At 49.5% G+C, this 115,343-nt stretch carries 99 protein-coding genes and 2 pseudogenes (1 of these 101 running past the window's edge); 59 read left to right on the top strand and 42 right to left on the bottom strand.

The features are described from left to right. A protein-coding gene (gene xrtD / locus ACRJJO_RS05705; protein WP_431064925.1) for a VPLPA-CTERM-specific exosortase XrtD crosses the window boundary here: on the top strand, nt 1-502 show its 3' end. 1,076 nt of this gene lie to the left of the window's left edge; the window shows 502 of its 1,578 coding nt (coding positions 1,077-1,578); the start codon falls outside the window, past its left edge; the stop codon is at nt 500-502. A gap of 316 nt (nt 503-818) precedes the next feature. Next, entirely contained in the window at nt 819-2,444 is a 1,626-nt protein-coding gene (locus ACRJJO_RS05700; RefSeq protein WP_431064924.1) for a glycosyltransferase family 4 protein, read from the top strand. Between the two features lie 55 nt (nt 2,445-2,499). Here the strand turns inward: ACRJJO_RS05700 and ACRJJO_RS05695 are convergent, their stop codons facing one another. Both ACRJJO_RS05695 and ACRJJO_RS05690 read right to left on the bottom strand, forming a co-directional pair. Continuing rightward, on the bottom strand, nt 2,500-3,240 hold the full coding sequence (locus ACRJJO_RS05695) for a ParA family protein (protein ID WP_431064923.1): 741 nt from the start codon (nt 3,238-3,240) through the stop codon (nt 2,500-2,502). A gap of 39 nt (nt 3,241-3,279) precedes the next feature. Further along, a complete protein-coding gene (locus tag ACRJJO_RS05690) occupies nt 3,280-4,803 on the bottom strand; it encodes a CHAD domain-containing protein (protein WP_431064922.1) in 1,524 nt (507 codons plus the stop codon). 192 nt (nt 4,804-4,995) lie between these two features. On the opposite strand from ACRJJO_RS05690, the gene ACRJJO_RS05685 reads away from it, so the two are divergent. From ACRJJO_RS05685 to phoU, 6 genes are all read left to right on the top strand, one after another. After that, nucleotides 4,996-5,502 (top strand): SixA phosphatase family protein, encoded by a 507-nt coding sequence (locus tag ACRJJO_RS05685; RefSeq protein WP_431064921.1) that lies wholly within the window; start codon nt 4,996-4,998, stop codon nt 5,500-5,502. Nucleotides 5,503-5,581: 79 nt separating this feature from the next. Next, a complete protein-coding gene (locus ACRJJO_RS05680; RefSeq protein WP_431064920.1) occupies nt 5,582-6,568 on the top strand; it encodes a PstS family phosphate ABC transporter substrate-binding protein in 987 nt (328 codons plus the stop codon). A gap of 197 nt (nt 6,569-6,765) precedes the next feature. Then, nucleotides 6,766-9,036, top strand: coding sequence for an ABC transporter permease subunit (locus ACRJJO_RS05675; RefSeq protein ID WP_431064919.1), 2,271 nt, complete (start codon nt 6,766-6,768; stop codon nt 9,034-9,036). Then, nucleotides 9,033-10,685 carry a phosphate ABC transporter permease PstA gene (pstA, locus tag ACRJJO_RS05670; RefSeq protein ID WP_431064918.1) on the top strand — a complete coding sequence of 551 codons (1,653 nt, stop codon included), beginning with the start codon at nt 9,033-9,035 and terminating at the stop codon, nt 10,683-10,685. Before ACRJJO_RS05675 ends, pstA begins: the two co-directional genes overlap by 4 nt. Before the next feature lie 135 nt (nt 10,686-10,820). Next, the gene (gene pstB, locus ACRJJO_RS05665) at nt 10,821-11,630 is read left to right on the top strand and encodes a phosphate ABC transporter ATP-binding protein PstB (protein ID WP_431064939.1); all 810 of its coding nucleotides are present in this window, start codon (nt 10,821-10,823) and stop codon (nt 11,628-11,630) included. A gap of 256 nt (nt 11,631-11,886) precedes the next feature. Continuing rightward, nucleotides 11,887-12,609, top strand: a complete 723-nt coding sequence (gene phoU, locus ACRJJO_RS05660) for a phosphate signaling complex protein PhoU (protein ID WP_431064917.1) — start codon at nt 11,887-11,889, stop codon at nt 12,607-12,609. Nucleotides 12,610-12,871: 262 nt separating this feature from the next. Here the strand turns inward: phoU and ACRJJO_RS05655 are convergent, their stop codons facing one another. From ACRJJO_RS05655 to cutA, 16 genes are all read right to left on the bottom strand, one after another. Next, nucleotides 12,872-14,137, bottom strand: coding sequence for a nitrate- and nitrite sensing domain-containing protein (locus ACRJJO_RS05655; RefSeq protein ID WP_431064916.1), 1,266 nt, complete (start codon nt 14,135-14,137; stop codon nt 12,872-12,874). A gap of 518 nt (nt 14,138-14,655) precedes the next feature. Continuing rightward, on the bottom strand, nt 14,656-15,930 hold the full coding sequence (gene purD / locus ACRJJO_RS05650) for a phosphoribosylamine--glycine ligase (protein ID WP_431064915.1): 1,275 nt from the start codon (nt 15,928-15,930) through the stop codon (nt 14,656-14,658). Nucleotides 15,931-16,550: 620 nt separating this feature from the next. Further along, nucleotides 16,551-18,110: a bifunctional phosphoribosylaminoimidazolecarboxamide formyltransferase/IMP cyclohydrolase gene (purH, locus tag ACRJJO_RS05645; protein WP_431064914.1), complete on the bottom strand. Its 1,560-nt coding sequence runs from the start codon at nt 18,108-18,110 to the stop codon at nt 16,551-16,553. Between the two features lie 307 nt (nt 18,111-18,417). Beyond that, on the bottom strand, nt 18,418-18,702 hold the full coding sequence (locus tag ACRJJO_RS05640) for a helix-turn-helix domain-containing protein (RefSeq protein WP_341325462.1): 285 nt from the start codon (nt 18,700-18,702) through the stop codon (nt 18,418-18,420). A gap of 1 nt (nt 18,703) precedes the next feature. Next, complete coding sequence (gene dusB, locus ACRJJO_RS05635) at nt 18,704-19,687, bottom strand: tRNA dihydrouridine synthase DusB (RefSeq protein ID WP_431064913.1); 984 nt, start codon at nt 19,685-19,687, stop codon at nt 18,704-18,706. 373 nt (nt 19,688-20,060) lie between these two features. After that, nucleotides 20,061-20,600, bottom strand: coding sequence for a hypothetical protein (locus ACRJJO_RS05630; protein WP_431064912.1), 540 nt, complete (start codon nt 20,598-20,600; stop codon nt 20,061-20,063). Nucleotides 20,601-20,602: 2 nt separating this feature from the next. After that, nucleotides 20,603-20,809: a metal-binding protein gene (locus ACRJJO_RS05625; protein ID WP_431064911.1), complete on the bottom strand. Its 207-nt coding sequence runs from the start codon at nt 20,807-20,809 to the stop codon at nt 20,603-20,605. Nucleotides 20,810-20,821: 12 nt separating this feature from the next. After that, the gene (locus tag ACRJJO_RS05620) at nt 20,822-22,018 is read right to left on the bottom strand and encodes a class I SAM-dependent rRNA methyltransferase (protein WP_431064910.1); all 1,197 of its coding nucleotides are present in this window, start codon (nt 22,016-22,018) and stop codon (nt 20,822-20,824) included. A gap of 152 nt (nt 22,019-22,170) precedes the next feature. Next, a complete protein-coding gene (locus ACRJJO_RS05615; RefSeq protein ID WP_431064909.1) occupies nt 22,171-22,815 on the bottom strand; it encodes a zinc-ribbon and DUF3426 domain-containing protein in 645 nt (214 codons plus the stop codon). Nucleotides 22,816-22,818: 3 nt separating this feature from the next. Then, nucleotides 22,819-23,700 (bottom strand): 50S ribosomal protein L11 methyltransferase, encoded by an 882-nt coding sequence (gene prmA, locus ACRJJO_RS05610; RefSeq protein ID WP_431064908.1) that lies wholly within the window; start codon nt 23,698-23,700, stop codon nt 22,819-22,821. A gap of 105 nt (nt 23,701-23,805) precedes the next feature. After that, the gene (gene accC / locus ACRJJO_RS05605) at nt 23,806-25,149 is read right to left on the bottom strand and encodes an acetyl-CoA carboxylase biotin carboxylase subunit (protein WP_431064907.1); all 1,344 of its coding nucleotides are present in this window, start codon (nt 25,147-25,149) and stop codon (nt 23,806-23,808) included. Between the two features lie 20 nt (nt 25,150-25,169). Continuing rightward, nucleotides 25,170-25,613: an acetyl-CoA carboxylase biotin carboxyl carrier protein gene (gene accB / locus ACRJJO_RS05600; RefSeq protein ID WP_431064906.1), complete on the bottom strand. Its 444-nt coding sequence runs from the start codon at nt 25,611-25,613 to the stop codon at nt 25,170-25,172. 4 nt (nt 25,614-25,617) lie between these two features. Next, on the bottom strand, nt 25,618-26,064 hold the full coding sequence (gene aroQ / locus ACRJJO_RS05595) for a type II 3-dehydroquinate dehydratase (RefSeq protein ID WP_341325454.1): 447 nt from the start codon (nt 26,062-26,064) through the stop codon (nt 25,618-25,620). A gap of 149 nt (nt 26,065-26,213) precedes the next feature. Further along, complete coding sequence (locus tag ACRJJO_RS05590) at nt 26,214-26,729, bottom strand: TlpA family protein disulfide reductase (RefSeq protein ID WP_431064905.1); 516 nt, start codon at nt 26,727-26,729, stop codon at nt 26,214-26,216. Beyond that, a complete protein-coding gene (locus ACRJJO_RS05585) occupies nt 26,726-28,963 on the bottom strand; it encodes a protein-disulfide reductase DsbD (RefSeq protein WP_431064904.1) in 2,238 nt (745 codons plus the stop codon). The genes ACRJJO_RS05590 and ACRJJO_RS05585 overlap by 4 nt, the downstream gene beginning before the upstream one ends. Next, complete coding sequence (cutA, locus tag ACRJJO_RS05580; RefSeq protein WP_431064903.1) at nt 28,948-29,268, bottom strand: divalent-cation tolerance protein CutA; 321 nt, start codon at nt 29,266-29,268, stop codon at nt 28,948-28,950. Before cutA ends, ACRJJO_RS05585 begins: the two co-directional genes overlap by 16 nt. Before the next feature lie 279 nt (nt 29,269-29,547). On the opposite strand from cutA, the gene ACRJJO_RS05575 reads away from it, so the two are divergent. Next, nucleotides 29,548-29,985: an FxsA family protein gene (locus tag ACRJJO_RS05575; RefSeq protein WP_125219164.1), complete on the top strand. Its 438-nt coding sequence runs from the start codon at nt 29,548-29,550 to the stop codon at nt 29,983-29,985. A 53-nt stretch (nt 29,986-30,038) separates the two neighbouring features. Here the strand turns inward: ACRJJO_RS05575 and ACRJJO_RS05570 are convergent, their stop codons facing one another. Beyond that, entirely contained in the window at nt 30,039-30,275 is a 237-nt protein-coding gene (locus ACRJJO_RS05570; RefSeq protein WP_125219165.1) for a YgaP family membrane protein, read from the bottom strand. A gap of 107 nt (nt 30,276-30,382) precedes the next feature. On the opposite strand from ACRJJO_RS05570, the gene uvrD reads away from it, so the two are divergent. From uvrD to ACRJJO_RS05515, 11 genes and pseudogenes are all read left to right on the top strand, one after another. After that, nucleotides 30,383-32,551 (top strand): DNA helicase II, encoded by a 2,169-nt coding sequence (gene uvrD, locus ACRJJO_RS05565; RefSeq protein WP_431064902.1) that lies wholly within the window; start codon nt 30,383-30,385, stop codon nt 32,549-32,551. A gap of 859 nt (nt 32,552-33,410) precedes the next feature. Continuing rightward, entirely contained in the window at nt 33,411-34,817 is a 1,407-nt protein-coding gene (locus ACRJJO_RS05560; RefSeq protein WP_431064901.1) for a DUF1254 domain-containing protein, read from the top strand. 617 nt (nt 34,818-35,434) lie between these two features. Further along, nucleotides 35,435-36,610 (top strand): OmpA family protein, encoded by a 1,176-nt coding sequence (locus ACRJJO_RS05555; protein WP_431064900.1) that lies wholly within the window; start codon nt 35,435-35,437, stop codon nt 36,608-36,610. Between the two features lie 292 nt (nt 36,611-36,902). Continuing rightward, complete coding sequence (locus ACRJJO_RS05550) at nt 36,903-37,082, top strand: hypothetical protein (RefSeq protein WP_431064899.1); 180 nt, start codon at nt 36,903-36,905, stop codon at nt 37,080-37,082. Between the two features lie 164 nt (nt 37,083-37,246). Next, nucleotides 37,247-37,621 carry an alpha-amylase family glycosyl hydrolase gene (locus tag ACRJJO_RS05545; protein ID WP_431064898.1) on the top strand — a complete coding sequence of 125 codons (375 nt, stop codon included), beginning with the start codon at nt 37,247-37,249 and terminating at the stop codon, nt 37,619-37,621. Continuing rightward, nucleotides 37,552-38,160: a hypothetical protein gene (locus tag ACRJJO_RS05540; protein ID WP_431064897.1), complete on the top strand. Its 609-nt coding sequence runs from the start codon at nt 37,552-37,554 to the stop codon at nt 38,158-38,160. The genes ACRJJO_RS05545 and ACRJJO_RS05540 overlap by 70 nt, the downstream gene beginning before the upstream one ends. A gap of 28 nt (nt 38,161-38,188) precedes the next feature. After that, nucleotides 38,189-39,253 (top strand): AI-2E family transporter, encoded by a 1,065-nt coding sequence (locus tag ACRJJO_RS05535; protein WP_431064896.1) that lies wholly within the window; start codon nt 38,189-38,191, stop codon nt 39,251-39,253. 1,137 nt (nt 39,254-40,390) lie between these two features. After that, nucleotides 40,391-40,637, top strand: a pseudogene (locus tag ACRJJO_RS05530) (hypothetical protein); the annotation flags it as partial. A 185-nt stretch (nt 40,638-40,822) separates the two neighbouring features. Beyond that, entirely contained in the window at nt 40,823-41,605 is a 783-nt protein-coding gene (locus ACRJJO_RS05525) for a DUF3313 family protein (RefSeq protein WP_431064938.1), read from the top strand. Between the two features lie 30 nt (nt 41,606-41,635). Next, complete coding sequence (locus ACRJJO_RS05520; RefSeq protein WP_431064895.1) at nt 41,636-42,145, top strand: hypothetical protein; 510 nt, start codon at nt 41,636-41,638, stop codon at nt 42,143-42,145. A 162-nt stretch (nt 42,146-42,307) separates the two neighbouring features. Next, nucleotides 42,308-42,679: a response regulator transcription factor gene (locus tag ACRJJO_RS05515; RefSeq protein WP_431064894.1), complete on the top strand. Its 372-nt coding sequence runs from the start codon at nt 42,308-42,310 to the stop codon at nt 42,677-42,679. Between the two features lie 27 nt (nt 42,680-42,706). Here the strand turns inward: ACRJJO_RS05515 and ACRJJO_RS05510 are convergent, their stop codons facing one another. Beyond that, entirely contained in the window at nt 42,707-43,336 is a 630-nt protein-coding gene (locus ACRJJO_RS05510) for a response regulator transcription factor (protein ID WP_431064893.1), read from the bottom strand. Next, the gene (locus ACRJJO_RS05505) at nt 43,333-45,201 is read right to left on the bottom strand and encodes an ATP-binding protein (RefSeq protein ID WP_431064892.1); all 1,869 of its coding nucleotides are present in this window, start codon (nt 45,199-45,201) and stop codon (nt 43,333-43,335) included. The genes ACRJJO_RS05510 and ACRJJO_RS05505 overlap by 4 nt, the downstream gene beginning before the upstream one ends. Before the next feature lie 737 nt (nt 45,202-45,938). On the opposite strand from ACRJJO_RS05505, the gene ACRJJO_RS05500 reads away from it, so the two are divergent. From ACRJJO_RS05500 to ACRJJO_RS05490, 3 genes are all read left to right on the top strand, one after another. Next, nucleotides 45,939-47,648, top strand: coding sequence for a DUF3300 domain-containing protein (locus tag ACRJJO_RS05500; protein ID WP_431064891.1), 1,710 nt, complete (start codon nt 45,939-45,941; stop codon nt 47,646-47,648). Between the two features lie 131 nt (nt 47,649-47,779). Then, nucleotides 47,780-48,748 (top strand): DUF2950 domain-containing protein, encoded by a 969-nt coding sequence (locus ACRJJO_RS05495; protein WP_431064890.1) that lies wholly within the window; start codon nt 47,780-47,782, stop codon nt 48,746-48,748. Nucleotides 48,749-49,439: 691 nt separating this feature from the next. Further along, nucleotides 49,440-51,431, top strand: a complete 1,992-nt coding sequence (locus ACRJJO_RS05490; protein ID WP_431064889.1) for a sigma-54-dependent Fis family transcriptional regulator — start codon at nt 49,440-49,442, stop codon at nt 51,429-51,431. 71 nt (nt 51,432-51,502) lie between these two features. On the opposite strand, the gene ACRJJO_RS05485 is transcribed toward ACRJJO_RS05490, so the two are convergent. Continuing rightward, a complete protein-coding gene (locus tag ACRJJO_RS05485) occupies nt 51,503-51,610 on the bottom strand; it encodes a hypothetical protein (protein WP_431064937.1) in 108 nt (35 codons plus the stop codon). 42 nt (nt 51,611-51,652) lie between these two features. On the opposite strand from ACRJJO_RS05485, the gene ACRJJO_RS05480 reads away from it, so the two are divergent. Both ACRJJO_RS05480 and ACRJJO_RS05475 read left to right on the top strand, forming a co-directional pair. Next, a complete protein-coding gene (locus ACRJJO_RS05480) occupies nt 51,653-52,429 on the top strand; it encodes a carbonic anhydrase family protein (RefSeq protein ID WP_431064888.1) in 777 nt (258 codons plus the stop codon). 118 nt (nt 52,430-52,547) lie between these two features. Continuing rightward, a complete protein-coding gene (locus ACRJJO_RS05475) occupies nt 52,548-53,018 on the top strand; it encodes an IS110 family transposase (RefSeq protein ID WP_431064887.1) in 471 nt (156 codons plus the stop codon). Here ACRJJO_RS05475 and ACRJJO_RS05470 read toward each other — a convergent pair. From ACRJJO_RS05470 to ACRJJO_RS05455, 4 genes are all read right to left on the bottom strand, one after another. Beyond that, complete coding sequence (locus ACRJJO_RS05470; RefSeq protein ID WP_431064886.1) at nt 52,947-53,984, bottom strand: hypothetical protein; 1,038 nt, start codon at nt 53,982-53,984, stop codon at nt 52,947-52,949. The genes ACRJJO_RS05475 and ACRJJO_RS05470 overlap by 72 nt on opposite strands. Nucleotides 53,985-54,203: 219 nt before the next feature. Further along, complete coding sequence (locus ACRJJO_RS05465) at nt 54,204-55,559, bottom strand: DUF1254 domain-containing protein (RefSeq protein WP_431064885.1); 1,356 nt, start codon at nt 55,557-55,559, stop codon at nt 54,204-54,206. Between the two features lie 301 nt (nt 55,560-55,860). Continuing rightward, the gene (locus ACRJJO_RS05460; RefSeq protein ID WP_431064884.1) at nt 55,861-56,874 is read right to left on the bottom strand and encodes a DUF1214 domain-containing protein; all 1,014 of its coding nucleotides are present in this window, start codon (nt 56,872-56,874) and stop codon (nt 55,861-55,863) included. 416 nt (nt 56,875-57,290) lie between these two features. Beyond that, complete coding sequence (locus tag ACRJJO_RS05455; RefSeq protein ID WP_431064883.1) at nt 57,291-58,379, bottom strand: hypothetical protein; 1,089 nt, start codon at nt 58,377-58,379, stop codon at nt 57,291-57,293. Nucleotides 58,380-58,760: 381 nt separating this feature from the next. Here ACRJJO_RS05455 and ACRJJO_RS05450 point away from each other — a divergent pair, with 381 nt between their 5' ends. From ACRJJO_RS05450 to ACRJJO_RS05340, 23 genes and pseudogenes are all read left to right on the top strand, one after another. Further along, nucleotides 58,761-58,994, top strand: a complete 234-nt coding sequence (locus ACRJJO_RS05450) for a hypothetical protein (RefSeq protein WP_431064882.1) — start codon at nt 58,761-58,763, stop codon at nt 58,992-58,994. Between the two features lie 110 nt (nt 58,995-59,104). Continuing rightward, nucleotides 59,105-59,227: a phosphoethanolamine transferase domain-containing protein gene (locus tag ACRJJO_RS05445; protein WP_431064936.1), complete on the top strand. Its 123-nt coding sequence runs from the start codon at nt 59,105-59,107 to the stop codon at nt 59,225-59,227. A gap of 267 nt (nt 59,228-59,494) precedes the next feature. Continuing rightward, nucleotides 59,495-59,824: an antibiotic biosynthesis monooxygenase gene (locus ACRJJO_RS05440; RefSeq protein ID WP_125220496.1), complete on the top strand. Its 330-nt coding sequence runs from the start codon at nt 59,495-59,497 to the stop codon at nt 59,822-59,824. 82 nt (nt 59,825-59,906) lie between these two features. Further along, a complete protein-coding gene (locus tag ACRJJO_RS05435; protein WP_431064881.1) occupies nt 59,907-60,356 on the top strand; it encodes a cysteine rich repeat-containing protein in 450 nt (149 codons plus the stop codon). 86 nt (nt 60,357-60,442) lie between these two features. Then, the gene (locus tag ACRJJO_RS05430; RefSeq protein WP_431064880.1) at nt 60,443-61,213 is read left to right on the top strand and encodes a DUF3313 family protein; all 771 of its coding nucleotides are present in this window, start codon (nt 60,443-60,445) and stop codon (nt 61,211-61,213) included. A gap of 52 nt (nt 61,214-61,265) precedes the next feature. Further along, nucleotides 61,266-63,650, top strand: a complete 2,385-nt coding sequence (locus tag ACRJJO_RS05425) for an arylsulfatase (protein WP_431064879.1) — start codon at nt 61,266-61,268, stop codon at nt 63,648-63,650. Between the two features lie 67 nt (nt 63,651-63,717). Continuing rightward, nucleotides 63,718-64,236: a hypothetical protein gene (locus ACRJJO_RS05420; RefSeq protein WP_431064878.1), complete on the top strand. Its 519-nt coding sequence runs from the start codon at nt 63,718-63,720 to the stop codon at nt 64,234-64,236. A gap of 3 nt (nt 64,237-64,239) precedes the next feature. Further along, nucleotides 64,240-64,599 (top strand): STAS/SEC14 domain-containing protein, encoded by a 360-nt coding sequence (locus tag ACRJJO_RS05415; protein WP_431064877.1) that lies wholly within the window; start codon nt 64,240-64,242, stop codon nt 64,597-64,599. Nucleotides 64,600-64,666: 67 nt separating this feature from the next. Continuing rightward, nucleotides 64,667-65,449 carry a hypothetical protein gene (locus ACRJJO_RS05410; RefSeq protein WP_431064876.1) on the top strand — a complete coding sequence of 261 codons (783 nt, stop codon included), beginning with the start codon at nt 64,667-64,669 and terminating at the stop codon, nt 65,447-65,449. 45 nt (nt 65,450-65,494) lie between these two features. Then, complete coding sequence (locus ACRJJO_RS05405; RefSeq protein WP_431064875.1) at nt 65,495-67,750, top strand: tetratricopeptide repeat protein; 2,256 nt, start codon at nt 65,495-65,497, stop codon at nt 67,748-67,750. A gap of 57 nt (nt 67,751-67,807) precedes the next feature. Then, complete coding sequence (locus tag ACRJJO_RS05400) at nt 67,808-68,371, top strand: YSC84-related protein (protein ID WP_431064874.1); 564 nt, start codon at nt 67,808-67,810, stop codon at nt 68,369-68,371. A 245-nt stretch (nt 68,372-68,616) separates the two neighbouring features. Continuing rightward, a complete protein-coding gene (locus ACRJJO_RS05395) occupies nt 68,617-69,321 on the top strand; it encodes a DUF3313 domain-containing protein (protein ID WP_431064873.1) in 705 nt (234 codons plus the stop codon). Nucleotides 69,322-69,385: 64 nt separating this feature from the next. Further along, complete coding sequence (locus ACRJJO_RS05390) at nt 69,386-69,859, top strand: glycine zipper family protein (RefSeq protein ID WP_431064872.1); 474 nt, start codon at nt 69,386-69,388, stop codon at nt 69,857-69,859. 48 nt (nt 69,860-69,907) lie between these two features. After that, a complete protein-coding gene (locus tag ACRJJO_RS05385; protein WP_431064871.1) occupies nt 69,908-72,355 on the top strand; it encodes a mechanosensitive ion channel domain-containing protein in 2,448 nt (815 codons plus the stop codon). An 85-nt stretch (nt 72,356-72,440) separates the two neighbouring features. Further along, nucleotides 72,441-73,298 (top strand): DUF2092 domain-containing protein, encoded by an 858-nt coding sequence (locus ACRJJO_RS05380; RefSeq protein ID WP_431064870.1) that lies wholly within the window; start codon nt 72,441-72,443, stop codon nt 73,296-73,298. Beyond that, complete coding sequence (locus tag ACRJJO_RS05375; protein ID WP_431064869.1) at nt 73,295-74,083, top strand: hypothetical protein; 789 nt, start codon at nt 73,295-73,297, stop codon at nt 74,081-74,083. Before ACRJJO_RS05380 ends, ACRJJO_RS05375 begins: the two co-directional genes overlap by 4 nt. Before the next feature lie 109 nt (nt 74,084-74,192). After that, complete coding sequence (locus tag ACRJJO_RS05370; RefSeq protein WP_431064868.1) at nt 74,193-75,626, top strand: carbohydrate porin; 1,434 nt, start codon at nt 74,193-74,195, stop codon at nt 75,624-75,626. 114 nt (nt 75,627-75,740) lie between these two features. Continuing rightward, nucleotides 75,741-76,646 carry a transporter gene (locus tag ACRJJO_RS05365; protein ID WP_431064867.1) on the top strand — a complete coding sequence of 302 codons (906 nt, stop codon included), beginning with the start codon at nt 75,741-75,743 and terminating at the stop codon, nt 76,644-76,646. Between the two features lie 130 nt (nt 76,647-76,776). Further along, entirely contained in the window at nt 76,777-77,781 is a 1,005-nt protein-coding gene (locus tag ACRJJO_RS05360) for a DUF4105 domain-containing protein (RefSeq protein WP_431064866.1), read from the top strand. Nucleotides 77,782-77,825: 44 nt separating this feature from the next. Further along, nucleotides 77,826-79,127, top strand: a complete 1,302-nt coding sequence (locus ACRJJO_RS05355) for a hypothetical protein (RefSeq protein WP_431064865.1) — start codon at nt 77,826-77,828, stop codon at nt 79,125-79,127. A 122-nt stretch (nt 79,128-79,249) separates the two neighbouring features. Beyond that, on the top strand, nt 79,250-79,858 hold the full coding sequence (locus ACRJJO_RS05350) for a hypothetical protein (protein ID WP_431064864.1): 609 nt from the start codon (nt 79,250-79,252) through the stop codon (nt 79,856-79,858). Nucleotides 79,859-80,287: 429 nt separating this feature from the next. After that, nucleotides 80,288-80,692, top strand: a pseudogene (locus ACRJJO_RS05345) (DUF4136 domain-containing protein); the annotation flags it as partial. 22 nt (nt 80,693-80,714) lie between these two features. Next, on the top strand, nt 80,715-81,731 hold the full coding sequence (locus ACRJJO_RS05340; protein WP_431064863.1) for a hypothetical protein: 1,017 nt from the start codon (nt 80,715-80,717) through the stop codon (nt 81,729-81,731). 154 nt (nt 81,732-81,885) lie between these two features. On the opposite strand, the gene ACRJJO_RS05335 is transcribed toward ACRJJO_RS05340, so the two are convergent. The 6 genes from ACRJJO_RS05335 to ACRJJO_RS05310 all read right to left on the bottom strand — a co-directional run bounded on the left by ACRJJO_RS05335 (nt 81,886) and on the right by ACRJJO_RS05310 (nt 91,894). Beyond that, entirely contained in the window at nt 81,886-84,555 is a 2,670-nt protein-coding gene (locus ACRJJO_RS05335; protein WP_431064862.1) for a molybdopterin-dependent oxidoreductase, read from the bottom strand. A gap of 8 nt (nt 84,556-84,563) precedes the next feature. Then, nucleotides 84,564-85,784 (bottom strand): NAD(P)/FAD-dependent oxidoreductase, encoded by a 1,221-nt coding sequence (locus tag ACRJJO_RS05330; RefSeq protein WP_431064861.1) that lies wholly within the window; start codon nt 85,782-85,784, stop codon nt 84,564-84,566. Nucleotides 85,785-85,862: 78 nt separating this feature from the next. Then, entirely contained in the window at nt 85,863-87,134 is a 1,272-nt protein-coding gene (locus ACRJJO_RS05325) for an alginate export family protein (RefSeq protein ID WP_431064860.1), read from the bottom strand. Nucleotides 87,135-87,248: 114 nt separating this feature from the next. Further along, nucleotides 87,249-89,012, bottom strand: a complete 1,764-nt coding sequence (locus tag ACRJJO_RS05320) for an ABC transporter ATP-binding protein (protein ID WP_431064859.1) — start codon at nt 89,010-89,012, stop codon at nt 87,249-87,251. A 13-nt stretch (nt 89,013-89,025) separates the two neighbouring features. Next, nucleotides 89,026-90,042, bottom strand: coding sequence for an ABC transporter permease (locus tag ACRJJO_RS05315; protein ID WP_431064858.1), 1,017 nt, complete (start codon nt 90,040-90,042; stop codon nt 89,026-89,028). Between the two features lie 454 nt (nt 90,043-90,496). After that, complete coding sequence (locus tag ACRJJO_RS05310) at nt 90,497-91,894, bottom strand: CmpA/NrtA family ABC transporter substrate-binding protein (RefSeq protein ID WP_431064857.1); 1,398 nt, start codon at nt 91,892-91,894, stop codon at nt 90,497-90,499. 965 nt (nt 91,895-92,859) lie between these two features. Here ACRJJO_RS05310 and ACRJJO_RS05305 point away from each other — a divergent pair. Further along, nucleotides 92,860-94,542 (top strand): FAD-dependent oxidoreductase, encoded by a 1,683-nt coding sequence (locus tag ACRJJO_RS05305; protein ID WP_431064856.1) that lies wholly within the window; start codon nt 92,860-92,862, stop codon nt 94,540-94,542. 166 nt (nt 94,543-94,708) lie between these two features. After that, a complete protein-coding gene (locus tag ACRJJO_RS05300; protein ID WP_431064855.1) occupies nt 94,709-95,653 on the top strand; it encodes a radical SAM protein in 945 nt (314 codons plus the stop codon). A gap of 414 nt (nt 95,654-96,067) precedes the next feature. On the opposite strand, the gene ACRJJO_RS05295 is transcribed toward ACRJJO_RS05300, so the two are convergent. Continuing rightward, nucleotides 96,068-96,445, bottom strand: coding sequence for a hypothetical protein (locus ACRJJO_RS05295; RefSeq protein WP_431064854.1), 378 nt, complete (start codon nt 96,443-96,445; stop codon nt 96,068-96,070). A gap of 454 nt (nt 96,446-96,899) precedes the next feature. On the opposite strand from ACRJJO_RS05295, the gene ACRJJO_RS05290 reads away from it, so the two are divergent. Continuing rightward, the gene (locus ACRJJO_RS05290; protein WP_431064853.1) at nt 96,900-97,364 is read left to right on the top strand and encodes a MarR family winged helix-turn-helix transcriptional regulator; all 465 of its coding nucleotides are present in this window, start codon (nt 96,900-96,902) and stop codon (nt 97,362-97,364) included. Nucleotides 97,365-97,709: 345 nt separating this feature from the next. Further along, nucleotides 97,710-99,038: a DUF3422 family protein gene (locus ACRJJO_RS05285; protein WP_431064852.1), complete on the top strand. Its 1,329-nt coding sequence runs from the start codon at nt 97,710-97,712 to the stop codon at nt 99,036-99,038. Between the two features lie 549 nt (nt 99,039-99,587). Here ACRJJO_RS05285 and ACRJJO_RS05280 read toward each other — a convergent pair. The 8 genes from ACRJJO_RS05280 to ACRJJO_RS05245 all read right to left on the bottom strand — a co-directional run bounded on the left by ACRJJO_RS05280 (nt 99,588) and on the right by ACRJJO_RS05245 (nt 107,350). Continuing rightward, nucleotides 99,588-100,877 (bottom strand): TRAP transporter large permease, encoded by a 1,290-nt coding sequence (locus ACRJJO_RS05280; RefSeq protein WP_431064851.1) that lies wholly within the window; start codon nt 100,875-100,877, stop codon nt 99,588-99,590. Further along, nucleotides 100,877-101,356, bottom strand: coding sequence for a TRAP transporter small permease (locus ACRJJO_RS05275; protein ID WP_431064850.1), 480 nt, complete (start codon nt 101,354-101,356; stop codon nt 100,877-100,879). The genes ACRJJO_RS05280 and ACRJJO_RS05275 overlap by 1 nt, the downstream gene beginning before the upstream one ends. Nucleotides 101,357-101,360: 4 nt before the next feature. After that, the gene (dctP, locus tag ACRJJO_RS05270) at nt 101,361-102,365 is read right to left on the bottom strand and encodes a TRAP transporter substrate-binding protein DctP (protein WP_431064849.1); all 1,005 of its coding nucleotides are present in this window, start codon (nt 102,363-102,365) and stop codon (nt 101,361-101,363) included. Nucleotides 102,366-102,368: 3 nt separating this feature from the next. Continuing rightward, complete coding sequence (locus ACRJJO_RS05265; protein WP_431064848.1) at nt 102,369-103,229, bottom strand: TRAP transporter TatT component family protein; 861 nt, start codon at nt 103,227-103,229, stop codon at nt 102,369-102,371. Nucleotides 103,230-103,350: 121 nt separating this feature from the next. Next, on the bottom strand, nt 103,351-104,166 hold the full coding sequence (gene mutM / locus ACRJJO_RS05260) for a bifunctional DNA-formamidopyrimidine glycosylase/DNA-(apurinic or apyrimidinic site) lyase (protein ID WP_431064847.1): 816 nt from the start codon (nt 104,164-104,166) through the stop codon (nt 103,351-103,353). A gap of 44 nt (nt 104,167-104,210) precedes the next feature. Beyond that, nucleotides 104,211-105,548, bottom strand: a complete 1,338-nt coding sequence (locus ACRJJO_RS05255) for a GldG family protein (protein WP_431064846.1) — start codon at nt 105,546-105,548, stop codon at nt 104,211-104,213. Continuing rightward, nucleotides 105,545-106,297, bottom strand: a complete 753-nt coding sequence (locus ACRJJO_RS05250) for an ABC transporter permease subunit (protein WP_431064845.1) — start codon at nt 106,295-106,297, stop codon at nt 105,545-105,547. Before ACRJJO_RS05250 ends, ACRJJO_RS05255 begins: the two co-directional genes overlap by 4 nt. Nucleotides 106,298-106,702: 405 nt before the next feature. Further along, nucleotides 106,703-107,350 (bottom strand): hypothetical protein, encoded by a 648-nt coding sequence (locus tag ACRJJO_RS05245; RefSeq protein ID WP_431064844.1) that lies wholly within the window; start codon nt 107,348-107,350, stop codon nt 106,703-106,705. Nucleotides 107,351-107,373: 23 nt separating this feature from the next. Between ACRJJO_RS05245 and ACRJJO_RS05240 the strand changes: the two genes are divergently transcribed. The 7 genes from ACRJJO_RS05240 (at nt 107,374) to ACRJJO_RS05210 (ending at nt 115,014) form a co-directional block, all read left to right on the top strand. Then, the gene (locus tag ACRJJO_RS05240; RefSeq protein WP_431064843.1) at nt 107,374-107,748 is read left to right on the top strand and encodes a hypothetical protein; all 375 of its coding nucleotides are present in this window, start codon (nt 107,374-107,376) and stop codon (nt 107,746-107,748) included. Between the two features lie 103 nt (nt 107,749-107,851). Beyond that, nucleotides 107,852-108,346, top strand: coding sequence for a hypothetical protein (locus ACRJJO_RS05235; RefSeq protein WP_431064842.1), 495 nt, complete (start codon nt 107,852-107,854; stop codon nt 108,344-108,346). Then, nucleotides 108,343-109,545 carry an efflux RND transporter periplasmic adaptor subunit gene (locus ACRJJO_RS05230; RefSeq protein ID WP_431064841.1) on the top strand — a complete coding sequence of 401 codons (1,203 nt, stop codon included), beginning with the start codon at nt 108,343-108,345 and terminating at the stop codon, nt 109,543-109,545. The genes ACRJJO_RS05235 and ACRJJO_RS05230 overlap by 4 nt, the downstream gene beginning before the upstream one ends. A 5-nt stretch (nt 109,546-109,550) precedes the next feature. After that, a complete protein-coding gene (locus ACRJJO_RS05225) occupies nt 109,551-112,691 on the top strand; it encodes an efflux RND transporter permease subunit (RefSeq protein WP_431064840.1) in 3,141 nt (1,046 codons plus the stop codon). After that, the gene (locus ACRJJO_RS05220; RefSeq protein ID WP_431064839.1) at nt 112,684-114,117 is read left to right on the top strand and encodes an efflux transporter outer membrane subunit; all 1,434 of its coding nucleotides are present in this window, start codon (nt 112,684-112,686) and stop codon (nt 114,115-114,117) included. Before ACRJJO_RS05225 ends, ACRJJO_RS05220 begins: the two co-directional genes overlap by 8 nt. A gap of 270 nt (nt 114,118-114,387) precedes the next feature. Beyond that, entirely contained in the window at nt 114,388-114,696 is a 309-nt protein-coding gene (locus ACRJJO_RS05215) for a mechanosensitive ion channel domain-containing protein (RefSeq protein WP_431064838.1), read from the top strand. Nucleotides 114,697-114,813: 117 nt separating this feature from the next. Continuing rightward, nucleotides 114,814-115,014 (top strand): hypothetical protein, encoded by a 201-nt coding sequence (locus ACRJJO_RS05210; protein WP_431064837.1) that lies wholly within the window; start codon nt 114,814-114,816, stop codon nt 115,012-115,014. 126 nt (nt 115,015-115,140) lie between these two features. Here ACRJJO_RS05210 and ACRJJO_RS05205 read toward each other — a convergent pair. After that, on the bottom strand, nt 115,141-115,343 hold a 203-nt coding region (locus ACRJJO_RS05205; RefSeq protein WP_431064836.1), incomplete at its 5' end, for a hypothetical protein.

Raw genomic sequence — 115,343 nt, 5'->3', positions numbered from 1 at the left:
CGGCATGGGGCAGGAATATATCGATGCGCTCAAGTTCGACGATTATATCGTCGCGAATTATACAAATCATCAATATCATGAGCCCATCAATTTTTATGTGGCTTATTACGCCTCACAACGCAAGGGAGCTTCCGCGCATTCGCCTAAGTCATGTATGCCGGGTGATGGTTGGCGTATCGGCGACTTTACGCAAAGAACCATTTCCGGTGTCGATGCTGTGGGCGGCGATCCGTTACGAGTTAATCGTGCCGTCATTTCCAAAGGTGAAAGTCAACAATTGGTCTATTATTGGTTTCAACAACGAGGCCGGGTCATCACGAACGAATATCTCGTGAAATGGTTTTTGTTCTGGGACGCTTTAACAAAACAGCGCACCGATGGAGCGCTAGTGCGATTGGTTATTTCATTGAATCGCGGCGAAGATGCGTCGGATGGCGATAAAAAACTCGATGCATTTTTACAGGCCGTTTATCCGCGTTTATCGGCGTTTGTGCCGAATTGACCGAGACAGCGTTTACTGGGCCAATCGTGTTTTGCGAAGAACTATGATTGGCCTTTGTCGTACTCCGAGTTTTATTTTCTATTTCCACATATATGACCGATCCGATTAAAGTGTAGAGTTTCTCACGGAATATTCTTTCTTTGTAACACTAATCTAAGATTCGTTTGGTTTAATTGCAAAGGCTTTAGCTTTTTGTTGAGGCTTGATAAGGTGCTGAGAGTGCCGGTTAGACCTTGCCGCAGTTGGGGCTTGGTCTTTTCTAATTGCTATGCCGAGAGGATGGGCATGGTATTTAAAGTTTTTTGAGTCGAAAACTATGGAATTGTTTGTTAGTTTTATATTATCGTCGGTCATCAGCATTGCATTGATCCCAATTTTGATCAAATCGGCTTCTGTGTTGAATATGGTCGATGAACCCGATGAACGTAAGGTACATACTAAGGCTATTCCAAGATGCGGTGGTTTAGGTTTAGCTATTGCTGCATTATCGGTGATATTGTGGCTGCTCCCTTTTGAAGGTCCTATCGGGCGCTTACTGATCGGAGGCGGCATTATCGTTCTATTCGGCGCTTTGGACGATATTTTAAACCTGAATTATAAATGGAAATTTTTTGGGCAGTTCCTGGCCGTATTCGTTATGGTTTCGGGAGGGATCTATTTAAAATTTTTACCGTTTGCCGGATTGGACCCCGCACCTTTATGGATTGCTTACCCGTTGACGGTTCTATTCGTCGTTGGTGTGACCAATGCCGTGAATCTTTCCGATGGATTGGACGGTCTAGCGGCAGGTATCATGTTGATGACTGTATCGGCAATCGCATTTTATAGCGCCTTGGTCGATTCTAGCAGCCTAGCGATCATGGCGCTTGCGTTGGCGGGCGGAATAGTCGGTTTCTTGCGGTTCAATACTCATCCTGCCATTGTTTTCATGGGCGATACCGGTAGCCAGTTTATCGGCTTCATGGCCTCTTCATTTACGATTTATTTAATCGTCGACGTACATCAAACGCTTAATCCCGCTCTACCTTTATTAATATTGGGCTTGCCTATTTTAGATACCTTGACCGTGATGGTGCAAAGAATACGTTCAGGTCATTCCCCGTTTTCACCCGATAAACGTCATATTCATCATCGCTTATTAAGACTGGGGTTTACTCATGCTGAAGCGGTTGGTGCGATTTATATTTTACAGGCTTTGTTTTTATTAGCGTCATTTTTTCTGCGTTATAAGAGCGATTCGGTTGTATTAGGTTTTTATTTGAGCATTTGTTTTGTCATCTTGTTATTCTTTTATGGTGCGGCCAGGCTGGGGTGGATGCTGCATCCCGTTCAGGAGCCAATAGAAAGACGTAGGAGCTTTTTTAGGCGTTTCAATTGGCTTTATAAATTTTCAAAGTTTTATATCGAATATTCGCTGGCTATTTTTATCGGCATTATGATTTTTGCGATGTTTGGTCATGCAATGATGTTCACGCAATTGGAAATGGTTTTTGCGATCGCTTTTTTATGCCTCTTTTGGTTCTTGAATAATCCCCTCAAGGAAACTTTGACCCGGCTTAGTATCTACGCGGCCGGCGTATTTTCGTGTTTGATATTAAATCCTTCCAATGGTGTCGATCATTGGCTGGTTTGGGGAGTGGATATTTTTTTGGCAGTGCTACTAATTGTGGTTTTTCTGGCGGTTCAAGTGACGCGGAAAACGGTATTTTCATTGACGACGCAGGATGTTTTGGTCGGCTTGTTCATTCTATCGGCAATGTTTTTGGCCGATATCGAGCTGTTGCCGCGTATTTTGTTTCGATTGTTTTGTCTTGGTTACGCGGTCGAATATCTGTTTCACCGCAAAGCAAAAGAGTATCGTCCTTTGAAATTATTGGCGATGTTCTCCGGTGTCATGATTTTGTTAATAGTATTACCGGGAGCCGTGTCGGCGATGAAATAGCCGCTTTCCGAATATTCAATATTTATTTTTAAAAAAATCGACTACAAATTATCGTCTACAAATTACGGTTTATTTCTTCCCAGAGATCTTGATAGGCCTGTATTGAACGGCCTCTTTTGACGAAGCCGCCTAGCGGCATGCGTTCAAGGCCCATGCGTTCGATATCGCTGGCATAAGGGATCGCCGATTTCAGCAATTCCGGGAATTGTTTGGGAGTCGTTTCAAGGATTTCGAGGTGCATTTTTTTGCGGCGATCGACCATCGAAAAAAACGGCATGACTCGTATTTTTTTATTATTCTCTTTTTTGAGAAATTGCTTCAATTGATCCAGCGTTCTTATTGAAAGCGTCGTCGGAATGACGGGCGATAGCAATATGTCTGCGGTTTTGAAGACGGCTTCCGATAATAATGAGATGCTCGGCGGACAATCCAGGAAGATGAAATCGTACTCCTGAGAGAGTGGTTTCAATAGTTTTTCGAGCTGATGCGTCGGTTTTTTCTTGCTTTCTAGCACTAAATCAAGATTTCTAAAAGAAAAGTCCGAAGGCAACAAGTCAAGGTTTTCGAAATCAGTACCTTTAATCATATCGTCCAATTCACGCTTGCCTTCGATCAATTTTTTGCTGCCGCCCTTGATTTTGGGCTTGATTCTGAAATAGTAGCTACTCGCCCCTTGCGGGTCCAGGTCCCATACTAAAGTACGCGATCCGCCTCGTGCCGCCAAATAAGCAAGATTGACGGCCGTGGACGTTTTTCCTACACCGCCTTTAATGTTGAATGTTGCAATGATTTTCATAGTGTTTTCTTGTGCCCTATGTTTTGAGGCCGACCGGCGCTAACAACCGAATAACGAATGAAATGCATCTCGAATATCGGGTTGATCGAATGCGTTGAACTTTTCCTGGAAAGCTTCGCGTGCTTGTTGTCGGCGCTTGTCTATCGTTTGAATCAAAACGCCCATTGCCAGAAACGTGTCGGCCGGTACTCCTTCGTTCATCATCTCTTCGCTAAATTTTTTCAAGGTAATCTCTTGGACTTCTAGATCTTGGAATTCGCCTAAGATATCCTGGAAATGTTTCAGGCTTTTAATCAATGACTTGATCTCATTTTTCGGGTACAGATTTTGAAAAAACTCCATAAGATATCTCAATTTTTTGCAAGTTTTTCGTAAGTCGTGCAGTTCCCCCGGAGGCGATTGATCGGTAATGCGTTGTCCATCTTTGATGATGCGCCGGAAAACTTTTAAGATGCGCTTGTCGGCCAATGTCTTGATCGGTAGCAATGCATTGGCTTGAGTCGGTTTTTTGATCGTCGGCGAGCGTAAAAATTCTTCCCATTCGATTAGCGGCGCGATATAGTCCGGCGATTTTAATTTTTTGGCGAGATTTTTTTGCGCTTGCTTTTGTTTGCGGTCGATAAAATCGTAAAGCGCGTTTAAGTCTTCTCTAAGTGCAGGCGGCACGCTTTTCTTATAATTGTCGAAATCGAGTAGATAAACGTCGAGATCGCGTGTCGGGGTCGTGATTTGACCGAGCCAGGCAAAAAAATGGCTGAAACGCGCCGTTTCGGCGTCGGGTAAAACATTTTTTAGTTGATTGAGTCCGGCACGAGTTCTTCGTACAGCGACTCTAAAGTCATGCAAAAATTCGCTGTCGGTAGCGGCGATGGTGTCTTGTTCGTTGATTTTGATGGCTTTTAGTAAGTAGCTAAAAATATATTTAACCGCAAGATCCGAGCGCATGTTTGGATCGAGCTTGATGTTTAGCTTAGAGGTATAATCTTTTGGTTTTCGTCCTTGTGTTTTAAGCGCGTCGATTAACGGAGGTTGATTGGACTCGACTAAGCCGATGCGAATCAAGGCTTCGATGACCTTGAGAGCGGCTTTATCGTAGCCTTTTACCGGGGTTAATTGAAGCCGGCAAGGGATATATTCGAAGGTATCGATCATTAGTTTCAATACTGTTTTTTCATCCTTATTCAGTACATTGACAAATTTTCGAGTACATTCCAGCGTCGTCAGTGGTAGTAGAGCGCGCATTTCGAGTAATGGAGCGAGTACATTACGGATGTTTTCTGATGGAAATTCTTTCGCGAACTTAGGAACAGAGTCGATGTCGGCTGATGCGATCAGTTGGCCGGTATGAAGGTTTTTCAATGTTAAAATAGAAACTGTTTGGGAACGATTTAATTCGCAGATTATACCGCCTCGATAAAGGCGCCAGTCAAAAGTATCATAATAAGATTTTAAGGTATAGTGTTCGGAAACGGGCTTTAAAATCGCCTTGTCAGCCAATTGGCTCAAAAATTTGTTAGCGGTCAAATACCCCGGAAATTCGAAGTTCAAAGTGGGTGTGGTCATTGGCGGGATATCATTGAAGGATTTGTCAGGAAAATCTTTTCCATAAACTGTCATATTTTTGGAATAGTAACAAGTTAATATGAAAAGTAAATTACAAAATTTTTAGGTTAAAGGTTAAAGGTTAAAGGTGGATGGGGTGGATTTGATGGTTTTTGAGTTGTGGTTCGTTTTTGGCATGGGGATTTTTGAACGATGACTAGAACTTTAATGTTGCTTCGGCATGGTAAATCGGATTGGGAGGTCGATGCCGATGATTTCGATCGCCCTCTGAAAAAACGCGGCAAAAAAGCCGCGGTTCGCATCGGACAATGGATGCGTAAGCAAAAACTAACTCCCGGCTTGATCGTTACTTCGCCTGCCGTGCGTGCGCTGACTACCGCCGAGAGAGTGGGTGAAGCGTTAGGTTTTACCGACTCCGAGATTATTCGGGACTCGCGACTGTATGAAGCCCAATTAGCCGATTTTAAGACTGTTTTATCCGCCTGCCCGACCGATATTGGACGGGTTTTGTTGGTGGGGCATAATCCCGGTCTTGAAACTTTATTGCACTATTTGGTTGCCGACATCGAGACGGCAGAAGACGGTAAATTGCTTGCGACCGCTACACTTGCAGTTTTGACGATGCCGTCCGATTGGACGAAGCTTGGCGAGCATAGTGCGAAATTAGTCTCGGTTACACGCGCTTCGTCGTTGTCATAATTTTGTAACATAAAAGTCATATTCTTATGCAACCGTTCCGCAATGGAATAATGACGTTAACTTCTAAGAGTGTCGATTCATGATGTTTTCATTTAACTTTAACAAAATAACTCTGATATTGAGTTTTTCTATGGTTTCTTTAGTCTCTGGCCCCGCTGGAGCCGTGCAGACAGTCGATCCCGGTCTATCTGACTATCATAAAGTGAGCGGCGTATCCGGCAATCTATCGAGTGAAGGCTCGGACACACTTGCCAATTTAATGACCTTATGGGCCGAGGAATTCAAGCGTATTTATCCGAGCGTTAATATTCAGGTGCAGGCTGCTGGTTCTTCGACCGCGCCGCCGGCGTTGACCGAAGGTAAAGCCAATCTCGGGCCGATGAGCCGGAAAATGAAGGATAACGAGTTAGATGCTTTCGAAAGTAGATACGGCTATAAACCGACTGCGATTCCTGTCGCAATAGATGCCCTAGCGGTATTCGTCAATAAGGACAATCCGGTCCAAGGTTTGACTTTGGCACAGGTCGATGCGATTTTGTCGTCGACACGTAAATGCGGTTATCCAAGCGATATAGTGACTTGGGGACAGGCGGGGCTTGACGGTGCTTGGCAAAACCAAAGCATACAACTATACGGACGCAATTCCGTATCCGGCACATACGGTTATTTCAAAGATGAGGCCTTGTGCAAAGGCGATTTTAAGAATAATGTCAACGAACAACCCGGTTCGGCATCGGTCGTACAATCGGTAACCAGTTCGCTCAATGGAATCGGTTATTCCGGTTTAGGCTATAAGACTTCCGGAGTCAAAACGGTTCCACTGGCATCAAGAGAAGGGCAGGCCTATGTCGATGCGACGCCGGAAAACGCGATTGCCGGTACTTATCCTTTATCGCGTTTCTTGTATGTTTACGTCAACAAGCATCCGAATAAACCTCTAGCGCCGCTCGAGCAAGAATTCATTAAAATGGTTTTATCCAAAACCGGTCAACAAGTCGTCATTAAAGACGGCTATATCCCGTTGCCAGCCAAGGTCGCCAATAAAGTTCTGGGGTCGATAGAATAAGGTGAAAGGTGAAAGGTGAAAGGTGAAAGGTGAAAGGCGCTTGACAAACGATTTAAATACTGCATCATTTTACCGCTTACCGCTTACCGCTTACCGCTTACCGCTTACCGCTTACCGCTCACCGGCACAGTTAAATCGAGCACTATATTGGGACGTATTGACCATTTTCTAGCGGCATTGATCATTCAATCATCCATATGACAGAACCGAAATCCGGGGCTTCGGCCTCTTTGAATGCCATGACGGGCTTTTATCCGCGTTGGCGACTCATCAAGGACAGTGTGGCTCGTTACGGCGTTATCGTTGGCGGCTTGAGCATTATCGCCGCGATAATGTTGATTTTTTTCTATTTATTGTATGTTGTGTGGCCTCTGTTTATCGAGCCTAGCGCAGAATCTGTCGCGCATTACCCTGTGCCGGAGTTGGCGCTTGGCGACACCGCTATGTTGGCTGTCGAGGAGCAAAATGAAGTTGGCGTGCGTTTCACCGAAAACGGACGAATTATTTTCTTTGCCGCGCCTACCGGTAAAACGCTATTGATTCATTCAATCGTTTTGCCGGAAAGCGCCCGGATTAGCAGTTTTGCCGATGGCGGTCCCGAGAAAGGTGTTGCCGTGTATGGCTTGTCGGACGGTCGCGCGATCGTGCTGAAACACAAGTATAACGTGTCATATCCGGAAAACCAGCGGGTCATAACGCCTGTTGTCGATTATCCGTTGGGACGAGAAACGCTGGTTTTGGATGAATCAGGTCAAGCACTCGAAAAGATTGCAATTCGTGTCGATGACGATCAGACCACAATGGTCGCCAAAACGTCGGATAAACGAGTGATATTGACGAGCTTCCAAAAGAAGCGTTCGTTGTTCGACGATGATGAAGATTTCGAACGGACCGACAGCATACTCGATGTGCCGGCTCTCGATATTGCATTTATCTTAATGGACAAGGATCAACGCAATTTATATCTCGCCGATAGCGAAGGTCGTTTGAGTTTTTTCGATATTGCCGATAAGTCGAAACCGGTGATTCGCCAGCATCTGAATGTAATCGAAGCCGGTCGTAAATTGACCTCGATGGTCTTTTTGAACGGTAGTATTTCGTTATTGATCGGTGATTCGGGGGGATTGGTTGCGCAATGGAGCGTAGTCAGGGACGCCCGGAATAATCCGGCGATGCAAAAAATCCGATCGTTCAAGGTATCGGAACAGGCGATTGCCGGCATTAATGCCGAGCAACGCCGCAAAGGTTTTATTGCAGTCGATACCGCGGGCGTCGCCGGTATTTATCATACGACCGCCGAGCGGCAGTTGATCAAAACACAGGTGTCGAATGGGATGCCGAAAACAGTTTCGATGTCGCCGCGAGCCAATGCGTTTATCGTCGAATCCGAGTCGGGCTTCATGGATTTCTGGTCGGTCGAAAACGATCATCCGGAGGTTTCCGTCAAATCGTTATGGCAAAAAGTCTGGTATGAAAGCTACCCGAAGCCCGACTATATTTGGCAGTCTTCCTCGGCGAGCAATGATTTCGAACCGAAATATAGTTTGACGCCGTTGGTATTCGGCACCTTGAAAGCTGCTTTTTACGCAATGCTTATCGCGGTCCCTCTGGCTTTGATGGGTGCGGTTTATACCGCTTATTTCATGGACCCGCGCATGCGTACGCTGGTTAAGCCCGGTATCGAGATTATGGAAGCGTTGCCGACTGTTATTTTAGGTTTTCTAGCGGGGCTTTGGCTCGCGCCGTTTGTCGAAGAGCATTTGGCCGGCATTTTCACGCTTTTGCTGACGATGCCGCCGGCGGTGCTGGTTTTTGCTTATCTATGGCAATTATTGCCGGAATTGGTGAGGCATAAGATTCCGGATGGCTGGGATGCCGCCTTGTTGATCCCCATCATTTTGTTGAGCGGCTGGTTTGCGTTTTTAATTAGCGTGCCTTTGGAATCAGTGCTGTTCGGGGGCAGTTTGCGTAATTGGCTCGATGCCGAATGGGGTATCGGCTATGATCAACGAAATGCCTTGGTGGTGGGGTTGGCGATGGGCTTTGCAATCATTCCGACGATATTTTCGATCGCCGAGGATGCGATTTTTTCTGTTCCGAGACATTTAACGGTCGGCTCTCTCGCCTTGGGCGCGACGCCTTGGCAAACAATGACGCGTGTTGTACTGTTGACGGCTAGCCCTGGGATTTTTTCGGCGATCATGATCGGACTCGGCCGGGCGGTCGGCGAAACGATGATCGTATTAATGGCGACCGGTAATACGCCGGTGATGGATTTGAGTATATTCCAGGGTATGCGCACCTTATCGGCCAATATCGCGGTCGAGATGCCCGAGTCCGAAGTCGATAGTACACATTACCGGGTGCTGTTTTTGGCTGCATTGGTGTTGTTTTTGTTTACCTTTGTCGTTAATACCTTGGCCGAGTTGATTCGCCAGCGCTTACGTGAAAAATATAGTTCCTTATGATCAAACAATGGTTTAAAAGCGGTTCACCGTGGATTTGGCTCAATGCCGCGGCAGTCAGCACTTGCCTGATTTTGGTGGTCGGCCTATTGGCGTTGATCGCATTTCGCGGAGCCTTGCATTTCTGGCCGTCGGATGTCGCCGAATTTATCTATATGGAAGACGGGCGCAAGCAAACTGTCATCGGAGAGATTGTCGATACCAGCACCACAACGGCTTTGATGGCGCGTGCTTCGGGTCATAAGATGTCAGACGATAACGATCTGCTGGTGCAGCACCTGATCAAAATCGGCAACCGAGATTTGACCGGTATGGATTTTCGCTGGATTCTGGACCGTAATATTCAGAGCCGACAGTATCCGGACGATATTCTCGTGCTCGAGCGGCGAGAATGGGGTAATTTTTACGGTTATCCGGTTGCACTCAAGCAAGAAGGGGAAGTGATCGCCGACGGTCCGCAGGTATTTTCGGTTGTGTCGGAGCGATTACGTGATGCCTTGTCGGTCTATAAGCAAATTCAACGGCTCGAAAAGAAGGAAATCGGCGCAGTGAATTACGGTTTGGAGCGTCTGAGGCTTAAACAAAGACGCTTGGAGTTGAACGCGCAATGGGATGAGCAGGCGGAACGAAAGCTTTCGGCCGAACGCGATGAGTACGAGCAGCAATACCGGGACTATCAGGCTGAGTTGCAAAGTTTGTATAAGACGATTAACAGAGATTCCTTGGTGATGAAGGCAGCCGATGGTCGAGAAATCGATATGCCTTTGGCTAAGTTGGTCAGAATTTATCGCCCGAATACGATGAGTGTTTGGGCTAAAACCGGGCATTATTTCGAAAAAATCGCCGAATTTTTGCTGGACGACCCGCGCGAGGCAAATACTGAAGGCGGCATATTTCCCGCAATCTTCGGTACCGTAATGATGGTCATTATTATGTCGGTGATCGTGACGCCGCTTGGCGTGATCGCGGCGATTTACATGCGAGAATATGCGAAGCAGGGCTTTACGACACGCTTGATTCGCATTGCAGTCAATAATCTGGCCGGCGTCCCGTCGATCGTCTACGGCGTGTTCGGCTTGGGTTTTTTCGTGTATATCCTGGGCGGTAATATCGACCAGCTGTTTTTTCCGGAAGCCGCTCCTGCACCGGTTTTTGGAACACCAGGCTTATTGTGGGCGTCGATTACGCTAGCCTTATTGACATTGCCGGTCGTTATCGTATCGACCGAGGAAGGTTTGTCGCGTATTCCGAAATCGATCCGCGAAGGCAGTTTGGCCTTGGGTGCGACGAAGGCCGAAACGTTGTGGCGCACCGTGTTGCCGATGGCGAGCCCGGCGATGATGACTGGTTTGATTTTAGCGGTTGCTAGGGCGGCCGGCGAGGTAGCGCCTTTGATGTTAGTCGGCGTCGTCAAATTAGCGCCATCGTTGCCGCTGGACGAAAATTTTCCATTTTTGCATCTGGATAGAAAATTCATGCATTTGGGTTTTCATATTTACGACGTCGGTTTTCAAAGTCCGAATGTCGAAGCGGCAAGACCCTTGGTCTATGCCACATCCTTATTGTTGGTCGTCGTGATCGTCGGCTTGAATTTATCAGCGGTCGCGATCAGAAATCATCTGCGCGAAAAATACCGGGCTTTGGAAGGTTAACCTAGCTTTAACACATGTAGTCACTAGGCTATTTATTGTTTATTTTCTATTATTTATATTAATTACAATGTCTTACGATCATAAAATGTTAAGGCTGGGTTAAACACCATGACGAATCAACCCTTACGGAAACACATGCTCGATTTGGATGCATTGACTCAAGATAAGAAGCCGCAAGGCATGGCTCAAGAAGAAGTGTGCATCAAGGTACACAATTTGAATCTATTCTATGGCGATCAGCAAGCTTTATACGGCATCGATATGCATATTCCGCGGCAAAAAGTGACTGCCTATATCGGTCCGAGCGGCTGCGGAAAATCGACATTGCTGCGCTGTATCAACCGCATGAACGACCTGGTCGATAATGTCAGAATTGATGGCACTATTTTGCTCGATGATGAAAATATTTACGCCAAATCGGTAAATGTTGCGGCTTTGCGCAGACGGGTCGGAATGGTGTTTCAAAAGCCCAATCCGTTTCCGAAGTCGATCTATGAAAACGTCGCTTATGGCTTGCGGATACAAGGTATCAACGATCGCAGAACACTAGACGAGACCGTCGAGGAGGCTTTGCGCGGCGCGGCGCTTTGGGATGAGGTTAAAGATAGATTGCATGACAATGCTTTAGGTATGTCGGGCGGTCAGCAGCAACGGCTCGTGATTGCTAGGGCAATTGCGATCGAGCCGGAGGTCTTGTTACTGGACGAACCGGCATCGGCTCTGGATCCTATTTCAACGCTGAAAATTGAAGAGCTGATCAACGAATTGAAAGAGAAATACACGATCGTGATTGTCACGCACAACATGCAACAAGCGGCACGCGTATCCGATTACACGGCGTTCATGTACATGGGCAAATTGATCGAATTCGACAATACCAGTCATTTATTCACGAATCCGTCGAAAAAACAAACCGAGGATTACATCACCGGGCGTTACGGCTAAAGGAATGTTAATTTCGCGCAGAGGCGCGGGAAAGAAAGGTTTAAATAGTTCCCACACTGCATAGAAACTTTGGTGGGGGGATGCTCCATCGTCCTTGAACTTCAAAGCAGTTCAGTCAGGATTTACTTCGCTTTCCCCGCGCTTCTGCGGGAAAATTTCCGTTCTCAGTGGGAGCTCATAACTTGGCTGCCGAGGCAACGTCGGAATCGCTATTTCGGGCTTATTTATTAACTACGCTTTCATGCGAGGATAAACCATGGATATTAATAAAATCGGACATCATATTTCGAGCCATTACAATGTGGAGCTCGAGGATATCCGTAATAGCGTTTTGAAGATGGGCGGTATTGTCGAAAGGCAAATCGAATTGGCCGCATTGTCGTTCACCAGTTACGATATGGAAATTGCCGAGCAAGTTATTCAACAAGACGATTTTGTCAACCGACTCGAAAAGCAAATCGATCAGGCCTGTACCGAAATTTTAGCCAAGCGTCAGCCTGCCGCGTTCGATTTACGCTTGTTGTTGTCGGTGATTCGAACGATTAACGATTTGGAACGGATCGGCGATGAGGCGACTAAAATCGCGGAAATGGCGATTCATTTGAGCGATACCGAAGGAAAAACTCGAAACGAGGAATATTACGAGATACAGCATTTGGCCGAGTTGGTTATGAAAATGCTGCGCGGTGCCTTGGATGCATTTGCGCGTTTAAATGTCGAAAGTGCCGTGTCGATTACCGGTCAGGATGCCATGGTCGATCGCGAATACGGCAGCATCATTCGTCAAATGGTAGCGAGGATGATGGAAGACCCACGCAATGTCAGACGAACACTTGATGTGTTGTGGACGGCACGGGCATTGGAAAGGATCGGCGATCATGCCTGCAACATCTGCGAACATGTAATATACATGGTTAAAGGTGAGGATGTCAGGCACATGAGCCACGAAGAACTGGAAAGAAAAATTCAGGGTTCATAAGCAGGGTAAAAAGGGAAGTAGGTTACGTTATTTATCGCCTGCGATAAGACTGTAAAAGTAACCTGACCCCTTTATTCGACCATCGCCTGCGATAAGACTGTAAAAGTAACCTGACCCCTTTATTCGACCCCTTTATTTGCCTATATTTTCGATGACGGTGGGGGCGGATGATAACGGTGAGTTTTAATAAAACCAGAAATGTTTAACAATGGTCGCTCATAACTCGTCAAGCCCTCCCACTTAGCGGGTCAATCTGACTTGATTATTCGATATTCACCAGCGTCAGAATGGTCTCTGCTACATCAGCCAGTCGTCGGTTTTGCTCCATCGCAGCGGAGCGTAACTTTTTGTAAGCAACTTCTTCTGAAAGGTTTAATCTGGCCATCAACAACCCTTTTGCACGTTCGATAGTCTTACGTTCAGCCAAGGCTTTTCGAACAATCGAAAGTTCTGTTTCCATGTCAGCCAGTTTTTTTGACTGTAGTTGCAACATATCGATAATCGATTTGCATTGCGTGCTATCGATGGATGCGGGAGGCATAAATTCCAGTGCCTGTTCCAATGGAATGTTAGGGTTAAAAAAACGGTCGCATAAATCAGCGCGGGGGGGAGGATTGTCCCGTATATGTCTGACCAGTCCTTTAGCATCATGCAAGTCCAATTCAGCTTCGTTGATCAATCTTGAAGTGTAATCATTAATATGCTGTATCAGTGCACACTGCAAGACCCACATATCGGTCAGGCGCGTACTGCAACTCTCAAACCATCTCTCGCTTTGGTTGCTGTCAAGCAGTTGTTTCGACTTGGTTTGGCAAACAACTCTACGCAATTGTTTTATCTTGGAACATGAGGGTGAAAGTTGCAGTTCTCGCCATTTAGCTACGAAGATTTTGTCAGTAAACTCGCAAAAGACTTCAAAGTGCCTTTCCTGAATATCGATTAAGTGCAGGATACGTTGCTGGTGATTGGCATCAATTACTCCAGAGCCGAAGGCATAGGCTCCTAGTGCGCGCTCTTGTCCAGCCAGTTCCTTGCCTTGAACAAAATTAAACAAGGCAACCAACTGTTTTGAGATGCGAGGGTCGATAGCTGTATCTGCGACATCAATAATTAGTGAAATCAAACCGGCAATCAGTCGACTGTATGCGGTGATTGACTCGGTAGCCGATAGATTAAAATTCTCTACTTCTTGGCGCAAAGTCCCTAAATCATCTAGACCTAGCAGCACCCATGCCATGAATGAAAGCGTTTTGGCATTAGCATAGGTGGCTTGATCTACTTGTACTGTAAAAAGTACACGCAAGCGCGTTTCCAGCAAACGTGATTCTTTAATAATGTTCTGACGTATTTCTTTGCATCGTATTCCTGATGATGCCAAATACAGACTGCTAGCCCCTCGCTCGGCTTGCAGGCTATGAATCAGGTTGCAGATGACCTCTACAAAATGGGCGGTCGAAGCAAGGCGTTTAAGCTCTTCAATCTGATGTTGCTTAGCAACTAAAACAATATTCTCGGCAGTCAGGTTCATTTATGATGCGATGATGTTTTGTTCATCTAAAAATATCGCAATAATCACGCCAGGGTACTTTAGTTATAACTCATTGATATATAACAATTAAATATAAGTTAACGATTGGAGGGTTGCACATTTATGGTGCGGATCGCGCACCCGGGGCCGAATCTCTTGTCGGTTAGTCACCGTGGAAAGGTATGAGATGCGCCCCCTACGGTGTTCAAACTATCTTGGAAATTGATAAAGACAATAAGTTATAAAGCGGCAGTTGTTTTCTACCTTTCGCAATTCAAATTTGGCATTGCTTAAGGAGTTGCAGGGGTGTTCGGCTCCTCACCTAACGCTAGGTGAAGGACGAGAATGGATGCGGGCATAGATCCGACATGGACGTATTCACCCAGCACCTAAATTCAATAGCCCATTGGTCATGGTTAATATTTTAGATAATTTAGGTGCTGGGTTCACGGAGACCTTTGACGAATAATCGGTGCCGTTCGACATAAGCCGTGACTCGAAGAGCGAAAGGCGTATGGTTAACGAATGGCCTTAAAGCCGATATCAGTTCGATAATAAATGCCATCCCATTTTATCTCGGCGGTTAATCCATAGGCATTGTCTTGAGCATCCTTAATCGTTTCACCCAAAGCGCAAGCACACAATACTCGGCCGCCCGATGTGACAATATCATTGCCTTGCAACTGGGTGCCGGCATGAAAGATTTTTCGGTCGGCTAGTTCCGATTTAGGCAGGCCCGTGATGACGTCGCCTTTTCGGTAGTCGCCCGGATAACCGCCGGCGGCCAAGACTACGCCTAGTGCGGCACGTTCGTCCCAATCGGTTTCGACTCTATTCAGGTTACCGTCTAAAGCGGCTTCGCAGAGTTTGGTCAAATCGCTTTTTAGACGCATCATGATCGGTTGGGTCTCCGGGTCGCCGAACCGGCAGTTGTACTCGAGAACTTTGAGCGAACCGTTTGGCGCGATCATCAATCCTGCGTATAAAAATCCTGTATAAGGATTGCCGTCTTCAATCATGCCTTGCAGCGTCGGTTCGATGACTTCGCGCATGACTCGATCATGGATTTCCGGTGTCACGATAGGGGCAGGGGAATAGGCACCCATGCCGCCGGTGTTCGGTCCTTTATCGCAGTTATCTCGGGCTTTGTGGTCTTGCGAGGTGGCCATGGGCAAAGCATGTTTGCCGTCGGCAATGACGATGAAGCTAGCTTCCTCTCCGGTCAAAAACTCTTCGATCACGACGCGATTGCCGGCTGCACCGAAGGCATTTCCGGTTAACATGTCTTCGACTGCGCTAGTTGCTTCGGCGACGGTTTGCGCGACAATCACCCCTTTACCTGCCGCGAGTCCGTCGGCTTTGACGACGATCGGCGCCCCTTTAGCTTCGATATAGGCTATTGCTTCGGCGGTATTGGTGAAGGTTTGGTATTCGGCAGTCGGTATGTTGTGGCGTGCCATGAAATCTTTGCAAAAGGCTTTCGATCCTTCCAATTGCGCGGCTTGAGCGGTGGGTCCGAAGCATTTTAAGCCTGCTTCTTGAAAACTGTCGACGATACCTTTGACCAACGGAGCCTCGGGCCCGACGATGGTGAGGTCGATTTGTTGTTGTTTGGCAAAGGCTAGTAATGCCTTTACGTCGTCAGCCGCAATGTCGACATTTTCAAGACTGGGTTCTAATGCGGTTCCGGCATTGCCGGGCGCAACGAAGACTTTTTCCGCTTTCGGGGATTGCGCGGCTTTCCAAGCCAAGGCATGTTCGCGGCCGCCGCCGCCGACAATAAGAATTTTCATTCGGTTTCTCAAAATTGGGGTTTAATTAATGGCACACATGACACCGACTTAATGGATCAACACTGGTTTTTAAATTCCTAAGCGCTTTTTCGATTACAAAGTGAGTCATTCTTCAGTCACCCTCCTTGAAAAAGAGGGGTTAGGGGAGATTATTTTCCATCGCTCCCATAGCTCTGTATCACTACTATTAGGTTAAGTCGTCATCTGGCAAAAGTCTGCCGACATTCCGGTTCTTCCTCGTTCCCACTGCTCCAGCGTGGGAATGCATACCGATCTTGTCTCGACAACCAAGGTATGGGTTCCCACGGAGGACCTTGGGAACCAGAAAAGCCTGCCATCCATGGCAACTGGATTACGGCAGTCCATGCCGAAATGACGGGTTTTCGTTAACTTAGGAACGATCATGAAATAACTTCGAAAACTGTTGGAAGGTGGGCGGTGGCTCGATTGACAGGTGTTAGGCGGCAGGGATAGCTGCCGTTAAGCCTACATGGATGTATTCACGGTGTCCTGTCAAGTGAGTCACCAAACCGCCGCAAAGCCTATTACTTGTAGAAGTTATTTTGTGCATATTCCTTAGTGGCAGTGATGCTAACCGAGTTCTATTTTGATGATAGTGGCTAGTGCCGGAAATGGCGCATGCCGGTAAAGACCATTGCGATATCGTGCTCGTCGGCCGCCGCAATGACTTCGTTGTCGCGCATCGAACCTCCGGGTTGAATTACGGCCGTGATGCCGCATTCTGCGGCCGAATCGATGCCGTCGCGAAACGGAAAGAACGCGTCCGATGCCATCACCGATCCCGTCACGGACAATCCTTCGTCGGCGGCCTTGATGCCGGCGATTTTAGCCGAATATACACGACTCATTTGTCCGGCCCCGACGCCGATCGTTTGACCGTTTTTACAATAGACGATCGCGTTGGATTTGACAAATTTGGCTACCTTCCAAGCAAACATCAAGTCGGCTAGTTCCTGGGTAGTCGGAGCGCGGCGGCTGACAACTTTTAGTTCGGCTTGCGCCACGGTGCCGTGATCGAGGTCTTGCACCAATAATCCGCCAGTCACTTTTTTGTAATCGAAGCCTGGCTCGTTACCGCTGGTCCAGATACCCGTTTCGAGCACCCTGACATTTTGTTTTTTCGCGAGAATAGCGCGTGCGGCGTTGTTAACTGTAGGCGCGATAATGACTTCGACGAATTGCTGTTCGATGATGGCCGAGGCGGTTGCTTCATCGAGTTCTCGGTTGAAAGCGATGATGCCGCCGAATGCCGAGGTTGGGTCGGTCGCATGGGCTCTGTCGTAAGCCTCTAGAATAGTGTCCGCAATTGCGACGCCGCACGGATTGGCATGTTTGACGATAACGCAGGCGGGCTGCTCCTCGAAGGACTTGACACATTCAAGCGCAGCGTCAGAGTCGGCAATATTGTTATAGGAAAGTTCTTTTCCTTGTATTTGATTCGCGGCGGCGATGCTTCCTGCGGACGGATTGCGCTCCCGGTAAAAAGCGGCCGATTGGTGAGGATTTTCACCATAACGCATGGTTTGTTTGAGTTTGAACTGCAAATTTAGGACTTCGGGAAACGTTTGGCCATTTACTTGGCCCAGGTAGGCTGAAATTGCGGTATCGTAATTTGCGGTATGTTGAAAACATTTCAAGGCTAGGCTGAAGCGTGTTTCTTGGGATAAGCCAATGTTGTTTTCTCTTAATTCCGACAAGATGGCTTCGTAATCCCTTGGGTCTACGACGACAGCGACGTCGTTATGGTTTTTGGCGGCCGCGCGAATCATTGTCGGTCCGCCAATATCGATATTTTCGATTGCGGTTTCCAGGTCGCAATCCGGTCTGGCGATGGTTTTTTCGAACGGATAAAGGTTGACCACAACCATGTCGATCGCAGCGATGCCGTTGGCGGCCATCACTTCATCGTCGATGCCGCGCCGGGCCAATATACCGCCGTGTATCTTCGGATGCAGGGTTTTGACTCTTCCGTCCATCATTTCCGGAAAACCGGTATAGTCGGAGACTTCAATAACAGGAATGTCTTGTTCAGCCAGGGCTTTTGCCGTACCGCCGGTAGATAAAACTTCAATGCCTAAGTCGTTCAGTGCTCGGCAGAGTTCAACGATGCCGTATTTGTCGGAAACGCTGACTAGTGCGCGAGTAACTTTTTTGTACATGAGTGGGGCCTCGGGTAAGGAGTGTTGATCGGTATCGAAAAGGGTTTCAGGTATCACTGGGCAGTTAAGCCACAAAAAATAGAAAGTTTATGAAGATCTTAGGGGGTTATAGAAAGGGTATTCATCGATAATCGACAATTCGATTAATGCCTTTTTCTTTTCGTGGTTAAATTTTTTTTAGGTAGCCCAGAAAGGTAATATCCTTGAACGAGAGCGGTATTAGTAAAATTAACCCAGCTTTAACAAAGCTAGCTCCATAATATTCTTTATTTTCAATATTCTATCTTTACTAAATGTTATGGCTGGGTTAAGAAATACCGTATTGGTCCAGTTTTTTACGTAAGGTGCTACGACTTAAACCGAGTACTTTGGCTGCCTTGGTTTGGTTGTAACCGGCATGCTGTAGCGTGACTTCCAGCAGCGGTTTTTCGACTTCACCGATGACCATTGCGTGGAGTCCTGCCGCATCATGACCGTTTAGTTGCGAAAAATAGAGCTCAATGGCTTGTTTGACCTGTGCAGACAACGGTATTGCGGTCGGTATTTTATTGTCAATATTAATCACCTTAGCGGATTGTTGAGTTGCTTCCATATTATGCAGCACGATGGTATGAAAAATGCCGGAATGCCGAGTCGATATGCTGAATTTGTTCGATCGGCTGTTGAGCTCGGTTGATAGCATTGCGAATTTCGACAGGTAAGATGCCGAGCCTGTCAAGATACCAACCGATATGTTTGCGCGCTATTTTAACACCGCTTAGGTTGCCGTAGAAACTATATAATTGTTGTACATGACTCAATAAAGTTTCGCGGGTCGAGTCGATAGTTTGCGATTCTAAGGGTTCGTCGCTATGTAAAGAATTGATTATGTCGCTAAAAATCCAAGGGTTGCCTTGAGCGCCGCGGCCGATCATTAGCGCATCGGCCCCCGTTTTTTTCAGGACATAACGAGCCTTGTCGGCCGAGTCGATGTCGCCATTCGCGATGACCGGGATAGCGATGTTTTTTTTGATTTGCTTGATGGTTTCGTATTCGGCGTTGCCATTGAATTTACAGGCGCGTGTTCGACCATGTATGGTCAGTGCGGCAATGCCGGCTTCTTCGGCTATTTTAGCGATAGCCGGCGCATTACGATTTTGTGGATCCCATCCGGTGCGGATTTTCAATGTGACTGGAACCGAAACTGCCTCGACGACGGCTTCGAGAATGCGTTTGACTAGATCCTCATCCCTCATTAGGGCAGAGCCGGCGGCGACTGCACAGACTTTTTTGGCAGGGCATCCCATGTTGATATCGATGATGTCGGCGCCCCGGTCGACGTTAAGTCTAGCGGCGTCGGCCATTTGCCGCGGATTTGTTCCGACAATCTGCACCGAACGAAGGCCCGTTTCGCCGCTGTGGTCGGCTTTTAATAAGGTGCGTTTATTGGTTTGCAATGACGGCAGGGAGCTGACCATTTCAGATACGGCAAGTCCCGCGCCAAATTGTTTGCAGAGCGTTCTGAACGGGCGGTCGGTAATTCCGGCCATTGGGGCGAGAATTAGATTGTTTTCGAGAGTATGCGGTCCTATTTGCATGGTTTCAAGTAAACAGTCAGCGGTTAGTGGTGAATAGTGAGTGGTGGCTTGGGACGTTGGGGCGTCTCTTGATCCAGAGAGTATGACTTCTAATATGGATTTCGTGAAAAATAATTTCCTGGAGCTATGAGTTTTGTAGCGGGTTCGGTAACTCGCTTAACAGGGCGCCGTGAATACGTCCGTGTAGGCTTGACGGCGGCTTTCCCTGCCGCCGACACCTGTCAATCGAGCAACCGAACCTGCTTGCCATGCATTAAAAATAGGGAAGTTATTTATGACCGAATCCATCGTGTTGTGGAATTCGCTATATAGGCTAAATCGCCCGCAAAACTTTTAGCTGCTAATCCATTATCCATTCACTATTCTCCATTTTTTATTCACTTTTCTCTTTTTCAACTTCGTCATTCCAGATGGGGTTAACGCGGTCTTCCGGGTTAAGCTTATCTTCATCATTTTGATAAATATGCCAGAACGATTTATCGATAGCGCCGTTTTTATAGTTTTCTTTTTTCTCGTGACCGAATGGACACCACCAATTTTCAACGATTTTGACCATGTAAGTATGCCACTCGAATAAGCCGACGCTGAGCGGGCAGTACCAAGTACAGTTGAATAGCCAATAAAGTTTCGATTGTGAAGGACTCAATTTGAATGTCGGGTCCATTGTAATTTGGTTTTTTAAGTTATAGCGGTGGGTCGAGCGGGCCGGCAAGAAGTCGGATAAGGTTTTGAGGTCTTCGGCGCCGATCAAGCGTAAATGTAGATAGGTTAAGTAAGCGCTAGCAAATACGAATGGTAACGTCAGTATCGGTAAATAAATCAACGGAACCCCGATCGCTCTTTTCCAAACAGGAACGTTTCGGTAATTGCGTCCGATGGCAACGCGGTGTGCGCAAGAATTGCAGGCTTTCATGGTTAATAGACCTCTTTATTAGGTGGTTTGATTGGGTCGTCGGATTGATTGGCGTCGGTGCTTTGATTTTCGTTGAGCAGTTGATAAATGCTCAAACAACCGGCACAGCAGAAGGGTAACTGTTTTGTAGGTGTGTCGAGTGTAAAGCCCTTTATTTCAACCGATTGGCCGCACAATGCGCATGGCGGCTTTGTTGCTTCAGTAGACATATAACGAAAAGGTCATAAGCTTGGAGAAACGGCGCAAAAAAACGTCTTTAGATAATCCGTTTCGGGTATTGCCGGGTGTATCGGGTGATCGGGGCCCTGTCCGCCGGCGGCAAAAAAAATTAAATGTCGATCTATATGGCGCGCCGAAGATCTTAGGATCTCGTGGAGCGCATCGCGTCCTAGATGGTGTGAACAGGATGCTGAAACCAGTATGCCGTTCGGAGATAATATTTGCAAGGCTAAATGATTGAGGCGCCGGTAGGCTTCATAGCCTTGCTTAAAATCTTTTTTGCGTTTGATCAATGCGGGCGGATCAAGGACGATAATATCGTAATGTCGGTTTTCTTGACGTGCTGTCTTCAGAAAATCGAAAACATCGCTATGCACGAACTTCATTTTTGTTTCCACGGCGTTTAATTGCGCATTGTTCGATGCAAGTTTCAGCGCATTTTCCGAGGCATCGACGCAAGTGACTTCGGAGGCTCCGGCGACGGCGGCAGGAATGCTCCAAGCCCCGGTATAGCAGAACAGATCCAATACGCTTCGTTCTTTACATAGTTGCATAAGACGATTGCGGCTGTCGCGATGGTCATAAAACCAGCCGGTTTTTTGGCCATCTTGAATATCGACTCTAAATAAGCAACCGTTTTCTTCAATGATCATTGTTTCCGGCAGGCTGCCGTAGATGATTTCATTGTCTAAAGGCAGACCTTCCAAAGCTCGTTGACTATTGTCGTTTTTCAATACGATGGCTTGCGGGTTAAATAATTCGATCAGGGCGGTTAGTAAGTCATTTCTGTGGCGCTCAATGCCAGCAGTCGTGATTTGCACCGATAAAACATCGCCGAAACGGTCCACAACCAAGCCGGGTAGGCCGTCGCTTTCTCCGAACACAAGGCGATAATAAGGTTTACCGAAGAGTTGTTCGCGCAGTTGCAATGCGGTACTTAGTCGTTTTTTAAAAAATTTGACGCTACAGCTCAAGTCGGACTTTCTGGATAATAAGCGCGCGCAAATCAAGGTGTGTGGATTGATATAGGCGCTGCCCAATGGTTTGTCATCAGCCGCAAGGATATTAACCAGTTGCCCGGGTTCAAAATCGTTGAGCGCGCTTCGTTTGGTGTCGATTTCATTACTGAAAATCCATAAATACCCTTGGCGCAAGCGTCGGTCTTCGTTTTTCTTTAAATAAATTTCAGGATGCGGCATGAATTAACCCAGCTTTAACATTTCTCTATCATAAGTTATTGAAAAAATATGTGATAATAAATCTAATGGCGCTACAAGGTTAAATTTGCATGATTTTTAATTTTGTTAATTCAGTAGCATAGGCCGTAGACACTACATTTGTTAATGCTGGGTTAAATAAGTTCGAAAGTATAGCCGCCGACCGAAGTGCCGGGCGCGGCGATGGCGAGACCGATTTCGATGGTTTCGTGAGGCGCGATTTTGTCGGTGCGGAAAGTTAAATTGTCCGGTGTAAATGCACGTTGCGCGAACGGTTCGCCGGAAAGCTTCAGTAACGTCAGTTTTACGCCCGGATGCGGTTGGGCGAATTCAGCCTGATTGTTGATGATGGCTTTAAAATAGTAATTTTGATCGGCTGTCAAGATCAGCGAACTCGCTAAAACCGAAAAGTCGGTCAGGTTTCTGTAATCGGGTAATGAACAGCCTAAATAAGAACACGCTTCAATGAACCAGGGTCTGAATTTTTCGTGTTGTAATGCCGAAGGACCTTGGAAATAGATAATTTGTCCGCACAACAGGATGAGGCCTGCGGCTGCGGATAAATTCCATAAAAGCGGGTTGGCGGGCTTTCGGTCTTGTACCCAAGGTAGTTGTTCTTCAGAGGGGGCCAATGGAACATCCGCCGGAGTTTCGCCGAGTCGTTGCAGTGCATCGAATTGCGTCGAGCAGTGGCTGCAGCGGATTATGCCCCGAGTTTCGCGTAATTGATCTATTGTCAACGTTTGCGGGTGGTGACATTCGGGGCATTGTGTGAACATCGCTTATTTATCTTTTCGTCCGTCCAGACGACACCAGTCCTCTTGGATTGCCGGCGGATTGAGTGTAATAAAAGGCCGGTACGCTGCGCTGACGGCTTCGGCTTGTTCGTTCAAAATACCGGATAAAACCAAAGAGCCGGAGGGCGCGAGTAGTGCGGCGATCTTGCCGGATAATTCGATCAGCGGTTGAGCCAAAATATTTGCTATAACGATGTCGGCGGTGCGGGCTGCGAATTGTTCCGGTAAGTAGCATCGGATTTTATCGGCAATGCCGTTTTTTATCGCATTGTCGTGTGTCGCCGTTAGTGCCTGCGGATCGATATCGATAGCATGTGCTTCACGAGCGCCGAGCAACACAGCGGCAACCGCTAATATTCCCGATCCGCAGCCGTAATCGATGACGGTTTTGTCGCTCAGGTCATGTTCGGCAAGCCATTCCAGGCACAATGCGGTAGTCGGATGCGTGCCGGTACCGAAGGCAAGCCCCGGGTCGAGAGTCAGGCAAACCGTGCCGGGCTCTTGTTGCTCTTGTCCGGTCGGACAAACCCAAAGTCTATCGGCAAACTTCATCGGATGATAATGTTCCATCCAGGCTCTCTCCCAGGCTTGGTCTTCAAGAATCTCTGCCGACCACTCCTTGAGCGAATGCTGATTAAAAGCGTCGAAGACTCGTGCTTTAATGTCTTCCGGCTGGGTATCGAGTTCAAACAAAGCAATGACTTTTGTATTAGGCCAGATCTTGGTTTCGCCGGGCAGGGGCTCATAGACCGGTTGGTCTTCGGCATCCATGTAAGTAACCGAAACCGCGCCCAGATCGCTGAAATAATCAGAAAGTTCGGGCGCCGAGACTTCGTCGGTAATCACGCTTAATTGATGCCAAGACATAAAGCTATTATTGTTGATTAAAGAAGGGTATTTGCTAGAAATGCTTACTCAGCTGGAATCTTGCGGTCGGGTCAGCAATAGCGTAACCCGACCCAATCAAGCACGCTAGTTTAAGTCCAATAGCTTTTCAAGATAGTGAATGTTGCGTTGTCCGGCGATGAATCCGGAGTCGGTCATGATGTCTTTTTGGAGCGGTATATTCGTTTTTATACCGTCGATCACCATTTCGTTCAATGCGGTCGTCATTCTTGCAATCGCACTATTGCGGTTTTCGCCGTGCGCGATTAGCTTCCCGATCATCGAGTCGTAATAGGGCGGCACTTTGTAACCGTTATAAATGTGTGTTTCGCACCGAATGCCGGGGCCGCCTGGCATGTGGAATTGATGAATCGTGCCCGGGCAGGGCATGAAGGTTTTCGGGTCCTCGGCATTCAGTCGACACTCGATCGCATGACCTTGAATTTTGACTTGCTCTTGGGTAATCGATAAGGGTAAGCCGTAGGCGATACGTAATTGTTCCTTAACAATATCGAAGCCGGTGACCATTTCGGTAACTGGATGCTCGACTTGAACCCTCGTATTCATTTCTATGAAGAAGAATTCGCCTTTTTCATATAAGAATTCGAAAGTTCCGGCGCCCAGGTAGCCGATATCGCGGCAAGCTTTGGCGCACAATTCGCCCATACGGTTACGTTCTTCGTCGGTAATGCCGGGGGCGGGCGCTTCCTCGACGACTTTTTGGTGCCTGCGCTGCATCGAGCAATCACGCTCGCCAAGATGAATCGCATTACCGTGTGAATCGGCCATCACCTGGAATTCGATATGGCGGGGATCTTCTAGGAATTTTTCCATGTACACCGTATCGTTTCCGAATGCGGCACCCGCTTCCGCTTTCGTCATGGTAATGGCATTGATCAATGCGGCTTCGGTATGTACGGTACGCATTCCGCGTCCGCCACCGCCGCCGGAGGCTTTAATGATAACCGGATAGCCGATTTCCTGAGCCATTTGCAGGTTTTGCTTACTATTGTCGGTCAATGGATTGCCGTTGCCCGGTACACAGGGAATGCCGGCTGCTATCATTGCCTTTTTTGCGGCGATTTTGTCGCCCATTATGCGGATAGTATCTGCATTCGGACCGATGAAAACAAAGCCGCTTTGCTTTACTTTCTCCGAAAAATCGGCATTTTCCGATAGAAAGCCATAGCCCGGATGAATGGCTTCGGCATCTGTGACTTCGGCCGCGCTGATGATGGCTGGGATATTCAGATAACTATCGGTTGATGGAGCAGGGCCTATGCAAACCGACTCGTCGGCTAGCCTGACGTGTTTAAGATCGCGGTCGGCCACCGAATGTACCGCGACCACTTTGATACCCAGTTCACGGCAGGCGCGCAAAATGCGCAACGCTATTTCGCCTCGATTGGCGATGACTATTTTATCGAACATGATTAAATACCTTTGGGCTGTTATTCAATGACAAACAAAGGTTGGTCATATTCGACGGGTTGGCTGTTTTCAACCAATATTTGCGTCACCGTACCGGTTTTATCGGCTTCGATTTGATTGAGGATTTTCATCGCTTCTATGATGCAGAGAGTATCGCCAGCTTGAACCGATTGCCCGATATCGACAAAAGGCTTGGCGCCGGGAGAAGCGGACCTGTAGAAAGTGCCGACCATCGGCGATTTTACAATATGACCGGTTATTTTTTTCTCGGCCGGTTCTACAGGGCTTGGTGCGGGTGCCGAAGATAGGGCGGTCGGGGCGAATTGAGCCGGTGCGTAGTTCACTTGCGCGGCATTCGAGTAACGACTAATTCGGACGGATTCTTCCCCCTCACTGATTTCTAATTCGGCAATATCCGATTCTTCGATGAGCTCAATCAGTTTTTTTATTTTTCTAATATCCATTGTGTTATGTTCTCTTTGCTAATATCTCGTGAGCGGCCGTCAAGGCCAATTCGTAACCGATGGCTCCCAGTCCGCAAACAACTCCCACGGCAATATCCGAAAAATAGGAATGTTTTCTAAAAGCTTCCCGGGCATGTACGTTCGACAGATGCACTTCAATGAAGGGAATCTTGGTCGCCAGCAATGCGTCGCGTATCGCCACGCTGGTATGAGTAAAAGCTGCTGGATTAATAATGATAAAATCGACATCGTTGGAAAATGATCGATGAATCAGTTCCACGATTTGGTGCTCGGCGTTATATTGGTGAAAACGGAGCGCGTGACCAAGAGTCGAGGCGGATTTTTCCATCGCCAGCTGTATATCGGCTAAGGTTTTGCTACCGTAATGGGTAGGTTCTCTTAGGCCCAGCAGATTCAAGTTCGGACCGTTAATAACGCAAATATTCGCCATGCAATTGAAGTGCTAATTTAGATTCGGTGCCGATAATTCTCCCTAATTTAAGCACGTTTGTCCATATTTATGTCATTTAACACAAATACGCCGTAAAAACTGGATCTTTTAAGAACTTTGCCTGATTTATCGAATGATTTAACGTTTTCTCAGTCCATCAGAGGTTCGATGATTTCAACAATCTTGGCTCGAGATAATTGTCCGGGTTGCTTATGAATTATTCGACCTTCTTGATTAAAAATAAGGCTAAAAGGAAGGATTCCGGCAGAATTTCCCCATTGTTGAGTCAAGATGATGCCTTGGTCGCCGGCGATTAGCATCGGATAATTGATGTCGATAAAGTCGAGATAATTTTTGACCGATTCTTTAGTTTCGATAGCGATGCCGATAAATTGCAAGCCACGGTCTTGGTATTCTTGCTGCAAGGCAACAAATTCGGGGATTTCTTCGCGGCAAGGAGGGCACCAGGTTGCCCAAAAGTTGACGATGGTGATTTTACCTCGCCATTCGGATAGGCTGCGTTCGTTGCCGTTCAAATCGGGTAGTCGGTAATCCGGCAGTTCCATGGTTTCACTATGCGTTTCAGGCTGTGTTTTGTTTTGTAGCCAAATTCCGCCGGCTAAAGCGACAGCAGCAGCGATAATAAGTACCGTGGTTTGTTTCATAAATCAACTTGCCGTAGTATGTTTAAAAAAGCGTTGGCATCCTGATAGCCTATCACGCGTAAATGTTTTTTTTCGGTTAGGTCGGCACCGAAAAATAAAGTGGCCGGAGGTCCGACTAAGTTAAATTTTTTCAGCAAGGCTTGATGTTCAAAATTGTTTTCCGTGACGTCCGCCTTCAATAAAACGAAGCGATTCAGTTCTTGTTTGACTTCAGGGTGCATAAAAGTATACGCCTCCATTTCCTTACATGAGACACACCAGTCGGCATAAAAGTCGAGCATGACCGGTTGATTGTTGCGGGCTGCCGTTTCTATACGGTTTTCAAGCTCCTGTAGCGAGGCGACTTTTACAAAGGGCAGGGGGCTTTCGGCCTCGGCTGTGCTTGCTAAACTCAGTCCCTGTAAAGGTTTTAGCGGGTTATGGTTGCCCATGCCTAAGCCGATCAATAACAGGACGCCGTAAGTCAGCATCACGACTCCGGCACCTTTCCAAAGCTTTTTCCAACCGCCTGCATTTTCGCTCAACGGGTCGATCGCTTTCAGGTAAATGGCCGGTATGATCAGTAATAAGGCCCATAGGAACATCGTGATATCGGGTGGCAAAATACGGTCCAGCATCCATAAGGCGACAGCTAGCATAATCACGCCGAAGACCGCTTTGGTTGCATTCAGCCATTGACCTGCCTTCGGTAATAGTTTTCCGGCCGATGCGCCGAGTATCAATAGCGGTACGCCCATACCGAACCCCATCGCGAATAATGCGATGCCGCCGAGCACTGCATCGCCGGTTTGGCCGATATAGATTAATGCGCCGGCCAACGGAGCCGCAACGCAGGGGCCTACGATCAAAGAAGATAGCGAGCCCATGATCGCCGCGCTCCAAAACGAACCGTCACGGTGTTTATCGCTGGATTTATGCAGTCGAGTTTGAATCGATGCGGGCATTTCTAGGTTGTAAAAGCCGAACATCGACAGCGACAACAATACGAAAATACCGCTAAATAGCGCGATAATCCAAGGTTGTTGAAAGGTCGTTTGTAGATTGCTGCCGAATAATGCTGCCAAGACACCGAAAACCGTGTAGGTCAATGCGGAGGCGGTGACGTAACTCAGTGATAAAAGAAAGGCGCGGCTAGTGGTTACCCTGTTGCGTTGACCGACGATGATGCCGGATAAAATCGGTATCATCGGAAAAATACAAGGTGTGAAAGACAGTAACAACCCGAAGCCGAAAAAGGACAGTAATGTTAGCCAGAGCGTGTTTTGATGCAAAGATTGTACGATGCGGTCTTGTTCGGATTGCGGTTGGTCGATCCGAGTGCTTGTAAAGGAATTAATCGGCGTCGATACCGATGCGGTCATCGGTAGAACCAATGGCGTGCTTTGCGCCATCGGAGGATAGCATACGCCTCGATCCGCGCAGCCTTGAAATCGTGCTTGAAGGATAATATTTTGTTGATCCGCTTGATAGCGGTTAATCGGCAGGTCGAAGCTTAGGTCATTACGGAAGATTTCAACGTCGCCGAATTCCTCATCGTGGTAGGGTGTGCCTCTGGGCAAAGTGAAGTTGCCGATTTTTACTTTTTCGGAATCTAGGATATCGAATTGAAATTTGTCGCGATATAGATAATAGCCTTCCGCAATTTGCCAATTGACGGTCAACGTATTCGGGTCCTTGACCGAAGCGAAAAAGCGGAAGGCTTGTTCCGCCGGAAGCAATTCATCCTGGAACAGATTTAGCTTTAAGTCGCTCAGGCCCTGAACTAAGCCGAAAATCGAGCCGGTTTTCGCGGAAGTATCTTGAGGCGGTAGGTCTACCGTCAGTGCGGTCTTTTGAGGAGGATAACAAATGCCGATATCGGCGCAACCCTGATGTTTAACCGTCAATTGTAAAGTATTAAGCGCATTGTCTAGCTTGATGAACGGTACTTCAACGGTGAGTTCGTTTCGATAAATGACCATGTCGCCGAAAAACTCGTCATGCTTGGTTTTTCCTGGAGGATAAGTGATATCGTCGAGTGTAATCCGTTCTGACCGGCTTTCAATGCCCAATTTATCACGGTATAAATAGTAGCCGTCAGCGATCTGCCAGGTTAGAACGATTTCATTCTTTGCATTGGTCTTGGCAGTGAGTTTGAAAGCTTGTTCTTGCGGCAGTAAATCGCTTTCGCTGATGGCAAAGGCGGCTTGATGAAAAGTTGCAATCAGGCAAAGCAGTATTATTTTGATAGGCATGAATCGATCCATTTCAGATACTCAGGCAAAGCGTGTTCGACAGAGACCGCGACGATCTCGGGAAGTTCATAGGGATGCGCCTCTTGTATGCGCTGTTCCACTTGCGGGTAAATATCGCGTCGTGTCTTAACTAGCAACAGGCATTCCTGGTCCGTTTCGATTTGATCTTGCCAGCGATAAACGGAAGTCAATCCTGGAAAAATATTTGCGCAAGCGGCTAAATTTTCTCCGATTAATGTTTGAGCGATTGAGCTTGCCGTATTCTGATCCGGACAGGTGCAAAAGAGAATAATGTGATTCGACATAACGAGAGACTCGGTCAATTTGTTCTGGAGTTTCGGTTTTAAAATCCCTATATTGTACCGTTTAATTAGGGATAAGGTCTCGATGCGATTTTTCGCTGACCTTGGTTCATTAATCTTGAGCGGGTGAAAATGGGTTTATAACTTTCGTACTTTAAGTTTCGGTAGTGCCCAAGGACACCCGGTGCCGGATTTTGATCTTAGAGTAGGTATAATTGATTTAAAAGGGGAAACTTTCCGGGGTTATCTGTTTCCAATGTGAAGTTTGTTTAGGAATTTTAAATGAAAGTTTTTCAAGTTGTTTTTTTGTGTTTTTTGATCATTCCTTTTTTGGAGATTTATTTGCTGCTGACCATCGGCGGCTTGATCGGTGTCTTTCCGACGGTTTTTTTGGTGGTATTTACTGCCGTATTGGGTGCGGCTTTGTTAAGACAGCAAGGTTTTGCGACCTTAAGGCGTTTTCAAGATAATTTGAACCAGGGTGTCGTTCCCGCTTACGAAATGATCGAAGGACCTATATTGTTGGTTGGTGGAGCATTGTTATTGACTCCTGGGTTTTTTACCGATGTGCTTGGCTTTGCATGTCTAATTCCTCAGCTGCGCGGCAAAATTGCCCGTTATGTGATTGAGAATCATCTGATACAGGCTGGTAGCGCGGTTCATCCTGGTCAATCTAAAGATAATAATGTCTTGGAAGGCGAATATAAAAAGGAGGAATGACAGGGCTTTATGTTATTACCAGCTTAATCTACGTCCCTGTAGAATTTAAGCGCTTATTCGCTGCTTTCCGAGACCCCGCTAGTGCAAGTGTTCTTATTGAGTCCGGAATAAACAGGACACCAACCGAAAAAAGAGGTTCCGATCAATACGGTTCCTATCAGTAATAAAAAGATTTTTGCGGTAAATAAAGATATCAGTACCAATGCCGCGCCTCCGAACATGCGGTATTTTTTATCCTTATCGCCAAGATTGTGTTCGAATTTTATCATGCGTTTAAAATCGAAGCTCATTGTAAGTCCCCTCTGCTAATTAATGTTGGTTATTAAAGCCCGGTCCGGCCGTCATTATTGCTTTCCTTAAACGCGCATAGCTTATAGAAATGTTTCAACGATAACAAATGGATATTACTTCAATTATTAATCCTCTCAATGATGCTCAACGCGAGGCGGTATCGGCACCTTCCCGCGCAATGTTGGTTTTAGCCGGCGCCGGCAGCGGCAAGACTCGGGTCTTGGTGCATCGCATCGCCTGGCAGATTCAAGTCGAAGGCCATTCGCCGCATAGTATCTTGGCTGTCACCTTTACTAATAAAGCCGCAACGGAAATGCGCACCCGTGTAGAAGATCTGCTTAATATTTCGGCACGCTCGATGTGGATAGGTACCTTTCATGGGCTTGCGCATCGCCTGCTTAGGCGTCACGCAAAAGATGCCCAACTTCCCGAAACTTTTCAAGTCATGGATTCGGACGATCAGTTGCGACTGATCAAGCGCCTCTACAAAAACTTGAATTTGGACGAGGCCAAGTGGCCGCCTAAGCAAGCTCAATGGTATATCAACGGGCAAAAAGACGAGGGTATTAGGGCCAAGCACATGTCGGAAACCGGGGATTTTTTCCAGCGACAAATGCTGGCGATATATAAGGCTTATGAAGAAGTCTGTCAGCGCTCCGGTTTGGTCGATTTTGCCGAACTGTTGTTACGCGCGCATGAACTGCTGCGCGATAATCCCGAAATTCTGAGTTTTTATCAACAACGCTTCCGGCATGTGCATGTCGACGAATTTCAAGATACCAATACGATTCAATATGCTTGGTTACGTTTGTTGACGCAAGACCGCGATAATCTGTTCGTGGTCGGCGATGACGACCAATCCATTTACGGGTGGCGCGGCGCGAAAATTGAAAATATCTTCCGTTTTCAAAAACATTTTCCGAATCATAAAGTCGTCAAACTGGAACGAAACTACCGCTCGACCGGCCATATTCTGAAAGCGGCCAATCGGGTTATCGAGCATAACGAAGGGAGGATGGGCAAGGAACTTTGGACCGAAAGTGGCGACGGCGAACCGATTTCGGTCTATGCCGCGTTCAATGAGCAGGACGAGGCTTATTATGTCGTCGAGCGTATCCGGAAATGGGTCCATGAAGGCGGTTCGCGAAGCGATATTGCGATTCTTTACCGCTCCAATGCGCAATCGCGCCAGTTCGAGGAAAAGCTGATCGCGACCAGTATTCCGTATCGGGTCTACGGCGGCTTGCGCTTTTTCGATCGAGCCGAAATCAAGAATGCCTTGGCCTATTTGCGAGTCATGGCCAATCCCGATGACGATGCCTCTTTTGAACGCGTAATTAATACGCCGACGCGCGGTATCGGGGCTAAATCATTGGACGACATTCGGGTATTGGCGCGGGATAAGAATTTATCGCTTCGGCAGGCGGTTGAGTTTGCGATCGCGCAAAAATTGACGACGCCAAGGGCTGGGAATGCCATGTCCGGATTCATTGCTTTAGTTCGGAGTTTGGCCGAACAGACGCAAGGTTTACCGTTGTTCGAGCAAGTTAAGATCGTCGTCGAAAAGTCAGGTTTGATCGAGTTTTATAAAAAAGAAAAAGGCGATAAGGGCGAGGCCCGCGTCGAAAACTTGGAAGAATTGGTCAATGCCGCTCGACTGTACGAGTACGATCAGGATAACGAAGAAAGCCTGAGCGAACTGGATATGTTTTTGGCGCATGCGGCGCTCGAAGCCGGCGAAATGCAGAGCGATGCCGAGCAAGATTGCGTACAGCTAATGACTTTGCATGCTGCTAAGGGCTTGGAATTCAAGCGGGTGTTTTTGGTTGGTTTCGAGGAAGGTTTGTTTCCGTCGCAGCAATCGGTCGAGGATCCGGGGCGCTTGGAAGAAGAGCGCAGGCTATGTTATGTCGGCATGACCCGCGCAATGGAAAACTTGTGTTTGACCCATGCCGAGTCACGGCGTTTGTGGGGTCGCGAAACCTATCCGAAGCCTTCGCGCTTTTTGCGAGAAATTCCGACCGAAACGCTTCAGGAAGTCAGGATGCGCGCTCAGGTCAGCCGTCCGGTTTCATTCACCGGAAACATGGATAGTCATGAGCCGGGGACATACAAGTTAGGGCAGCGGGTCCGCCATGAAAAATTCGGCGAAGGTGTGGTGCTGCAAAGAGAAGGCAGCGGCGCACAGGAGCGCATTCAAATCAATTTCCAACAGGTCGGTATTAAATGGCTGATGTTGTCATATGCTAAGTTGGAAGAAGTAGGGGTTTCGTGATAAATAACGTCCAGGAACTATGAGCGTCGTTGAGGGTTCGGTAACTCGCTTGGCAGTACGCCGTGAATACGTCCGTGTAGGCTTGACGGCGGCTCTCCATGCCGCCGACACCTGCCAATCGAGTTACCGAACCCTCCGTAAAATAGGGAAGTTATTTACGACCAAATCCTAGGGGGGGTTAACACACATAGTAGTCCGGATGGAGCTTAGCGCAATCTGGGAAGTTCGGAGCTACGCCATTCTCGTATTCCGCTACGCTGCATACGGGCTACATGCTTTATAGTCGGGACCTCTTGTCGGTTAGGCACCGTGGAAAGGTTCGTGATGCGCGCCCTACGACCGCTGAAAATCTTGGAAACGGAGCGCTTTAGGCTATGCAGGGCAGAAAAATGCTCCCGCTGTCAATTGCCGACGATTTGGAGGCAGGAGGTAGAACAACGCAGAAGCAGTTGCCGAGAAGCAAAAATCTGTCCTGCCGCCAACATCCTCGCCAAGCATGTTCCATACCCTCAAATTGGGAATTGCTGGTCTAGTGAGGTTGTTTTGTTTAATTGTTGACTATGTAAAGGTCAGTATTCAAAGCAAAGCTACCATTATTTTGGGAAGGAATTTCGTGGGAACCCCGATATGTCGGGTTTTAACCGCGCTGGGCGTTAGTTATTCTGTTCTGGTTAATGGCAAAAATGCACTGTTTGTTAAGGTATTAGTACATTCAGATTTGCATGAGCACCAAGTGGCGTAATATTTGCTGTTAATAATTAAGTAAAAAGGTTATACCCATCGTAGATCAAAATGAAGTACGAAAGGTATATTTACGACCAAATCCTTACTTAGTTCAACCAAAAAAAGAATAACGATCATGATAATTAGTCTTAAGAAAGTCCTTTCATACCTACTGCTACTCACGACCTTCTCATTGGTGGCGTGTGACAAAGTCAGCGTCACACCTGAGGAAGCCCGAGAGATCGCCAAGGAAGCCTATATCTACGGCAATCCAGTGGTGGACAACTATCGCATTCAGTATGCCTACTTCGTGGACGAGCAGAGCCCCGAGTACAAGACGTCGTGGAACCAGATATTCAATATGGCACGGGTGTTCACATCGGACGACAAAGCGATCCAGACCGCCAATTCGGATACGCCTTATTCCTTCATCGGCATGGATCTGCGGACTGAGCCGTTGGTTCTCACCTTGCCTGTCATTGAGAAGGAGCGTTACTTCTCGGTGCAGTTCATCGACTGGTACACGCACAACTTCGCCTATGCCGGGAGTCGCACCACCGGCAATAACGGAACCGTACTTCTTGTTGCCGGGCCGGACTGGAAGAGTGAGGCCCCCGAGGGGATCACGAAGGTAATACGTTCGGAGACGCATTTCGTCTTTCTAGGGTACCGAACGCAGTTGTTCAACCCTGCTGATCTCGACAACGTGAAAAAAGTCCAGGCCGGCTACAAGGTCCAGACTCTCTCGGACTATCTGGGTAAGCCGGCACCCTCGCCAGCCCCGGAGATTGCATGGATGAAGCCGCTCTCGGTCGACGATCAAAAGACCTCGGTGGAGTTCTTCAATGTCCTGAACTTCGTCCTGGAGTTCTGCCCGACGGTGCCTTCCGAGATAGACCTCATGGCTCGCTTCGCGAAGATCGGCGTGGGAGCCGGCCAGCAGATTGATGTCGAATCCCTGTCACCCGAAATGAAGCAGGCGCTCGAGGACGGTATCGCCGATGGCTGGAAGGAGCTGGAAAATCTAGAGAAGACCGACATCGCTTCGGGCAAGGTGACCAGTGGCGACCTGTTCGGCTCCCGTGAATATCTTAAGAACAACTATCTTCATCGCTTTGCCGGTGCGGTACTCGGTATCTACGGTAACTCGAAAGACGAGGCGATCTATCCGCTCTACCGAGCGGATGCCGATGGTGAGCCCCTCGACGCGTCCAAGCATAACTACATCTTGCGATTTGAGCCGGGCCAATACCCCCCAGTCCATGCGTTCTGGTCGGTGACGATGTACAACTTGCCCGAGAGCCTGATGGTTGCAAATCCCATCGATCGCTATCTGATCAACTCGCCGATGCTCCCTGCTCTCAAGAAAGATGCAGACGGCGGTTTGACGATTTACATCCAAAAGGACTCCCCAGGCACGGAGAAGGAGGCCAACTGGTTGCCCGCGCCTGATGGACCGTTCTGGATTCCCATGCGAATCTACTGGCCAAAGCCCGAGGCCCTCGACGGCACATGGAAAGCCCCCTCGCTGACAAAGCTGTAATAAGCGATGGGAATGCATCATGGTTGCGATGTATCCAACAGTTGGACAAGACACAAGCACTCGGACAGTCAAAAGCTATGTTGCGCTTCGCTTTTGACTGTCGCTGATTTACGAAGTATAACTGCCGTTAGAATTATTACGTCCCATTTGCTGTACAAGTTTGAATTTTGAGCTTGTATACTCATCGTAGATCAAAATTCGGCACTGGGTGCCTGCCGTCAGAGAACGCCGTGAATACATCCATGCTGGTCCCTCACCTAGCGTTAGGTGAGGGATCGGACACCCCGGCGCCTCCTTAGGTACTGCCGAAATTTGAAGCGCGAAAGTTATAGATAATGAGGTTTACGTTTGCAAAGGGCTTGGACGCCTGTTGCGTTCAGCGATATTTTTCGGAATTTGGCGTAGATATTTGGGCATTGACTACAATAGTCTGTACAGGCACTCTTATAAGTCAATGCCCGAGCAGTTGGCATGTGTTGTAGACCGTTCGTGCGGAGCCAAGTCGAAGCATGAAGGGTCTACAACACTTTCACCAGTTCGGTAAAGCCTCAATGCTCTTTTTAGGTTTATGCTGTAAACAGCTATAAATTTTTTTAAATAACCACCAGGAGTGGCAAGTGAACAAATATATGCATATCGGCACGATACTCTTAGTTTCAGTACTAACCGGTTGTGCCACAAAATCCACCACCCAGTTTGAAGCCTTTCAATCGGCCGATTTGAACGAACTCGTAAAAATCGGTTCGATAGTGCAAAAAACCGATAGTTTTCTGGTTTTGAATGACTCGTCTTCGTCCATGCGTACTCGATATGAAGGAGTGGCTGATTTGAGAGGTACTAAATTCGATGTCGAGAAAAATCTGCTCAATCGTTTCAATATGTCGATCCCCGATATTTCATTGTCGTCGGCTCTAAGGAGCTTCGGTTTTGGACCTTGTCTCGACTGGGGTGCAACCAAGTTGAATCAGCCTCTGCAAACCTATTCTGCAAGTTCGTTCGATTCCTCAATCCGCTCTCTTGAATGCGCAGGAGGAGGAACACCATTGGCTAGCGCTGTTAACGCAAGCAAGCAAGACCTCACGTCGGCTCCCGGCAATATCGCAGTGATAGTATTCAGCGATGGCATGGATGAAGTTTCGCCGGTACCTGCTACCAAGGCTTTAAAAGCCAAGTATGGCGACAGACTTTGCGTCTACAGCGTTTGGGTGGGTAACAAAAAAGATGTTTCGGGTAAGAGAAATCTACTCAACATGACCAATATTGCAAAATGTGGCTTTAGCACACAGACCGAAGCGATTGCCACTCCCCAAGGCATGGCCGATTTCGTCAAGAGAGTGTTCTTTAAACCCGGAACACCCGAAGTGGTAGACAACGACGAAGATAAGGATGGCGTTGTCGATAGTAAAGATAAATGTCCCGGCACGCCAAGAGGTGCGATTGTCGACAAAGACGGTTGTTGGGCATTTCATGGACTGTTGTTCGACTTCGACAGCGACAAAGTCAAATCTCAGTATGATCCGATGATACAAAATGCCGTCAAAGTGATGAGGCTCAATCCGGAATTGACCGTCGAGATTCAAGGCCATACCGACAGCATCGGTTCGGACGACTACAACCAAAAATTGTCGGAGCGCCGAGCGAAGTCGGTTAAAAACGAACTCGTCAGACAAGGTATAGATAGCCGTCGCATGAGTGCCGTCGGTTTTGGCGAATCGCAGCCGGTTGCTTCGAATGAAACCGATGAAGGGCGAGCCTATAACCGCCGGGTGACCTATATCAGAACGGACAAATAACGAGAGAAAACCCATGATCTTGACCGTTCGCCCTTGGTTCGCTCGAAGGGGGAACGGTTTAGTGTAGTGATAAAGAGGAACGTAATGGGCATGGAATAAATCAGGGAATTATGGGTGCGAATTCATTCGCACTGTGCGGATAATTCCGTACCTACACCGGAATTCATCCGAACACTTGAGGAAGTTATTTTGTGAAAATCCTAAACTGCCGCTTTTATCAGAGGAGAGATTTTTGAGCAACTCTCTTTATCCTTCACTTTAACAAATCAATACCCGCGTCCGGCTCAATAGTTTGTCACGCCAAATCGGCCGCCCGGCAACGCTGGATGATATTCTCGATTCCGAATTGAATGAATTGGCAAACCTGGGGTTCGACTGGATTTACTATACCTTTCGCACTTCAAATTTCGGCAATACCAGAGGAGGCGTCGGGGTGTTCGACAAAGGCTTTGCCAGCATGGAGCTGGCATAGAGCCTACAGGGACGTATTTACGGCGCCCTTTGACGGACACCCCGGCGCCGAATTTTGATATACGATGAGTATACCTTAGCGTCTGGCAAACCGGGGCCCCAGGGCGCAAGGTCTCCCGTTCCAATCCGCAATGGCTCGCCGAATATCGAGAACTGTTACCGGATTTGCAGGAAGACGATATTTGTGGATCCGGATTTGCAATAACGGCTTATGTTTCCGATATTCGAGTAGGGGATGAAGATGCATTGATACGCCTGCGCGACCGTCTTCATGACCGAGGTTTAAAATTAATGCTGGATTTTGTGCCCAATCATACCGCTCCGGATCATCCTTGGGTAAAGGCATATCCGGAGTATTATGTTTCCGGCACGGAGGAACAACTTGCCGTCCAGCCGCAAAACTATATCAAATTGGACCTACCCCAAGACCTGAGTATTCTGGCTTACGGGCGCGATCCTTATTTTGACGGTTGGCCGGAACCTTGCAGCTCAATTACGGCAATCCTGACTTGCAGGCCGCCAAAGCAGAGGAATTGTTGAAAATTTCCCGGTGCTGCGACGGTTTGCGCTGTGACATGGCGATGCTGGTTTTACCTGAGATCTTTGAGCGGACCTGGGGCATCGCCGCTGAACCTTTTTGGCCTATGGCGATTCGCAAGGTGAGAGAGGAACATCCGGATTTTGTATTCATGGCGGAAGTCTACTGGGATTTGGAATGGACTCTGCAACAGCAAGGATTCGATTACACTTACGACAAGCTTCTTTACGACCGTTTACGTGAGCAACATGCGCGCCCGGTGCGGGAGCATTTCTGGGCTGATCTGGAATATCAGAAAAAATCCGCACGTTTTTTAGAGAATCATGATGAGCTTCGTGCCGCTACGGCTTTTTCCTCTCAGGTACATCAAGCCGCCGCAGTTTTAACCTACTTTTGTCCCGGTTTGCGTTTCTTTCACGAAGGTCAATTACAAGGATGGCAAAAGAAAATTTCCGTCCACCTCTGCCGAGGCCCTGAACAACCTTCCGATCAAGATTTTCAAGCGTTTTACCGTCGCTTACTCGAAACGATTCGACACTAATACTTTCACAAGAACGGAGACATAAGAGATGCAGAACGATAGCCACTCAATCACCACTAACGACTTTACACGGAAGGCCCTGGAAACATCTATTAAAATCGGTCTTGTGTTTCTGTTACTGGTCTGGTGTTTTAATATCGCCAAGCCTTTTATAAATCCTTTGGCCTGGGGAACCATTATCGCGGTAGCACTTTATCCGATGCATCTGAGACTATCGCAAATATGTGGTTCGAGGGAGAAACTGTCGGCTGGTTTCATTACAACCGTGCTTTTGCTGATTATTCTCGGACCGTGTGGAATTTTAGTGTCTATGCTTGGGAATGAGATGCAGGAACTTATCCAGAGGCTCCATCAAGAGACATTCAGACTGCCTCCGCTCAACGAAAAAGTGGCCAGCTGGCCGTTAATCGGAAAGCCAATCTTCGGCTTTTGGCAATATGCTTCAAATCATCTCGATGAGACGGTCAAGACCTATGCGCCGCAATTAAAGGAACTCGGCAAGTGGTTGTTTGCCTTGAGTGCAATGGCACTGACGGCAATCTTGCAATTGTTGGTGTCGGTTGTCATCAGTGGCTTGCTGCTTGTCAACGGCAAAGGCGGCCATCTGCTTGCTTTAAATATCGGGCGGCATATTGCCGGGCAAAAAGGCGAGGAATTGACAGGCTTATGTATCGCCACTATCCGCGGCGTGGCTCGTGGTGTCTTGGGCGTGGCATTGATCCAGGCTGTATTGGCCGGTATGGGGTTCTTTTTTGCCGGTTTGCCCGGAGCGGCCGTCCTGACAATCGTATGTCTGTTCCTTGCCATAGTCCAGTTGCCGACTTTTATTTTACTTTTTCCGAGTATTATCTATGTCTTTTCAACACATGAAACAATGACTGCAAGTTTGTTTGCGGTGTGGATGTTGGGAGTGGGGCTGTTGGATAATATACTGAAGCCGCTGTTGATGGGGCGTGGCCTGGATCTGCCGATGTCTGTCGTGTTCATTGGCGCTATAGGCGGCATGCTGTTTTCAGGAATTATCGGGCTATTCGTCGGCGCGGTTGTCCTGGCTGTGGGTTATAAATTATTTCTTTCCTGGTTGCAGGATTAGCGTTTGAAGACTTCCTCTTATTCGCCCATCCCAATGATAGCTTTAATATCGGCTATGTTCGTGTTGGCAGTTGAAAAAGACATTGAAAGCGTCATCCCGGCGGGGATTGCCGGGATCCAGGCTACAAGGACGTGAAAGCTACTCGCCATCCATGGCTTCTGGGTCACGGCAGTCCATGCCGAGGCGACGCCAACTATTAACGCAAACATAGCCTTAATATCCCCTAATTGACCGGATCAATCGTGTGATCTGGTCGTCTTCGGTTCGGTCAATATGAGCTAAACCTAAAAAGAGCGGTTGAGTGTCTCAAACTACCGTTCGCCCTGAGCCCTTCGGCTACGCTCAGGAGAGCCTTGTCGAAGGGTGAGGGGTAGTTTGAGGCTTCACCAAGCCGGTGAAAGTGTTGTAGACCCTTCATGCTTCGAGTTGGCTCAGCACGAACGGTCTACAACACATGCCAACTGCTCTTTTTAGGCTAAAGGATTCGCCAAGTAGGTCTACTTTGTCAGATTTAAAAAAAGCCGTCATTCCCGCTAGGATACCCAAAGGGCCCACGAGCGGGCCTCTAGTGCCATGGACGGCAAGCTCCGACCATCCCTGCCGGAATGACGAGAATCTGACATAGTATAGAACTAAGGAGCTTATTTCATTCCCATTCCTAAGCGGTTCTTGATTATTCGCTAAATCTCAATCGAGGGCCTCAGTGCGCCATGTCAACCAATCATTCCCGTGAACAATAATCAAGATACTAAGCTTTTTATAATACGGAGTTTGGCCTAAGGTCCAATATCCCCGAACTGTGATTATTGCTACTTTAACAGCAGATAAGGTTAAAAGGCCTTAATGAACGACCTATCTTGATTTCACTTAGGGTTCTAATCTAGCTCTGCAAACGAAATCGACAAGCTGCTGTTTGTTTATCGTTCTCGGAAAGCCAAGCTCGAGTCTTAGTTCTACTTTGTCATATTTACTCAAGGGCGACCTCCGAACGTCGATAGCGGGATTTCATGGCTTGTTCTCGCAATCGGTTGCGCTTGTTAATGACGTCGGCGAGCACAACTGTCGACGCGGCAAGAGGTGTGTTAAGGCCGTGGCCAGATCGTTGAACGAGAGCATAGGCCATTGCTGGCGGCCGGCTTTGTGAGCTGGTATAACCACGAGCATCGGCACAGCGGCATTCAATATGTAACGCCTGAGCAACGTCATACGGGTGAAGACCGGGAGACCTTGAAGCAACGCCAAGCCGTTTATGAGGCCGCTAAGGGCAAAAAACCGGAGCTCTGGAGCCATCGCCCGAAACTGGGATTGGCAAGCAGAAGTCTGTTTAAATCCCGATAAACCGATCGATAATGCGGTGAAAAACACCGACACTACCGTTCATTAATTTTCAACTCATGCGACAACTACGTTGACATTTACCGAGTTTGAGGCTTCACCAAGCCGGTGAAAGTGTTGTAGACCCTTCATGCTTCGACTTGGCTCAGCACGAACGGTTTACAACACATGCCAACTGCTCTTTTTAGGATCAAATAGTTTAAGAGCTAAATTTAACAGGAGATAACTTTGAAAATGAATAAACAAACCAAGCCGTTGAGCGAATTAGTTGTGTTGTTTAGCGTGATGCTGCTAGTTGCAGGATGTACAATCGGTAGGAAGGAGACTAACCAGCTAAAGGCAGAGGTAGTCAATCCTGCGCCGGATGCGGGCTTTATCGAGCGTCCCGAACAGCAGTCCAAACGAGCGGATTTGCCTTTCCAAAAAGTTTGGATCAAGCCCGGTTTTGATGCATCGTCATATAAGGAATTGGTTGTGGCTCCGGTCAATACACAGTACATGATGGAAATGGACTGGCTTCATCAGCTTAGCTCGGCGAATTTGTTGCGCGACGTCAAACAAGATATCGAAGAATTGGCCCGGTATTTTCGCGATCAGGTGATCAAGGAGTTCAGAGAAGACCCCAATCATCGCTTTCAGTTAATCGAATTTGCGAATCAACATCGACTGCCTTCGTTGCGGCTCGAGCTGGCTCTGATCGAGATCGATCCTTCGCAGCCGGCCCTGCATGCAGCCGGTTGGTTGACGTTTGGCGGGGGCACCGCAGCGGGCGTTGTCAATCAACGCAGAGCCGCATTTGAAGGTCGTTTGCGTGACATGCAAACCGGCGAAGTGGTTGCCACTTTTGCCGATCGGGATATGCAAGACGCCGGACCGCTCGATTTGACCCGTCTGACTTGGTATGGCCCGGCGAAGGGCATTATGGATAAATGGGCCAAGCAGTTCGTGCAAATCGCCAATCGAAGGCCAGGCGAGATGGTGACCGACGAAACTCCGTTTACCTTGAGACCCTTCTAAACCTTTACAAGGAACCCACCTGGATAGACCATGAATTTGATCAATAAACTGAAGCATGAAATCAAAGAAGTAGGACTGGTAATGTTATATTTCTTTTTTTGCTTTTGCGTGATTTTGACGTTGAAAAAACTTCTGCTCATCGATTATCAGGTTGAAGTTAAGGTCATTTCTACAGCAGCCATCAGCGCTTTCATAATTGCAAAGGTCGTGATCATTCTCGATCATACCTCTGCCGGCAAGCGGTTTGACGCCCGCTATCCGCTTTGGTTTGTGGTTATGTATAAGACGCTGGTGTATTTAGTGGTAGCGTTTTTCGTGTTTTACCTGAAGAGACTATACGATGCCTATCAAGTGACCGGACTGATCGATCAAGCTTTTGACGAAGTGTGGGAGCATAGAAAACGGAACGTCATGCTATTGAAGCTGATTTGTATCGGGTTGACTTTTTTGGGCTATCACCTTTACGCCGGCTTGGATCATCGTTTGGGGGAAGGCACGTTGCGCCGAAAAATTTTTGAAAGCCCGAATCCCGGCAATTGAAGGCAAGAGTGTGGCATTCGAAATCTTCGGCATTGTTGGCGGTGTTTACGCGGCTGTCCGATCGGCACTATGTTTTGATCAAGGGGAGGATTTTCGAAAGTCATCCCCTTGGATCAAACTTGAATGGTACGGATGCTGAAATCCCTCGACAGTGAGATGTTGATGAATACTGATAAAGCTGTTATTGCCGTCATAGATGATGAAGAGTCCGTTTGCAAGGCTCTTGAGCGTTTGTTGCGTTCTGCCGGGCTTAGGGCAAATACATTCCTTAACGGTGCGGATTTTCTCAGTTTTTTGGAAACCAACCGACCGGATTGTGTAGTGCTCGATTTGAACATGATGCCCATGAACGGTTTAGAGGTTTTAAAGAGCCTGGCTATGAAACGTTTGGGCTTGCCGGTGATTATTATCACAGGCGACGATAATGAGGAAAAATATCGACAAGTAATCGATCAAGGCGCCGCTGCCTATTTATTGAAGCCGATCGACGATCAGTTATTGCTTGATACCATCGATACTGTTTTGACTCATTGAAACGATGATTTTCTCTTTCAATCGGCGTCATTCAGAGCCAATGGGTATGATTCCAATCTTCTCGGACAGGCGAACCAACTCAGCTAGAGAACGGACCTTCAATTTTGTCATCAAATGCGCACGATGAACTTTAATGGTTTTTTCTACGGTACCCAGGTCGGCGGCGATTTGCTTGTTTAGCCTACCTGAAACGACATGGAGCAACACTTCCCGTTCCCGAGGCGTGAGTGTCTCCAGCTTTTTCCGAAATTCGGTCAGTTCGGCATCCGTTTTACGATGCACGCGATCCTTTTCGATGGCGGATTGTATGGCTTCGATCAAGTCATCTTCGTGTACGGGTTTAGTCAAAAAATCGACAGCACCCCGTTTCATCGCTTGGACACTCATTGGAATATCGCCGTGGCCGGTGAGAAAGATGATAGGTAATTCAATCCCTTGTGCGATAAGTTTCTGTTGCAGTTCCAAGCCATTGTGATTAGGCATGTCGATATCGAGCACAAGACAGCCGTGTAGATCCGGTTCGTATTGCTCTAGAAATTCCTGCGGCGAATCGAATGTCGTTACGTTCAATTCGTGTGAACGCAGCAGACGCTCAAGCGCCTTCAGCAGGGATGGGTCGTCGTCGATCACCATAACGATCGGAGAAGAGCCGTTCAAGCACTTTCTCCAGGATATGACGGTAGCCTGAAAGCAAAGACAGCGCCGTTGTCGGGATTGTTGGCGGCCCAAATTTGTCCGCCATGCGCGGTGATGATCGTGCGACAAATAACGAGTCCCAGTCCCATACCACGCGAATCGGTCGAGAAAAAAGGCTCAAATATACTTTCCAAGTTTTCAGTTGGAATCCCCGGGCCTTGATCGCGGACGGAGACCTGAATGCTGTCCGTGTCAGTCATTTCGGTGCGAATGTCGATCTTGGGTTTTATTGGCTTGGTATTGGACATGGCTCTGCAAGCATTCAGAATCAGGTTTATTAATACTTGCTGTAGTTGCACCCGATCGCCGTTCACAGGCGGCAGATTCCGGGCGAGGTCAAGAGTGACAGAAATTTTTTGATTCAACAAATCGCTGTTCACTATTTTCAAAACTTCTTCCACGACCTCATTCATATCAAGCCGAAGATGTTGCATTTCGCCCTTATTGAATAATAGTCGTAAGCGTTGAATGACTTCGACGGCGCGTTTGTCTTCGCTAATAATGTCCTTGAGAATGTCTTGGATTTCTTCAAGATCGGCTTCGTCTCGAGCCAAAAAACGTTGGGCGGCTTGAGCGTTGCTGAGAATGGCCGCAAGCGGCTGGTTCAGTTCATGTGCCAGTGAACCGGATAATTCGCCCAATGTCGTCACGCGGGAAAGATGAGTCAGTTTGTTCCGTTGTTGTTGCAGTGCCAGCTCCGCTTGCTTGCGCCGGGTAATATCCATCGTGATCCCCATCATGCGAATCGGCAGATCGGCTTCGTTGAATTCGACCTGACCGCGCGAGTTGAACCAGTGGATTTGACAGTCCGGCATCTTGACACGGTATTCACACTCGTAATGGCCGTTTCCATTGGTCTTGCTGAAAGCCTTTTTTACTGCGTGTTGGAGCCCCTCGCGGTCTTCTTCATAAACGATGTGCAGAAATCTGTCGAAGCTAATTTTCTCCGGCTCGGTAACGCCGTATAAAGTGCGATCTTGCTCCGTGCTCCAGATCTCATCATGTACGATATCCCATTCCCACAACCTCAAGTTTGCGGCGCTCGCCGCCAGTTTAATACGTTCCTTGTTGATCAGTAATTCAGCTTCGCTTGCCTGTAACTGATGGGCGATTTGCATGGTATGGAACATGTCGTAACTCAATTCGTAGGACATGGAGACTAGAATGGGGATGAAGTAAAAACCGACGACATAAGGCAAATCGATATTTCCGGTATTGACCAGCACATTATGGGTAAAAGCCGACAGCAGAAAAAACAAAATACTGCTGCTCAAAAGTAAGGCTCGGCGGCGGCTGATATCGGTATCTTTTCGCCATAGCATGTATGTCGCATTCAGCACGAACGCAGCGAGTGCCAAGGTGCTCAGCGGACCGAGAAAATACCAAGGATTGAGAGTGCCCTCGGGAATTGAGATTGTTTCGCTGCCGAAAAACACAACTTGTTTGAGATGGGTGATCTCATTAAAAAATAGATTCTGCCCAGACGTGAAACCGAGGACCAATGCAAAAAAACGCATGAAACCTCCCGTCCAGGCCAGCCAAGATCGCCCGGCTTCAAAGTAACAGCGTACGAAGCAAAAAATAGCCAGCCAAAGAACGAATATGGGAAGCTGAACCCAGCGCAAAAACATCGCCATGTGTTCGATGGATGTCGTTCGCATCATCATCAATTCGATGCCGGTGATGATGGCGACCGAAAAAGCGGCTGCCGCGAACGAAAAATTTGCCCATGGCTTTACACCCTTCATGCCCGCAAAAAAGTGTATTAGCGCAAAGATAAAAGATGCCGAGACCGACATGTGCCATAGCCCTGTAAACCCGATCATCGAAAACCTCTTCTTTTGCCGGATTACAAAGCCGGATAGCGGAAACGGATGATTTGATTTTGGTAGGACAACCCTTTTATATAATCGGTCATTGAATCGTTTTTCCTAGAAAAAGCATTTCACGATGAAGTTCATGAAAAGTAAGAAGTTAAATCAATAGGTTGCCATGCCGTTGCAAAACAAATTTGCTTTTCAGGAAGGTTGCTCATGATTTAATGATAACCTCTTGAAATGTCTTATGAAGTTCATGTTCTTAATGGTTAAAATGCCGAATTTAGGGTTATACAGCTTGATCTTCATTCAGATCCTAACGTGGAAATGATAAGTAATTAATTTATAAGATCTTTGCTAGTCAAATTTCGGTGCCTCCGTACGCTAATGCCGAAATTTGAAGTGCGATAGGTATAACTATTGATCATTGATCTGTAAATCATGATTCTTGTATTTCAACTTCAATAAACTTGGCCTAAAGTCCAATAGCCGCGAATTCTAACGGCGATTACTATACCACAATAAATTTGGCTAATTGTTAAGGATTGGTTTGTTTCCGGCTAAGTCTAAACGCTGTCTGCTCAAGTGCCAGATTGAAGCCGGTCTCGGAGTGGACAGCGATTCTTGGCAGGATTTCCAAGTTATTGGAAGTCTCGGTGTTGAATGAATTGTGGGCGCGGGAACAAGCCTGTCTTATGCAGGCAGGGTAGCAACTAGAACCAAATGTCAAAATCAAGGGTGACAAGATGAAATCGATTAATGTTGAACCCAATCAATGGGAATTTAAGCCCTTTTATAGTTGCAGAGCTTTAATACGAGCAATCATTATCGCGCTGGTTATTTTGCCATCGGGATGCAATAAAGACGAACAACAGGATAGGAAGGCTCCATCGGGTCAGCCATCGATTTCAACAGCTAATCCTCTGACTGACTTGGAATCTTTATTAGCGCCGATTGCGCTGTATCCGGATCCTTTATTAGCCGAGCTGCTGGTGGCTTCGACTTATCCACTCGAGGTCGTTCAGGCCGCGCGTTGGCTCGAAACCCAGCCCGATCTTACCGCCCTCAGCAGTAAGGATTGGGACGCCAGCATCATGCGCTTGGCCAGTGTTCCGACGGTCCTCAAGATGATGAACGATCATTTGGATTGGACGACACAGCTCGGTGACGCCTTCCTGGCCAAACCCGCCGAGGTCATGGCCGTGATACAAGCCTTGCGTAAACGCGCGATGGACGCCGGTTATTTGAAAGATACACCGGAACAGCAAATCGACGCACAGACCGTATCAACCGAACAGAGGGCTGTTGTGGCTACACCGGCGGTTCTGACGAAAGAAGTGATCACGATCAAGCCGGCGAAATCCGATACGATCTACGTGCCGCAATACAATCCTGAAGTCGTCTACCAGGCTCCGATGGCACCGCCGCCGACGGGTTACCCCGCCACGACCATCGTCAACGTCAATGCCAGTACTCCGGCTCCCAGTTACTACCCGGCGACGACCACGACGACAACGACAACAAGTAACGACTCGTGGGTCAATTTCGCTACCGGCGCCGTGGTGGGAGGGCTTTTGACGTGGGGCCTCATGGAATGGGCCGATGATGACTACTACGTCGGTCATCATTACGGTAACACCGTCTGTCACAGCGGTAACTGTTGGCATGGAGGCGGCTATTACGGCGATCGTGGCTACGCAAGCCATTACAATAATGTCAACATTTCGGGCAATGAAATCAATATCGATCGTGACCGCGTTTTTAACCAGAACAATTTGAGACCCTCTCAGCAACCCACCGGCTGGCGGACCGATCCAAGGCATAGACGCGGACAGGCCTATCCTGAAGGCGTGCGGCAACGGGTCGGAACTGGACAACCGGCCTTGGCCGGTCAACGGTTGGGTTCCGCGCAGACCTTACCGGCCAATACTCGGGGATTCGCCGAAACCGGACAAAGACCGGCTGTCGAACGTAGACCTTCCAGTGCCGACATCCAGCGGCAGCTTGCGCAAAAGCCGGCTGCGAAACCCAAATTGGCTCAAAGCAAGCCGTCGACGATGGATAGACAAAAACAGCCTGCGCAAAGAAAACCGCAAAATAATGCTTTGCAAGGAGTCAAAACTCCGGGCAACGCGTCGAGAATGGAGAGTCAACGCGGCGCGACTAGCCGAAAATCGGTACAAGCCGGCACGCGTGATGCTCAGCCTCGTAAACCGGCCGATCGTAGCCAGGCCTATGCACAGCGGGAACGGGCACAACAACAGATGGCTGCGCAACGCCGAACGGAATACGCTCGCCCCAATGCCTTCGAATCGCCCCGTAATGCTGCTGCAACTCAGAGCTTCAGCCAGCGAGGTGCCAATAGCCGGGGGGGCTCTGCAAGTTCCGGAAATCTTCCCTCAAGAGGTGGCGGTGGTTCCGCTGGACGAGCAGGCGGCGGAGGTCGTCGACGATGATGGAAATATTCCACACGACGGAAAACGGGGCTGACTTTGGTTTGCCTTCGAAGGTTAGGGAATTGCTCCATGTGCGATGCAATGCCAGCGTTCATCTTTTTATTCAAGCCATCAAGTTTGAGGTTCCCACTATGTATCGCGAAACTAAATTCATGCTTCTAGCGGCACTGATTTCAGTACCCTTGTTCGTTCACGCGGAAACTCCAGGTTCTGATTCGATGGTACCCGTGCAAGCCGGCGGCATTGAAGCAATGAGTTTCCAAACCCCGGACGATGCCGCCCAGGCCTTGCTGGCTGCCCTGGAAAGCGGTGAGCAAGATCGGCTTATCGCTATATTCGGCAGCAAAGAAGCCGAACTTTTGTCGTCAGGCGATGAGATCGAAGACAAGAACAACCGTTCGGAGTTTGTCAGGTTGGCGTCGGAAAAAATGCGAGTTGAGACGACAGAAGAGGGTAATGCCGTCATGCATGTCGGTAACACCGACTGGCCTTTTCCGATCCCGATCGTCAAAACGGATACCGGTTGGCAATTCGATGCCGAACAAGGTCATCAGGAAATCTTGAACCGGCGCATCGGCCGTAACGAACTCAGCGCCGTCGCCGCGATCCGTGGTTATTTGGAGGCTCAGTTCGAATACGCCAATGCCGACCGGGACGGTGATGGCGTATTGGAATACGCGCAAAAATTGCGGAGCGAACCGGGTAAATCCGATGGCCTTTATTGGGAAGCGGAAGAAGGAGCCCCGCAAAGCCCGCTCGGTCCCTTGATTGCCGAAGCAAAAGCCGAGGGTTATAAGGTTGAAGGTGCAAGCAATGAGCCATCACCCTACCACGGTTATTATTACCGTATTCTGACCCGGCAAGGAGACAATGTTCCCGGCGGCAAGTACGACTATGTCATCAACGGGAATATGATCGCCGGCTTTGCTTTGGTCGCCTATCCCGCACAATATGGTTCATCCGGCATCATGACCTTTGTCGTCAATCATCAGGGCAGAATCTACCAAAAAGACCTCGGTCCCAAAACGGCTGAATACGTCGCCGAGATCGAAGAGTACAACCCTGATTCGACCTGGGAGGTCTTTCAGACGTTGGAGTAAGGAACCTGTACGAAATAATTTGAACATTTCATGCCGGGATTCCGCTTTGCTTCATCCCAGGCTACTTTGCCAAAACAATGGAGTAGGCTGGTGAGGCACGAACCCCAGCATGATACAAAGACGGATTGGTCAATTGACTCACTTATTTCGTGCTTTTTCCTAATTCTATGAGGCGCTGACATTAAGTTAACCTCAGTTCGGGTTAAGAACTCAAGCGGTATCAGGCATCTCTTCCAGAAGACGCAGTGAATCCATCCGTGGCCGCTGGTTAGCATCTTAGCTTCTGGGCGGCACTTGCACATCCTTTGTGCATCGGAGGCTTGAGCGCGGCGTCTGACCGCCAAGGACGGCGGAAATGCCGATTTTGTCGGGTAGATAATGAGTCATTGAAATAAATTTCTGTGCTGGTATTCGGCTTCACGGAAGGCGAATCGGGCGACGGTACCGTGAGTCTGGCCAGCGAATTGCGTTTTGAAGCGCAAGAGTAGGCCGCTCGGATTTATGGTTTGCAGAAAGCTCATACAGAAATATTGAACGCCCCATAAACGTCGGCATTAGTGAATCGATTGTTGAGAGACATGCGTTGATTCGATGGAATCGAAATAAGGCTTGTGCGTTCTTCCGAACACAAGTACAAATAAACAATAAGGTTATTATCTTGGTCAACTGATCGACGCACCCGTATTTTTGCATGGACAATTCAAAAAACAACAATCCACTGAGTACGCTAGAAAAACAACTTCACTTCCAATCGTTATTGGCGGAGCTTTCGGCCAAGTTCGTGCGCGTAGAGGTGGATATGATTGACCAAGAGATCAACGATAGCTTGTGCCGAATTGCCGAAGATCTCAATATCGATCATATCGGATTGGGCTTAATCTCGGCGGACAGTCAAGATTTTTATTCTAAGTACAGCTATGCCAAACCTTGCACCAAGCCATGGTTGGCGGAATCTCTGATGTCCGAAGGCCCTTTCTTGACTCAAACCCTGTTGACGGGCAAACCCTTCGTCATGAACGATGTGGACGCGCTGCCGCCCGAATGGTCTAAAGAACGGGAAGGGTTTCTCAATTATGGGATAAGAGCCGACTTAGTATTTCCTTTCATCGTTGGCGGGCGTTTAACCGGCGGTATCGGCTTTGCTTCGGCTCGACCGAGACAATGGTCCGCCGATGTAGTGCAAGGTCTCAAGTTGATCTCCGATGTTTTCTCTAATGTGTTGGAACGCAAGTTCGCCGTACAAGCACTTCAACAAAGAGAGGAACAAATGCGATTGGCTGCCGATGCCGCCGACATCGGTCTTTGGGTTTGGAATATTCCGGAGGATACGATCTGGGCTACCGATAGAGCGCGGGAAATTTATGGTTTACCTATTGGTGATAAGCTGAACATGGAACGTTTTTTCCAATGTCTTCATTCAGACGATAAAGAGCGTGTCAGAGAGACCGTGCAACTTACATTGCAGGGCGGACATGGTTTTAGGGAAGAATACCGAGTCGTACATCCGGACGGCAGTGAACACTGGATTTGCGCGACCGGAAGATACCTGCTCGACGCCACAGAACAACCTGATCGGTTGATGGGGGCTAGTCTGAACATAACCGAGATTCGTCGCACCAAGCACGAACTTGAGCGGACCAATGCCGAACTTAAAACGGCCCTTGAGAAAATTAGCGATCTTAAAGACCAAGTTCACCAAGAGAACATTTATTTGCGCCACGAAATATCGGAGCGGCAGGGTTTGAGTCAAATAATAAGCGGCAGTGCTGAAATGCGGCGCATTTTATTGGAGATTCAGCAAGTGGCTGCCACGCCCGCTACCGTTCTGATCATCGGTGAAACTGGAACAGGTAAAGAGTTGTTGGCGACCGCGATTCACGAAGCCAGCCCGCGAAAACACAGGACGATGATCCGGGTGAACTGTGCGGCGATTCCGGCTGCGCTGATCGAGAGCGAGCTTTTTGGGCGGGAAAAAGGTGCCTATACCGGTGCGCTTTCCAAGCAAATCGGACGTTTCGAATTGGCCGACGGTTCGACGCTTTTTCTCGACGAAATCGGCGAGTTGCCGCCGGATGTTCAGGCCAAGCTATTGAGAGTTTTGCAGGAAAAAGAGATTGAACGCTTGGGCAACCCTAAGACGATCAAAGTGGATGTGCGGGTGGGCGCCGCGACGAATCGAAATCTTAATCAGGAAGTGGAAGAGGGGCGTTTTCGTGAGGATCTCTTTTATCGACTGAATGTTTTTCCTGTTCATGTGCCGCCTCTTCGTGAAAGGCGCGAAGACATTCCCCGCTTGGCCGAAGTCTTCATCAAGGAAATTGCAACGACAATGGATAAATCGATCGATGTGATAGCCAAATCCAGCTTGCAGGCTCTCTGTAGCTACGATTGGCCGGGTAATATACGCGAGTTGCGAAATGTCATTGAACGAGCGGTCATTCTTGCTAAAGGGCCCTCTCTAAAAATCGATCTGCCAACCGACTCTAGGGCTGAAGCGGGTTACGTGAAAACCAACTTGGCATCGCTGGAGCAGATCGAACGTGATCATATCACTCGAGTGTTGACTGCCTGTGGTTGGAGGGTCCGTGGGGAAGCCGGCGCGGCCTCCATTCTCGGCCTTAAACCCTCCACTCTCGAAAGTCGTATGAACAAACTCGGCATTCGCCGTCCGACTTCTGTTTAAACCCCGATTCCGGTTGCTAAAAAACTTACCGAGCCACGATGTGGCGATGAATGTAAAAAATGCAGGCGCGGTTATTTATCCCGCTCTTGGCATCGATACGACCGCCCGTCGTTCTGAGAAGGGATCAAGTCTTGCGAGGCGCATAATTGTTCGAAGACTTTTTTCTTGTCCGGGTCGATCAGAGCACTATCAACAACTTATCAAATCGGAATGAGGTCACCATGCCCTTACTAAAACAGCCATTGAAACTATCACTGGGAGCGGCAATTATTTTATTGGCAAGCGCCTGCGCTACCGGCAGTCATCCGACTACGACCGACTGTACCGAAGCTCGTGAAAAAACCTACTATGCGCTGCCGGGCCTCAGTCACGGACATATCCAATCTCCGATCAACATTTTGACCGCCGAAGTCGGCGAAAGTAGTCGGCATCGCATCACGCTGCACTTTCAGGATCACTTACGCGCAGTCGAAAACCTCGGACATACCGTTCAGATCGATTTCATACCGGGTAGCACAATTGAAAGCGATGGCAAAATCTATACGTTTCGACAACTGCATTTTCATACGCCTTCCGAGCATTTGCTCGACGGCGTAACGTTTCCGATGGAAATGCATATCGTTAATTACGCGCCGCCGCTTGATAAGACAGACATACCGCACTACCTGGTCATTGGCGTGCTGTTCAAGATGGGCAAGAAAAATGCGTTCATTCAGGAAGTATTGGACAGCATTCCCGATCATGAACACGAGACGACTTACATCAAGCACGACTCGGTTCATCTAAAGGATTTGTTCATGGAAAATATCAACAGAGAATTCAATAACTTCTATTACTACAAAGGCTCGTTGACCACGCCACCCTATACCGAATCGGTCAACTGGTTCGTGCTGAAACACATCATCGAAGCATCCCCCGAGCAGATAGCGACGATCAATCGTATCGAAGGCAACAATGCGCGGCACATCCAACAAAAACACGGCAGAACAATCGAATGACAAACATTCATGAACCGCAGTCATCTGAAGCTATCCCAACCAAATTGCTCGAAAACATCACTTACTCACTCGATACCTATTAATCCGAGTCAAATAGAAATATCAAAGTATCGCGTCGATGAATCCAATATCTAAGTCAATTTTATACGTAGCTATTGACATCGCAAAGATCAAAAATGATGTGTTGGTTGAGCTCCCAAATGGCTCAAGAAGGAAGATGAAAGTATTTAACCGACACGATGACTATGAAGCTTTGGTAGCTTTTCTGCATCCTTGGAACTCAAAATGCATGATAGGTCTTGAGGCGACGGGAAATTATCACAGAACCATCGCACATTATCTTTTAAAGGAAGGGTTTAATGCCCGCCTAATCTCGTCCGTAGCGCTCTCGAAGACCCGGGAGGCTCTTCATAATTCTTGGGATAAAAATGATCCGAAAAATGCTCAGGTCATTTTGCATATGCTCAAATCCGGAATGACCCAGGTGTATTTTGATATCGAAGACACTTTTTCTTTTTCAAACCACCAACGAAACGATGGTAATCAAAGTAAAAATCACGGGATAGATCAAACGGGCACACCGGTCTAGCTTCACCGCGATATCGCGCCGTCCTTTTTCCACCAAAATCGAATTAATTGCGACATGCATCATGCTTAAAAAAACCATAGCGCTTGACCAAAGCATGAACTTGTCCATGCGGGTCAGATAACCCACTTTGGGGATATAGTTTTCGACGGTAAATCGATAAGCAACTAATGTCAGCATGGAAGTCATAACCGCAGAGACATTGACCCCGAGTTCCTTGGGATCAATCCAAAAAGCTATCCAAGACATAGCTACAATCATGCCTAAAGGTACCAAGACTTTCCAAAGATAATATTCTGAATCCCGCTTGGCTTTGAAGTCAAAAGCATATCCCGGTGCTTGCAGGAATTCATTGATGACGTAAGGTGCGGAACTCGTTTGGAAGCTCTCCACAGTCCAATCCGGAAGGCTGATGTCTTTCGAGATCCCCGCAGCATAAGGCAATCCCTTGCTGACAATATCCGCCTTGGGAACAAATTGCACATCATCGACCCCGCTATTCATCGACACAAGATGGATGCGAAATGAATGTTTATCAAACGGAAATTCATGGACTCTTAAAGCTTGCGATAAGGGACCCACATAACGTTGGCGGTAAGTCACTGTCCCGTCGCCGGCGACATCGACAACCTGAGCCATGGTCGAGCGAACAATCCCGATCTCATTTGCGATCTGTACCCTGGGGGTCCAAACATCTATCGTTTTATAACGTTTGGTGTCTTTTCTTCCATGGGCAAGCCTTGAATCATGCCATTGCAATACCATATAAACATTAACCACAAAATTTTGCTGGGCACTGTTAATGCTGTCGATATCAATCAGCCACAAGCCGACTGAAACCTGCGTAGCCCCCGCATCACTGTCAGGTCTGCTTGGTACTGTCTCAAGCACGGGTTCCGCCGTCTGAGCTGAAAGAAGAACCGGGCACAGAAAAAGAAGCAAGAAAACCAGACTAAGATTTCGTTTCATATAGACACACCCATCTAAGCACTCCTATACAGCGTATACCCGCTCGGCGGTAAGGCATAAGTACGTTTCTGCCAGAGACTGCTCACCATACCCCTTCCCATATTCTTGAAAACTTTCTTTAATGAAAAAATCCTGAGCCTATTTCTTTGGAAACAAAAAAGTAAGCACAAACCGAAGTTTCCATTCCGGTCCGTTTGCCCCAAATGGTAAAGCCTTCTCCTATTTGATCTTCTCAATATCCGACAGTTTCCATGACCTCTCGAAATAGGGTTCGGTTGGGGCATAGAGCCGCAGATAGACAAAGAATCCCTCTCCGTCGTTGGTCTTGACGAAGTTGTTCTCCATGCCTTTCGGCGCCTCACCCGGGCCGAAGTAAAGGTTCACGGAGCCATCTGCGTTCTTCACCAGGTCATGGCGGGACGAGCGGTCGGCGCGGCCGGTGCCGTTGTCGATGAGGGTACGGGTCGCCTGGCTGTAGAGCGTGATGGACCAGAACTGCTTCATCGGTGCATTCGGCGGAATCGTTAGCTTGTAGTCCTTACTGCCGTCCAGCCAATCACCATCGCTATCACGGTAGCCGCCCAAGTAGGCCTGTCCTACGCCCGGCGTCTTCGTGGTCATGCCCGCAGAGGTCGTCACGGCCTCGTAGGTGTAGGCGGCGCGCTCGTCGAGTTGCTCGTGTTCGCCCACGCGCTGGCTCGGCTCGAGAAAGATCACGTACTCCCAATCCGCGTCGCCCCGGTATTTCACGCCGGGAAATCGTGACTCGAAACTGTTGGCTTGGGCCATGGCCTCACCAACCAGAGCGGCCTCTTCCAAGATCGCCTTCTGACGAGCATCGGGCTTGAACGGCTTGCCCTTCTCGATCCCGAGGGAACGCAGTGAAGCCAGCATGAAGCGATCGCGCTCGGCCACAGGCTCGCGCTGATAGATGGCGTGGAGTTGCTCCCAGTATTTCAAGCCACGCGGTTGATACTGAAACCACTCGTCCTTGGCCTTGGCATACTGTTGCACTTCGTCAGGATTCGATGCCGGATAGACCAAGAACGATTCGAGCAGTCTCTTGTACTCATTCGGATCAGGCGTGAGGATGCGGGTCCCGAGAAGGATGTTCATGGTTCCGCTCTCGTAGACGTAATCGGCAGCAATGCCCTCTGGTTTTTCTTGCCCGGGGCCGAGAATGAGATACTTGCCGCCCTTCCCCTTGTCCGGCCCCGCAAGCCCAAGGTCGACGACCGGACGCTGCCAGAAATCGTTCACCAAACCTCCGGTTGGCCCCGCCGGCACCTCGATCATGATCGGACCTGAGCGACTGAGATCGTTGAAGGCGATCACATACGGCGTCGTTGCGTTGGCGGTGAGGATACCCAGTTTTTCTTCGGTGCTCTCGTAGACGACGATCTCGCGATCCTTCGCGCCGAACTGCTTCTCGTGCACTTGCTGCCACTCGGCCATGGCAACGATCGGCAGAGCCCAGATGTAGGCCTGCGTTGCACGCTGGAAGTCCATCGCATCGAAAAGATGCTCCACCGATTCACGACTCGGGTAGCCGTTCTCGAAGGTGAGCTCGCCCACGCGTGTCTCAACCGTGCCGTTCCTCACGACACCGTCAAGGCCTCGACCGGGGGGGGCGAGGTCGTCGCGCAGCCGCTTAGCAACCCTGCAGCGAGGCCGCTGCATAAAGCGCCACATAGAAGTACGTGTCTTGATTTTTTCATTTGTCTCTCCTTTAGGCTTACTTGCATTGACAATAGATACAGGGTCGCTCTCGGTCAGACCGCCCAACGCCGCAATAATTTGCCGCTTGGAGCGCAGCGTAAAGCGGTCAAATTATTTGCTTTGTTATGTGGTGCTTTGACAGCCGTATATTTCAGATCTATTTCACAGGATTCGGATCAGGAAACGTCCAGGTCTTGTCGAAAAAAGCCTGGCGGGGCTGATACAACCGCACGATGTAGTTCCAACCTTCGGTGATCGGGATGCAATTCACGCGGCCGTCATCGCAACCGCCGAAGTGGACAGTGACTCCGCCTTCGGGGTTCGGCGTGGCTGTCAGGTTGTTGATGGAATTGACGCCGAGGTCGTTCGGCTCCATGAAGCCCATCTTGTTGTAGACCGTAATCGACCAGAAGCCATCGACCGGGACCTCCCTCATGGTCACCGCGTAGTTGGCTTTGCCGTCGTTCTGGGCGGGAACCCCGTTGATGTAACTGGCGTCGTGCTTTGGATTTCCGCCCCAACCCATCGCCGTTCCGATCAGGTGATGGATCGGCGGCAGTTCGCTCTTGATGCCCAGCATGTCCGACCCATCCGTGAGCGTTGATCCGAGGACATTGATCGCGTCTCGAACCTTGGTCAATGACGCCTCTTCCCAGTCCGGGACCTCCAGTGATCCGATATTTTTCTGCTCAACCTTGATTTGATCTTGAACGACATTTGCTTGCTTGATGTCGGCAGTATCGTTCGCATTGACCAGCGTTCGAAAAATTACGGTAACGTAACGGGTGCCTATCATTTCTTGCGTTATCGTGTGCGGACCCGCGGTATAGATGGCGGGTGGAATAGAATGATCTTGGCTAACCAGCATCATTGAAAGCCAACGATCGGTTTCCGGTATGGTGATCGTGACCGGTTCGGTCAGGTCGAATATCCCAAAGGAATAGAGCGTATCTCGGTTCATCCGGATGACATCCTGTCGATCCAGCGGTGTTGGTGCTCGGAGATGAAACATCTTGCCGAACGCTCCCAGTGCCTCGTAGCGGCGCATCGTCATGTCGGTCTCGGCGCGCACGAAATTATCGACTGTAACCTTTTCGCTGGCCCACACGCTTGTAGCTGAGGTTAAAACACACGTCACTAGCGCACCAAAAACCCAATCTTTAATTCTCATAATTATCCCCTTATTAGTTGTTTCTATTAATGTTGTAAAACTGAATTATACCTTTCGCACTTGAAATTTCGGCAGTGCCTAAGGAGGCACCGGGGTGCCTGGCAAAGGCTTTGCCAGCATGGATGCTGGCATAGAGCCTACATGGACGTATTCACGGCGTCCTTTGACGGGCCCCCGGTGCCGAATTTTGATCTACGGGGTATATATTTCCAATAAACTTGCTGCTAAATTGAGGAGGCACCACATAACGCATGCGTAACAGGCGCGATGTAAGGAGCTTCCTGGTTGACGCACTTGTTGGACGAAGCCGCTAACGCGGAGAAAAGAACCGTGGCTTGATTGACGATAAAATGTAACCTCACGCCCTCATTATACGAGGGAACATTCCACGACGAATCATGAGGTTACACAGCACATCAACGTACAGGCAAAGTTAGAGTTGGTCCAGAATACTTGCTTTGACCCGATTGCAGATCGAATAACTGGGTTAGAAGCATAAAAGTTGACTTCGACTCCAGGTCGTTATCTGCGATAAAGAACCAATGTCCCCGGTAAGGAATAGCCAGAAATGCTGACTCAGGAAAGTCCTCACTGAATCGAACATGGAAAAATTCGCCAGCAGGCGTTTCGCTCCAGTTAAACGGCTTACCGTTTGGTGTACGAGTAACCGTGACTAAGCCAGCATCGATATCACTAGAGGGAACATCGACTTGCTGGGAAAGGTAATACAACACACTAGCAATGGAACGTGGGCGTATTTTTAATTCATTGGCGTTGATACGCAGGAAATTGTTATCCAGTTTAATTCGCAAATATTGATTTCCGTCTTTAGGCAAATCGAATTCTAACAAGCTTGATACTTCAAGCACCTTATCTCGATTTTTATCGGTGACTTTAAACAAAACGTGTAAATCGTTATGTTCGTCCGGTCCGATTTCAACTTCATGTGTGAGTTGTAGTTCGCGAATTAATTGCATTGCACGCTTGAAGTCTCTGAATTCTGGCTCAATTGCCGGGCTCGGCCCAGAAGCAGTAGGTGCGTTGTAGACATTATTAATGCGTTCAACACATAAGCCAAAAACCCGTTCTATACTCCAACCAGATTGCGTCATGACTAGCAATGCATCGAATGAAATAGAAGACAACACGCTTTTCAGAAAATCCTCACCATCCAAGGGTTGGAAGGAGATCGTCGGCCTGTCTGAATAACTAATACCCAGATTGGGTTTCACAATATTACCACCAGGTGCTAAATTCAATTCCGTATCGATGCCGACGCTGCCATCAAAAGCCATGGACGCCGTAACACTACCTACTTTAAGGAAATAAGCTTTGTCACGATACTTCAGCCTGACTAAATTAAGCAGCATTTGCTCATTCAACGACTGAATAATGACCTGATTATAAGCCGGGTGGGAGGCTTGTAAGGCACCAGGCCCAAATGATGATTGGCAGCCACATAGAGCTAATGCGACAAGTAGAATGATAAACGACTTTTTAAACATAATTTTTAATGGAAAGAGAACGGCAGTTCAGCCAAGTAAATTAAGCAGCGATGGGTAGGAAGCTATTGACAATTTTTGCTGCAGATCATGTTTTATTCCTGCGCACTAATCATTGGGCATTGTAATGAAATAAACCTGTCATTCTTGCATGCATTGAAATCGAGTCGTTCGTTAGCCACGCATTCGATACTGACAGAGTTATTTTATATCGCCGCCTTAGCTGTTTAATACTATAGCTTTTTTTAGAATGATTCAGCAAACTACACTTCTCATTCCAATTGTACAGAGTAAAGTTATTGCTTAAGACATGCTAACCAATATGCCTAGCCTGTTAGAATCCAGTCTGGATCACAGCCTAAATTAATTTTTCAATAACCGCATATGAATACCTATATCATTCGTTGTTTTTTATATGCGCTACCGCTACCGATGGTGGTCAACGTGCTGACATTTATGCTGTTTTTCTTCGTCAACAGTTCGGACGACATGGCAGGCATGCAGCTTGGGCAAAAAAATGTCACCGAACAATCTATCAAAAAACTGGAAACACCAACACGGCTACGATTTACCATTACTTTGGAATGGCGATCAGGAAGGCAGCAAAAAATTATCTGATTAGCAAGATGCTTCAGCTTGCCGAAGCCAATTGTCCAAACAGGGTCCAGTCGTAGCCGCAGCCACGATAAGGCTAACGGTAGTTTGATACTCTCAACTCTCTTTTTAGTATTAACGGCGAACTGTTTCCTTATTTGTCATTACTGGGCGTATTGCCGTCTTATTGGCTCTACAGAACCCCTATTGCTTATTCGAAAAACCTGCAAGCGACCTTTTTTTCGAGACTGAAATGAACACTTTTTTATTCCTCGCGGTACTGCTCAATGGGCTGCCTGATTCGGGCATAAAGTCTTCTTGCATTGTGCAGGCAACGAAGCGCTGATCACTTTCAAGTTTTGATGGTTAATATCGGGTAATCTCCGATATTTCGTGTTTTTGGTTTTTTAAGCGTAGCTAGCTTCCCGCTCAGTCAATTAGTTAAGATTCTGTTTTGTAGAGGATTTACATGGTTGGCACTAGTGTTATCTCAAATGGCACAGAATGTGCTGTTAATTTGAGTTATGATCGAATTCCATCTCACCCTCAAAATACCGTCCAATAAAAGTCGGCCAGTGATCGAAGCGCTTCGAGTGCTCGCCAAAAAGGCGCGCGCCGAATCCGGCTGTATTACGGTCGAGGTTTATAAGACCGTTGCTGTTCCATGCCGCATAGTTTATCAAGAAACTTGGGACTCCGAAGAGTCCTTGCGCAGCATGATCGCATCTCATCATTTTAGTCAACTGGCTTCACTGATGGAACTATCGACCGAACCGCCTAAATGTGAATTTAGGTTCATTAGCGATGTTTACGGGCTCGAATTTGCTGCCAAGGTTAGAAACTGCACTGATTAAAGTTGGTTTGTTCAGACATAAAATTCGAGTCAATGATAAAGCAAAGCGTTATTGATTGATTCAACAACACAAGGAAAAAACTATGAGATTTAATCTGCTATTTGTAAGCATGACCCTGTCGATGGCTTTGTCAATCAATGCCTGTGCGGCAAACGATCCAAAAGAAGACTCTAAGTTGGATACGACACAAAAAGGACCGATTGAGACCTTTTTGCAAGGTTGCAGCACCGAATTGGAGACCTACTGTAAAAACGTGACGGCTGGCGACAATCGTTTGCTGGCTTGCATCTACGCGCATGGCGACAAACTCTCGGGCCGCTGCGAATTCGCCCTCTATGATGCCTCCGCGCAACTAGAACGAGCCATCGCTTCGCTTCGTTATGCGGTCTCGGAATGTGCTGATGATCTTGAAAAATACTGCGCCGATGTAGAGGTCGGTGAAGGTCGGTTGCTGGCTTGTCTCGACAGCAACGAAAAGTCGGTTAGCACCCGCTGCAAACAAGCTTTGAAAGACGTTGGATTGAATCAATGAATTTTTTGAAGGGTAACTTCTAAATGCTTTTTAACGTGTCTCGTTGAATGATTATGAAAAGAACAATAACTCAAATTAAACCGCCTATGAAAAGCTACATTATTTATTCGTTAGTCATGTTCCTGGCTGTAACGATAACCGGTTGCTCGAGCGTTCAGACCGTTACCAACCAAGCTAAATCTTTAGTCATCGAACCTGCGCCCGATGCAGGCTTCATCGAAAATCCCGAACGCCAAATCAAACGCATCGATTTACCGTTTCAGAAGGTATGGATAAAACCCGGTTTCGACAAGAATGCATATCATGAGATTGTCGTCGCCCCAGTCAATACACAATACATGCAGGAAATGGACTGGTTGCATCAACTGAGTTCGGCAAACTATATCAGCGATGTGAAAGCCGATATCGAAGAACTGGCGCAGTATTTTCGCAGCCGGGTAATCAAACAATTCAGAGAATATCCTCGCAGTCGTTTCCGACTCATCGAGCATGCGAGTCAACACAGTCAACCGGCGCTACGGCTTGAACTCGCTTTGATACAAATCGATCCCTCACAGCCTGTGCTTCACGCACTCGGCTGGCTGCAAATGGGGGGCGGAACGGCGGCCGGAGTCATCAATCAGCGCCGCGCCGCTTTCGAAGGCCGTCTGCGCGACATGCAGACCGGCGAGGTGGTCGCGACGTTTGCCGACCGCGACATGCAGGATACAGGCCCTCTAGATTTGACGCGCTTGACTTGGTACGGTCCTGCGAAGGGAATTATGGACCGCTGGGCGGAACAGTTCGTGAAAATCGCGAATCGGAAACCGGGCGAGTCGGTGACCGACTCCACGCCGTTTACGTTGAGACCTTTTTAAACGCATACCGCACCATGAAATTAGTATATACCCATGAAATTAGGATATACCCATGAAAAAACATGAAATAACGATAGCCGTTCTAACATTGTTAATCGCCGGCTGTAATGAATTATCTCTTTCCAAAAATTCGACCGCGACTCAAACCGAATTGTCGACAGTTAACGGCGCAGATCGAACGGTGTTGCCGATTCCCGAACCGAAACGGCCTATTTACAAAGAGTTGGACGTTCGCAATGCCGTGCCTCCGCCCCGCTTCGAAGTCAAGCCCCCGGAAGGCGCGCCGAATGTACTTTTGGTATTGATCGACGACCTCGGCTTTGCCGGTGCGAGCAGTTTCGGCGGCCCTGTCGGCACGCCTACCTTCGACCAAATCGCCAATGAAGGTTTGAAATACAATAATTTTCACACCACCGCAGTTTGCTCCCCGACCCGCACTGCCTTGAAAAGCGGGCGCAATCATCACGTCAATAACATGGGTGCCATCATCGAGACCGGCACCGCCTTTCCCGGCAACACCGGACAGATCCCGAACGAAGTCGCACCGCTCGCAGAAATGTTGCGTCTGAACGGTTACAGTACCGGCGCCTTCGGCAAGTGGCATGAATTGGCAGCTTGGGAAGCGAGTATTTCCGGTCCGTTCGACCGCTGGCCGACCCGGCAGGGTTTCGACAAGTTTTACGGATTTCTGGGCGGAGAGACCAACCAGTGGGCGCCGTTCATCTATGACGGCGTTCATCAGGTCGAACTGCCCGACGATCCCAATTATCACTTCTTGACCGACATGACCGACCAAGCGGTTGCCTGGATCAAGTATCAGAATGCTCTGACGCCGGACAAACCGTTCTTTACCTACTATGCGCCGGGTGCCGTGCACGCGCCGCATCATGTACCGCAAGAATGGATAGCCCGCTGGAAGGGTAAATTCGATCAGGGTTGGGACAAGTTGAGAGAAGAGATTTTGGCTCGCCAAATCGCCAGCGGCATCGTGCCCGAAGGTACCGTACTGGCACCCAAGCCCGAGGCCATTCCGGACTGGGAGACGCTGTCGGACGACGAGAAACGCTTGTTCACGCGCCAAGCCGAGGTGTTCGCCGCTTTCGTCGAAATGACCGACCATGAAATCGGTCGCGTAGTCAAAGCCATCGAAGAAACCGGACAGAGCGACAACACTCTGGTCATTTTCGTGTACGGCGACAACGGCACCAGCGCCGAGGGCGGCCGCAACGGCATGTTCAGCGAGATGACATATTTCAACAGCGTGCAGGAAACGGTGCCGGATATGCTCAAATTTCTGGATAAATGGGGCGGCCCCGAAACCTATCCGCACATGGCGGCCGGCTGGGCAGTGGCCTTCGATACCCCTTATCAGTGGACCAAGCAAGTCGCCTCCGATCACGGCGGCACCAAGGTCAGTATGGCTATCCGTTGGCCGAAAGGCATCAAGTCCAAAGGCGGGTTGCGTACTCAGTTCCATCATGTGATCGACGTTGCGCCGACCATCCTCGAGGCCGCCGGCCTGCCGGAACCCAAAATAGTCAATGGCGTGACGCAGCGCCCGATGGACGGGGTCAGCATGATTTACAGTTTCGATGACGCCAGTGCGAAGGATCGGCACGTCAGCCAATATTTCGAGATGTTCGGCAACCGCGCCATGTATCACGACGGCTGGTTCGCCAGAACCATCCATAGGGCACCTTGGGAACGCGAGCCACGCCGCCCGCTCGTCGAGGATATCTGGGAACTGTACGATACCCGTAGCGATTTCAGTCTCGTGAACGACCTGGCGGAGGCCCATCCGGACAAATTGGCCGAGTTGCAGAAGCGATTCATCGCCGAGGCCGAGAAGAATCATGCGCTGCCGATCGACGACCGGGTGCTTGAGCGCGTGAACGCGGAATTGGTCGGCCGTCCCGATCTCATGGGCGGACGTACCTCGATAACATTGGCCGAGGGCATGACCGGTATGTCGGAAAATGTGTTTTTGAATATCAAAAACAAGTCCAAGACCATTATTGCCGACATCGAAGTGCCGCAAAGCGGAGCCAACGGCGCCATTCTCGTGCAAGGCGGCCGTTTCGGCGGCTGGGCATTGTACGTCAAGGACGGCGTGCCGGCTTACGACTACAACTTCCTGGGACTGCAGCGTTTCACGATCGCTTCGAACCAAAAGCTCAAACCGGGCAAATCGACGGTTCGCTTCGAGTTTGCCTACGACGGCGGCGGTTTGGGCAAAGGCGGACTGGGTACTCTGTTCGTGAATGACGAGAAAGTCGGTGAAGGGCGCATCGAACGCACTCAGCCGATGATTTTCTCGGCGGATGAAACTGCCGATGTCGGCATCGATTTGGCAACCCCCGTCGTCGAAACGATCGGATCGGAAGCAAAATCTCGTTTTACCGGACATATCCCGAAAGTCATGGTTCAGGTGAACTGAGGCGTTTTTTGAAATCGAATGAGATGGAAATGAAGCAATCTTTTTCAATCGTTTAAAGGAGCAAAACATGAAATTACTATCGACGCTGAAACAAGAGATTAAGGAGGTGGGTTTGGTTACCCTCTATTTTTTCTTGTGTTTCGTTGTCATGTTGACATTGAAAAAGTTATTGCTGGCTGACTATCTCATCGAAGTTCACGCTCTTTCAACGGCGGTCGTCAGCGCGCTTATCGTCGCAAAACTCGTGATCATTCTCGATAAGACGCCTGCCGGAAACCGTTTCGACGCAAGCCACCCATTGGGAATAGCTGCTTTGTATAAGGCGTTGGTTTATATGCTGGTTACGTTCATAGTCTTGTTCATTGAAAAACTTTTTCATGCTTACCGTGAGGTCGGCATGTTCGGTCAATCCGTCATCTATGTCTGGGAGCATAAGGATCGCAACATCATGCTAGCCAAAGTCATCGTTATCGGTTTGATGTTTTTGAGTTACCACCTCTACGCCGGACTCGACCGTTGCCTGGGAAAGGGACGTCTCCGCCGGCTTGTGACTGAATCGCCAAATATTACGGGGAAGGAGAATTAAGCGATGTCTCACGAAATAACAAAAATCGATGGCGATCTGATAACCGTTCATATTCGAGAGATCATGCGCCTGGCCGATCAGAAAGCCCTGCAAGACATGGCTCTTGATTTTATCGAACGCGGTTTCTATCCGAAGGTATTGGTCATTGTCGAAGACTTCGAGGGTTGGGAAAAATCGGAGGAGTGGGGCGAGGATGATTTTTTGCTGGAGCATGGAAACGAGATCGTCAAGATTGCGATCGTAGCCGAGGAGCGCTGGAAAGAGCGGCTTTTGATGTACGTCGGCAAGGGCTTGCGCGCCACCGAAATTGAATTTTTTGCACCTTCCTCTTTGAAGGAGGCCGAGTTATGGTTGCGCGCCTGAATCGTTCTGATCCTACATATCAAGGAAAAAGACCGTCATTTTCGGTGTTTCCGCGGTGGAGAGTTGAATGATCGTCTTCACTTATCTCAACTTATTGTGTTCGCTCGCCTTATTCATGGGTATGTTGCTCGTTTTTGTGATCGGCAGGCGAATGGGATTCACATCATCGACGGTAGAATACAAAGGAGACAAGTCTTCGTCCGGCTTATTGGACGGCGCGGTGTTCGGGCTAATGGGGCTACTAATCGCCTTCACTTTTCATGGCGCTTCTTCTCGATTGGATCATCGCCGGGAGTTGGTCATGGAAGAGGCGAATGCGATTGGCACCGCCTATCTTCGTCTGGATTTGTTATCGGCTGAAAGCCAACCGGCTCTGAAAAGCTTGTTTAGAAACTATCTCGATTCGCGTATCGAAGTGTATCGTTTGCTTCCCGATCTCGAAGCGGCAGAAGCCGAGTTGGAAAGAACCGGGGGTCTGCAAACGCTAATCTGGTCGCGGGCGGTCAAAGCTTGTGAAACGATGGGATCGGTTCCGGCAACGACGCTGCTGCTGGCGGCCTTGAATCAAATGTTCGATATCGCTGAATACCGTGATTCGACATCGCGGTTCATGCATCCGCCAATGATCATTTTTATGATGCTGTTTGTCTTAGCGTTGATGAGTTCGCTGTTGGCGGGTTACGTGACCGGCAGCAATCAGGACCGCAATTGGGTCCATGCGATAGGCTTCACCGTGATCATGTCGATTACGGTCTATGTGATACTGGACATCGAATATCCCCGTGCCGGTTTGATCCGCGTCGACTCGGTGGATCGGGTTCTAATGGATCTTAGGGAAGACATGAAATGAATCGGAAGGTCGCCAAGCGGTCGATAGATCGCAGGAATCCGTGACATGTCGGCTCCGGTCAGACCGTATCATAAGTCGCTGTTCGCGGCAGCGGCAGTGTTGCTGATTATCGGCGTGGCGGTGATCTTTGTCAGGACATCCGTCCATCTGTCATCGTCGAATGGCGATGTGGCGTCATCGAAAGCGATGGTCTTGTCCGGTCCTGAATTTGTCGGCAGGAGCGTTTGCGCCGAGTGTCATGCCGAACAGGATCGCCTATGGAGGGGTTCGCATCATGATCTGGCGATGCAGGAAGCGGCAAGCGGCACGGTACTAGGTAATTTTGACGACACTGAATTCAGCAAGGACGGTATTGTCTCGCGATTCTTTCGCCGTGATGGCCGTTTTTGGATGAACACCGACGGGCCGGACGGCCGATTGGCCGACTTCGAGATCAAGTATGCCTTCGGCTTTTTTCCGCTGCAGCAGTACCTGATTGAACTGCCGGGCGGGCGGTTCCAGGCAATTTCGATCGCCTGGGACAGCCGTTCAATAGAAGAGGGCGGTCAGCGCTGGTTTCATCTGTATCCGGACGAATCCACCGTTCATACCGACGAACTGCATTGGACGAAGCGTGCGCAGAATTGGAATTTCATGTGCGCAGAGTGCCATTCGACCAACCTGCAGAAAAATTACGATCCTGACACCCGCAGTTATCATACCGTTTGGTCGGAGATCGATGTATCCTGCGAGGCTTGTCACGGTCCTGCCTCGCGCCATGTCGCCTGGGTCGAACGCAAGCCCGGTTTCGAGCGTATCGATGCCGAAACCAAGGGCTTGATCGTTCAGTTGGATGAACGTCTCGGGAGCCGATGGACGATCGATCCTGAGTCGGGGAATGCTCATCGCAATGTGCCGCGCAGTGTGGATAAAGAGGTCCAGGTTTGCGCCCGCTGCCATTCTCGACGCGCGCAGTTCTTCGCCGATTACCGCTACGGCTCGCTGATGGATTCGCATCTGCCCTCGTTGCTGCAAGAGAGTTTGTACCACGCCGACGGTCAGATCGACGGTGAAGTCTATGAATACGGTTCGTTCCTGCAAAGCAAGATGTACCGATACGGCGTGACTTGCAGCGATTGCCACGAACCTCACTCGCTGAAACTGCGCGCGGAGGGCAATGGCGTTTGTTTGCAATGCCATGCAGCCGAACAATTCGACAACGAGCGTCATCATTTTCATGAACTCGGCGCTCCAGGTTCGCGGTGCGTCGACTGCCACATGCCGGCCAAGACCTATATGGTCGTCGATGTGCGCCACGATCATGGTTTTAGAATTCCGCGTCCGGACTTGTCGGAACAAATCGGCACGCCGAATGCCTGCAATGCTTGCCATAGCGATCAAACGTCCCGTTGGGCGTCCGATATCGTCCGGCAGCGCTACGGACATGATCCGAAGGGGTACCAAAATTTTGCCGAAACGCTGCATGCCGCGCAATCCGGTGCAAACGATACCAATGCGCGATTAACCGCGTTGCTGAAAGACAACAATCAACCGACAATCGCGCGGGCCACCGCGGTTGCGGAGCTTGGCACTAGGTTAAGCTCCGAAATGTTCCTGCTTTTAACGGAAGCGTTAAATGATCCTGAACCGTTGCTGCGTAGTTCGGCGCTCGAAGCCTTGTCCCAATTGACGCCTGAGCAGCGCTGGCCGATTGCGCATCAGCTCTTGCGCGATCCGGTGCGAACAGTGCGAGCGCTTGCCGCATCGGCTCTCGCTGGTACTTCAGAGCAAAGTATTCCATCTCATGAAAGAGCCGAATTTAGGCAAGCCATGAATGAATATCTTAGCGCGTTGCGCTTGAATGCGGACGACCCGGCGGCACAAGTCAATCTAGGCAATTTTTATTCGGTTCGAGACGAGACCGATTCCGCCGAGCGGGCCTACCGGGAAGCCTTGCAACTCGATTCGAACTGGGTACCGGCTTATATCAATCTCGCCGATCTGCTACGCCGAATCAAGCGCGATGGCGACGGCGAAAAAGTGCTTCGAGAAGGTTTGAATCATGCGCCGAAATCGGCAGTGCTTCATCACAGCCTGGGGCTGTTGCAGGCACGGAACAAGAATCTTACGGAGGCCTTGACTTCGTTGAAACAAGCGGTTGATCTCGATCCCGGTGCGCCGCAGTTCAGCTATGTCTATGCTCTGGCTCTTTCCAGTGCGGGTAATAACAAGGAGGCCCGCGAGTTTGTCGAGTCCGCTCTGAAGCGGTTACCCCATGATCCTTCGTTGATTTTACTGAATGAACATTTGTCAAAGGAGTGAATCGTGAACTCACACAATTCGATTAAGAAAACTCATCCATCAACACAGAGAATGCCCATGAAAACTCTTTTATTACCCTGCTTAATACTCATCACGGTATCGATCTTGGCTGGCTGCCAGGCCGGCGGTGGTGCATCAAGGTCATCTTCGTCCGCTGGGCAAATTGACCAAGATGTCAATGCGGCTCTCGCAACGCTTTACCAACAATCACCCAACTTTCGGCAATTGGCGGCGCGAGCAAAAGGCGTATTGGTGTTTCCGAATGTAGTAAAAGCCGGATTCATCGGCGGCGCGCAATACGGAAAAGGAGCGATGCGAAAAGGCGGCAGAACGGTCGGTTATTACAGAATGGTAGCCGGATCTTACGGTTTACAGGCCGGGGTGCAATCGTTCGATTATGCCTTGTTTTTCATGAACGATGCCGCGTTGGCTCATCTCGACAGCAGTGCGGGATTTGAAATCGGGGTTGGCCCGAGCGTTGTCGTTCTGGATGAGGGAATGGCCAAAACGATGACGACGATGACACTTCGAGACGATGTTTATGCAGTGGTATTCGGGCAAAGAGGCTTGATGGCCGGCTTGGGGTTGCAAGGTTCCAAGATTACCCGAATAAATCCCTAAACCAATAGAAGATCGACTTTATTCCAAAGCAACACAATGGGCAGCGCTCATCTTACAACTTACTGTGAAAGTTTGCGGATTTGGCTCCTTTTCGCTCCTTCCCAAGCTCTGCTTGGGAAGGAGCGAGCCGCGTACTTTCATTTGCCAGGGCGATGGCCAGGGCTTTCATGAACGTTAGGTAAGGCGTCGGAGAAATCCTTACACATATATTGGAAACAACAGTTACAAATCAGGAGACTAATGAAATGAGAAACGATAACAAAAGAAAAAAATTGGGGGTTTTCGGCTTGATTCTGGTCCTCCCGATGCTGGGGTGTGCGCCGACCAAACAAGCAAGAGACGTCGAACCCGCCGGTTTTTTAGGGGATTATTCGATGCTCGGGGAAGGAAAAGAAGGCGAGGCGCTTAAGATTTATATCAATCCGTCTTATCAGAGCACTTGTCATGACTATGACAAGGTCTTGATCGAGCCAGTCCAAATTTGGGTCAGCGGAAACAAAGATTTGGCCGAAATGCCGCCCGCAGAAAGACAGGTCTTAGTCAATCACATGCATGGCTCATTGGTTGACGAGTTGGGCAAACATTATCGAATCGTTCGAAACCCCGAACCCGGAACGATAAGAATCAGAACGGCGATCACTGAGGCGGAGGGCTCATGGGTCGCATTGGATACAGTCTCCTCGTTCGTGCCGCAGTTATTGGTCATGTCGACAATTAAAGAAGTGGCCACCGGAACAGCGACTTTTGTCGGCAGGGCCGGTGCCGAAGCGGATATCACCGATGCAATGACCGGAGAACGGATTGCCGCGGCTGTCGATCGTAGAGTCGGAAAGAAGTCCTACGAAGGCGTCACTCAAGAATGGGATGATGTGACACGGTCTTTCGATTATTGGGCGGAGCGCTTAGCATACCGCTTGGCGAATTGCGGTGCGATGCCGTCCGTGCAATGAAATTGACGCGCCTTTTTACCGGCTTCAATTATTCAAATAATAACAAAACATAAGGGATACAAAAATGAATAGATCAAGTAGTAAATTTATGCAGGCCATCATCGCCTGTGTTATGGGCGGGGTAATCGTATCGCCGACAGTATGGGCACAGGGAAATCTGATGATTTACCCAAAAATGGGACAAAATCCGCAACAGCAGCAACAGGATCAATATAACTGCCACGGTTGGTCGGTGCAGCAATCCGGCTACGATCCCAGCAACCCGCCTGCTCAAAGTTCCGGCCCAAGCTTTGGTAGCGCCTCCAGAGAAACGCTTAGGGGAGGGGCGCGAGGGGCTGCGGCAGGCGCAGCCATCGGTGCGATTGCCGGTGATGCTGGCAAGGGTGCGGCTATTGGTGCCGTTGGAGGCGCGATGAAGCGCGGATTTCTGGAACGTGACAGTCAACGGCAAGCCGCATCCGCCCCCCCGCCGGGGCTCGACAATTACAATCGAGCCATGAAGTCCTGCCTGGAAGCGCTCGGCTATTCGGTCAATTGATCGAGCCGGCCTTGATTGCAAAGCTTGATACACCACTCGGTTGAGTCAATGAACGATCCGATATCGACAAAACGGCGAATTTTTAATCAGAGCAGTATTCAAGGCTTATTGAGCCAGCTGAAGATGTCTTCGCGTTTTGTCGTTCTGCTGATTATCTTGATGCCCATGACCGTCTTAGCCGACGATACGGAAGTTAAGGAAAAGGCTCTTGACTCGATAGACGAGCGCATCACCGCCGTGCAGTCGAGGCGAGTTCAAGTCCAAAATAGGCTGTCTGCGTTGCCTGGCGACGGTTCGGGAGCGCCTCCCGAAGCGGAGGCTGACGAATGGGCCGAGTATAGACGAGTGCTCAATCTGATTGTCAACAGCTATGACAGTCATCTCGATGCATTGAATAAACTTAAGACTGTGCGGGTCGCTCGGCAGGATATCGAGGCGAAGTCGAAAGCGTGGCTGAATTTTGCCGAACCGGGACCCTATACCATCGATTTCGTTGACGATTTGTGGAACCAACTGCGTGCCAAGGAGCGCGAACTCGAAACCGTTCGTATTGAACAAGCACTGTATGACAATCTGCTTGAATCGAGACGAGATTCTTTTAAGAATTCCGAACAGGCGTTGAGAAAGGCGCAGGAACAGCTCGATAAGGCCGAATCGGCCTCGGTCAATCGCTTGCAATGGAAGCAGGACCTGGTTGAAATGCAAAACGTTCATGAGCAAGCACGGGTTGCGTTACTCGATACCGAGAATGAGCTTCGAAATGAAATCGTTAGGCTTCGGGACACTGAAAAGGAGCTCTTGCAACGACAAGTCAGGGTCGCGAGTTCGGCATCCCCTCTAACCGACCAGGATCGTGATGCCAAACTCGCCGCGTTGACGCAACGTCAGCAAGAAGTGGGCAAGGAGATCCAGAAAGCCATTGAAATCGGACGGATACTCGATGAGCAATGGCGACAAACGCGCGATCGATTGCAAGAAGCTCAGACATTTTCCAGTAGTCTGCTTCCGGAAGCGGCAGAACAGCAACAGAAGAAGCTCGAACTCTTACAGAATGAGTTAAAAACTCAAATGATCGAATCCGAGGTATCGAGTTCCATCATCAAGCTCTTGCGTTTACTGGATAGAATACTGCTCGCGCACCGTCATATCTGGGAGCTTCGATATCAGGTCGAAAACAATCCAGACTTGAAAACGCTCGAGGATGCTTTGGCCCAAATCGAACATGGTTACGATCAAATAAAGTTATGGCGTAAATTTCTACTTTCGGGTCTTGATGCGGCGCGTCGCCGTTTGGACAATCAAGAAAAAAAGCTTATCGACTGGAAACCCGAATTCGGCGATCGGGAATTGGGCGAACGAGAGCGACTCGCTTTTTGGCGGCACGATGGAATGTACAGGCGTCTGGTCGCGGAAGCCGACAACCTTGAATCCACTCTCTTAAGTTTTAAACAATCGATGGAAATGCGTTATAAAAACGCGACTGTCAGTGACCGAGTTACTAAAGTCTATAAGAATGCCGGTGACGTAGCCGTCCTTATCTGGGATTTCGAACTGTTCACGGTCGAAGATAAAATTGTCGTGGAAGGCCGTGAGATCATCAATCGTCGCAGCGTGACAGTCGGCAAGATCGTACGCATACTTTTCATCTTGGCATTTGGCTTATGGCTGATCGGAAAAATTTCTGACAGAGGTCTTCAGTCCTTGTCGAACAGACTCCCCGGACATGAAAGCGCCATTTTGTTGGGGTTCAGACTGTTCACGTTAATTGCTGTCATCGCTATCCTCGTTTTTGCTCTGGTCAGAGTACACATACCGCTCACCGTTTTCACGTTCTTTGGCGGCGCACTGGCGATCGGTGTCGGTTTCGGAGCCCAAAACATCATCAGCAACTTTATAAGCGGTTTGATTCTGTTGGTGGAACAACCCGTCAAGCTGGGCGATATCGTCGATGTAGAAGGCATTAGCGGCAAGATCACCCATATCGGCGGCCGTTGTTGCCAGGTCCATCGTTTCGACGGTATCGACATGCTGATTCCGAATAGTAGTTTTTTGGATAAGAGCGTCACCAATTGGACACTCTCGGACCAGTCTATTCGCTGCACGGTTACGGTCGGTGTCGCCTATGGTTCGCCGGTGCGTGATGCGCTTCAGTTGCTTGAGCAAGCGGCTGTAGAGCACGGCTTGGTGTTGAACGCGCCAGCTCCCGAAGTCTATCTGGAAGGGTTTGGCGACAATACGCTCAATCTGACCTTGGATTTTTGGGTCGGGAATCTAAAACAAATCAATCGTCGCCGCATCATGAGCGATATCCGTCATCGAATCGTCAATCTATTTGGTGAGCGAGGCATCGAGATCGCATTTCCGCAGCGTGACGTGCATGTTGATAGCAAAAATCCGATCAAAGTCGAGTTTGTATCGGCAGAGATCGAAACACCACTCAATCTAAAAGGGCTGTCGACAGGGCGGAATGAACCTGAGTCGATCGGTTCAGCTTAGACCGCTCTCTTCATCCAAAGAACATAATGAGGAGGTAAGCCATGAACAATTACATTTCGACGCAATCACCCAAAGGAGGTGGCTTATGAAAACTAAAATACAACCGGGGTTAACCGGCATGCTGTGTGCGGTTGGAATGGCCGCATCGATCGGTTGTGCCGAAAATAGGCCAATGACGGCTACGAATTCCATATCCGCTTTGGCCGCTGTTTCTCAACCGGCAGTAGAACCGGCGCAAGCCAAAGATTTGCTGATGAACATGGCTGAATTTCTGGCGAAAAGCCCGAGTTTCAGCGTGAATCTCGAGAGCAGCTACGAAGTTCTCCAGGAGTCGGGGCAGATGATCGAGTTCGGTGAAAACCGTAGGATCGTCGTCAGAAGACCGAACGGACTGCGCGTCGAAATCGAACACAGCGACGGCGAGCGGCATCTTGTTCAGTATGACGGGAATGATATTACAACGTCCAGCCCGACTCACAATGTCTATGCGCAAATTGTCAAACCGGGCGGCATCGATGAGGCCGTCATGTATTTCCTGAGAGATCTTGGCATGCGATTGCCGTTGGCGATGCTCTTGGTGAGCCGGCTGCCCGAAGAGCTGGAACGTCGGACTCTGGCGCTCGATTATGTCGAGAAAACCGTTGTCGATGGAACGCCGACCCATCATTTGGCGGGACGCACCGGAACGGTGGATTATCAGGTCTGGATTGCGGAAGGCGCTCGACCTCTGCCGCTCCGTATCGTCTTAAGCTATAAGAACGAAGAGGGGCATCCGTCATTCAGAGCGCAGTTTTTCGATTGGAACCTGATGCCAGAAATCCAAGACTCCCTGTTTACGTTCAACCCGACCGATGGCATGAGGAAAATCGCCTTTGCTGCGGAATTAAACAAAATTGCACTTGAGGATTCGATACGTCCGGAAGAAAGTGGAGGAAAACAATGAACACTAAAATCAAAACAGTCGCAACAGCTTTTATAGCGATTATCGTGATTTCGTTGGGAATCATCGATGAAGCAACCGCGCGTGGCCTGAGTGGAGGCGGTGGTGGTTATTCTCGAAGCGGCGCCGCTGCGAGCGGCAGTTTCTCCTCCGGTGCGGGCCGATACGGTTCGACGAGGTCCGGAAGTTCTGCGGCATCCGCATCTAGAACGTCTAGCCGCTCGCAGACCGCGCAGACGGCTTCAACGAACAGGGCGTCGACCCAGCAAAGCCGTCAAGGCAGCTCAACCGAAAATCAGGCACAACGCCAGGATTACAAGCTGGACAGCCAAAGTCAGCGCCAGCAATACTCGAATGAAAACGTCGAGACCCGTCAACAAGGCGCTACAAGTCGAACCCAAGATCGTCAACAAACCGCGCAGTCCTATCAAGGCGCTTACCCTCCGGGTTATCGACCGCCGGCAGGGGCTTACTATCCGCCGCCACAAGGCTATTACGACGATAACCATTGGGACGACGGCGAAGTCGCCGCCGTGGCGCTCGGTGCAGCTGCGGTGGGTGCCATGGCGGGATACGCGGCCGGAGACTCATCATCCGCGACAACGACAGCCCCGTCTACAACAGTCGACTATTCGGCACCTCCGCCTACAGCTTCGACCGGCCTGCCCTGTACGCCCAATACGACGGTGGTCAATGGCGTAACCTATTATCAATGCGGGGCTTCTTGGTATACCCAAGCTTACGGTAATAACGGCGTTATTTATATGCCGGTAGCGCCGCCATACTAAGATCAACCCGGCTTTTTGGGCGCAACACGGCGAGAACTCAACTTTTTGAGTTGCGTTCTCGGTTTAATGATTTTGCGCGGAATAATTTGTTTACCACCGGACTTTTGTCATGAACCCCATGAATTTTTCGTTAACTTTCCTACGATTAAAGAATGCCGCGCCGCTCCTACTCGGCATGATACTGCTGATGGCTGCAAACCCGTATGCCAGAGCGCTAGGGCCGATCGACACGCCGCCGACTTGGGGCGGCGACTTGTCGTCGCGGCCTCGGCTCAGCGGCAGTTGGGGCGGGTCGAGAGACGAATTGGCTAAAAAGGGTGTAGTGTTGGACGCAGACATGTATTTGCTTCCGCAGGGTGTCATTGCAGGCGGTAAGGACACGGCTGCGGAATTCTGGGGCAACGTCGACTACTCGCTCGATCTGGACATGGGTAAAATGGGACTCTGGCCGGGCGGTTTCTTCAAGTTCGAAGGTGTTTCAAGCTTCGGCAATACACTTTACAACGATGTCGGCGCCGTAGTACCCACCAACGCATCCTATTTGTTTCCCGGTGTCAATGAAGCCGATAACGCGTTGATGGGTGCGACATTCACGCAGTTTTTCAGTCCCCAATTCGGCGTATTCATGGGGAAAGTCAATCTGTTCGATTTTACGCCGACTGAATTCTACGGCAATTATCGCACTCAGTTTTCGAATGCAGCGATGAATTTCTCGATGGCTTATGCAATGGTTCCGCTCTCGGCTTATGGCGGAGGAATTTTATTTTTGCCGACGGAAAATATTACGCTGGCGGCGATGGCTCTCGATGCGAGCGGCACGCCGACAGACAATGATGTCGGCAAGGCTTTTGATGACGGTACGACCGTCGTTAGTGCGGCAAATATCAAAATCAAGCCGTTCGGGCTGGTCGGTCATCAGAGTGTCAGCGGAATATGGAGTGACAAGCCCCGTTTTTCTCTAGATCAGGACCCTGCCAACATAGGTCGTATGCTTTTGAACGAAAGATTTCCCAGGCTTGCAAACCCCGGCACGATACTCAGCCGGATTCTCGAGCGATTTTTTCCGGAACTGCTCGTCCCGGTTAGACCGGCGAACCGAAAAGACAACACCTGGGCGGTTATTTACAGCTTCGATCAGTATTTATGGCAGCCGGAAGGCGATTCGAGCAAAGGTATCGGCCTTTTCTTCAGCTTTGGCGCTACCGACGGTAATCCGAATCCCATTCAGTACAGTTATCTGATGGGAATCGGCGGCAAGGGCGTCATGCCCGGTCGGCCTGACGACTCGTTCGGTATTGGCTGGGCGCGCACGCAATTCAGCGACCATTTTGTACCGCTACTTCGCGAGCGGCTCAATCTCGGGCTCGATTACGAGGACGCAATAGAATTGTATTACACCGCTTCGGTTACGCCTTGGCTCACTTTGAGCCCCAATCTTCAGATCATCAACTCTGCGTTGAATAAAACACTCAACAGCAATGGTGAGTTGCAAGGCTTGGATACGACGCTCGAAGCGAGTTTGCGTATGAATATCAAATTTTAATCGGCTTCAAGTGTTGATTCGAAAAGACAATGTTCAAACCGGTTCGACTGTGAAAAAAAACGGCAAAACATATAGACTCGAGCCGTTGCCAAGCAATGGCCGTAGAGGACTGTGATGCGGATAGTTAACTTTTTCGCGATGTTCTTCGTATTCGTAACTTTTCGTACGCAAGGCCAGGAGCTGGAACCGCGCTCGTATGTCAACACTCCCGTGGGTCTGAATTTTCTGGTCATGGGTTACGGACTCACGGAAGGCAGTGTCGCGACCGATCCTTCGTTGCCTTTACAAGATGCGCAGCTCCAGGTTCATTCTATGTTTTTTGCCTATGCTCGTTCGCTGGATGTCTTAGGTAAGTCCGCCAAGTTTGACGTAGTGGTGCCCTATGCCTGGCTTTCAGGCGACGCCAAGGCATTTGGTCAAACTCGCGAGCGCCGCGTGGACGGCTTCGCCGATCCGCGTTTTCGCTTTTCGCTCAACCTTTTCGGCGCTCCCGCATATCCTATGGATGAATTCAAGCATTATCGACAAGACCTTGTTATCGGCACCGTTCTAGAAGTGACGGCGCCGGGCGGGCAATATGACGCCGACAAACTCGTTAACATCGGTACCAATCGGTGGTCTATCAAACCGGAGATAGGCATTGCCAAGAGTTATGGACCTTTAACATTGGAGTTGGCCGGTGGGGTCCGATTCTTCAGCGAAAACGATGAGTTTTTCGGCGGTCAACTGCGTGAACAGGAGCCTATCTATTCTGTTCAGGGTCACATTGTTTACAGCTTCGGCTACGGTATCTGGGCAGCTGTGGACGGTACTTTTTATACCGGCGGTCAGACTAGCGTGGACGGATCAAAAAGTAACGACCGGTTGGAAAATTCACGTATGGGCGCCACACTGGCATTGCCCGTAAACCGTTATAACTCCGTCAAAATCTATTACAGTACCGGCGTCTCGACCCGTATCGGAAGCGACTTCGATGTGGCGGGCATTGCTTGGCAATATCGTTTCGGCGGAGGGTTCTGAGATGAGATTGAGCGAAGTTTTATTACCCCCGTCGTTTATTGCATTCAGCGCGAAAGTGTCAATTTGGGGGAAGGCACTGTGATATCGACATACTAACCATGATCTTTGAGTTCGGGAGTACTTTCAAAACATGAAGCGATTCATCGAGTTGTCATTAATGGCGTTGATTATTATCGCGACTTCCGTATGGGGGGCTCTTGCCGTTTATTTCGGCGATTCGGATAGCGGCATTATCTGGAATTTTTTATCTGCCGGTTTTGGTGTGTTCAGTCTGGTCACACTGATTAGCCTGGGATTTCCACATTGGCGTAAACGCTGCCTTTACGGCTATGGGGTTGTATTTTCGCTAATTCTGATCTGGTGGCTTTCGATCAGTCCTTCGAACGATCGGCAATGGCAACCCGATGTGGCTAAGCTGGCTTATGCTACCTTCGACGGCGACAAAGTCACCGTTCACAATATCCGTAATTTCGACTACCGGAGCGAATTCACTTATGTTCCGGCTTATTACACGAAAACCTTCGACTTGAACGAATTAGAAGGCGTCGATTTGTTCTCTGTGTATTGGATGGGGCCTGCGATTGCGCATACGATTCTAAGCTTCAATTTCGGCGACGGTGGTCATCTGGCGGTTTCGATCGAAGCGCGCAAGGAGTTGAGCGAAGGCTATTCGACGATCAAGGGTTTTTTCCGGCAGTATGAGCTGATCTATATCGTCGCGGACGAGCGCGATGTGATTCGGCTGCGCACAAATTATAGAAACGATCCGCCAGAACAGGTCTATCTGTACCGGCTACAAGGCCCCCCGCAAAACGCCAAGCGTCTGTTTTTGGGTTACCTGGATAAGATCAATTCGCTGAACGAAAAACCCGAGTTTTACAATACCTTGGTGGACAACTGCACGACCGCCATCTGGCTGCGTTCGCGCATCAATCCTGAACATCTACGCTTTTCCTGGAAAATTTTATTGAGCGGCTATCTGCCGGAATACCTATACGAATCCAATAGGCTCGATACCCGGGTTCCGTTCAAGGAATTACAACGACAATCGCTGATCAATGAATGGGCGCAGAGGGGCGATCAAGAGGCCGATTTTTCAAGACGTATCCGCACGACAATTCTCAAACCCAATTAATCATTTGCCCTATCAACTTTAATGAAATGTAAGGAAAAAAAGCTATGAATATTAATTCCAAATACCTGAAAGTAAAGGCGGGTCACTTGCTATCGTCTATGCTAGTGACGATGTTGTTATCGGGATGCACGGGCATCGGCAAGGGCATGGTCGAGGCAATGCTGGAAAAATCGGAAGCCGAGGATACGCGAGTTTGCCAAGTCTGGGGCCAGCCTTTTACCGGAATTAGCTCCGGTTTGGGTAAGCCGCAGGGCAAAACCAAGCTGTTGTTCGTGCATGGTGTCGGCGATCATCTGCCGGGCTATACGACCGAATTCATGGAGAAACTTGCCAAGCAGTTGAACTTGAATGTACGTTCTGAAACCCCGAAAAATATCACGTTGAACGCACCTTTAGTTCCGGAGAAGGATCTCGGTAATCTACGTATCACGCAGCTTCTTAACGAAAAAGATGGGCGCGAGCTGATTTTTTATGAATGGACTTGGTCGAATATTACTCGAGACCAAAAAGCGTTACTGGCATTCGACAATTCGGGAGACTACGAATTCAGGCGTGCCAGAATCAACAGTATGCTGAAAAAATTCAGCAATGATACAGGCCCCGATCCGATTATTTATTTGGGAGAAAGCAGAGAAGCGATTTTAGCGGGCTTTGCACAATCATTTTGTTGGATGGCCAGTGGCGATTGGCTGGATCTTCCTGACAGCGGTAGCCATACCTGTACCGGCTTGCATGACGAGAATATCGGCCATATCGCACATGACGATTATGTTTTTATTTCGCACAGCTTGGGCAGCCGTATCACGATCGACGGCATGCAGCGCATTGCTTATCTTTTGGCGAATGCTGAAAAGTTTGCCGATCCTAGCAAAAAAACTGAGGTAACTAGGGCGTCCATCGAGGCTTTGCAAAATAAACGTTTACCCATCTACATGCTGTCGAACCAGTTGCCAATGCTGCAATTAGGAAGAAAACTTCCCGAAGTGAGCGGTCAAGGCGAAAGCTATTGCAGTCCTGCAAGCGACCGTTACGATGAGCGCATGGTCAACGAGACGGCGATCGTGGCATTCAGCGATCCCAACGACTTGTTAAGTTACGGTATACCGCCGGGATACAAAGACAAGTATCTTGATTCGAGACTTTGTGCAACAGTCACTAATGTCAACATCAACGTCGCAAAGATCATCGATGCATTCGGCCTAAGCGATTTGGCCAATCCGTTGGAGGCCCATTTAGGTTACGATCGAGATGATCGCGTCGTCGCGTTGATTGCCAACGGCATCGGTCACCCGAATGCTTTACCGTTGATCGAAGAAAGGTGTGAATTTGTCAAAACCGTCAAATGACTTCAAGCACGTCGCAATTTTGGTAGCTGAAACCGGGCGAATCTCATGCCGGTTTTCGCGAAAAATCGTGGCGCGCTTGCCCATCTATTCTTTAGTTTATCTATCCATGAATGGCCAAAATCATGTCAAAACAATTCAGACTGCTGATCACCGCCTTGATAGTGATGACATTATTTACGGCATGTTCTACAACCCACGTGGCAACCCAGTCAAAACGCGCAGCTATTGAACAATTACTCTTGAGCGAGGCATTGATTCGCAGCCTTCCTCAGGAAGCCGACAGTTTGTTACCGATATCGACGGGTGCAAATGTCTTTCTCGAAATTTCCGGTATCAGTGGGGATGAAAAGCTTGTGCGGGATGTTTTGGCCGGATGGTTGGGCCAACAGGGTTACTTTGTACAAAATGAGGCAGCAAAAGCATCTTATCGCATCAACGCTATTCTTTCGTCTTTCGGAACCGAGGCCGGCAAAATGTTAGTCGGCGTGCCCGAGGTCGAAGGCAACTTTATTTCGATTGGCGAGCTCGCGTTTTATAAAGCGGAATACCAAACAGGTTATGCTAATTTTTTCTTCGATATTTTCGAATTGCCTTCAGGACGGCATATTTTCCGGACATCGTCATTTCTCGCCGAAACGTTCTATAACTATTACACGGCATTTCTAATATTCGATTTCAACAGAACAAATCTGATTAAGCCGCCCCGGCTCCATTCGTTTCAACATGAATGAAATACTGATGCTGCTCAAGCCGATGTAAAGATTAACCCAGGGTTTAATAAAGCTATGTTTGCGTTAATAGTTGGACTAGCCCCGTCATGGATTGCTGGGGGAATGACAAGGGTCTTTTACTTCCTTGTGGTCTGGATCCCGGCAATCCCTGCCGGGATGACGATTTCGATACCTTTTCAACTACTAACGCGAACATTGTCTTCATTAACACAATCGGTGTGGATTAGTGATTTGTCAAAATAGTCACATCGTTAGTTGAGTAGCAGTATTTCTTTGGTCAATACAATTAAATTGGTTTTTTTCATGATTACAACTATCAAGCCCTATGCCATTCTTGTTGCAAGCCTCTGTTTGGCGGCCTGTTCATCGGTCCAAGTTGTCACGGTCTATGATCGCTAGGCGTCTTTCGATCGCTAAAAAACTTATTCTTTAGAGCCTTCCGATGCAGCGATTCCAATGGCGCCATCGGTTGAGGCGGCGCTTCGAGATTCGCTACGGACGCAATTGTACGCTCGCGGTATCATCGAGGTATCCGAAAACGCAGACCTTCATGTCGTGCGGCATGTATCGACCAAACAAAAAGTAACAGTCCATCAATCGCCCGGCGTTCCTTATCGCTACGGAGCATGGGCAGGTGCCTCGTACGGTTATACCGATGTTTCTCAATACACGGAGGGCACTTTGATACTGGACTTCGTCGATGCAAAGACGCAGAAATTAGTGTTTCGTGGAGCCATTACCGGTACCGTCGGTAAACCGGAAACGAACGCCGAACGAATCCGGGAGGGTGTGGAAAAATTCATCCAAAATTATCCTGCAATAGTTGCACATTGATCATCAAAAAAGGTATTGGGTCATGTTTCAAAATAATCAATCGATCAAAACATTATTCTGTCGGCTTATCTTTGTTCTGGGATTAGTCTGTATTATTCCGGCGCAAGCGGAAGACTCATCGGAAGTGACGGCGTTGATGGGGTTGCTCGGCATTAACTCGAAAGAGTTAGCCAATCTGGAGCAGGGTAAAACCGTCTCATTCGATATCGCGGAAAACAACGAAAAAGAATTGGCCGCCGGCGTCGTGATGTACATACCGGCTAAACCTTCCAAGCTCGTTCAGTACATTAACGAGAAAGATCTCGGAACCATTGATACCGATCTCATTTCGCAAGGTAAGATTCCGGCCAACGCGACACTGGAGTCGTTCAAAGGTTTTGCTTTAAAGGCAGGAAGTGGGGAGGCAAAGAATTTCATGCGGGCGCAACCGGGCAGTCAATTCAATTTGTCGATCGACGAATTCAAGCTTCTTAAGAGCATCGACGCCGCGCAAGCCGACGTGGCGTCACAATCCTATCGGCGCATTCTTCTCGAACGCATGCAATCTTATCGCAAAAATGGACTGAAAGGGATTGCCAATTATGATCGCGGCGACGGTTTGACGGCGAGGCCTGCGGAAGAGCTTCGCACCGCAACATTGGCCAATAAAGTATTGACGCGTTATTTTCCGCAAGTTTACAAGGCTTGGCTCGATTATCCCGCGGCAATGCCTGCGGGTGCAGACGAACAATTTTTCTGGCTCAATCGCAATGTCGAAGGGCGCCCCACCGCAATCCTGGGGCATCGCATCATGTTGTCATCGAATGGCGCCGAAGTCATGCTGTCCCGGCAGTTTTATGTCGGGCACTCCTATAATTCCAATCAACTCAGTATCGCCTGTCTGCCTTATCGGGATGGCTCATTGGTTTTCTATGCCAACCGGAGCTTTACCGACCAAGTGGCGGGCTTCGGTAGCGGCTTGAAACATTCGATTGGGCGCGAGCAGATGCGCGCCGAAATCGTAAAGAGGCTGATTAACTTGCGTAAGGCAATTATGTAAGGGGCTTTTTTGGAATATACTTGGATTGCGGCCGGATATGGTGCGCCCCATTCAACACGGAGATTACGATTTCGTGTTCCATACTATCCCTGTCTATTCGTATGAGTTTTCCTTGATAGAACAAAATGGTCAGTGATTTGGTGTTTAAAGCGGTTTATTGCTTCGGCAAAAATCGTTTAAGTTCCGGCAGACAAGAGCCGCAGCCGGTTCCTGCGCTGAGTCGTTGCCCGATTTGTTCGACGTTCGCCAAATTGAATTCCCGGACCGCTTTGGCGATCGATTTTTCGCCGACATTGAAACAGGAACAAACCAAGCGGCCGCAATCCTCTTGTCCTTCCGGCGGCAAAGCGCTCAATAATCGTAAGCGCTCCTCTTTGTTGATCTGCGGTTGTGCGAATAGCGTCTCAAGCCAGCCGGTTCCCGGCAATGACGGTGTTGAGGACACGAATAAGCAAACTTCCAATTGGTCGTCGATGATTAGCGCGCTGCGATACACTCCGCGTTCCGGATCACTGTATTCCAGGCAATGAGGGTTGTTCGACTCGCCGGATAGCGATTTTAGCCAGTCGGGCCAAGAAGGGAAGGGGGTGCGGTCGGCTAGCTCGTAGCGGATAAAGCCGTTGCCTTTGACTGTAACGCGGTATTCTATATCGTCGACCATCAATGGTGAACGCGTCAATAACATCGCGTACCAGAGCGCTCGATAAGGCGTGATGGCTGCCGGGGTTTGCTTGCTTTCCGGTTGGCCTGAATGCGGATCGACGACCGGGTTGACCAATGCGCCGACTCGTCCACGGCTACTGACTTGCGCAGTCCAGTGCATTGGCACGAATAAACTGCCGGATTGCTGATTTTCTGTGACGACGACTCGGACGATCATATTGCCCCATAGACTCGAGATCGTCGCTAGATCATGCGTTTGTAAATAATAACGTGCCGCATCGAGCGGATGAATCTCAACGAAAGGCTCCGGTTTATGAGCATTCAGTTTCGCCGACAAGCCGGTTCGGGTCATCGTATGCCATTGATCGCGCAGGCGTCCGGTATTCAACGTGAAAGGATAATTCGGATCGGGTTTGTTAACCGGCGAGCGCGGGCGAATCGCAATGAACCGGGCTTTTCGGGACGGCGTATAAAACTTGCCGTCGGCGAAAAGGCGCGCGGTGCCGTTAGGATTCTTTATACTGACCGGCCATTGCACAGGTTGTAAATGGTCGTAGGCGTCTTCGGTCAGATCTCCGAAGGCCGAAATATCGAAATCGCGCGGTTGGTCTTCCCGGTTATTTTCAAAGCCGGAAAGCGCGGCATGTTCGCGGAAAATGTCGGCGCAGGACCGGTAGGCGAAGGCATGTTTGAAGCCCATGCGGGCGGCGACTTGACTGACGATCCACCAATCCGGCCTAGCGCTTCCGGAAAAAGGGAATAGCGGTCGCTGACGCGATATGCGCCTTTCCATGTTCGTGACGGTGCCGTCTTTTTCGCTCCAGCCGGCCGCCGGTAGGCGGACATGCGCTAAATCGACTGTATCGGTATTCTTGATGCAATCCGATACGATGACGAGATCGCAGCGTTTCAGCGCATTTTTAACTTTGTCCGCGTCCGGCAGAGTGACGACCGGATTCGTTGCGATAATCCAAACCGCCTTGACGGTGCCCGCATCAATCGCATCGAACAGTTCGACCGCTTTCAGGCCGGGACGGGTCGCGATCTGGTCGGTTTGCCAAAAGCGGGCTACGCGGTCGATATGCTCGGGATTATCCAGTTCCATGTGAGCGGCCAAGGTATTGGCCAAACCGCCGACTTCGCGTCCGCCCATCGCATTCGGCTGGCCGGTGAACGAAAAAGGCCCCATGCCCGGTTTGCCGATTCTACCGGTTGCTAAATGACAATTGATGATGGCATTGCATTTATCGGACCCGGAGGCCGATTGATTGACGCCTTGCGAATAGACCGTGACGGTTTTAGCGGTCTTCGCATACCAACCGTAAAACTTTTCGATGTCGGCCGAAGACAAACCGCAGTCTTGCGCGACAGCTTCAATACTTCCTGCAGTGTTTCGGGCGGACTGTAAAGCCCATTCGAAATCCTGAGTATACGCGGCGATATAGTCGTTATCGAGCGCGTCGCTTTGCGCCAAATAAGCCAACAAACCGTTGAATAATATGCCGTCCGTGCCCGGCTTGATCGCCAAATACAAATCCGCGCTGTCGCATGTCGCGGTTCGGCGCGGATCGATGACGACGATTTTTAGCGTCGGATTGTTTTTTTTGGCTCTTAGGATGCGCTGAAACACGACCGGGTGACACCATGCGGTGTTCGAGCCGGTCAGCACGATCAATTCGGCGGCTTCCAAGTCTTCATAGCTGCACGGGACGGCATCGGCGCCGAAGGCTCTTTTGTAGCCGGTGACGGCCGAGGACATGCACAGCCGGGAATTGGTATCGATATTGGCCGAACCGATAAAGCCTTTCATGAATTTATTGACGACATAATAGTCTTCGGTCAATAACTGGCCAGAAACATAGAATGCTACCGCGTCGGGCCCGTATTGCCGGATGACAGAAGTCAAACCGTCGGCAACGGTGTCGAGCGCGGTATTCCAGTCGCATGGTATGCCATGAACTTCGGGATGCAGCAGACGGTTTTCTACCGACACGGTATCGCCCAATGCCGAACCTTTCGAGCACAGTTTACCGAAATTGGCGGGGTGATCCGGGTCGCCTTGTATCGTCACTTTGTGGGCGATAGAATCGTCGACGGTTGCAACGATACCGCAGCCGACTCCGCAATAGGGACAGGTGGTTTTAATTGTCTTTCCGTTCATGGCGGCAGTCACGCGGCAATCGGGAGTGGGCGTCCGAAAATCAGACAATCTCGGTACGGCGAAATGTCGGTCCGGTTTTTCAAACAATCGAGATACCAAGCCGAATCGACGGTATCGCCGTAGAGCACGATGCCGGCGATACGCCGATTCTTGATGACCAATTTTTTATAGATATGCAGGGCAGGGTCCTTGAAGACGATCTGCTCGCAGTGTTCGCCGCCATTGAAATCGCCTGCCGAAAACAGATCGATGCCGGTAACCTTGAGCCGGGCTGCCGGCAACAGGCTTTGATAACGCGAATCGTTTCGATGACTCAATTGCCTGGCGCAGACCTTGGCTTGCTCGTAGACCGGCGCGACCAGTCCAAATAATTCGCCGCGATGCTGCACGCATTCGCCGACCGAATAGATCGTAGGATCGCTGGTTTGCATCGTGTCGTCGACGACGATGCCTTGTTCGCAGTCGAGACCGATGGTTTTTGCGAGTGCGATATTCGGCCTGATACCGGTTGCCATGATCAGTAGATCGGCGGGCAGGATGCTGCCGTCGCTCAGTTCGACTTCGGCAATATGACCGCCTTGGCTGATAATGTTCTCGATCGTACAACCCAGCTTGAAATGAAGCCCCTTGGATTCGAGCTGCGCTTTCAAGAGATCGCCGGCCTCGTTATCGAGTTGGCGATTCAATAAATGATCGGCGCGATTGATGACGGTCACATGCATGCCGCGCTGCTTAAGACCGTTGGCGGCTTCCAAACCCAACAAGCCGCCGCCGAGTACGATGGCGTGCCGTTTGCTTCGGCTTTTTGCGATCATCGTTTCGACATCGGCAATTTCGCGAAAACTCATCACGCCATCGGTATCGCGGCCCGGAATCGGTAGAATCAACGGCAGCGAACCGGTTGCGATCAATAACCGGTCGTAAGAAGCTTCCGTGCCGTCCTTTGCGATCACGCGGCGGCGGCTCCGGTCGACATCGACGACGGTTTTACCCGGGCCGCAATGCAGCGTGATATGGTGTTTTCGATACCAGGCAAAGTCGTGAATCATGATGTCATCGATCCGTTTTTCCCCATACAAGACCGGCGTCAACAAGATGCGATTGTAATTCCCGTAAGGTTCGGCGCCGAATACGATGATGTCGTATAAGTCGGGTGCCGATTCGATCAAGGCTTCGACGGTACGCATGCCCGCCATGCCGTTACCGATGACGACCAGTTTTTGTTTCATGACCATTCTCCTCAAAGAAGATGCGGGCGCGTTGACTTTACCGGGTGAATGAATAGCCGAGTTGCGCCGGTAAATCGGTTAAAACGAAATGTTGCCCTGCACCCAAACCTTTTGCGTGTCGTTTTGGGCAAAAGCGGGGGCGTTAGCATCGGAGTCGTAATAGGCGTATTTCAACAAGACGGAATAATGCTTGCCGAACGCCTTGGTGACCTGAAAATCGTATTCGTTGCCGTAATCGATACTACCGCTGTCGTCGGTGAAGTTGTGATAGACGAACATCATATTGGCGCCGAGCACGCTGCTTGCCAAGGTGAAATTGACGTCTCGAATACCGTCGCCAGGCGTTGCCAGAAATCGGTCGGCCCAGCCTTGAAAAGCATGGTTGGTGCCGAGCGGCGTTTGGAAGGCATTGCGCCCGTTGCCATTAAGTTGTTCCATGGCAGCTTTTGCCGTGATGCCGAATAGCGTCAATCCGCCCATCAAGTTGTAACGATCCAATGCGAAGCTGTTCGGATTGTTTTGATAATCGGCTTGATAGCTGTATTCGGCCGTGTAATGCAACGCCAAGTCTTCGTTGATTTGCGGCGAGCCAATCAGTCTAATACCATAGGTTTGGCTGGATCGGCCGAACAACGCCTTGTCTTCGGTATATTTCAACCAGTAACCGTAAGCGGTTGCACTGCCCAAATTGCCGAAGTTGTAATTAACGTTGAGTAAAGGGAGTTCGGTGTTGTCGGTCAACGAAAGAATGTTTCGGACTCTGCCGATATAGCCGGCCCGAATCGTCAAATCGGCAATCGAGGTGTTCGTCACCAACACAGAATCGTAGGTCATCTCCATTTGCCGCCAACCGACGTTACCGATGAAGCGGTCGTCGTCCAGCTTGATGCGTTGCCGGCCGCCCTTGATCAATGTATCCGGAATACCGTTAAAGGTGAGCCAGAGTTGATTCAATTCGTGCCGGTCGGCCGGGTCGGCGACAACATGAAAGCGGCTGTTGCCGGTGGATACGCCATTGTAATCGCGCTGCGCGGCAAAGATATTCTCGTATTCGACGAAACCTTGCCAACCGAATACATTCGGACTCAAATAGCCCAGACGCAAGCGAAAGGTATTGGCATTGGCCGGTTCCGGCGGGGTGCTTTCGGTGTTGGCATGTTCGTAGCGGTAGTTCAGATCGAAAGTAACTTGGCCGTATTTACCGTCGCTTTGTCCAAATTTAAGTGCGTTTTCAATCGTTTCGTCGAAGCCGCCGGCCTGGGCTGACGATGTTATCGCGATTAATGTTGCCGAACAGGCGATATGCCAAGACCTTCGGGTTTTAAGCGGTAAAGCGGTAGCTAATAGCATCGTATTCTCCTTAATGAACATGAAATCGTTTTGATCGCACATGCGATCCATTAGAACGGGCTTAGGCAACACGCGGTTACAGCGAGTACGCATCGCGTAATTTCTTCAAGCACCTTAATGCGTATGGTCGCATTCGGCTAGAAAAGTCAGTAGGCTTTCTCGGTACTGGTAATAATCCGGGTGATCGAGCAAGGCTTGTCGTGTGCGCGGCCTTGGTAGATCGATCGTTTCGATCTTGCCGATCTTCGCGTGCGGACCATTGGTCATCATCACGACCCGGTCGGCGAGCAGGATGGCCTCGTCGACATCGTGGGTCACGACGATCGCTGTTACATGGGTTCGTTCCCAGACTTCCATCAGGACTTCCTGCAATTCCCAACGGGTCAGCGAATCGAGCATGCCGAATGGTTCGTCGAGCAATAACAGTTTCGGCGACAATGCAAAGGCGCGGGCAATGCCGACTCGTTGGCGCATTCCGTTGGAGAGGTCCGCCGCTTTTTTATCTATTGCATCGGCCAGTCCGACGCGGGTTAAGTAATATTCGACGATATCGTCGCGCTCGGATTGCGATGCATGCGGATAAACGTTGTCGACGCCGATCATGACGTTCTCGAAAGCGGTCAACCAGGGAAATAGGCTGGGCGATTGGAATACGACGCCCTTGTCCGGACCGGCACTGTCGATTTCTTTGTTATCCAGCACGATACCGCCTTCGGAAACGTCGGTCAGGCCTGCGGTCATCGACAGTACGGTCGATTTACCGCAGCCCGAATGGCCGATGATCGAGATGAATTCGCCTTTTTTGGCTAACATGTCAAATCCGTCTACAACCTTGACCGTGCTTTTACCGTCGGGTGTCGGATAGATTTTCGAGAGTTGCGAGAATTCCAGATAACGCGGTTTGCCAAGATCGTTTTGTTTGGGTTTTAAAGCTGAGATGTCCAATTTCCAATCGTTGCTGGTGTTGGGTCGAACATCCGGCAAAACAATGTTTTCTTTATCGGACGCGTCGGCTTTTTGCATACCGACACCCATCAAATAGCGAGTGATTTCGGCGCGGAGTTTCTTGAAGGTTTCATCGTGATTCAGCGCGGTTCGGCCGCGCGGTCTTGCCAACGGAATCTTGAAGCTGGGCCCGAATGTCGCGCCGGGTCCGGGATTCAGTGCGATGACGCGATCGGCCATATAGATCGCCTCGTCGACATCGTTCGTGATCAAAATGACGGTTTTCTTTTCCGCTTGCCAAATTGCGAGGATTTCGTCCTGAAGTTTGCCGCGCGTCAGCGCATCTAATGCGCTCAAGGGTTCGTCCAACAACAAGATATCGGGATTGGCGGCCAAGGCCCGGGCCACATTGACGCGTTGACGCATGCCGCCCGACAATTCGGCCGGTTTTTTGGTTATTGCAGCACCTAAATTGACCATGCGTACGTATTTTTCGGTATGCGCTTTACGCCGGTCGGCAGGCCAATCCTTGAAGCGTTGATCGACGGCCAGTGCGACATTGTCGAATACGGTCAGCCAAGGCAGCAGCGAATAATTTTGAAAGACCACGCAACGGTCAGGCCCCGGTCCCTTGATCGGCCGGCCTTGTTTAAGCACCTCGCCGCTGTCGGCCTCGATCAATCCTGCGATCGTTGAGATCAGCGTGGTCTTGCCGCTGCCTGAAAAACCGACGATCGCGATAAATTCGCCTGCCTCGATGTCCAGATTGATGTTTTTCAATACCGGCGTTTTACCCTTGCCCTCGCCGTAGGATTTATAAACGTTTTTGAGTTGTAAGAAAGGTTTCAAGGAATGGACCTTGGCTAAGGGTGCTGCGGGTGCCGGCGTGTCGATTGATTCGTCATCGATACGTAAGAGTCGGGATGTTTTCATGTCGGTCTCCGGGTCAGAGTGTTTTGCCGAAGGAGAAGGCTTGTTGCAGCGAATGCATGATGCGGTCCAGCATGAACCCGATGATGCCGATCGTGAATACCGCGACCATGATACGGCCTAAGGAATTCGAGCTGCCGTTTTGAAACTCGTCCCAGATAAACTTTCCAAGGCCTGGGTTTTGTGCGAGCATTTCGGCCGCGATCAGCACCATCCAGCCAACCCCAAGCGACATGCGCATGCCGGTGAAGATATAGGGTAAGGCCGAGGGTAGTACGATCTTCTTGATCTGCGTGCTCCAGTTGAGACGAAGGACTTTGCCGACATTGACCAAATCCTTGTCGATCGACGAGACGCCGACCGCGGTGTTGATCAGCGTCGGCCATAACGAGCATAGCGTGACGGTAATTGCCGAGGTCAAAAAGGCTTTTTCGAACCATGAATCGTCCGTTGTGATGTAGACCGCGCTGACAACCAGCGTCACAATCGGCAACCAAGCGAGCGGCGAAACCGGTTTGAAGATCTGAATCATTGGGTTGATCGCGGTATTAATGACCGGGCTCATGCCGCAAAGAATACCGAGCGGCACAGCAATCAATGTTGCAATGATAAAGCCCGTGAATACGGTATAAAGACTGGTCAAAATTTGGTCGAAGTAAGTCGGTTTGCCGGTATAGGGCCGTGTTTTGATTTCGGCTTGCGGGTCGCGCGCCAACTTTTGTTGATTGCGGATTTTTTGGCGCTCGTAGAATGCGGCCATTTTTTCTCTTTCGGCATGATGGGCGTCGATCAGTCCCTGCGCTTCATGCCATACGGCTTTTGGTCCCGGAATCGCGCCCAAACTGGTTTGGATTTTTACGGCCGAGGCATTCCAAAGGCCAAGGAATACGACGAAAGCCAGTATCGGCACGATGATCGTCAAACCGATTTGCCGCATTTGCTGCTGCGGATTTTCGCCTGTACAAAGCTTGACGAACGGTACGAACCAGGTCAGCCCGGTCACGTTGAAAAATTTGATTAATGTAGTCGACATGGAGAACCTCTTTGTCTAACCAACGGTCATGTTTAGTCATGAATGTCTAAAAAAATGACGCGTCCTTGCGCCTAGGCGACATTCGATGTCACTATCGGAAGGGGTTGTTCTTTATTTAGGATTCGGTCATAAATAACTTCCCTATTTTTAATGCACGGTAAGCAAGTTCGGTAACTCGATTGACAGGTGTCGGCGGCAGGGCAGATTTTTGCTCCTGCAAAATCTGCATTCATGCCATCCATGGCAATCAGTCACCGCTGTCAAGCCTACACGGACGTATTCACCCAGCACCTAAATTCCATAGCCTTTTGGCTATGGTAACTATCTTGCATAATTTAGGTGCTGGGTTCACGGCGTCCTGTCAAGCGAGTTACCGAACCCGCTACAAAACGCATAGCTCCAGGAAGTTATTTTTCACGAAATCCTTACTTGTTTTATTCGGAGCGATGCGCCGTCATTGGCTGATTTTTCCGTCTTTCATTATTTCTTTGCCTTTCAGACCGATTGTGAATTTCGTTAGGTATTCGTTCGGTTTGCTGCCGTCGTAAACAATGTCGTCGATAAAATCAGCTTGCGGCGGTTTGAATCCGGTTTCGTTTTCAGGCGGAAAATCGCTTGCCTTGGCTTTACCTTCGGCAATCAATTCTTTTGCGGCGGCCCTATAGATATCCGGGCGATAAACTTTTTTAGCCGTTTCTACGAACCATTCGTCGGATTTGGGTTCGTTGATCTGTCCCCAGCGGCGCATTTGCGTCAGAAACCAGATTGCATCGCTGTAATAGGGATACGTGGCGTGATAACGGAAAAATACATTGAAATCGGGCAGTGAACGGACATCGCCTTTTTCATATTCAAAAGACCCGGTCATGCTGTTTGCGATCACTTCGTAGTCGGCGCCGACATAACGGCTGTCAGAGATAATCTTGGCTGCTTCTTTGCGGTTCTTATTGTTTTCGGCGTCGAGCCATATCGCCGCGCGAATCAGCGCCTTGACGATGGCCAAGTGTGTGTTCGGGTTTTTATCGGCCCAGGTTTTACTGACACCGAATACTTTTTCAGGATTGTTCTTCCAAATTTCATAATTGGTCACGACGGGTACCCCGATGCCTTTGAACACCGCTTGCTGGTTCCACGGCTCGCCGACGCAATAACCGTAAATCGTGCCGGCTTCGAGAGTGGCTGGCATTTGTGGCGGCGGAGTGACAGACAGCAGAACTTCGGCATTAAGTTGCCCGGTCGTTTCTCCCGGCGGCGCGTAATAACCTGGTTGTATACCGCTGGCCGCCAACCAATATCGCAGTTCGTAGTTATGCGTCGAAACCGGAAATACCATGCCCATATTGAACGGTTTGCCTTCGGCCTTGAATTTTTCGATAACCGGTTTCAAAGATTCGGCTTTGATTGGATGCACCGGCTTGCCGTCTTGCATTGGTACATGCGGTTTCATTTGTTGCCAGATGTCGTTCGAAACGGTCACGGCATTGCCGTTCAGGTCCATGCTAAACGCGGTAATCACATCGGCTTTCGTGCCGAAACCAATTGTCGCGCCCAAGGGTTGTCCCGCTAGCATATGCGCGCCGTCCAACTCGCCGTTGATAACGCGGTCGAGCAAAACTTTCCAATTAGCTTGGGCTTCTAATTGCACATAAAGGCCTTCATCTTCGAAAAACCTTTTTTCATAGGCGATGGCCAAGGGCGCCATATCGGTTAGCTTAATGAAACCCAATTTTAGGTCTTCTTTTTCGAGGTTTTCTACCGAAGCAGCATTCGTGCTTGCCATAAGCAAAAAGGCTGCGGTAGCCGCCAATATGGTCGGTCGTCGTTTAGCGTTGGATACTAAGTTTGAGTTCATGATCGGTTCCGCAAATATAAAATTCAGGCAAAAAAAAGGCGTCTGCCATGCGATACGAGGGGTTATCGCATGAGAGACGCCTTTGTCCGGTTTGCTCGACAGTGAGCTTGTCAGTTACTCCGTCGTTGGAGATTTATTAATATTTAAGCAAATGGAATGCCAATAGTGAGATGGTTTCGGAATAGTAATTAATAATTCAATAATAACAATAGGCTATGGTTGGATTGGATTTGAGGAGGGAGTAAGGGCGGTTTTCCCCTGGGCAAGCGATGACATGATTTAGTGCAGCGATATTCATTGCCAGGGTAGTACGGCACCAAATGTGTGCGTTGACGTTAGAAGAACGGTTTCGAGCAGATTATTCTCTTTTGATTGAAAAAACGTCTAAGAACAAAAGGTAAGGGATGCGTCTACCGAGGACCGCCGTTCACCCAGCACCTAAATTATTCCAGATAGTTAATCATAGCCAATGGGCTATGGAATTTAGGTGCTGGGTAAACTCATCCATGGGAGCTTGACGGCAGCAATCGAACGCCAAGGATGGCGTGAATGCAGATTTTGCATGGAGCAATAATCTGCCCTGCTGCCCACATCCTCGCTAGCCACGCCCCATACCTTCATAAAGTTAGCTAATTTTTGAGTATAAAGGGAGTAAAATAACTCAGTGGAGATTCTTTGGTCCGGCTAATCTACCATAGCAATATATACACTCAGCTATTTCTAATTCAATGTCTGACTAGAGCGAAAAAATGGAATGCGGAATTCGGTACCGGCAGAAAAGATTGGGGAAACGCCAAAGTGCATTAGCGCAAATTGCTCGTGTGCCGGCTGGGTAGATAGAGATGCTCCTCTTATTATCCGATCCTTATTATATCTTTCGCATTGCAAATTTCGGCAAAGCTTAGGGGGGCATTCCAGTGCCGAATTTTGATCTATGAAGAGTATGTCGTCAAAGGTGTGTCATTATGAATCCAAACAAAAAACGTATCCTCATCGTCGGCGGCGTTGCCGGCGGAGCGACTTGCGCGGCGCGTGCGCGGAGACTTTGCGAAACCTGCGATATTGTCGTATTCGAACGAGGCCAACACGTTTCGTTCGCCAATTGCGGCCTGCCTTACTTCGTCGGTGACGTAATCGAGTCCGAAGCAAAGCTGCTAGTGGCTAGTCCGGATTTGTTTGAGCACCGTTTCAATATCGAAGTTCATACCGAAACCGAAGTCACGCGCATTAATCGGCAAGCGCGAACGATAGAAGTGCGTGATTTGAAAACGGATACGTACCGCGAAGAAGCCTATGATGCCCTGGTTTTGGCGACCGGCGCCCAGCCGATCCGTCCGCCCTTGCCGGGCATCGATCTGCCGGGTGTCTATGTCTTGCGCAATATTCCGGATAGTCGAAAGATCAAAGCCGCCACTGCTCAGGCAACGCGCGCCCTGATCGTCGGAGGTGGTTTCATCGGACTCGAAATGGCCGAAAATCTGGTGGCATTGGGACTCGATGTCACATTACTCGAATTGGCCGATCAAGTGCTGCCGCCGTTGGATGCTGAAATAGCAAGCTATGCCTCGGAGAGGCTGAGAGCCAACGGCGTCGAATTGAGACTCGGCGAGAGCGCCGTGTCTTTCGAACGGCACCCGGAACGCGGCTTGATCTTGCACACTTCGAAAGGCGCAACGCTCAACACCGATCTGGTCATCCTGGGAATCGGCGTGCGCCCCGAAGCCACGCTGGCTCGGGAGGCCGGATTGGAACTGGGCGAGCTCGGCGGAATCCGGGTCGATCCCTACATGCGGACGAACGATCCGGCGATTTGGGCGGTCGGCGATGTCGTCGAAGTCAAAAACCGGGTCACCGAGCAATGGCAACTGGTTCCGCTCGCGGGGCCTGCGAACCGGCAGGGGCGGGTTGCGGCTACGGCAATCATTCATGATTTTTCATGCGGAGAAAAAGAAGCATTGCCGCCCTTGACTTTCGATGGCGTGTTGGGAACCGCCGTATGCGAGGTTTTCGGGCTCACCGTTGCCTGCACCGGCGCCAGCGAAAAACTATTGAAGCGGCTCGGTATGGATTTCGAGAAGGTCTATTTGCATCCAGGTCACCATTCCAGTTATTTCCCTGGCGCGAAACCGATACACATCAAGTTATTGTTCTCGAAGACCGACAACAAGATTTTGGGCGCGCAAGCCGTCGGCGAGAAGGATGTCACGCGGCCGATCGACGTCATCGCGACGGCGCTGATGCAAGGAGCCACGATATTCGATCTGGAGAATCTGGAGCTTTGTTATGCGCCGCAGTTCGGCGCGGCCAAAGACCCGGTCAACGTCGCCGGCATGTTGGCCGGCAACCATCAGCGCGGCGATTTTCCTTTGGCGAACTGGGACGAGCTGGAGACAACCCCGGCCTTGTTGGTCGATGTGCGCAGCGCGGATGAATATGCCGGCGGCCATGTTCCGGCCGCGCAAAACTTACCGCTGGAATCGTTACGCGACCGGATTCAGGAGTTACCGACGGATCGTGATATCTGGTTGATCTGCGGTGTCGGGCAGCGCGCTTATTATGCGTATCGTCTTTTGACGCAAAACGGCTTGCGGGTCAAAGTATTGTCCGGCGGCATGCAGACTTATTCCGCAAGAAAGCGGGCGATGTAAGCAAGGGGATAGTTACGTTTGGAGGCAACATAGAGCCCGTTTCCGCTAAAAATAGTCGACAATATCTCGCCTCACTGATCGATCGCGAAAGCCCGACACTTGCCGTTATGCCAATAGAATCCGATAAGAAGCAAGATTTTATTGCCAACAGAATGAGGAGCAACTCATGATCGTATTCGGACCGGTACCGTCAAGACGCCTCGGGCGTAGCTTGGGAATCAATAATATACCGCCAAAACACTGCTCTTATTCGTGCTTATATTGCCAGGTAGGGCCGACAAAAGCCACGGAAATTCGGCAGCGTGCGTTTTACGAACCTGAGTATCTATTCGATGAGATCGCAAAGCATCTTGAAAAGCTTAAGCGATGCGGCGAAACGGTCGATTATCTGACTTTCGTTCCGGACGGGGAACCGACACTGGATGCCGGTCTTGGCAGAGCGATCGAATTGCTGCGTGTTCTTGATATCAAAATTGCCGTGATTTCCAATGCCTCGTTGATCAGCGAACGCCAGGTTCGTGAAAACCTCAAGTTGGCGGACTGGGTATCGTTGAAAGTGGATGCGGTCGACCGTGCTATTTGGCAATGCATCAATCGGCCGCACGAAGAACTCGATTTGGAGCTTATCTTGTCGGGAATGCTGACATTCGCCGGCGAATTCACGGGAACACTGGCGACCGAAACGATGCTGCTCGAGGGTATCAATACCGGGCAAGACTCTACGAAGCGTCTGGCGTCTTTTTTGCTGAAATTGGCGCCCGAGATAGTCTATCTCTCCATACCGACACGTCCGACCGCGGATAGCAACGTCCGCGCGGCTTGCGCGGCTTGCGCGGAGACGCTGACTCGTGTCTACCAAACCGTCAATGAGGTGATGCCTCGCGTCGAATTACTGACCGGCTATGAAGGCAATTTCTTTTCGTCGACCGGCGATTTTGTCGAGGATATCCTAGCGATTACTGCAGTGCATCCGATGCGCAAGGATGCCGTCATGAAGTTACTGGAAAAGAATCATCAGGACTGGAGGGCTGTTGAAGTTCTGTTGAGTCAAGGAAAGTTACAGGAAGTCGACTATCAAGGGTACAGTTTTTATGTAAGAAGCAGTCTTTAAATTAGGCTATGTTCGCGTTAGCAGTTGCAACGGTTCTCTTTTCTAATAAATAAATCATTTAGGCAATAGTCAATGATTGCTTTCCAATATACTGATCGTGGAAGAGGGTACGATTACTCGCCTGACAGGACGCCGTAAACCCAGCACCTAAATTCCATAGCCTATTGGCCATGATTAATTTTATAGATAATTTAGGTGTTGGGTGAATGCAGATTTTGCATTACGCCATGGATGGCGTGTATTAGGTCAATGCAGGGCAGAAAAATGCTCCTGCATTTTCTGCATTCGTTACATCCTTGTAACTCAGCAATTGCCCAGGAGCAAAAATCTGCCCTGCCGGCGACGCCTGCCAATCGAGTTATCGAATCTGCTTACCTTGCATTATAAATAGGGAAATTATTTATGACCAAATCCTTAGTGGGTCGATGCGTAAAGCCGTTGAATTTCTTTATATCGATTTGCTGCATCGTTTAAAGCACTTCTGGCCGATACTAGGTCATCGTTTTTTACCGCGCTACGTGCTTTTTTCAGTACGCTGCTGGCTCGGTTGCGTTTGACGTCCAGGGCATTGTTGGCTATGTCCTTTTGCAACTGCCGGGCGTCGCTGATTAAGTCGATCAATACGGCTTTATCTGTGTCGTTATCTAGTGCGCTTTGTGCTTCTTCGACTTTGGCCAGCGTATTTTCGATAGCGGCTTTGACGTCGGCATAGGTTGGATTGGTAACCGCAAAAGCGCTGTTCGACAAAGCACCGAGCAGGAATGGAAACAGAATTTTAGCGAATGTGTTCATAGAAAACCTCAGAAATGAAAAAACAAGATATATAGCCTGGAGATTATTAGTGGCTTCGGAAGCAAAGCGTTGAGTCAATCTCAAGGTGTGGTGATAGTCTATCTTAAAAAAGGACTAATTAGAACTAAAAAGGTTCTAACCAGAACAAATATTTAAAATCAGTTCCCTTGCTCTCATGCTAAGGATTATCGGTAATGTACTCAAATATAATTAAAATCATATGCTTGGGTAATATATCGGAGGTCGGTTAGGAGTTTTTTACGTCAGCGACTCCGATAACATTTGGGCGGCAAGACTTGCCGAAATAAACAGGTAGACTAAAACTTGGTGTTCATATAGAGGTTTTCAATAGTTTTGTATGACTGCATCGCGGCAGGTTTCATGGTGAAAGCTTGCCGGGCTTATCGTTTGGCGCTATCCTAATCGTTCTGATTAGAACTTTTTAATTGATCGCGTGACAGTCTCTTCTACATTCCCAAGCGTGTTGCGTGACTTATTACGCACACATCAAGCCTTTTTATCTTATGCGGCGGTTCATGTTCAAAAATTCGATCTGACCTTGCCCCAGTACGATGTCATCATCACCCTGGGTGGTACGGAAGGCATGACGCCTAAAAAACTGGGTGAAGAAACGCTGATCACGAAAGGCACGTTGACCGGAGTCGTCTGCCGATTGGAGGATAAAGGACTCGTTCGGCGCTGCGCTTCCGCGAAGGATGGCCGTAGCCTAATAATCAGTTTGACCGAGGCTGGAAAAGATATCTATGAACGATCTTATCCGGAACATTTACGTTACATCGGCCGTTTGTTCGACGATTATGAATCCGAAGAAATAGGGGCGCTCGAGGCTAGTCTGGTGCGCTTATACCAAGCAATCGCGGCTGCGCGGAATGAGGAAAAGGGCGCGGGTGACGATTGAAAGGATTTTAACCAAGAAAACGAATTTCACCGTGAAGAACAAGACGTTAATTCAATAACTTGTTATGCGTTTGTATGGCACTTTTTTTACCCAAGAGGATAGCGGAAATATTTAGGTAATCTCTTGAAATACTTCATTACTTTCATGTGCTTCATGATTAAGTTGCCGTAATTAGGTTTACGGTTGTTTATCTCGGTAGCTTAGGAAAACGAAACATAGCTGCCCCATTTGATTTTTCGGTTTGATGACCTTTAAGTAACAATCGCTATAAACTTTTCATCATTATCAACAATCGCTAAACTATGCTTTTTTTCAAGAGCGCTCCGGCTCTTAATATTTCGATAAATGACAACCGACAATAATGTGACGACTCTTTTTCCCCTGCCGCAAAACCACCCGCAGCGTTTCGTATTGCACAACGAAGTTCATGCCCGCGCATCTTTGAATCTCGAATTGCCGATCAGGGCCAGTCATCTGGCCTTGTTGTTGACGAGCGATGAAAAACAGCGCGAACGCGATCATCTGAGCAAGCTCTGCGAGCGGTATGGCAAGCCCTGTCCCGAAAAAGATGCTAGCCATTTGAGTGAAACCTTCGATACGTTCGAGATCCGGTGGGAGCAGCATAGTGAATTCAGCACCTACACGTTTTACGTAGCGAATACGCCGGCCGATCCGTTTTCCGACCCTGCGTTGAAAAAAGTGCCGGTCGATTGGCTTTCCGAATTGCCGGGTCAATTGATGGTTGCCGCGCATGCCGCAATCCAACCCGCGGCTGTCGTCAAGAACGGCGACGGTCTCGATATGGCCGCGATTTCCGCCTGTTTCGCGAACAATCCGGTCGTCGGTTCCAGCGTGACCGGCGGGGACGCCCAGGTATTCACCGATTTTAGGGTGCATGTCGACGGATTCAGCCGTTTTCTGATCGTCGACCACAATTTGCGCTCAGCGCAGGCAGGGCGATTGCTGCATCGTCTGTTCGAAATCGAAGTCTACCGAGTGATGGCACTGCTGGCATTCCCAATTGCGAAAAAGCTCGCCCCGGAACTGAGACGGGCCAACCAAAAGCTTTATACAATCACGAATGCGATGGCGCAATCGGACAACAGCAAAGACGCAGGTCTGTTGGACGAATTGACGACGTTAGCTGCCGAAATCGAAAACCATATTTCGACGCATCTGTTTCGCTTCACGGCCGCAAGCGCTTACTATCAGCTCGTCGGTCAGCGCCTCGAAGATTTACGCGAAGTCCGGATTCAAGGCATACAGACGCTCGGTGAATTCATTCGGAGGCGCATGGAACCGGCGATGAGCACTTGCTATTCGACCTCCAAACGCTTCACGTCCCTGTCCGAAAGAGTCGGCAATGCGAGCCAATTACTGCGAACCCGCGTCGATATAGTGATCGAACGACAGAACCAAGGCTTGCTAACCTCGATGGCGCGCCGCGCGAAAATGCAGTTCAAGATGCAGCAGACCGTCGAAGGCATTTCGATCGTCGCGATCACCTATTACGCGACAGGACTGATCGGCTCGGTATCCAAGGCGCTACGTGCGGCCGGTTGGCCGGTTAATCCGGAGCTGGCAGTAGGCGCGGCGATTCCGTTCGTGATGATAGCGGTCGCATTGGGCCTGAAACGGATTCACAAGATGATCGAAAAAACGAGCGAGGAATGAAGCCGAGTAGGTCGGGTTAGCGATAGCTAATCTTCTACATTTTAAGGCGTTCCATTTTTAATTGTTGGTTTTGGAAATGCTTTTGCCTGAAATTCCGGTTTCCCGAGGCCAGCAAACCAAAGTTTGCGAATCAATCGTTCCTAAACTAAGGACTGAACAACAAAAAAATCCAAATTTGGAGACAGGGGCGCGTTTTCGATTCGGCTATGTAATTTGTTAGTTGAATAGAGGCCGTTGGAGTGGGGAAATTAAACCTGACCTTGTGGTGTATCCCCACAAAATAGCCAAATAAAACAATTTGCTATGGCTGAAAATTGATAAATATATTGATTTTTTTCATCGTTCCTACGCTCTGCGTGGGAACGAGCGGTTTGTGGAGTTACCTCAGACCCCTTTCTCGTACAAATGGGCAGTAAGGGCTCGTATAACAAATTTTTTCAACAGCGGAATTTCTTCTATGCTCCATTGCTGTCGGTGAGATTGCCCGTTAATAAGTGATTTCCTTCAACGTGTCACCGAAGCCGAACTGCAGCAGGTCGAATCAATAGCTTATGACCGACTTGCTCCTAGCCAACTCGGCAAGCCTAATGTGAGCGCTGGCCAATAAGTGATGATCAGTACGGCCAACAGCAGAATGAAGAAAAAGGGCAATGTAGCCTGGTATAGCTGTAGTAACGGACGCTGGAATCGGTAACTGGCGATAAACAGGTTCATGCCCACCGGTGGCGTGAAGTAGCCGATTTGCATATTCGCCAGAAAGATAATGCCCAAATGCACCGGATCTACGCCATAACCGACTGCGATCGGCAGCAGTAACGGAATCATGATGACCAACGCTGCGAAGATGTCGAGCATCATGCCCAAGACTAGCAAAAACACGTTCAGCGCGATGAGAAAGGTCAATCGGCTCGAAATATGATCGTGAACGAATTCGAACAAACGCCCCGGCACATCGGCATCGATCATCACATTCGTCGAGGCCAGCGAAACGCCTAAAATCACCAGAATGCCTCCGACCATGACCATTGCGCTCCGCATCACCTCGGGCAATTGGCTAAGACTGATTTCGCGGTGAATCAAGACTTCGACGATCAGTACATAGACCGTGGTGACTGCGGCCGCTTCCGATACCGCGAAATAGCCGCTGTAGATACCTCCAAGAACGATAAACGGCAGCGGCAGTTCCCAGCGCGATTCGCGTAAAGCCTGCCAAGCTTCGTTTACGGTGAATCGGGTTAGTCCTATTTTGCGGTTACGCCAATAACTCCAAGCCGACAACATGATTAGCATCAGTAGGCCCGGCATGACGCCGGCCAAAAACAACTCATCGATCGTAAACGGCCGGCCCACGCTCATTTGCTGGGCGATAACACCGTACAATATCAGCGGTAATGAAGGGGCGAACAGTAAACCCAGACTGCCGGATGTCGTCACCAAGCCGAGGCTGAAATTTTCACGGTAACCGGCTTTAATCAAGGCCGGATAAAGTAAGGCGCCCAATGCGACGATCGTGACGCCCGAAGCGCCGGTAAACGCCGTCAACAATGCACAAGCCGTTAATGAAACCATGGCCAGGCCGCCGGGCAACCAGCCCAGCAGCGCTTGTGTCAGGCGCATAAGCCTTGCCGGTGCTTGGCTTTCACTTAATAAATAACCGGCAAACGTAAACAACGGAATCGCCAGCAATATCGACATATCGGCCAATCGGTAAAACTCGATCGCCACGACCATTAAGTCGATTTCGTTATGATAAAAACCGAATAGGGCGCTGGCGGCAATAATCGCGAATAATGGAGTGCCCAATAGTGCCAAAATAATTAGCGCAACTACGATGAGCATTAGGGCGCCTCTCTATCCATCAAGACCGAAATTCCATGCAACACAAAGCGCAGACTCATTATGCCGAAGCCGAATGGGATAATGAGTTGGCAAATCCACACAGGAACCGAGGCAAATGCCGTAGTCGCATCTTGATAGTCCATCAACGTCAAACGTGCGCCTTGCCAAGCCAACAGAGCGCAAATGATAGCGGTAAACCAGTGGCTGAGGAGTAGAGCGGGTATTTTTAGAAAGCGAGGAAGGAATTTGCTAAGGACATCGATACTGATATGGTTATTATCGCGGGTTGCGGCCATTGCCCCGAGCAGCGCGATCCATAGCACCAGGATACGCAGCAGCGGGTCGGCCCAGTCCAAGCCGGCGCCCCAAACGTTTCGGAGCACGACTTGACCGATGGCCAGCAGAATCATTGCGGCGAGCACCAACGCCAAAATGCCGTCTTCTAGCCGTCTTAAACCGTTGGTGAGACGCCGACACATGGAGCTAGTGGACTGAGCCTTGGCGAAAATCGTTCAGATGCCGTCTTAAGGTCTCGATGATCGATTGGCTGAGAATGCCTTCCCGTTCCATTTTCGATTTGGTATCTTCGAGCATCGCTTGCCAGTTTTTTCGATCGTTTTCATCGGTTGCGACAAATTGTATGCCTTGGTTGCGTAAAACCCTGAGCGCTTCGGTATTATCTCGGCGATTAATGCTGTTGAACTCTTTATAAACCGCGCCGATCACCTCGCGAACGATTTGTTGATCGCCGGGCCTTAATCGTGAGAAGGCTCGGGCTTGAACGATCATCGTGCCGTACAAATAAGCCAGCGGTTCATCGGTGACGAATTTGACGCGGGCGTGCCATTGCAGCGCGATCGCGCCCATCGGTGAGGTTGCGACCGTATTGATCAGGCCGGTTTGCAATGCGGTCATTACATCGGTTAACGGCAGCGATATCGGCGATACGCCGATGGTTTGAAAGGCGCTCCGGCTGATGTAATCGCCTTCCGGAACCCATATCTTTTGTCCTTTTAGGTCATCGACCCGCGACACCGGTTTGTCCGACATCAAATAAGCAAAACCGCCTTCGCTCAGGCCGAAGCTGATAAAGCCGTTTTGCTCGAGACCTTTGATGATCAAATCGTCCATGCGCGAGCGCACATAATCGACTTCGTCGAAAGAACGAAAAATCAACGGCAAGCTATACACCTGAGAATCCGGGTAAATGTCCTTCAAGCCGCCGCCTGGAAAAATACCGCCTTGTAATTGATTGACATTGATTTTACGCATCACGCTGGCATCATTGCCCATGATGCCGCCCGGATAAAAACGAAAGGTGACGCGGCCATTCGTGCGCCGTTTGATTTCGTCGGCCGCCTCGCGCATTTTTTCCATCCAGACCGTACCGTCCGGCGAAGCCGTTGCGATTTTGAGCATTTGCGATAGGGCCTGAGGCGAAAAAACCATCAGGCACATTAAAAACAGAGTCGCGATTAAATGATGCATAGTTTACTCATGGAAGTAGCTGTCGGATTCATCCAATAATAGTTGGGCTTCTTGTTGCGCGATCGTATTGGAAAGGGATAAGCCAGGCACATTCGGATCGGCCTGCAGTACTTCGCGCAACAAACGGTCGTGCATTTCACGGTCATACAGCATCCGTGCATAATTGCGCGCCAAGGCGACCTTGACGGCCAGGTCGTTGCCGCGCGACAGTTCAATCGCGCTCTCGAAATGGCTTCTAGCGGTTTCCGGATTGCCGCCCAAAGCCGGCGATAATTGCGAGCGGAGCAGTCCCAGATAGTAATGCGCCCGTCCGGAATCGAAGGACTCGTCTAATTCGAGGATTCTCTCGAACAACGATTCGATTTTCGGGCGGTCGGCAATCGCATTCCAGTCGCGGCTGTGAGCTTGCAACCACGCAGCCCAAGCCAAACCGTAAGTATAGAGTTCATTCAAGGCCGCGCGATCGGCATTTTGCAAAGCCGGTGCAAAAGCGTCATGCGGCAATTGGTCGATATGGCATAGGGATGGCCGTTCCAAACACAGAGCTCGTTCGGCGTAAGCGCGCGCTTTTTCTGAAAGCTTGCCGGAACGAACAGGGTCTTTCACCAGTGCCGAAGCATAAAAAGCATAGACTTTAGCACCTGAAATCAGCAAGTCTGTATTTTCCGGTTGTTGTTCGATCAAACCGTCGGTCATCAATAGATAAGCCGGCAAGCCTTCGCGCACGATCTCGATGTCGTTTTGATTGAGAATAGCATCGGACAAAGAATCGGAAAGGTTTTGCAGAGACGCGCTCACGCAACCAGTTAAAAATGCCGATAAAACCGGGAATAAAATAAATCGGGTTAATTTCAATTGGACCACAAGATTTTTCCGATCGATTTGAGTTTAGGACGCCCATTATACCTTTCCTAGCGGGTGACGTAATAACCGCCATGCAGTGTTGAGTATAAATGTCACACTGGACTCTTGCTAAGTTTGAGTTTCACTTTTGACACCGTCTGCAAAAAACCGTGCTTCTATTGGCGATGCGGATTTCGGTGAGCGGCGTCAAGCAGGTGCGGCAGGGGGCTCCGGCTCTTCCGTAGACCTGTAATTGTTGTTTGAAATAACCCGGCTTTCCGGTTTCGTTGACGAAGTCTCTCAGCGTCGTGCCTCCTTGTTCAATGGCGCTGCTCAAAACGTTGCGGATACAGTCGGCGAGCGTTCGGTAACGGGCAAGCGATATGAGGCCGGCCGCGCGGGTCGGTTTGATGCCGGCCATGAACAAGGCTTCGTTGGCATAGATATTACCGACGCCGACCACGATATGGCTGTCCATGATGAACGATTTGACCGCAAGCCCCCTTTTTTTAGACAACCGGTAAAGATAGTCGCCGTTAAAATCGGTTAGCAGGGGTTCGGGGCCGAGTTCTTTTAACAAAGGATGCTCGGTAATCGCTTCGGAAGTCCACAGTACCGCGCCGAAGCGTCTCGGGTCGTTGAAACGCAGTATCGTTGTATCGGAAAATACCCAGTCGATATGATCGTGTTTCTTGATTTCTTGTTCGCGGTTGACGATGCGTAGACTTCCCGACATACCCAAATGAATGATCAGCACGCCTTTTTCGGTGTGCAGTAATAAATATTTCGCCCGCCGGTCGACTCGTTCGATGCGTAGTCCGTTCAATAGTTGATCTAAACGGTCCGGCACCGGCCAGCGCAGGCTAGCTTGGCGCACCACCGTTTCTTGGATGATCCGGCCTTCGATATGAGGCTTGATGCCTCGGCAGGTTGTTTCGACTTCAGGTAATTCAGGCATTATAAATTTGTCGCATTAAATCCAGTGTAGCAATCGGCTTTTTCTCAACGTCGCCTACGTCGGTACCAAATCAACCAGCCGGTTATCAACAATACTAACGGAATAATCAACAGAAAGCCGAAGCCCATCAGGGTGACCGATAGCGGTGTCAGCTGTAGATGCCGATCCGGAGCGGATTTGACCGGAATTGCGACATAGCGATCATCGCGGAGCAGCCAATTGATCATTCTTAGGCCCAGCTCAAGGTTGCCGACATTGCCAAGGTAGGCATCGGCGAGAAAATCGCCGTCGCCGACTACAATTATGCGTTGTTCAGTCGTTTCGTCGATTTGGCGGGTCAAGGCGTAAGCCAGGTTTAACGGGCCTTCGCGTTCTTCCATGTCCGCATCGAATTGAGCCGTGGCTCCGGTTTCCATCCATGATTTGTCGGAGCTTTTTATTAAAACCGTGCTGACGAATGAGCTTTCCTCGCGGCTTTGCAGCGCCGCCGCGGCTGGAAATAGCGTCATTGTCTGTAGATTTTGCGTGATCGGATGACCGGGGTATTTAGGCACTACAACGAAACTCGGATCGTCTATGCCGTAGAGCCCGGCGCTCATATCGACGATCGAGCCAGGCAAGCGGTCGATCCCTAGATAATCATCCAGGCCGCCCGGAATCAGGCTGTCGGGATCGGCCAGCCATAATAAATGGCCGCCTTGTTCGAGATAGTCTTGCAAAATGCTTATTTCTCCGGGCAACAAGTCGACGCGCGGGCCGGCGATGACCAATAAGTCCGAATTATCCGGAATAGCCGGGATTTCGGCCCAGTTTAGCGTTTGCGCTTTGATGTTGCGTTGCGCCAGCTCTTCGCCGAAGCGACTCAGGTCGAAATTGGCTTGCCCTTCGGGAGATCTTTCGCCATGACCGGTCAGAAAACTGATCCAACGGACATTAGCGCTGGTCAATTGTCGCAAGGCATTGGTAAGTGTCGACTCGTCCAGAAAATTGATACGTTCGGTGCGGCCTAGATAATTGACAAAGATGGCGCCCGAGGCGCCGATTTCCAGTTTCCGCGTTTTTTCCGGCGTCGAATCGGGATCGATGAAAGTCAATTCGATATCGGGCTTGTGGAACTTAAAGCGATCGATCAATTGCTTGATTTGGGATCTGAGCGCCGGATCTTTTTTGATATAAGCCGTCACGACAATTTTATCAAGCAACGAATTTAAGACATTTTGACTAACCGAAGATAGGGTATTGCGCGATTCGGCGCTGATATCAAATTGGACCGGGCGCAGGGTGCTCAACCATGTCAAACCGAAAAGAATGCTAAGCCAAAGTGTGGTATGGAGCAGGCTTTTGATGCGAAGTTGCCGGTGAATATGGCGCGAAATTTTCATTTTTGCAGCCGGTCGTTATCGAGGTTACGAATGCTGAGGATCAGAAAAGTCGAGATAAATAACGCGAAATAGATTAGGTCGACGGTGTTGATCAACCCGCTTTGCAGGTTTTGAAAATGCTTAAGCAAGGATAGGTATTCGAATAATTCGCTTTTATTGTCGCGAAGCCCGGTCGACCAGTCCACAATCCATAAGAGCATTAACAGCCCGAATGCGCCCATCGCGGCAACGGTCGGATGTCCCGCGAGACACGACATGAATAGGCCGACCGAGCTGAAGGCGGCCAGCATCAACAGCAACGCCAGCATATTCGCCAGTAGTTTGCCGAAATCGAGCGTACCGCCAGCGAGCAGCGATAGGGGCATTAGCGTGATCAACAAGAGCACGGTTAGCATTAAGCCTAAAATACCCAGATATTTGCCGATGACGATTTCTGTACTCGATACCGGCGCCGAAAGTAACAGGGCCAGGGTTTTATTGCGCCGTTCTTCGCAAATAAGACGCATCGTCAACATCGGCGTTACCAGCATAAAGATAATCGCGGCATTGCCGTACAGGGGGGCGGCGATGACATCGGTCAAGCCGGGCGCATTATCCAAGCCTTCGAGTTGAGGTTGGAGGATGATGAAGGTTTCGACTTGGGTGAGAAACAAGTAGGCTAGGATAAATTGTAAAATCGCAAGTATGGACCAGGCCAACGGCGATAAAAACAGGCTTTTGAATTCGCGTAAGGCTATTGTTGTAATCATTATTAACGATGGTGTATTAGGCCAAAATTTAAATTCATGCGGACGACAGTGTAAGCGCAAATGTGTCGAGAGACAATTTTAAACCCTGTGTTATACCCATCGCAGATCAAAATGCGGCCCCGGGGTGTCCATCAAAGGACGCCGTGAATACATCCCTGTAGTCTCTATGCCAGCTCCATGCTGGCAAAACCTTAGCCGCATAGCCCGTCGCCTCCTCAGGCACTGCCGAAATTTGAAGTGCGAAAGTTATATTAAATCGTGATTTACCAAAACCAATTTTAACCCCAGTCTTTTGGTTTAGGAACTGCTGATGATTTGCTGGTGCGGAATAATTTCTATAAAGCTGCTCAGGTAACGCACGCGAACAGTTAATACCGGTATTTGGCTAAAAAGTAATCGATCACGTTATTGATTGATTTTAATAAAGTCGCATTTTTGCTGAACCAACGGTGCGCTACCTTGGGTCCCTATGCCTCGCGAAATCAGTTTAATCACGCGGTCATCTTGGTTGTAAGCCACATGAGCTTCAACGGGGTTAGCAAAATCGCTGATTCCAAAAGCATTGATGACGTTGGTGACATTGATATTGATATTGGTGATCGTGGGACATAATCGAGAATCAAGATATTTGTCAGCAAAGCCTTTTGGAATCGAATAACTCAGCAGATCGTTCGGATCGCTGAATGCATAACTGAAATAAATCAATTGAGGAAATGGTTCATCTGTGGCTATTAGTCCTGAAAATGTGGCCAGACCCAGTAACTGAAGCAAGCGAAACAGAATCGCCCAAATGAAACCAAGCAACAGGTAGACACAGAAAGCACCCACCAAAGAATTAAAGTCCACGCGATGCAGGACAAAGACATGACGACCGGCAATCCATGCACTAATACCGGCAAATATCAGCATCAAAAACAGGCCCGCGATTTCTAAGGCTTGATTGGTAAACCCAACAATGCTGCCGCCGGAGATAAACGAAATTGCCAATGCCAGACTAAAGCCTGTGTAAAAAAAGCTGCGTGTTCCCGACAGGCTCCAAACCGCAATCAACATGAAGGCATTGAACATCAATGTTAATGAATAACGACCGACCACAGGCAAACAATGCACGTAAGGAACGGTCAAAAGCATTAGCAGCAACCCGGCGAACAAATAAAAAAAGTTGCCGCTACGGCAACTTTCTGGTTTGCCCTCGTGTTTATTTTGCGGCTGGTTGGGAAGTGCCATTAGCCAACCAGAATTCGGCCCGTTCAATGCGCGGTTTTACTTTTTCTTTTCCGAGTTGTATCCAACCATCGGTAAGACCTGCCAATGCAGGGTTCGACAAGCAGGCAGCCAAAATCAAAACAATGTACTTAAACCTTTTCATACTTACCTCTAAGATTGACATTATTCAAGCGCGCTCAAAACCGAGTTCGCGAAGATCGATTGCTGATTTGATTATGTCATGAAAGCCGGAATGAAAAACAACCAAGGTACCCAAAATGGGTAGCCTAGGTTATGCGGACAAATTATTTTAAGCTATGCTTTATACGACTAGTGAGATGAGTAGCCATGCCAACCAACCATCAAATGTCACCGGAACAAGTCCGCCAGCTCAACCACTTGCTCAACGAATTCATCCTGTGGCATTTGAGTCGCGTGCGGGTGCGTTTTGACGGCGATCTGGATTGCGCGTTGGTTTTGGGCGAGATTGCTCATTACAATGTGCAAAAAATTATTTCGCGTCATCGTGCGCCAGACGCCACGATGAACCAGGCATTGCAGCAAAGCCAAACGGCGCAACGCTATTCTGAAGTCCAGGACATCGGCGAATTGATCAAGCCATGCAATGCGTTATCGATCAGCGCCAGTACCGGCATTCCGCGTGAAACCGTGCGCAGGAAAATTCAATGGCTGCGCGATCGCGGTTGGATTGAAAAAGACGGCAAGGGCCTTCTGGTCGTTACGCCGTTGCCGGCAGAAGCGTTCAAGGAATTCAACCAAGAAACCTTAACCGAGTTTTTTATCCTTAACCAACGCATACACTCGGTGTTGCAACACGAATGAGTGCCATGAAACACTTGACGCCTCCGCGCGTTTCAATATCGGAATTTTCCATGCACCATCATTGCCGACCTTCGACTCTCGCCGCCCTGTTGCTGATCATAATCGCTGGTGGTTGCGATCGCAGTCTACCCGAATCAGCCGCCCTGCCCGCGCCGGTAGTCGAAATCATGGCGGTTGAAACCAGCGATATTCCGATTTATCACGAATGGATTGGCACGTTGGATGGCATGGTCAACGCGCAAATCACCGCACAGGTGTCCGGTTATTTGATCAAGCAAGTTTATCAAGAAGGTCAACGGGTCAAAAAAGGCGAGTTGCTATACGAAATTGACCCACGGGTGTTTCAGGCGATGCTCGATGGCGCGCGGAGCAACTTGGCCCGGCAAGAAGCGGTGCTGAAAACCGCTCAACTGGATGTGGCACGCGTCGAGCGCTTATTGCCGGAAAAAGCCGTGAGCGTTCGTGATCGCGACAACGCGGTAGGACGAGAAGCATCCGCGCTGGCGGAAGTCATGGCCGCGAGGGCGGCGGTCGATAACGCTCGCCTGCAACTTGAGTTTACTCGCATTACCGCACCCATCGATGGTATCGCCGGCATTTCAAAGGCGCAGATTGGCGATTTGGTTGGGCCGGGTAGTCCGCATACAGAACTCACCACAGTGTCGAAACTCGACCCGATCAAGGCCTATATTCCCCTTAGCGAACAGCAATATCTGCAATTAGCGAGGGAAAGGCAACAAACCGATCAGGCCAATGGCAATGGCGATCTGGAACTGATACTGGCCGATGGCTCGGTTTATTCGCATCCGGGCAAATTCTTTTTCGCCGACCGGCAAGTAGATGTGAAAACCGGCACAATACAGGTGGCGATTCTGTTCCCCAATCCCAATAACTTGTTGCGCCCCGGCCAATTCGCCAAGGTGCGGGCTATTGTCAAACACAAAGCCAATGCCTTGCTCGTGCCGCAGCGGGCGGTACTGGAGATGCAGGGGCGGCGGTTGCTGGCCGTCATCAAGTCCGATAACAGCGTGGAGATGCGGCCGGTCACGCTCGGTGAAACAGTCGGCAACCGTTATGTGATCGAACAAGGGCTGCAGGCCGGTGATCGGATTGTGGTGGAAGGTTTGCTCAAGGTTAGGCCCGGTATGACCGTCGATCCCAAGCCTTACCCGGCCGCTACATCTGGCGCTGCTCGGTAACCGTCATGGCAGCCTTTTTCATTCATCGTCCCATCGTCGCCATCGTAATTGCCATCCTGATGGTGATGGTGGGTCTGGTCTCGCTGAGCCAGTTGCCTATCGCCCAGTTTCCTAACATCGCTCCGCCGGAAATTCAAGTTACTACCACCTACACCGGCGCCGATGCCTTGACCGTCGAACAAGCGGTGGCAACGCCGATCGAGCAGCAAATGTCCGGCGTCGATAACATGAATTACATGTACTCCATCAACGCCAACAACGGCTCGATGTCGCTAAGGGTCAATTTCGATATTGCCACCGACCCCAACACCAACCAGATGCTGGCGCAGATGCGCAAATCGCAGGCCGAATCACAACTGCCGCAGGACGTGCGTAATTTCGGAGTCAACGTGCAAAAGTCATCGGCATCGCCTTTGTTGCTGTTTGGACTGTATTCGCCTAACGGCAGTTACGACAACGTGTTTCTGGCCAACTACGCCTATATCAACATCAACGATCAGATGACGCGGGTCAAAGGCATTGCCAGCGTCACAGTATTTGGTGCCGGTCAATACGCGATGCGTATCTGGGTTAAGCCGGATCAGCTCGCCAAGCTCAATATCACCATTCCCGAGATCGTCAGCGCAGTGCAGGCGCAAAACACCGTGAATCCGGCTGGAAAAATCGGCAGCGAGCCGGTGCCAACAGGCCAGGAATTTACCTACGCGGTGCGCGCTCAGGGACGCCTGCAATCCGAAGAAGAGTTCGGCAACATAGTGTTGCGTGCCGATTCTAGCGGGGCGATGGTGCGAGTCAAGGATGTTGCTCGCTTAGAGTTGGGCGCACAATCCTACGACATGATCGGTCGATTGAATGGTAAACCGGCGGCGCTTATCGCGCTCTATCAATTGCCCGGTTCTAACGCCATCGAAGCCGCCGAAGGCGCCAAAAAAATGATGGCGGAACTCAAAACTCGTTTTCCGGCCGATCTGGACTATATGATAGCGCTGGACACCACGCTTGCCGTCACTGAGAGCATCGATGAGATCGTCGTCACGCTGGTCGAGGCGCTGATCCTGGTGATACTGGTAGTGTTCCTGTTCCTGCAAGGCTGGCGCCCTACCTTGATTCCATTGCTGGCGGTGCCGGTGTCGCTGATCGGTACCTTCATGCTGTTTCCGCTATTGGGTTTTTCGATCAATACCTTGTCGCTGTTCGGTCTAGTTCTGGCCATCGGCCTGGTGGTGGATGACCCGATCGTAGTGGTTGAGTCGGTCGAACACTATATCGAGCAAGGTTTGACGACCAAAGACGCTACGCTGAGGACCATGCGCGAAGTCACCGGCCCGATCATCGGCACCACGCTGGCGTTGATTGCGGTGTTTTTGCCCACCATTTTCATTCCCGGCATCACCGGACGCTTGTATCAGCAATTCGCAGTGACCGTGAGCGTAGCGGTAACGATTTCGACATTCAATTCGCTGTCATTGAGTCCGGCATTGGCGGCATTGCTGCTCAAACCGCGAGTGCGGGGTAACGGCACATTGCAACGCTTTTTCGATGGATTCAATCGCGGTTTTGACCGCGCCAACCAAGGCTATGTCGGTGTCTGCCGCGCTATGATTCGCAAAGCCTTATTCAGCATGATTTTGCTGGTAGCGCTGAGTTTGCTAGCCGGCGTATTGGGTAAGGGCGTACCGATGGGCTTTTTGCCTGACGAGGACCAAGGCTATCTGTATGCAGGACTGCAACTGCCCCATGTCGCTTCCTTGCAACGCACCGACGCCGCCACGCGCAAGGTAGAGCAGATTTTGGCAAACACGCCCGGCGTTGCCGCTTATTCATCGGTAATTGGCTACAACATGCTCAGCCAGGCCCAAACCACCTACAACACGTTTTTTTTCATCACCCTGAAGCCTTGGGCCGAGCGCACGCGACCGGAGGAGCAATATGCCGAGATCAAACGGCATCTGACGTACGAACTGTCGCAAGTCACCGAAGGCGTGGGGTTTGCGTTCCCGCCGCCGGCGATTCCGGGCGTGGGCACGTCGGGCGGCGTGACCCTGGTGTTGCAAGATCGGGCTGGCAACGACTTAAGCTATCTCACGCAAAACATCGATAAATTCATCGAGGTGGCGCGGCAGCGGCCGGAAATCGGTAATATTTTTTCCACCGGATTGCCGTCGGTGCCGCAAATTTTCGTCGATGTCGATCGCGACAAGGTCTTGAAACATGGCGTCAATCTTGCTGATGTCTATAAAACCCTGCAAGCCTATATGGGCAGCGGCTTCATAAATTACTTCAACCGCTTCGGCAGGCAGTGGCAAGTCTATGTGCAGGCGGAAGGGGAATACCGGCGAGATGCCAAGGCACTCGGTCAGTTTTATGTACGCAACGACGAAGGCGGCAGCGTGCCATTGACCGCTCTGACCAGCGTGAGCAAAAGCGAAGGGCCCGAGTTCACGATGCGTTTCAACCAATTCCGCAGCCAACAACTGAGTGTCGCGGCCAAACCCGGCTACAGCTCTGCCCAGGTCATGCAGGCGCTGGAGGCGGTTTTCGCCGAAACCATGCCCAGCGACATGGGTTACGACTATCTGGGGATGAGTTTTCAGGAAAAACAAGCGCAACAAGGCATTTCGCCCACTGCGGTCTTTGCCTTTGCGCTGTTTTGCGTGTTCCTGATTCTGGCGGCGCTGTATGAAAGCTGGAGCCTGCCATTGAGTGTACTGCTGGCGACACCGATTGCCGTGCTGGGTGCGTTTGCCGGTTTGCTAGTGGGCCAGTATGAAAACAACCTCTACGCGCAGATTGGTCTGGTGATGCTGATCGGCTTAGCCGCCAAGAACGCGATTTTGATCGTCGAATTTGCGAAACAGGCTGTCGAGGAAGGGAAATCGATTCGCGATGCTGCGTTAGAAGCCGCGCGTTTGCGTTTGCGGCCGATCATGATGACGGCGGTATCGTTCATTCTGGGTTGCGTTCCGCTGGCAATTGCCAGCGGTGCCGGCGCTTTGTCGCGGCAGGTGATGGGTTACACGGTTATCGGCGGCATGGTGGCCGCCACAGTCATCGCGATCTTCATCATCCCGGTGTTGTTTTATGTGGTCCAAACGCGAGCGCGTCGGCAAATGTCATCATCGGCAAGCGAGGCCGAACATGAATAAATATTGGCTATGCGCGGCGCTGACCGTTTTGAGTGGTTGTTTTCGAGTCGGGCCGGATTATGAAAAACCCCGTGTCGATACGCCCCGTCAATGGCGGTTTCAAATTGCCGAGGCGCAGCAAATCGCCGATCTGCCATGGTGGCGTCAGCTCAACGATCCGGTCTTGAATGACTTAGTCGAACAAGCATTGCGCAATAACCTGGATCTTAAAATTGCTATCGCTAACATCGAGCAATACCGCGGCTTGTATCGCACAACCCGCGCCAATCTGTTTCCGCAAATATCCGGTCAGGCCGGTTACGACCGTCGGCAAGCCAGTGCCGGGCAAACCGGTGCGGCCAATACCTTGTCCGACAGCGACTTTGCTCAGTTGGGCGTCAGCATGTTGTGGGAGCTCGATGTCTGGGGGCAGTTGCGGCGCGCCAAGGAAGCCGCTTTTGCCGACTTGCTTGCGCAACAATATATACGAGACGCCGTGGTCCTTACCCTGGTTAGCGCGGTCGCGCAAACGTATATTGATCTACGCGCCCTGGATGACCAACTAAGTATCACCCGCCAGACCGTGGACACTCTGACCGAGGAAAACCGTATCGCCAAAACGCGCTTTGAAGCGGGTTATGCCTCGGAGATTGAAGTCAGTCAGTCCAATTCCGAACTGGAGCGCCGCCGGGCGCAAATTCCGCTTTACGAGCAACAAATCGCGCAGACGGAACACACATTGAATTTGTTGCTGGGACAATCACCTGCCACCATTTCCCGCGGATTGTCGCTGGGTGATATGCAGATTCCCAAGGTGCCGGCAGGATTACCATCGGATTTACTATTGCGCCGACCGGATATTCAGCAAGCCGAGCAAAATCTGATTTCAGCTAACGCACGAATCGGCGTGGCACGAGGCGAATACTTTCCCAAGGTACAACTAACTGGTGATTTGGGACAAGCCAGCCTGGAAATAGCCAGCCTTTTTGCTCCGGGTGCCAACTATTGGACCATCGGCACCCGGTTGTTGGGGCCTATTTTCACTGCCGGAAAAATCGCCGGCCAGGTTCAAACCGCCGAAGCCGCGCAACAAGCAGCACTGGCCGGTTATCAAAAAGCCATATTGACCGGTTTTCGCGAGTTTGAAGATGCCTTGATCGCCCGCACGAAGTCTGATGAACGCCAGGCTATGCAAGGCCAGAGAGTCACCGCCTTAAAAAACTATCTGCATTTGTCGCATCTGCGTTTTGATGAAGGCTATACCCCTTATCTCGAAGTACTCGACGCCTTACGCCAATATTACGAAGGACAAATCGAGTGGGTGCAAGCCAAAAATGACAGATTGACTGCTGCCATTCAACTCTATCGGGCGATGGGCGGCGGTTGGTTGACTCAGGAATCGGATGACGTTCCTAAACTAGAACAAGGTATGGCTTTATTTCCGTAGAAAAGTAGGGCTATAGAAGGCCAGCATCAGTCGGAGTGTTCCAGTCGGCAAGATCGTACGCATACTTTTCATCTTGGGATTTGGCTTATGGCTGATCGGAAAAATTGCTGACATGTGCATTCAGATTCTGATGAAAAGGCTCCCCGGACATGAAAGCGCTATTTTGCTGAGTTTTAGGCTATTCGCGTTAATTGCTGTCATCGTCATCTTCGTTTTTCTCTGGTCAGAGTACACGTACCACTCACCGTTTTCACATTTTTTGGCGGCGCATTGGCGATCGGTGTCGGTTTTGGCGCCCAAAATATCATCAGCAACTTTATCAGCGGTTTGATTCTGTCGGTGGAACGTCCGATTAAGCTGGGCGATATCGTAGATGTCGAAGGAGTGCGAGTTAAGATAACTCATATCGGCGGCCGCTGTTGTCAAGTGCATCGTTTCGACGGTATCGACATGCTGATTCCGAATAGTAGATTATTGGACAAGAGTGTCACTAATAGAAAGCAACAAGCCGATCAAAGTGGAGTTTGCATCGGTAGATACCTATACATCATCTTAAAATTTGTAAATGGGAGGTTGTGAGGTGATCGGAAAACTTATCAAGAGTATATTGACGGCAATGGCGCTCATTGCAGCGACCTTTTGAGGGATATCGGCTCTTTATTTCGGCGATTTCTAAACGGGAGTTGTCAAATCGGTTTGTCTACAGCTTTTGGTTTGTTCGGACTGCTTACCCTAATTAGCCTGGGATTTTCGCCTTGGCGTAAACGCTATTTATACGCCTATTGGGTTGTGTTTTCATTAATTCCGATATGGTGGTTATCGATCAGTCCTTCGAATGATCGGCAATGGCAAACCGAGGTCGCGAAATTGGCATATGCCACCATCGATGACGATTAAGTCACCGTTCACAATATCCGTAATTTCGATTACCGGAGCGAATTTACTTATGTGCCAGCTTATTACAAAAAACTTCCTGATTAGCAAGATGCTTCAGCTTACCGAAGCCAAGTGTCCGAGCAGGGGCTAGTCGTAGTCGCAAAAACTAAAATATGCTGTTACCCAAGCTCCAGCTTGGGTAACCTGTTCAGGAAGCTCTAGCTTCCCGACAATCAAGAAAGATTGAACGAGCGAGTCGGCGTTGATTGAGAAAGTGCGGAGGTTGTGTCGGTCACAGGAAGCTGGAGCTTCCGGTGTGTCTTTCCCAAGCTGGAGCTTGGGAAAGAGCG

The sequence above is a fragment of the Methylotuvimicrobium sp. genome (assembly GCF_050611805.1).
GTDB lineage: Bacteria > Pseudomonadota > Gammaproteobacteria > Methylococcales > Methylomonadaceae > Methylotuvimicrobium.
The sequence above is the reverse complement of the archived record's forward strand: the minus strand, read 5'-3'. Positions and strand labels throughout refer to the sequence as shown.

Coding starts and splice junctions, on each gene's coding strand:
- ACRJJO_RS05700 (WP_431064924.1), top strand. CDS start 819: ATGGAATTGTTTGTTAGTTTTATATTATCGTCGGTCATCAGCATTGCA.
- ACRJJO_RS05695 (WP_431064923.1), bottom strand. CDS start 3,240: ATGAAAATCATTGCAACATTCAACATTAAAGGCGGTGTAGGAAAAACG.
- ACRJJO_RS05690 (WP_431064922.1), bottom strand. CDS start 4,803: ATGACCACACCCACTTTGAACTTCGAATTTCCGGGGTATTTGACCGCT.
- ACRJJO_RS05685 (WP_431064921.1), top strand. CDS start 4,996: ATGACTAGAACTTTAATGTTGCTTCGGCATGGTAAATCGGATTGGGAG.
- ACRJJO_RS05680 (WP_431064920.1), top strand. CDS start 5,582: ATGATGTTTTCATTTAACTTTAACAAAATAACTCTGATATTGAGTTTT.
- ACRJJO_RS05675 (WP_431064919.1), top strand. CDS start 6,766: ATGACAGAACCGAAATCCGGGGCTTCGGCCTCTTTGAATGCCATGACG.
- pstA (WP_431064918.1), top strand. CDS start 9,033: ATGATCAAACAATGGTTTAAAAGCGGTTCACCGTGGATTTGGCTCAAT.
- pstB (WP_431064939.1), top strand. CDS start 10,821: ATGCTCGATTTGGATGCATTGACTCAAGATAAGAAGCCGCAAGGCATG.
- phoU (WP_431064917.1), top strand. CDS start 11,887: ATGGATATTAATAAAATCGGACATCATATTTCGAGCCATTACAATGTG.
- ACRJJO_RS05655 (WP_431064916.1), bottom strand. CDS start 14,137: ATGAACCTGACTGCCGAGAATATTGTTTTAGTTGCTAAGCAACATCAG.
- purD (WP_431064915.1), bottom strand. CDS start 15,930: ATGAAAATTCTTATTGTCGGCGGCGGCGGCCGCGAACATGCCTTGGCT.
- purH (WP_431064914.1), bottom strand. CDS start 18,110: ATGTACAAAAAAGTTACTCGCGCACTAGTCAGCGTTTCCGACAAATAC.
- ACRJJO_RS05640 (WP_341325462.1), bottom strand. CDS start 18,702: ATGGAAGCAACTCAACAATCCGCTAAGGTGATTAATATTGACAATAAA.
- dusB (WP_431064913.1), bottom strand. CDS start 19,687: ATGCAAATAGGACCGCATACTCTCGAAAACAATCTAATTCTCGCCCCA.
- ACRJJO_RS05630 (WP_431064912.1), bottom strand. CDS start 20,600: ATGAAAGCCTGCAATTCTTGCGCACACCGCGTTGCCATCGGACGCAAT.
- ACRJJO_RS05625 (WP_431064911.1), bottom strand. CDS start 20,809: ATGTCTACTGAAGCAACAAAGCCGCCATGCGCATTGTGCGGCCAATCG.
- ACRJJO_RS05620 (WP_431064910.1), bottom strand. CDS start 22,018: ATGCCGCATCCTGAAATTTATTTAAAGAAAAACGAAGACCGACGCTTG.
- ACRJJO_RS05615 (WP_431064909.1), bottom strand. CDS start 22,815: ATGTTCACACAATGCCCCGAATGTCACCACCCGCAAACGTTGACAATA.
- prmA (WP_431064908.1), bottom strand. CDS start 23,700: ATGTCTTGGCATCAATTAAGCGTGATTACCGACGAAGTCTCGGCGCCC.
- accC (WP_431064907.1), bottom strand. CDS start 25,149: ATGTTCGATAAAATAGTCATCGCCAATCGAGGCGAAATAGCGTTGCGC.
- accB (WP_431064906.1), bottom strand. CDS start 25,613: ATGGATATTAGAAAAATAAAAAAACTGATTGAGCTCATCGAAGAATCG.
- aroQ (WP_341325454.1), bottom strand. CDS start 26,064: ATGGCGAATATTTGCGTTATTAACGGTCCGAACTTGAATCTGCTGGGC.
- ACRJJO_RS05590 (WP_431064905.1), bottom strand. CDS start 26,729: ATGAAACAAACCACGGTACTTATTATCGCTGCTGCTGTCGCTTTAGCC.
- ACRJJO_RS05585 (WP_431064904.1), bottom strand. CDS start 28,963: ATGCCTATCAAAATAATACTGCTTTGCCTGATTGCAACTTTTCATCAA.
- cutA (WP_431064903.1), bottom strand. CDS start 29,268: ATGTCGAATCACATTATTCTCTTTTGCACCTGTCCGGATCAGAATACG.
- ACRJJO_RS05575 (WP_125219164.1), top strand. CDS start 29,548: ATGAAAGTTTTTCAAGTTGTTTTTTTGTGTTTTTTGATCATTCCTTTT.
- ACRJJO_RS05570 (WP_125219165.1), bottom strand. CDS start 30,275: ATGAGCTTCGATTTTAAACGCATGATAAAATTCGAACACAATCTTGGC.
- uvrD (WP_431064902.1), top strand. CDS start 30,383: ATGGATATTACTTCAATTATTAATCCTCTCAATGATGCTCAACGCGAG.
- ACRJJO_RS05560 (WP_431064901.1), top strand. CDS start 33,411: ATGATAATTAGTCTTAAGAAAGTCCTTTCATACCTACTGCTACTCACG.
- ACRJJO_RS05535 (WP_431064896.1), top strand. CDS start 38,189: ATGCAGAACGATAGCCACTCAATCACCACTAACGACTTTACACGGAAG.
- ACRJJO_RS05525 (WP_431064938.1), top strand. CDS start 40,823: ATGAATAAACAAACCAAGCCGTTGAGCGAATTAGTTGTGTTGTTTAGC.
- ACRJJO_RS05520 (WP_431064895.1), top strand. CDS start 41,636: ATGAATTTGATCAATAAACTGAAGCATGAAATCAAAGAAGTAGGACTG.
- ACRJJO_RS05515 (WP_431064894.1), top strand. CDS start 42,308: ATGAATACTGATAAAGCTGTTATTGCCGTCATAGATGATGAAGAGTCC.
- ACRJJO_RS05505 (WP_431064892.1), bottom strand. CDS start 45,201: ATGATCGGGTTTACAGGGCTATGGCACATGTCGGTCTCGGCATCTTTT.
- ACRJJO_RS05500 (WP_431064891.1), top strand. CDS start 45,939: ATGAAATCGATTAATGTTGAACCCAATCAATGGGAATTTAAGCCCTTT.
- ACRJJO_RS05495 (WP_431064890.1), top strand. CDS start 47,780: ATGTATCGCGAAACTAAATTCATGCTTCTAGCGGCACTGATTTCAGTA.
- ACRJJO_RS05490 (WP_431064889.1), top strand. CDS start 49,440: ATGGACAATTCAAAAAACAACAATCCACTGAGTACGCTAGAAAAACAA.
- ACRJJO_RS05480 (WP_431064888.1), top strand. CDS start 51,653: ATGCCCTTACTAAAACAGCCATTGAAACTATCACTGGGAGCGGCAATT.
- ACRJJO_RS05475 (WP_431064887.1), top strand. CDS start 52,548: ATGAATCCAATATCTAAGTCAATTTTATACGTAGCTATTGACATCGCA.
- ACRJJO_RS05470 (WP_431064886.1), bottom strand. CDS start 53,984: ATGAAACGAAATCTTAGTCTGGTTTTCTTGCTTCTTTTTCTGTGCCCG.
- ACRJJO_RS05460 (WP_431064884.1), bottom strand. CDS start 56,874: ATGAGAATTAAAGATTGGGTTTTTGGTGCGCTAGTGACGTGTGTTTTA.
- ACRJJO_RS05455 (WP_431064883.1), bottom strand. CDS start 58,379: ATGTTTAAAAAGTCGTTTATCATTCTACTTGTCGCATTAGCTCTATGT.
- ACRJJO_RS05450 (WP_431064882.1), top strand. CDS start 58,761: ATGAATACCTATATCATTCGTTGTTTTTTATATGCGCTACCGCTACCG.
- ACRJJO_RS05440 (WP_125220496.1), top strand. CDS start 59,495: ATGATCGAATTCCATCTCACCCTCAAAATACCGTCCAATAAAAGTCGG.
- ACRJJO_RS05435 (WP_431064881.1), top strand. CDS start 59,907: ATGAGATTTAATCTGCTATTTGTAAGCATGACCCTGTCGATGGCTTTG.
- ACRJJO_RS05430 (WP_431064880.1), top strand. CDS start 60,443: ATGAAAAGCTACATTATTTATTCGTTAGTCATGTTCCTGGCTGTAACG.
- ACRJJO_RS05425 (WP_431064879.1), top strand. CDS start 61,266: ATGAAAAAACATGAAATAACGATAGCCGTTCTAACATTGTTAATCGCC.
- ACRJJO_RS05420 (WP_431064878.1), top strand. CDS start 63,718: ATGAAATTACTATCGACGCTGAAACAAGAGATTAAGGAGGTGGGTTTG.
- ACRJJO_RS05415 (WP_431064877.1), top strand. CDS start 64,240: ATGTCTCACGAAATAACAAAAATCGATGGCGATCTGATAACCGTTCAT.
- ACRJJO_RS05410 (WP_431064876.1), top strand. CDS start 64,667: ATGATCGTCTTCACTTATCTCAACTTATTGTGTTCGCTCGCCTTATTC.
- ACRJJO_RS05405 (WP_431064875.1), top strand. CDS start 65,495: ATGTCGGCTCCGGTCAGACCGTATCATAAGTCGCTGTTCGCGGCAGCG.
- ACRJJO_RS05400 (WP_431064874.1), top strand. CDS start 67,808: ATGAAAACTCTTTTATTACCCTGCTTAATACTCATCACGGTATCGATC.
- ACRJJO_RS05395 (WP_431064873.1), top strand. CDS start 68,617: ATGAGAAACGATAACAAAAGAAAAAAATTGGGGGTTTTCGGCTTGATT.
- ACRJJO_RS05390 (WP_431064872.1), top strand. CDS start 69,386: ATGAATAGATCAAGTAGTAAATTTATGCAGGCCATCATCGCCTGTGTT.
- ACRJJO_RS05385 (WP_431064871.1), top strand. CDS start 69,908: ATGAACGATCCGATATCGACAAAACGGCGAATTTTTAATCAGAGCAGT.
- ACRJJO_RS05380 (WP_431064870.1), top strand. CDS start 72,441: ATGAAAACTAAAATACAACCGGGGTTAACCGGCATGCTGTGTGCGGTT.
- ACRJJO_RS05375 (WP_431064869.1), top strand. CDS start 73,295: ATGAACACTAAAATCAAAACAGTCGCAACAGCTTTTATAGCGATTATC.
- ACRJJO_RS05370 (WP_431064868.1), top strand. CDS start 74,193: ATGAACCCCATGAATTTTTCGTTAACTTTCCTACGATTAAAGAATGCC.
- ACRJJO_RS05365 (WP_431064867.1), top strand. CDS start 75,741: ATGCGGATAGTTAACTTTTTCGCGATGTTCTTCGTATTCGTAACTTTT.
- ACRJJO_RS05360 (WP_431064866.1), top strand. CDS start 76,777: ATGAAGCGATTCATCGAGTTGTCATTAATGGCGTTGATTATTATCGCG.
- ACRJJO_RS05355 (WP_431064865.1), top strand. CDS start 77,826: ATGAATATTAATTCCAAATACCTGAAAGTAAAGGCGGGTCACTTGCTA.
- ACRJJO_RS05350 (WP_431064864.1), top strand. CDS start 79,250: ATGTCAAAACAATTCAGACTGCTGATCACCGCCTTGATAGTGATGACA.
- ACRJJO_RS05340 (WP_431064863.1), top strand. CDS start 80,715: ATGTTTCAAAATAATCAATCGATCAAAACATTATTCTGTCGGCTTATC.
- ACRJJO_RS05335 (WP_431064862.1), bottom strand. CDS start 84,555: ATGAACGGAAAGACAATTAAAACCACCTGTCCCTATTGCGGAGTCGGC.
- ACRJJO_RS05330 (WP_431064861.1), bottom strand. CDS start 85,784: ATGAAACAAAAACTGGTCGTCATCGGTAACGGCATGGCGGGCATGCGT.
- ACRJJO_RS05325 (WP_431064860.1), bottom strand. CDS start 87,134: ATGCTATTAGCTACCGCTTTACCGCTTAAAACCCGAAGGTCTTGGCAT.
- ACRJJO_RS05320 (WP_431064859.1), bottom strand. CDS start 89,012: ATGAAAACATCCCGACTCTTACGTATCGATGACGAATCAATCGACACG.
- ACRJJO_RS05315 (WP_431064858.1), bottom strand. CDS start 90,042: ATGTCGACTACATTAATCAAATTTTTCAACGTGACCGGGCTGACCTGG.
- ACRJJO_RS05310 (WP_431064857.1), bottom strand. CDS start 91,894: ATGAACTCAAACTTAGTATCCAACGCTAAACGACGACCGACCATATTG.
- ACRJJO_RS05305 (WP_431064856.1), top strand. CDS start 92,860: ATGAATCCAAACAAAAAACGTATCCTCATCGTCGGCGGCGTTGCCGGC.
- ACRJJO_RS05300 (WP_431064855.1), top strand. CDS start 94,709: ATGATCGTATTCGGACCGGTACCGTCAAGACGCCTCGGGCGTAGCTTG.
- ACRJJO_RS05295 (WP_431064854.1), bottom strand. CDS start 96,445: ATGAACACATTCGCTAAAATTCTGTTTCCATTCCTGCTCGGTGCTTTG.
- ACRJJO_RS05285 (WP_431064852.1), top strand. CDS start 97,710: ATGACAACCGACAATAATGTGACGACTCTTTTTCCCCTGCCGCAAAAC.
- ACRJJO_RS05280 (WP_431064851.1), bottom strand. CDS start 100,877: ATGCTCATCGTAGTTGCGCTAATTATTTTGGCACTATTGGGCACTCCA.
- ACRJJO_RS05275 (WP_431064850.1), bottom strand. CDS start 101,356: ATGTGTCGGCGTCTCACCAACGGTTTAAGACGGCTAGAAGACGGCATT.
- dctP (WP_431064849.1), bottom strand. CDS start 102,365: ATGCATCATTTAATCGCGACTCTGTTTTTAATGTGCCTGATGGTTTTT.
- mutM (WP_431064847.1), bottom strand. CDS start 104,166: ATGCCTGAATTACCTGAAGTCGAAACAACCTGCCGAGGCATCAAGCCT.
- ACRJJO_RS05255 (WP_431064846.1), bottom strand. CDS start 105,548: ATGAAAATTTCGCGCCATATTCACCGGCAACTTCGCATCAAAAGCCTG.
- ACRJJO_RS05250 (WP_431064845.1), bottom strand. CDS start 106,297: ATGATTACAACAATAGCCTTACGCGAATTCAAAAGCCTGTTTTTATCG.
- ACRJJO_RS05245 (WP_431064844.1), bottom strand. CDS start 107,350: ATGTTGATTGCGGTTTGGAGCCTGTCGGGAACACGCAGCTTTTTTTAC.
- ACRJJO_RS05240 (WP_431064843.1), top strand. CDS start 107,374: ATGAATAACGACCGACCACAGGCAAACAATGCACGTAAGGAACGGTCA.
- ACRJJO_RS05235 (WP_431064842.1), top strand. CDS start 107,852: ATGCCAACCAACCATCAAATGTCACCGGAACAAGTCCGCCAGCTCAAC.
- ACRJJO_RS05230 (WP_431064841.1), top strand. CDS start 108,343: ATGAGTGCCATGAAACACTTGACGCCTCCGCGCGTTTCAATATCGGAA.
- ACRJJO_RS05225 (WP_431064840.1), top strand. CDS start 109,551: ATGGCAGCCTTTTTCATTCATCGTCCCATCGTCGCCATCGTAATTGCC.
- ACRJJO_RS05220 (WP_431064839.1), top strand. CDS start 112,684: ATGAATAAATATTGGCTATGCGCGGCGCTGACCGTTTTGAGTGGTTGT.